This is a genomic window from Streptomyces sp. AgN23 (assembly GCF_001598115.1).
GTDB lineage: Bacteria > Actinomycetota > Actinomycetes > Streptomycetales > Streptomycetaceae > Streptomyces > Streptomyces antimycoticus.
On sequence record NZ_CP007153.1, the window covers coordinates 6,414,362 to 6,527,998 of the forward strand.

At 71.2% G+C, this 113,637-nt stretch carries 102 protein-coding genes, 1 tRNA gene and 7 pseudogenes (1 of these 110 running past the window's edge); 55 read left to right on the forward strand and 55 right to left on the reverse strand.

What is annotated here, in order from left to right; all coding sequences use genetic code 11:
- The first annotated feature begins 300 nt into the window (after window positions 1–300).
- Together AS97_RS27930 and AS97_RS27935 are read left to right on the forward strand one after the other, a co-directional pair.
- The gene (locus AS97_RS27930; protein WP_210565857.1) at window positions 301–1,131 is read left to right on the forward strand and encodes a helix-turn-helix transcriptional regulator; all 831 of its coding nucleotides are present in this window, start codon (window positions 301–303) and stop codon (window positions 1,129–1,131) included.
- Entirely contained in the window at window positions 1,128–1,343 is a 216-nt protein-coding gene (locus tag AS97_RS27935; protein ID WP_210565858.1) for a DUF397 domain-containing protein, read from the forward strand. The genes AS97_RS27930 and AS97_RS27935 overlap by 4 nt, the downstream gene beginning before the upstream one ends.
- 169 nt (window positions 1,344–1,512) lie before the next feature.
- Here the strand turns inward: AS97_RS27935 and AS97_RS27940 are convergent, their stop codons facing one another.
- A complete protein-coding gene (locus tag AS97_RS27940; RefSeq protein WP_125758356.1) occupies window positions 1,513–2,808 on the reverse strand; it encodes a serine hydrolase domain-containing protein in 1,296 nt (431 codons plus the stop codon).
- Window positions 2,809–2,951: 143 nt separating this feature from the next.
- Between AS97_RS27940 and AS97_RS27945 the strand changes: the two genes are divergently transcribed.
- Window positions 2,952–3,752, forward strand: coding sequence for an SDR family NAD(P)-dependent oxidoreductase (locus tag AS97_RS27945; RefSeq protein ID WP_125758358.1), 801 nt, complete (start codon window positions 2,952–2,954; stop codon window positions 3,750–3,752).
- Here the strand turns inward: AS97_RS27945 and AS97_RS27950 are convergent.
- The 3 genes from AS97_RS27950 to AS97_RS27960 form a co-directional block, all read right to left on the reverse strand.
- A complete protein-coding gene (locus AS97_RS27950; protein WP_210565859.1) occupies window positions 3,725–6,514 on the reverse strand; it encodes an ABC transporter substrate-binding protein in 2,790 nt (929 codons plus the stop codon). The two genes, AS97_RS27945 and AS97_RS27950, sit on opposite strands and share 28 nt — an antisense overlap.
- A 2-nt stretch (window positions 6,515–6,516) precedes the next feature.
- On the reverse strand, window positions 6,517–6,909 hold the full coding sequence (locus tag AS97_RS27955) for a hypothetical protein (protein WP_059144748.1): 393 nt from the start codon (window positions 6,907–6,909) through the stop codon (window positions 6,517–6,519).
- Between the two features lie 111 nt (window positions 6,910–7,020).
- On the reverse strand, window positions 7,021–7,638 hold the full coding sequence (locus tag AS97_RS27960; protein ID WP_125760108.1) for a TetR/AcrR family transcriptional regulator: 618 nt from the start codon (window positions 7,636–7,638) through the stop codon (window positions 7,021–7,023).
- Window positions 7,639–7,712: 74 nt separating this feature from the next.
- On the opposite strand from AS97_RS27960, the gene AS97_RS27965 reads away from it, so the two are divergent.
- Together AS97_RS27965 and AS97_RS27970 are read left to right on the forward strand one after the other, a co-directional pair.
- On the forward strand, window positions 7,713–8,090 hold the full coding sequence (locus AS97_RS27965) for a DUF1330 domain-containing protein (RefSeq protein WP_086709093.1): 378 nt from the start codon (window positions 7,713–7,715) through the stop codon (window positions 8,088–8,090).
- Window positions 8,090–8,857, forward strand: coding sequence for an alpha/beta fold hydrolase (locus tag AS97_RS27970; RefSeq protein ID WP_086709094.1), 768 nt, complete (start codon window positions 8,090–8,092; stop codon window positions 8,855–8,857). Before AS97_RS27965 ends, AS97_RS27970 begins: the two co-directional genes overlap by 1 nt.
- 119 nt (window positions 8,858–8,976) lie before the next feature.
- On the opposite strand, the gene AS97_RS27975 is transcribed toward AS97_RS27970, so the two are convergent.
- The 4 genes from AS97_RS27975 to AS97_RS27990 form a co-directional block, all read right to left on the reverse strand.
- Window positions 8,977–9,876 (reverse strand): DMT family transporter, encoded by a 900-nt coding sequence (locus AS97_RS27975; RefSeq protein ID WP_086709095.1) that lies wholly within the window; start codon window positions 9,874–9,876, stop codon window positions 8,977–8,979.
- A complete protein-coding gene (locus AS97_RS27980) occupies window positions 9,873–10,373 on the reverse strand; it encodes a YbaK/EbsC family protein (RefSeq protein WP_086709096.1) in 501 nt (166 codons plus the stop codon). The genes AS97_RS27975 and AS97_RS27980 overlap by 4 nt, the downstream gene beginning before the upstream one ends.
- Window positions 10,374–10,527: 154 nt before the next feature.
- The gene (locus AS97_RS27985) at window positions 10,528–12,171 is read right to left on the reverse strand and encodes a penicillin-binding transpeptidase domain-containing protein (RefSeq protein ID WP_059144742.1); all 1,644 of its coding nucleotides are present in this window, start codon (window positions 12,169–12,171) and stop codon (window positions 10,528–10,530) included.
- 147 nt (window positions 12,172–12,318) lie between these two features.
- A complete protein-coding gene (locus tag AS97_RS27990) occupies window positions 12,319–14,097 on the reverse strand; it encodes a phospholipid carrier-dependent glycosyltransferase (RefSeq protein ID WP_210565860.1) in 1,779 nt (592 codons plus the stop codon).
- Between the two features lie 118 nt (window positions 14,098–14,215).
- Between AS97_RS27990 and rsmI the strand changes: the two genes are divergently transcribed.
- The 9 genes from rsmI (at window position 14,216) to AS97_RS28035 (ending at window position 25,056) form a co-directional block, all read left to right on the forward strand.
- Entirely contained in the window at window positions 14,216–15,091 is an 876-nt protein-coding gene (gene rsmI, locus AS97_RS27995; protein WP_059144740.1) for a 16S rRNA (cytidine(1402)-2'-O)-methyltransferase, read from the forward strand.
- 186 nt (window positions 15,092–15,277) lie between these two features.
- Window positions 15,278–15,772 carry a hypothetical protein gene (locus AS97_RS28000; protein WP_210565861.1) on the forward strand — a complete coding sequence of 165 codons (495 nt, stop codon included), beginning with the start codon at window positions 15,278–15,280 and terminating at the stop codon, window positions 15,770–15,772.
- A gap of 148 nt (window positions 15,773–15,920) precedes the next feature.
- Window positions 15,921–16,841, forward strand: a complete 921-nt coding sequence (locus AS97_RS28005; RefSeq protein ID WP_086711870.1) for a TatD family hydrolase — start codon at window positions 15,921–15,923, stop codon at window positions 16,839–16,841.
- Window positions 16,842–16,995: 154 nt separating this feature from the next.
- Window positions 16,996–18,171, forward strand: a complete 1,176-nt coding sequence (locus AS97_RS28010) for a resuscitation-promoting factor (protein ID WP_282615692.1) — start codon at window positions 16,996–16,998, stop codon at window positions 18,169–18,171.
- A gap of 17 nt (window positions 18,172–18,188) precedes the next feature.
- Window positions 18,189–19,055, forward strand: a complete 867-nt coding sequence (gene rsmA / locus AS97_RS28015) for a 16S rRNA (adenine(1518)-N(6)/adenine(1519)-N(6))-dimethyltransferase RsmA (RefSeq protein WP_059144775.1) — start codon at window positions 18,189–18,191, stop codon at window positions 19,053–19,055.
- Between the two features lie 89 nt (window positions 19,056–19,144).
- The gene (locus tag AS97_RS28020) at window positions 19,145–20,071 is read left to right on the forward strand and encodes a 4-(cytidine 5'-diphospho)-2-C-methyl-D-erythritol kinase (RefSeq protein ID WP_247204515.1); all 927 of its coding nucleotides are present in this window, start codon (window positions 19,145–19,147) and stop codon (window positions 20,069–20,071) included.
- Window positions 20,072–20,131: 60 nt separating this feature from the next.
- Window positions 20,132–21,949, forward strand: coding sequence for an ABC-F family ATP-binding cassette domain-containing protein (locus tag AS97_RS28025; RefSeq protein WP_210565863.1), 1,818 nt, complete (start codon window positions 20,132–20,134; stop codon window positions 21,947–21,949).
- A gap of 301 nt (window positions 21,950–22,250) precedes the next feature.
- A complete protein-coding gene (locus AS97_RS28030) occupies window positions 22,251–24,077 on the forward strand; it encodes a hypothetical protein (RefSeq protein WP_210565864.1) in 1,827 nt (608 codons plus the stop codon).
- A gap of 265 nt (window positions 24,078–24,342) precedes the next feature.
- Window positions 24,343–25,056, forward strand: a complete 714-nt coding sequence (locus AS97_RS28035; protein WP_210565865.1) for a LuxR C-terminal-related transcriptional regulator — start codon at window positions 24,343–24,345, stop codon at window positions 25,054–25,056.
- A gap of 99 nt (window positions 25,057–25,155) precedes the next feature.
- Here the strand turns inward: AS97_RS28035 and AS97_RS28040 are convergent, their stop codons facing one another.
- Window positions 25,156–25,509, reverse strand: coding sequence for a hypothetical protein (locus AS97_RS28040; protein ID WP_210565866.1), 354 nt, complete (start codon window positions 25,507–25,509; stop codon window positions 25,156–25,158).
- A gap of 27 nt (window positions 25,510–25,536) precedes the next feature.
- The gene (locus tag AS97_RS28045) at window positions 25,537–27,207 is read right to left on the reverse strand and encodes a sodium:solute symporter family protein (protein WP_059144731.1); all 1,671 of its coding nucleotides are present in this window, start codon (window positions 27,205–27,207) and stop codon (window positions 25,537–25,539) included.
- Between the two features lie 162 nt (window positions 27,208–27,369).
- On the opposite strand from AS97_RS28045, the gene galT reads away from it, so the two are divergent.
- The 4 genes from galT (at window position 27,370) to AS97_RS28065 (ending at window position 31,796) form a co-directional block, all read left to right on the forward strand.
- Window positions 27,370–28,413, forward strand: a complete 1,044-nt coding sequence (galT, locus tag AS97_RS28050) for a galactose-1-phosphate uridylyltransferase (protein ID WP_086708635.1) — start codon at window positions 27,370–27,372, stop codon at window positions 28,411–28,413.
- Window positions 28,410–29,387, forward strand: a complete 978-nt coding sequence (gene galE, locus AS97_RS28055) for a UDP-glucose 4-epimerase GalE (RefSeq protein WP_059144729.1) — start codon at window positions 28,410–28,412, stop codon at window positions 29,385–29,387. The genes galT and galE overlap by 4 nt, the downstream gene beginning before the upstream one ends.
- On the forward strand, window positions 29,384–30,586 hold the full coding sequence (gene galK / locus AS97_RS28060; RefSeq protein ID WP_086708637.1) for a galactokinase: 1,203 nt from the start codon (window positions 29,384–29,386) through the stop codon (window positions 30,584–30,586). The genes galE and galK overlap by 4 nt, the downstream gene beginning before the upstream one ends.
- Before the next feature lie 379 nt (window positions 30,587–30,965).
- On the forward strand, window positions 30,966–31,796 hold the full coding sequence (locus AS97_RS28065) for a response regulator transcription factor (RefSeq protein ID WP_059144727.1): 831 nt from the start codon (window positions 30,966–30,968) through the stop codon (window positions 31,794–31,796).
- Here AS97_RS28065 and AS97_RS28070 read toward each other — a convergent pair.
- Window positions 31,755–32,252: a MarR family transcriptional regulator gene (locus AS97_RS28070; RefSeq protein ID WP_014054422.1), complete on the reverse strand. Its 498-nt coding sequence runs from the start codon at window positions 32,250–32,252 to the stop codon at window positions 31,755–31,757. The genes AS97_RS28065 and AS97_RS28070 overlap by 42 nt on opposite strands.
- A 137-nt stretch (window positions 32,253–32,389) precedes the next feature.
- Between AS97_RS28070 and AS97_RS28075 the strand changes: the two genes are divergently transcribed.
- Complete coding sequence (locus tag AS97_RS28075; protein ID WP_210565867.1) at window positions 32,390–33,214, forward strand: trans-aconitate 2-methyltransferase; 825 nt, start codon at window positions 32,390–32,392, stop codon at window positions 33,212–33,214.
- Window positions 33,211–33,558: pseudogene (locus AS97_RS28080) on the forward strand (glyoxalase); the annotation flags it as partial. The gene AS97_RS28075 and the pseudogene AS97_RS28080, both read left to right, overlap by 4 nt.
- Before the next feature lie 475 nt (window positions 33,559–34,033).
- Here AS97_RS28080 and AS97_RS28085 read toward each other — a convergent pair.
- Both AS97_RS28085 and AS97_RS28090 read right to left on the reverse strand, forming a co-directional pair.
- Complete coding sequence (locus AS97_RS28085) at window positions 34,034–34,744, reverse strand: TetR/AcrR family transcriptional regulator (RefSeq protein WP_059144723.1); 711 nt, start codon at window positions 34,742–34,744, stop codon at window positions 34,034–34,036.
- Window positions 34,741–35,721: a fatty acid desaturase gene (locus AS97_RS28090; RefSeq protein WP_185930369.1), complete on the reverse strand. Its 981-nt coding sequence runs from the start codon at window positions 35,719–35,721 to the stop codon at window positions 34,741–34,743. The genes AS97_RS28085 and AS97_RS28090 overlap by 4 nt, the downstream gene beginning before the upstream one ends.
- 245 nt (window positions 35,722–35,966) lie before the next feature.
- Here AS97_RS28090 and ppc point away from each other — a divergent pair, with 245 nt between their 5' ends.
- Complete coding sequence (gene ppc, locus AS97_RS28095; protein ID WP_210565868.1) at window positions 35,967–38,687, forward strand: phosphoenolpyruvate carboxylase; 2,721 nt, start codon at window positions 35,967–35,969, stop codon at window positions 38,685–38,687.
- Window positions 38,688–39,201: 514 nt separating this feature from the next.
- Here ppc and AS97_RS28100 read toward each other — a convergent pair.
- From AS97_RS28100 to AS97_RS28130, 7 genes and pseudogenes are all read right to left on the reverse strand, one after another.
- Window positions 39,202–39,720 carry a hypothetical protein gene (locus tag AS97_RS28100; RefSeq protein ID WP_059144720.1) on the reverse strand — a complete coding sequence of 173 codons (519 nt, stop codon included), beginning with the start codon at window positions 39,718–39,720 and terminating at the stop codon, window positions 39,202–39,204.
- Window positions 39,721–39,789: 69 nt separating this feature from the next.
- On the reverse strand, window positions 39,790–40,380 hold the full coding sequence (pth, locus tag AS97_RS28105) for an aminoacyl-tRNA hydrolase (RefSeq protein ID WP_059144719.1): 591 nt from the start codon (window positions 40,378–40,380) through the stop codon (window positions 39,790–39,792).
- 83 nt (window positions 40,381–40,463) lie between these two features.
- A complete protein-coding gene (locus AS97_RS28110) occupies window positions 40,464–41,063 on the reverse strand; it encodes a 50S ribosomal protein L25/general stress protein Ctc (protein WP_059144718.1) in 600 nt (199 codons plus the stop codon).
- A gap of 198 nt (window positions 41,064–41,261) precedes the next feature.
- Window positions 41,262–42,239, reverse strand: coding sequence for a ribose-phosphate diphosphokinase (locus AS97_RS28115; protein ID WP_059144717.1), 978 nt, complete (start codon window positions 42,237–42,239; stop codon window positions 41,262–41,264).
- A gap of 70 nt (window positions 42,240–42,309) precedes the next feature.
- Window positions 42,310–43,767, reverse strand: a complete 1,458-nt coding sequence (gene glmU, locus AS97_RS28120) for a bifunctional UDP-N-acetylglucosamine diphosphorylase/glucosamine-1-phosphate N-acetyltransferase GlmU (protein ID WP_079059420.1) — start codon at window positions 43,765–43,767, stop codon at window positions 42,310–42,312.
- Window positions 43,768–43,883: 116 nt separating this feature from the next.
- Window positions 43,884–43,955 (reverse strand) — tRNA-Gln (locus AS97_RS28125).
- Between the two features lie 29 nt (window positions 43,956–43,984).
- Window positions 43,985–44,748: pseudogene (locus AS97_RS28130) on the reverse strand (hypothetical protein).
- A 189-nt stretch (window positions 44,749–44,937) separates the two neighbouring features.
- Here AS97_RS28130 and AS97_RS28135 point away from each other — a divergent pair.
- On the forward strand, window positions 44,938–46,530 hold the full coding sequence (locus AS97_RS28135; RefSeq protein ID WP_210565869.1) for a histidine kinase: 1,593 nt from the start codon (window positions 44,938–44,940) through the stop codon (window positions 46,528–46,530).
- A gap of 36 nt (window positions 46,531–46,566) precedes the next feature.
- Here AS97_RS28135 and AS97_RS28140 read toward each other — a convergent pair whose 3' ends face one another.
- Window positions 46,567–47,130 (reverse strand): SUKH-3 domain-containing protein, encoded by a 564-nt coding sequence (locus AS97_RS28140; protein ID WP_247204516.1) that lies wholly within the window; start codon window positions 47,128–47,130, stop codon window positions 46,567–46,569.
- Window positions 47,127–47,648: a YwqJ-related putative deaminase gene (locus tag AS97_RS28145; RefSeq protein WP_059144714.1), complete on the reverse strand. Its 522-nt coding sequence runs from the start codon at window positions 47,646–47,648 to the stop codon at window positions 47,127–47,129. Before AS97_RS28145 ends, AS97_RS28140 begins: the two co-directional genes overlap by 4 nt.
- A 196-nt stretch (window positions 47,649–47,844) precedes the next feature.
- Here AS97_RS28145 and AS97_RS28150 point away from each other — a divergent pair, with 196 nt between their 5' ends.
- The 3 genes from AS97_RS28150 to AS97_RS28160 all read left to right on the forward strand — a co-directional run bounded on the left by AS97_RS28150 (window position 47,845) and on the right by AS97_RS28160 (window position 53,117).
- Window positions 47,845–48,822, forward strand: coding sequence for an HNH endonuclease (locus AS97_RS28150; RefSeq protein ID WP_059144713.1), 978 nt, complete (start codon window positions 47,845–47,847; stop codon window positions 48,820–48,822).
- A gap of 5 nt (window positions 48,823–48,827) precedes the next feature.
- A complete protein-coding gene (locus tag AS97_RS28155; protein WP_210565870.1) occupies window positions 48,828–51,983 on the forward strand; it encodes an SUKH-4 family immunity protein in 3,156 nt (1,051 codons plus the stop codon).
- Window positions 51,984–52,193: 210 nt separating this feature from the next.
- Window positions 52,194–53,117 (forward strand): hypothetical protein, encoded by a 924-nt coding sequence (locus AS97_RS28160; RefSeq protein WP_059144711.1) that lies wholly within the window; start codon window positions 52,194–52,196, stop codon window positions 53,115–53,117.
- Between the two features lie 83 nt (window positions 53,118–53,200).
- Here the strand turns inward: AS97_RS28160 and AS97_RS28165 are convergent, their stop codons facing one another.
- Window positions 53,201–54,763, reverse strand: coding sequence for an MFS transporter (locus AS97_RS28165; RefSeq protein WP_247204831.1), 1,563 nt, complete (start codon window positions 54,761–54,763; stop codon window positions 53,201–53,203).
- A 468-nt stretch (window positions 54,764–55,231) separates the two neighbouring features.
- Here AS97_RS28165 and AS97_RS28170 point away from each other — a divergent pair, with 468 nt between their 5' ends.
- From AS97_RS28170 to AS97_RS28185, 4 genes are all read left to right on the forward strand, one after another.
- Window positions 55,232–56,020 (forward strand): ABC transporter ATP-binding protein, encoded by a 789-nt coding sequence (locus tag AS97_RS28170; RefSeq protein WP_059144709.1) that lies wholly within the window; start codon window positions 55,232–55,234, stop codon window positions 56,018–56,020.
- Window positions 56,017–58,587 carry an FtsX-like permease family protein gene (locus AS97_RS28175; protein WP_059144708.1) on the forward strand — a complete coding sequence of 857 codons (2,571 nt, stop codon included), beginning with the start codon at window positions 56,017–56,019 and terminating at the stop codon, window positions 58,585–58,587. The genes AS97_RS28170 and AS97_RS28175 overlap by 4 nt, the downstream gene beginning before the upstream one ends.
- Window positions 58,588–58,842: 255 nt before the next feature.
- Window positions 58,843–59,829, forward strand: a complete 987-nt coding sequence (locus tag AS97_RS28180; protein ID WP_125759802.1) for an aldo/keto reductase — start codon at window positions 58,843–58,845, stop codon at window positions 59,827–59,829.
- 108 nt (window positions 59,830–59,937) lie between these two features.
- A complete protein-coding gene (locus AS97_RS28185; RefSeq protein ID WP_059144706.1) occupies window positions 59,938–60,336 on the forward strand; it encodes a VOC family protein in 399 nt (132 codons plus the stop codon).
- Between the two features lie 122 nt (window positions 60,337–60,458).
- On the opposite strand, the gene AS97_RS28190 is transcribed toward AS97_RS28185, so the two are convergent.
- Both AS97_RS28190 and AS97_RS28195 read right to left on the reverse strand, forming a co-directional pair.
- Window positions 60,459–61,454 (reverse strand): DNA-3-methyladenine glycosylase, encoded by a 996-nt coding sequence (locus AS97_RS28190; RefSeq protein WP_125759803.1) that lies wholly within the window; start codon window positions 61,452–61,454, stop codon window positions 60,459–60,461.
- A 2-nt stretch (window positions 61,455–61,456) separates the two neighbouring features.
- Window positions 61,457–61,828: a VOC family protein gene (locus AS97_RS28195; protein WP_059144704.1), complete on the reverse strand. Its 372-nt coding sequence runs from the start codon at window positions 61,826–61,828 to the stop codon at window positions 61,457–61,459.
- 81 nt (window positions 61,829–61,909) lie between these two features.
- On the opposite strand from AS97_RS28195, the gene AS97_RS28200 reads away from it, so the two are divergent.
- Window positions 61,910–62,371, forward strand: a complete 462-nt coding sequence (locus tag AS97_RS28200; protein ID WP_059144703.1) for a MarR family transcriptional regulator — start codon at window positions 61,910–61,912, stop codon at window positions 62,369–62,371.
- Between the two features lie 7 nt (window positions 62,372–62,378).
- Here AS97_RS28200 and AS97_RS28205 read toward each other — a convergent pair whose 3' ends face one another.
- The 8 genes from AS97_RS28205 to gvpO are packed head-to-tail and all read right to left on the reverse strand — an operon-like array spanning window position 62,379 to window position 66,041.
- Window positions 62,379–62,675, reverse strand: a complete 297-nt coding sequence (locus AS97_RS28205) for a gas vesicle protein K (RefSeq protein WP_059144702.1) — start codon at window positions 62,673–62,675, stop codon at window positions 62,379–62,381.
- A complete protein-coding gene (locus tag AS97_RS28210) occupies window positions 62,672–62,905 on the reverse strand; it encodes a gas vesicle protein (protein WP_059144772.1) in 234 nt (77 codons plus the stop codon). Before AS97_RS28210 ends, AS97_RS28205 begins: the two co-directional genes overlap by 4 nt.
- Before the next feature lie 59 nt (window positions 62,906–62,964).
- Window positions 62,965–63,825 carry a GvpL/GvpF family gas vesicle protein gene (locus tag AS97_RS28215; protein WP_210565872.1) on the reverse strand — a complete coding sequence of 287 codons (861 nt, stop codon included), beginning with the start codon at window positions 63,823–63,825 and terminating at the stop codon, window positions 62,965–62,967.
- Window positions 63,822–64,196 carry a gas vesicle protein gene (locus AS97_RS28220; RefSeq protein WP_059144700.1) on the reverse strand — a complete coding sequence of 125 codons (375 nt, stop codon included), beginning with the start codon at window positions 64,194–64,196 and terminating at the stop codon, window positions 63,822–63,824. The genes AS97_RS28215 and AS97_RS28220 overlap by 4 nt, the downstream gene beginning before the upstream one ends.
- A complete protein-coding gene (locus tag AS97_RS28225) occupies window positions 64,189–64,458 on the reverse strand; it encodes a gas vesicle protein GvpG (RefSeq protein ID WP_086705797.1) in 270 nt (89 codons plus the stop codon). Before AS97_RS28225 ends, AS97_RS28220 begins: the two co-directional genes overlap by 8 nt.
- 1 nt (window position 64,459) lies before the next feature.
- Window positions 64,460–65,188, reverse strand: coding sequence for a GvpL/GvpF family gas vesicle protein (locus AS97_RS28230; RefSeq protein WP_059144698.1), 729 nt, complete (start codon window positions 65,186–65,188; stop codon window positions 64,460–64,462).
- Between the two features lie 26 nt (window positions 65,189–65,214).
- On the reverse strand, window positions 65,215–65,703 hold the full coding sequence (gene gvpJ, locus AS97_RS28235; RefSeq protein WP_059144697.1) for a gas vesicle protein GvpJ: 489 nt from the start codon (window positions 65,701–65,703) through the stop codon (window positions 65,215–65,217).
- A 26-nt stretch (window positions 65,704–65,729) separates the two neighbouring features.
- Complete coding sequence (gvpO, locus tag AS97_RS28240) at window positions 65,730–66,041, reverse strand: gas vesicle protein GvpO (RefSeq protein ID WP_059144771.1); 312 nt, start codon at window positions 66,039–66,041, stop codon at window positions 65,730–65,732.
- Between the two features lie 266 nt (window positions 66,042–66,307).
- Here gvpO and mfd point away from each other — a divergent pair, with 266 nt between their 5' ends.
- The gene (gene mfd, locus AS97_RS28245; RefSeq protein WP_059144696.1) at window positions 66,308–69,877 is read left to right on the forward strand and encodes a transcription-repair coupling factor; all 3,570 of its coding nucleotides are present in this window, start codon (window positions 66,308–66,310) and stop codon (window positions 69,875–69,877) included.
- Window positions 69,878–69,916: 39 nt separating this feature from the next.
- Window positions 69,917–70,120 carry a hypothetical protein gene (locus AS97_RS28250; RefSeq protein ID WP_210565873.1) on the forward strand — a complete coding sequence of 68 codons (204 nt, stop codon included), beginning with the start codon at window positions 69,917–69,919 and terminating at the stop codon, window positions 70,118–70,120.
- A 253-nt stretch (window positions 70,121–70,373) separates the two neighbouring features.
- Here the strand turns inward: AS97_RS28250 and AS97_RS28255 are convergent, their stop codons facing one another.
- Window positions 70,374–71,909, reverse strand: a complete 1,536-nt coding sequence (locus AS97_RS28255) for a helix-turn-helix domain-containing protein (RefSeq protein ID WP_210565874.1) — start codon at window positions 71,907–71,909, stop codon at window positions 70,374–70,376.
- A gap of 102 nt (window positions 71,910–72,011) precedes the next feature.
- On the opposite strand from AS97_RS28255, the gene AS97_RS28260 reads away from it, so the two are divergent.
- From AS97_RS28260 to AS97_RS28270, 3 genes are all read left to right on the forward strand, one after another.
- Window positions 72,012–72,524 carry a hypothetical protein gene (locus AS97_RS28260; RefSeq protein WP_086705800.1) on the forward strand — a complete coding sequence of 171 codons (513 nt, stop codon included), beginning with the start codon at window positions 72,012–72,014 and terminating at the stop codon, window positions 72,522–72,524.
- 166 nt (window positions 72,525–72,690) lie between these two features.
- Window positions 72,691–73,053, forward strand: coding sequence for a DUF1330 domain-containing protein (locus tag AS97_RS28265; RefSeq protein WP_210565875.1), 363 nt, complete (start codon window positions 72,691–72,693; stop codon window positions 73,051–73,053).
- 8 nt (window positions 73,054–73,061) lie between these two features.
- Complete coding sequence (locus tag AS97_RS28270) at window positions 73,062–73,205, forward strand: hypothetical protein (RefSeq protein ID WP_210565876.1); 144 nt, start codon at window positions 73,062–73,064, stop codon at window positions 73,203–73,205.
- Window positions 73,206–73,366: 161 nt separating this feature from the next.
- On the opposite strand, the gene AS97_RS28275 is transcribed toward AS97_RS28270, so the two are convergent.
- Both AS97_RS28275 and AS97_RS28280 read right to left on the reverse strand, forming a co-directional pair.
- Window positions 73,367–75,265 carry a gamma-glutamyltransferase gene (locus AS97_RS28275; RefSeq protein WP_210565877.1) on the reverse strand — a complete coding sequence of 633 codons (1,899 nt, stop codon included), beginning with the start codon at window positions 75,263–75,265 and terminating at the stop codon, window positions 73,367–73,369.
- A gap of 168 nt (window positions 75,266–75,433) precedes the next feature.
- Complete coding sequence (locus AS97_RS28280) at window positions 75,434–76,459, reverse strand: ABC transporter ATP-binding protein (protein ID WP_210565878.1); 1,026 nt, start codon at window positions 76,457–76,459, stop codon at window positions 75,434–75,436.
- Between the two features lie 30 nt (window positions 76,460–76,489).
- On the opposite strand from AS97_RS28280, the pseudogene AS97_RS49065 reads away from it, so the two are divergent.
- From AS97_RS49065 to AS97_RS28290, 3 genes and pseudogenes are all read left to right on the forward strand, one after another.
- Window positions 76,490–76,669 (forward strand): annotated as a pseudogene (locus AS97_RS49065) (zinc ribbon domain-containing protein); the annotation flags it as partial.
- 54 nt (window positions 76,670–76,723) lie between these two features.
- Window positions 76,724–76,852: pseudogene (locus AS97_RS48670) on the forward strand (winged helix-turn-helix domain-containing protein); the annotation flags it as partial.
- Window positions 76,853–76,939: 87 nt separating this feature from the next.
- Entirely contained in the window at window positions 76,940–77,374 is a 435-nt protein-coding gene (locus tag AS97_RS28290) for an FCD domain-containing protein (protein WP_247204517.1), read from the forward strand.
- 38 nt (window positions 77,375–77,412) lie between these two features.
- Here the strand turns inward: AS97_RS28290 and AS97_RS28295 are convergent, their stop codons facing one another.
- Window positions 77,413–78,003, reverse strand: a complete 591-nt coding sequence (locus AS97_RS28295) for a hypothetical protein (protein WP_125761512.1) — start codon at window positions 78,001–78,003, stop codon at window positions 77,413–77,415.
- A gap of 167 nt (window positions 78,004–78,170) precedes the next feature.
- Entirely contained in the window at window positions 78,171–79,157 is a 987-nt protein-coding gene (locus AS97_RS28300; protein ID WP_107119248.1) for a LysR family transcriptional regulator, read from the reverse strand.
- 85 nt (window positions 79,158–79,242) lie between these two features.
- Between AS97_RS28300 and AS97_RS28305 the strand changes: the two genes are divergently transcribed.
- Window positions 79,243–80,124 (forward strand): serine hydrolase, encoded by an 882-nt coding sequence (locus AS97_RS28305; protein WP_210567295.1) that lies wholly within the window; start codon window positions 79,243–79,245, stop codon window positions 80,122–80,124.
- Between the two features lie 83 nt (window positions 80,125–80,207).
- Window positions 80,208–81,188 carry an MBL fold metallo-hydrolase gene (locus AS97_RS28310; protein WP_210565879.1) on the forward strand — a complete coding sequence of 327 codons (981 nt, stop codon included), beginning with the start codon at window positions 80,208–80,210 and terminating at the stop codon, window positions 81,186–81,188.
- A gap of 96 nt (window positions 81,189–81,284) precedes the next feature.
- On the opposite strand, the gene AS97_RS28315 is transcribed toward AS97_RS28310, so the two are convergent.
- Window positions 81,285–82,037 carry an SDR family oxidoreductase gene (locus AS97_RS28315; RefSeq protein WP_086710881.1) on the reverse strand — a complete coding sequence of 251 codons (753 nt, stop codon included), beginning with the start codon at window positions 82,035–82,037 and terminating at the stop codon, window positions 81,285–81,287.
- 184 nt (window positions 82,038–82,221) lie between these two features.
- On the opposite strand from AS97_RS28315, the gene AS97_RS28320 reads away from it, so the two are divergent.
- Entirely contained in the window at window positions 82,222–83,136 is a 915-nt protein-coding gene (locus AS97_RS28320; protein WP_125761409.1) for a LysR family transcriptional regulator, read from the forward strand.
- Window positions 83,137–83,404: 268 nt separating this feature from the next.
- Complete coding sequence (locus AS97_RS28325; protein WP_349017606.1) at window positions 83,405–84,232, forward strand: calcium-binding protein; 828 nt, start codon at window positions 83,405–83,407, stop codon at window positions 84,230–84,232.
- 101 nt (window positions 84,233–84,333) lie between these two features.
- Here the strand turns inward: AS97_RS28325 and AS97_RS28330 are convergent, their stop codons facing one another.
- A complete protein-coding gene (locus tag AS97_RS28330; protein ID WP_210565881.1) occupies window positions 84,334–85,473 on the reverse strand; it encodes a substrate-binding domain-containing protein in 1,140 nt (379 codons plus the stop codon).
- Between the two features lie 471 nt (window positions 85,474–85,944).
- On the opposite strand from AS97_RS28330, the gene AS97_RS28335 reads away from it, so the two are divergent.
- From AS97_RS28335 to AS97_RS28365, 7 genes are all read left to right on the forward strand, one after another.
- Window positions 85,945–88,560 carry an ATP-binding protein gene (locus tag AS97_RS28335; protein ID WP_247204518.1) on the forward strand — a complete coding sequence of 872 codons (2,616 nt, stop codon included), beginning with the start codon at window positions 85,945–85,947 and terminating at the stop codon, window positions 88,558–88,560.
- Window positions 88,541–89,011, forward strand: coding sequence for a roadblock/LC7 domain-containing protein (locus AS97_RS28340; protein WP_210565882.1), 471 nt, complete (start codon window positions 88,541–88,543; stop codon window positions 89,009–89,011). Before AS97_RS28335 ends, AS97_RS28340 begins: the two co-directional genes overlap by 20 nt.
- Before the next feature lie 223 nt (window positions 89,012–89,234).
- Complete coding sequence (locus tag AS97_RS28345; RefSeq protein WP_059147891.1) at window positions 89,235–89,597, forward strand: DUF742 domain-containing protein; 363 nt, start codon at window positions 89,235–89,237, stop codon at window positions 89,595–89,597.
- Entirely contained in the window at window positions 89,545–90,156 is a 612-nt protein-coding gene (locus tag AS97_RS28350; protein WP_059147862.1) for an ATP/GTP-binding protein, read from the forward strand. Before AS97_RS28345 ends, AS97_RS28350 begins: the two co-directional genes overlap by 53 nt.
- 380 nt (window positions 90,157–90,536) lie before the next feature.
- A complete protein-coding gene (locus tag AS97_RS28355) occupies window positions 90,537–91,766 on the forward strand; it encodes a cytochrome P450 (RefSeq protein WP_197049240.1) in 1,230 nt (409 codons plus the stop codon).
- Between the two features lie 82 nt (window positions 91,767–91,848).
- Window positions 91,849–92,781: an alpha/beta hydrolase gene (locus tag AS97_RS28360; protein ID WP_086707107.1), complete on the forward strand. Its 933-nt coding sequence runs from the start codon at window positions 91,849–91,851 to the stop codon at window positions 92,779–92,781.
- Window positions 92,782–92,797: 16 nt separating this feature from the next.
- The gene (locus AS97_RS28365) at window positions 92,798–93,526 is read left to right on the forward strand and encodes a WYL domain-containing protein (protein ID WP_059147864.1); all 729 of its coding nucleotides are present in this window, start codon (window positions 92,798–92,800) and stop codon (window positions 93,524–93,526) included.
- Here AS97_RS28365 and AS97_RS47710 read toward each other — a convergent pair.
- Window positions 93,523–93,714, reverse strand: a complete 192-nt coding sequence (locus tag AS97_RS47710) for a hypothetical protein (protein ID WP_236669697.1) — start codon at window positions 93,712–93,714, stop codon at window positions 93,523–93,525. The two genes, AS97_RS28365 and AS97_RS47710, sit on opposite strands and share 4 nt — an antisense overlap.
- A gap of 301 nt (window positions 93,715–94,015) precedes the next feature.
- Between AS97_RS47710 and AS97_RS28375 the strand changes: the two genes are divergently transcribed.
- A complete protein-coding gene (locus tag AS97_RS28375) occupies window positions 94,016–94,837 on the forward strand; it encodes a MerR family transcriptional regulator (RefSeq protein ID WP_210565884.1) in 822 nt (273 codons plus the stop codon).
- Window positions 94,821–95,828 carry a BtrH N-terminal domain-containing protein gene (locus AS97_RS28380; protein WP_210565885.1) on the forward strand — a complete coding sequence of 336 codons (1,008 nt, stop codon included), beginning with the start codon at window positions 94,821–94,823 and terminating at the stop codon, window positions 95,826–95,828. Before AS97_RS28375 ends, AS97_RS28380 begins: the two co-directional genes overlap by 17 nt.
- A 10-nt stretch (window positions 95,829–95,838) precedes the next feature.
- On the opposite strand, the gene AS97_RS28385 is transcribed toward AS97_RS28380, so the two are convergent.
- The 5 genes and pseudogenes from AS97_RS28385 to AS97_RS28400 form a co-directional block, all read right to left on the reverse strand.
- A complete protein-coding gene (locus tag AS97_RS28385) occupies window positions 95,839–97,308 on the reverse strand; it encodes a membrane-associated oxidoreductase (protein ID WP_210565886.1) in 1,470 nt (489 codons plus the stop codon).
- Window positions 97,309–97,424: 116 nt separating this feature from the next.
- Entirely contained in the window at window positions 97,425–98,174 is a 750-nt protein-coding gene (locus tag AS97_RS28390; RefSeq protein WP_210565887.1) for a VWA domain-containing protein, read from the reverse strand.
- 191 nt (window positions 98,175–98,365) lie between these two features.
- A pseudogene (locus tag AS97_RS47715) lies at window positions 98,366–98,488 on the reverse strand (GNAT family N-acetyltransferase); the annotation flags it as partial.
- A gap of 141 nt (window positions 98,489–98,629) precedes the next feature.
- Window positions 98,630–99,706 (reverse strand): cobalamin-dependent protein, encoded by a 1,077-nt coding sequence (locus AS97_RS28395; protein ID WP_210565888.1) that lies wholly within the window; start codon window positions 99,704–99,706, stop codon window positions 98,630–98,632.
- Window positions 99,703–101,337, reverse strand: coding sequence for a PP2C family protein-serine/threonine phosphatase (locus AS97_RS28400; RefSeq protein WP_059147893.1), 1,635 nt, complete (start codon window positions 101,335–101,337; stop codon window positions 99,703–99,705). Before AS97_RS28400 ends, AS97_RS28395 begins: the two co-directional genes overlap by 4 nt.
- A 386-nt stretch (window positions 101,338–101,723) precedes the next feature.
- Between AS97_RS28400 and AS97_RS28405 the strand changes: the two genes are divergently transcribed.
- Complete coding sequence (locus AS97_RS28405) at window positions 101,724–102,263, forward strand: DUF2231 domain-containing protein (protein WP_185930013.1); 540 nt, start codon at window positions 101,724–101,726, stop codon at window positions 102,261–102,263.
- A gap of 121 nt (window positions 102,264–102,384) precedes the next feature.
- Here the strand turns inward: AS97_RS28405 and AS97_RS28410 are convergent.
- Window positions 102,385–102,516: pseudogene (locus AS97_RS28410) on the reverse strand (peptide-methionine (S)-S-oxide reductase); the annotation flags it as partial.
- Between the two features lie 42 nt (window positions 102,517–102,558).
- On the opposite strand from AS97_RS28410, the gene AS97_RS28415 reads away from it, so the two are divergent.
- Window positions 102,559–104,046, forward strand: a complete 1,488-nt coding sequence (locus tag AS97_RS28415; RefSeq protein WP_210565889.1) for a recombinase family protein — start codon at window positions 102,559–102,561, stop codon at window positions 104,044–104,046.
- Between the two features lie 246 nt (window positions 104,047–104,292).
- Here the strand turns inward: AS97_RS28415 and AS97_RS28420 are convergent, their stop codons facing one another.
- Both AS97_RS28420 and AS97_RS28425 read right to left on the reverse strand, forming a co-directional pair.
- Window positions 104,293–105,594 carry a replication initiator gene (locus AS97_RS28420; protein WP_349017642.1) on the reverse strand — a complete coding sequence of 434 codons (1,302 nt, stop codon included), beginning with the start codon at window positions 105,592–105,594 and terminating at the stop codon, window positions 104,293–104,295.
- Window positions 105,595–106,469: 875 nt separating this feature from the next.
- Window positions 106,470–106,754: a hypothetical protein gene (locus tag AS97_RS28425; protein WP_059147873.1), complete on the reverse strand. Its 285-nt coding sequence runs from the start codon at window positions 106,752–106,754 to the stop codon at window positions 106,470–106,472.
- Between the two features lie 236 nt (window positions 106,755–106,990).
- Between AS97_RS28425 and AS97_RS28430 the strand changes: the two genes are divergently transcribed.
- Complete coding sequence (locus AS97_RS28430; RefSeq protein ID WP_059147874.1) at window positions 106,991–108,340, forward strand: hypothetical protein; 1,350 nt, start codon at window positions 106,991–106,993, stop codon at window positions 108,338–108,340.
- 75 nt (window positions 108,341–108,415) lie between these two features.
- On the opposite strand, the gene AS97_RS28435 is transcribed toward AS97_RS28430, so the two are convergent.
- From AS97_RS28435 to AS97_RS28445, 3 genes are all read right to left on the reverse strand, one after another.
- A complete protein-coding gene (locus AS97_RS28435) occupies window positions 108,416–108,832 on the reverse strand; it encodes a hypothetical protein (protein ID WP_079059772.1) in 417 nt (138 codons plus the stop codon).
- 180 nt (window positions 108,833–109,012) lie between these two features.
- Window positions 109,013–109,672 (reverse strand): peptide-methionine (S)-S-oxide reductase MsrA, encoded by a 660-nt coding sequence (msrA, locus tag AS97_RS28440; RefSeq protein ID WP_210565890.1) that lies wholly within the window; start codon window positions 109,670–109,672, stop codon window positions 109,013–109,015.
- Window positions 109,673–109,866: 194 nt separating this feature from the next.
- Window positions 109,867–110,964: a hypothetical protein gene (locus AS97_RS28445; RefSeq protein WP_086707093.1), complete on the reverse strand. Its 1,098-nt coding sequence runs from the start codon at window positions 110,962–110,964 to the stop codon at window positions 109,867–109,869.
- A gap of 137 nt (window positions 110,965–111,101) precedes the next feature.
- On the opposite strand from AS97_RS28445, the gene AS97_RS28450 reads away from it, so the two are divergent.
- The gene (locus tag AS97_RS28450) at window positions 111,102–112,265 is read left to right on the forward strand and encodes a cystathionine gamma-synthase (RefSeq protein WP_059147877.1); all 1,164 of its coding nucleotides are present in this window, start codon (window positions 111,102–111,104) and stop codon (window positions 112,263–112,265) included.
- Between the two features lie 121 nt (window positions 112,266–112,386).
- Here AS97_RS28450 and AS97_RS28455 read toward each other — a convergent pair whose 3' ends face one another.
- From AS97_RS28455 to AS97_RS28465, 3 genes and pseudogenes are all read right to left on the reverse strand, one after another.
- Complete coding sequence (locus tag AS97_RS28455; protein WP_059147878.1) at window positions 112,387–112,641, reverse strand: hypothetical protein; 255 nt, start codon at window positions 112,639–112,641, stop codon at window positions 112,387–112,389.
- Between the two features lie 215 nt (window positions 112,642–112,856).
- Window positions 112,857–113,300, reverse strand: a pseudogene (locus tag AS97_RS28460) (sigma factor-like helix-turn-helix DNA-binding protein); the annotation flags it as partial.
- A gap of 99 nt (window positions 113,301–113,399) precedes the next feature.
- Window positions 113,400–113,637: the 3' portion of a MarR family transcriptional regulator gene (locus tag AS97_RS28465; protein ID WP_185930012.1), read on the reverse strand. Its footprint extends 263 nt past the window's final position; only the last 238 of its 501 coding nucleotides appear in the window; the start codon falls outside the window, past its right edge; its stop codon occupies window positions 113,400–113,402.

Below are 113,637 nucleotides of genomic sequence, written 5' to 3' on the forward strand. Positions count from 1 at the left end.
GGGACGTTCCGGACGGCACGGTGACGGCCGGACGGCCGTAAGGCCAGAACTGCCCTCACCCATACGAGTGCGCACCGGATAAGGTCGTGCATGCGATCAGCTCCTCGAAAGCTGGTGGCCACGCCCCCGGACGTCCAGCAACGTCGCGGGGGTCTTGCATGTGGCAGGTCTCTTCGCCTTGCCTGCTTTTGGCGACGTAACCCGTTGACTCTTTGTAGTGCAAGGGTGGCAATCTGTGCTTACCGTCAACAGGCGCTGAAGCTGGACAAGTTCAACTGTCCAACGTGATGGGAGAGCCGTTTGAGCGTCGAAAGCGAGCACGCAGATCCTGCGGACCCCACCGTTTCGCCGTTGGCCCACTTCGGGGCAGAAGTGCGGCTGGAGCGTGAACGGGTGGGGATGTCCCGGGAGGACCTTGGGAGGGAGGCGCACTGCGGGTACTCGCTCGTTGCCAAGATCGAGGCTGGCAAGCGGGTCCCGGTGCTGGAATTCGCGGAAGCGTGCGACCGCGTGTTTCCGCATGCAAACGGCCGATTCGTGCGTTTGTGGCCGTTGGCGCTTAGGCACGCGTTCCCGCCGTGGTTCCGTAGATACGTTGAGTTCGAGCGGGACGCTACAACCATCCGGACCTTTGAGAGCCAGGTTGTCCCTGGCTTGCTACAGACGCCGGAGTATGCGCGGGCGCTGTTTCGCACCGGCCGACCGGACGGTCTTGATGACTTGGTGACTGCCCGCATGGCGCGGCAAAGTCTCTGGGCGCGCGACAGCCCGCCCCGTGCGTGGTTCGTGCTGGATGAGCAAGCGCTTCACCGGAACATTGGCGGAGCTAAAGTGATGGGGTGTCAGCTGGAGCGTTTGCTCAAGGCTGGCCAGGAGCCCCGCACTGTCATTCAGGTAGTGCCACGGACAGTCGGGGCGCATCCTGGATTGGAGGGCCCCTTCACAATCCTGTCATTCGGGCAAGGCCCGGATGTGCTCTACGTGGATGCGTTCAGCGAGGGTCGTACCGTGCTGGATGCGGCAGAGGTAGACGCTGCGGCACACGCTTACGATCTGCTGAGAAGTTATGCACTGTCGCCCGAAGTCTCGGCCGAAGTGATCGGCGCTTGCTTGGAGGAATTGAGCCCATGATCAAGGCGAATGACATACGCCATGTGGCATGGCGGAAGTCCAGCTATAGCAGCAGCAACGGTGGCAACTGTGTTGAGGTCGGTGCTGGGCTTGTCGACGCTGTCCCCGTTCGCGACAGCAAGAACCCCAGCGGTCCGGCGTTGGTCTTCCCCCCGTCGTCCTGGGCATCGTTCATATCGGCTGTCAGGGGTGGAGAGTTCCACGGCGTCTGACGAACGCTGACGAGTCATCAGCTTCCGCGTCCCCTGACCGCTCGGCAGGGGACGTCGCGCTGCCCCGGTACGGCTTCGTACCGCATGGGGCCGCAAGGGAGGGGTCCGGGCCGCGCGGTGACGCCCCTCCGTCGCGGCGCCCGGCCGCACCCGCGGCCCCCTCGGGCCGTCACTCCTCCCGCGCCGCCAGGCTGGTCCGCACCGCGCGCACCAGCGCCTGCGCACGCGGATCCGCCGTGACACCGCGCCGCATACCGTTGGTGACGTAGGCGAAGCCGATGCGCGCCTCCGGGTCGGCGAAGGCGAGCGAGCCTCCGCGCCCCGGGTGGCCGAAGGAGCCCGGCCCCAGCAGCGGACAGGCCGGGCCGTGCAGCATGTAGCCGAGGCCGTATCGGGTGCCGACGACCAGAACCCGGTCCGGCCCCGCGGACTCCTCCGTACGGGCCATCGTCAGCGTCGCCGGGGCGAACAGCCGGCCCCCCGAGCGGGCCGTACGGGCCGAGGGCAGCGGGCCGATCAGCGCCGCGTAGAAGCGGGCCAGCGCCTCGGCGGTGGCCACCCCGCCCGAGGCGGGCAGCTCGGCGGCGAGATAGGCGGGGTCGTTCTCGTCCGGCAGCGGGGTGATCGCGGCGAACGCCCGCCGGGTCAGCGACTCGGGGTCCCGATACGCCTCGGCGACCGACCGCTTGGGACGAATCCGCGGCCCGTGGGCGGCCGGCGCGGCGAGGGCCTCCACCGCCGCGATCCGGCCGACCCGGCCCCGCTGTGCCTCGGGCAGCCCGAGCCACAGGTCGAGCCCCAGCGGGCGGGCGATCTCCTCGGCGATCCAGCGCCCGATGGTCCGCCCGGTGACCCTGCGCACCAGCTCGCCCAGCAGCCAGCTGTACGTCTGGGCGTGATAGCCGTGGGCCGTACCGGGCTCCCATACGGGGCGCTGGGCGGCGACGGCCCGGGGCCCGGATATGCCGTCGACGGCCTCGGCGGGGGTCAGCGGGGTGTCGAGCACGGGCACGCCGGTGCGGTGCGCCAGCAGATGCCGCACCAGCACCCGCTCCTTGCCGGCCGCCTTGAACTCCGGCCAGTACGTGCTGACCCGGCCGTCCAGGTCCAGCTGGCCGCGCTGATGCAGCAGCAGCGGTACGGCGGCGGCGACGCCCTTGGTGACCGACCGGACGACCTGGGCGGTGTCCTGGGTCCAGGGCTCGGGACCGCCGCCGGAAGGCCCGGGGTCGCTCTCGCCGTCGTCGGGGGCCTTCGTGTCTGGGGTCTTCGTGTCTGGGGTCTTCGTGTCGGGGGCCTTCGTGCCGCCCCACAGATCGACGACCTTCTCGCCCTCCCGGTAGAGCACCATGGCCGCACCGCGCTCGCCGTGCCGGGTGAAGTTCGCCGCGAAGGCGTCCCGGACCGGTTCGAAACCGTCGGCCACCGTGCCCTGGACGTCCACCACTGATCCGACTCCCGCCATGCCGACCCGCGCGTGTGTGCTGTGTTTCTCCTTATGGTGCAACGTCCCGTGAGCGAGGATCATGCCGGGGCCGGGCACGATCACCGGTGGACGCGCCACCGTGGTGCGGCGGCGGTCCAAGAGCCGACGAGAAAGGGCACACGGTGCGGAGATTCGAGGGCTACGCGGTCATGCTCACCGGCGCGGGACGCGGGATCGGGGAGGTCACCGCCCGCCGCTTCGCCGACGAGGGCGCCCGGGTGCTGATCACCGACCTGGACGGCGAACGGGCCGCGGAGGCCGCCGCGTCCATACGGGCCGACGGCGGCGAGGCCGAGTCGCTGGGCTGCGATGTGGCCGGGCGGGAGGACGCCGAGGCGGCCGTGGCGCACGCCGTAAGGAGCTTCGGAAGGCTGGACGTCCTGGTCAACAGCGCCCACTCATGCCACGTCGACACCCCGCTGTTCGAGGACCAGTTGGACGACGAGTGGCAGCAGGACATCGATGTCACCCTCGGCGGCGCCTTCCGCTGCTCCCGCGCCGCGCTGCCGCATCTGGCCGCCGCGGACGGCCGGGGCGCGATCGTCAACGTCGGCTCGGTCAACGGCCTCCAGGACTTCGGCAACCACGCCTACAGCGCCGCCAAGGCGGGCCTGGGCAGCCTCACCCGCACCCTGGCCGCCCACGCCGCCCGGCGGGGCGTCCGCGTCAACCTCGTGGCCCCCGGCACGATCCGCACCCCCGGCTGGGACGGCCGGGACGACACCCTGCGCCGCGCCGCCGAGGTCTACCCGCTCGGCCGGGTCGGCGAGCCCGCCGACATCGCCGCCGCCATCACCTTCCTCGCCTCATCCGACGCCGCCTGGATCACCGGCACCACCCTCCCCGTGGACGGCGGCATCACCACCACGAACGTGGCGGCGCGCAGGGCCTTCGGTCACTTGGAGACGCCCAGCGAGACATAGTCGTAGCCGCCCTGCCAGGAATCGCTCGTATAGACGTTGGTCAGCCGGGAGCCGCGCCAGATCACACTCTTCTGGAACAGGAGGGGCAGATAGGCGGCGGAGTCGGAGATCCTCCGATTGATCTGTGCGTAGTCACTCCCGGCCTTCGCCGGATCCTGTTCGGCGATCGCCGTGTCGAAGAGGCCGTCGACCGTGGGGTCGTCCAGCTCCGCGACATTGAAATTGCCGGTGGACTCGATGAAACGGCTGTCGGCGAGCGGCCGTAGAAAGTTCTGCCCGGTGGGGAAGTCGGCGCCCCACCGGTAGACGACGATGCCGTATCCCTTTTTCTTCACCACCTCGGGCGCGCCGATCGCCTCGCTGAAGTGGTTGCCGTCGACCTGATCGATCTCGGTGGTGATGCCGACTTTCCGCAGCGATGCCTGGAGCGACATCGCGACAGCCGCATCGGTGGAGCGATTGTTGCGCACCGCGATGGTGGTACTGAATCCCTTGGACTTTCCGCACGCCTTCAGCTCGGCCTTCGCCTTGTCGGCGTCCGGCTTGCCCTTGCTCTTGACCGTCCCGTACGGGTCGTAGGAGGAGTCGGAGCCCCCGATGGCGGGCGGGAGCATATGAGGCGCGATATCGCCGGTCCGCGGACCGCCCGCGGCGGTGCGCACGTTCTCCCTGTCCGCCGCGTAGAGGACCGCCTTACGGCAGTGGACGTTGTTCAGCGGTTTGACGGAGCGGGGGAGGGCCGCGAACAGGAGAATCCCGTTGGGCGGGCTGTCCAGCCGGGGACTGAGGTCGGAACTGCTCGTGGCCTGGGCGAGGGCAGACCCGGTGAGTCCCCAGGATTGCAGGTCCAGGTCGTAGTCGCCCGAGAACAGGGCTTTCGCGTTCGTCTGCTCGTCGCTGCTGATTTTCACCGTGATCTGGTTGGGAAGGGCGGTGCGGATCGGGTCGGACGACCGATTCCACTTGGTGTTACGGACCAGTTCCAGCGATGTGCCCGGCCGGTAGGGCCCGAATTTGTACGGCCCCGAGGAGAATGGCCTCTCCTGGTACTTGTCCTTGGTGTCCTTCGACTTCTTCACCGGTGATGCCGACGGTGTCGCCAGCATGTGCTCGAAGTCGCCGTTGGCCTTCGGCAGTTTGAAGACGATGGTCCTGGGGCCCGGGGTCTCGATGGCCGTCAGGCCGAGCTTGTCCTCGGACGTGTCCTCGTACGGCCCCTTGTAGGTGTGGCCGGGATCGAGCGCCTGCTGGACATAGACCGGGCCACCGGAGATTTTGTCCTGGTCCCAGATCCGCTCGATGCCGTATTTGATGTCCTGTGCCGTGATCGGGGAGCCGTCCTCCCAGGTGATCCCCTTGCGCAGGGTGTAGGTGTACGTCCTGCCGCCGTCGGTCACCTCGGCCTTCTTCTCCGCGAGGTCCGGGACCAGTGCGGTGCCGTCCTTACCGGGCTTGGGGGCATAGGTGACCAGTTGGCGGGCGTAGTAGCGCGAGAAGTTCCACACGAAGCCGAAATAGCTGCGCTGAGGATCCCATGAGTCCGCGTCGTTCTTGCTGATGAACTTCAGCGTCCCGCCCGGCTCGGTCGAGGCGTTGACGACGCCCCCCTCGGCCGCGGCGTTGGCCCCGGAGGTGGGGCCCGGCTTCGGGGTGCTGGACGACTTCGAGGTGTTGTGCCCGGAGTCGTCCTCGGAGGAGCCCTTCATCCAGGACATCGCCAGCGGTATGCCCGCGGCCACCAGGGCCACGAAGAGCGCTCCCGCCAGCCCGTAGGTGACGGCGCGGCGGTGGCCCGGAGAGGCGCCGCCGGGGGCGGGGAGCGGGGCGGGCGAGGGCAGGGCCATCGGCGACCAGGTGGGCATCGGCGGCACCGCGGGCAGCGGCGCGGGTCCGGGGGCCGAGGCGGCCGGTTCGTGGTCCGCGGGCGCCGCTCCCGGCTCGTACGGCGGCGTGGGTGTGCCCATGAACGTGGGCGGCGTCGGTTCGTGGTCGTACGGCGGGGGCGGCGGGCCGAAGCCGGGCGGTGCCCAGGCGGCGTTGCGGGCCAGGGCGAGCCCGCCCGCCGTATTGCGGTCGCGCTTCTGCGGCAGCGGCCGCCCCTTGGCCCGCAGCGCCGCGTACACCTGCGCGTAGACCGTGTCCAGGTCCAGCAACTCCGGCCCGCCCGGCACCCCTTGCCGCAGCAGCCGCAGTAGTTCACCGGTGAAGGCCGTATGGTGCTCGCCGGGCGGGGCGAGCGCGAAGCTGGTGTCGGGGACGGAGGCCAGCAGATAGGTGCCCTCGATCTCCACCTGGTCGATCACCGCCTCGGCGCTCGCCGCGCTCATGAAGCCGAGCACGCGTCCGCTGAAGCAGCAGTCGAGCAGCATCACCTGGCGCGCGGCCCGTCCGTCGAGCACGACGTCGCGCAGCGTGCCGTACGGCAGTCCGGTGTAGGAGCGGTGCTGTATGGACCCGGTGAGCCCGAGGAAGAGCTCGCCGCGGCGCGGTTCCACGAGTCCGTGTCCGGCGAAGTACACCAGCAGGGTGTCCGTGGCCTCCTCGGCCGCGGTCCGAACGGCCTCGAGGACCTCGACCGCGGTGGCGGGGTCCTCGACGACCGTGCAGTGCTCGGGCGCCAGCCCCCAGGAACCCGGCGCGCACAGGGCCGCGGCCAGCGCGCTCAGGTTGGTGGCCACCGCCGGGATCTGCTCCAAGTGGGCATAGCGGCTGGTGCCGATGAGCACCGCGCGGGTGGCGGCCGGGTCGGGCAGAACGGCCACGGCTACCGCCCTTCTCCGTCGGCCTGACGGTCCCGGTCCCGGTCCGAGTCGGGGGCGGCGGCCGGGCGCTCCAGCACGTCGATCAGACGCCGCAGCTCCTCGTCGTCGCCGCCGTCGAGGTCGACCGTAAGGTCACCACGGCGCACGGTGATCCGCCGGGCGTGCGGACGTGTCTGTCGCCAGGTGGACAGCGCCAGCGCGAAGGAGGCCGCGCTCCAGGCGTTCTCGGTGACCAGCTGCAGCACATCGGTGAGCATGCCCATCTGGCCCGGCGCCGGCTCGGCCTGGACCAGCTCCACATGGGCGCCGCGGCGCGCGGCCGGATCCCGTCTCAGCCAGTCGAGGAGCGATCGCAGCTCCGCCTCTCCACCGTTCACCGCTACGTCGATCCGCACCGAGCCCCCCTTGTGACGACGGTCTCCCCGATTCTGTCCTACCCAGGGGCGGCCGCGCAGGAGCAACGAAGAGCAAGGTCAACGGAGTTCGGGGGCAAGCAAGCCGCCGGCTCACGGCTGCCGCGGCGGTGGGGTGGCCAGCGCCCGGCGCCACTGCTCGGTGACCGACTGCCGCAGGCGCTCGGTGTCGACGGCGCCGGGGTCGAGAAGCCGTTGCAGTCCGATGCCCCGTAGCTGTCCGACGATCGCCACCGCGACCTCCTCGGGCGCGAGGTCGTGGCGGATGGTGCCTTCGGCGATGCCGGCCGCCACATCGTCGTGCAGATCGGCCCTGAACGACGCGTCCCGTTCGCGGAAGATCGGTGCCAGTTCGGGCATGGTGGGTGCCTCGGCCCACAGCAGCAGGAACGCGTGATGGGCGGCGCCCACCTGGCCGAGTTCGCCGATGTAGCCGTCGACCAGCCGCAGGAGGCGGTCCAGCCCTGGGGTCAGATCGGCGAGGCCCGGCACGAATCCGGCTTGGGTGCTGCGGGCCAGGAGCTCGAGGAGCGCCTGCTTCGAGCCGAAGTGGTGGGTGACGATTCCGCGGCTGTACCCGGCTCGCTCACCCACCCGCGCCAGCGTCAGCGAGCGCACTCCCTGCTCGACGACCAGCTCGGCGGCGGCCGCCAGCAATGCGGCTTCGGCCTGGTCGCGACGCTGCTTCTGGGTGCGGCGGGGGGTCGTCATGACGAGAGTCCTCACTAACTTGCGTGTCGTCTAACAAGTTTATACGGTGGCACTCATCCTGACTGGAGGTTTCGATGATCGACATGGATGAGCGTGCCCTCGATGCGCTGCTGGCCGAAGACCCCGGCGGCCCCGTGGTGATGCTGAACCTGCTGCGGTTCCGCCCGGACGGCGGTCGTGAGAGCTACCAGCGCTACGCCGAGGCGCTGGGCCCGGAGATCAACGCGCGGTACGGACTGCGGGTGGAGTACTTCGGGGACGGCGGTCCGGCCCTGGTCGCCGAGGAGGGGCAGGCATGGGACGCGGTGCTCCTGGTGCGCTACCCCAGCCGCCAGGCGTTCGCCGACATGATCCGTGACCCCGACTATCGGGCGGCGTCCCATTTCCGTAGCGAGGCGCTGGTGGAATCGGTCCTGCAGCCGACCGTGCCGCTCCAGGGGAGCGTGGTCTGATGCCCGCCGTCTTCGTACACGGCAATCCCGAGACGGCGGCCGTCTGGGATCCCCTGCTCGCCGAACTGAAGGCCGCCGGCACTGCTCCGGCCGGCCTCGTCTGCCTGTCCCCGCCCGGGTTCGGCGCGCCACTGCCGCCCGGGTTCGGGGCGACCGTCGGGGAGTACCGCGACTGGCTGATCGAGGAGCTGACACGCTTCGACGAGCCCGTGGACCTGGTGGGCCACGACTGGGGCGGCGGACACGTCCTCAACGCGGTGATGAGCCGCCCGGAGCTGGTACGCAGCTGGGCCAGCGACACGATCGCGGTCTTCGAACCCGACTACGTCTGGCATGAGCTCGCCCAGCGATGGCAGACACCGGGAATCGGAGAGGCCGATGTGGCCGCACGCTTCGGCGCGCCCGTCGAGCAGCGGATCGCGACGCTCGTCGAGCGGGGGATGGGCGAGGCGGCGGCCGAACGGGTCGCCCAGGGGCAGAACGAGGCGATGGGCCGGGCCGTGATCGCGCTCTACACCTCCGCCATGCCACCGGTGATGGCCGAGCTCGGCCGGAACCTGGACAACGCGGCGCGGCGGCCGGGACTCGTGTTCCTCGCCACCGAGGACCACGTGGCCGGAACCGCCGAGCTGCGACGCCGCGCCGCGCGCCGCGCCGGTGCCCGGGTGGAGGTCCTCGATGGGCTGGGCCACTGGTGGATGACACATGACCCCGGCCGCGGCGCGGAGGCGCTCACCCGCTTCTGGGCGTCGCTGGACCAGGGGTAGCCGCACACACCTGGATGCCGCACGAGAGGCGGCCCGAAGCACGGGCACTGCGTCGACACCGGCGAAGGCGACGACCGCTGCCGCCTGGACCACGAGGGAGCCGAAGATCACCGAGTGCGTCAACTGGTGTGCAGCATCAGCCCGATGCCCGCCACCATCAGCCCCGCCGCCGCGATCCTCGGGCCGCCGAACCGCTCCTTGAAGAACAGCGTCCCGATCGCCGCGCCCACGATGATCGACGATTCGCGCAGCGCCGCGATCGGGGCGAGTTCGGCCTGGGTCTGGGCCCAGAGGACCAGGCCGTAGGCGGAGACCGACAGCAGTCCGCCGAGCAGTCCGCGCACCGCGACGGGGCGCAGTTGGTGAAGGAGCGCACCGCGGCGGATGAACAGGGCGCAGGCGGGGATGGCGAAGCCCTCCAGGACCATCAGCCAGGCGATGTAGCCGGGCGCGCTGCCGGAGGCGCGTACCCCCAGCCCGTCCACGACGGTGTACGCGGCGATGGACAGACCGGTGGCGATGGCGGCCGTAAGGGCGAGCCACTGCGGTGCGGCCCCGCCGTGCTCCCCGCCGTCCTGCCCGCCTTTCTCGTCGTCAGCGTGGCGGGAGCCCCTGACGCCCCACAGCGCCACGCCCACCAGCCCGGCCGAGGCCAGCGCGATCCCCGCCGCCTGCCAGCGGTCCGGCCGCTCGCCGACGAAGACCGCGGCGGCCACGGTCACCACCAGCGGGGCGGTGCCGCGCGCGATGGGATACATCTGGCCGAAGTCGCCCAGGTGGAACGAGCGCATGAGCAGCAGCTGATAGACCACATGGATGGCCGCGGAGGCCAGCAGATACGGCCAGGCGTCCGCCGCGGGCAGCGGGGTGAACGGCAGCAGTGCCAGCCCGCACAGCGCCCCGCCGCCGCCCACCAGCGTGAAGGCGAGCAGCTGGTCACGGATGCCGTGCGCGATGGCGTTCCAGGACGCGTGAGTGACGGCCGCTATGAGCACCGCGGCCGCGACGAGCGGGGTCACGCGGACCGCTCGCGCACATCCACCAAGGTGCCGTCGGCATGCGCGATCAGGGCCTTGGGGTCGAGCGGGAAGACGGTGTGGGGGTCGCCCGCCGCGGCCCATACGGTCTCGTGGTCCAGCAGCCGGCGGTCGGCGAGGACGCGGGTGCGGGTGCGGTGGCCGAAGGGCGGCACTCCACCGATGGCGTAACCGGTGGCCTCCCGCACCAGCGCCGCGTTCGCCCGGCGGACGCTCCCGGCGCCCAGCTCATGCCGTACGAGCTCGACGTCGACCCGTGACGCCCCGTCCATCAGCACCACCACCGGCTGTCCGTCCGCCTCGAAGACCAGCGACTTGACGATCTGGCTCAGCTCACAGCCGATGGCCGCGGCGGCCTCGGCGGCGGTGCGGGTGGCGTCGGGGAACCGGCGCACCTCGACATCCAGGCCGAGCTCGAGCAGGGCGTCGGCGAAGCGGGGGTGGGCGGCGGTGTCAGGGGTGGGTGTGGGATCGACCATGGAGCGACGCTATCCACACGGCCGCCGCCCACGCCAGGGCATTCCCCGAGATCGCACCGGCCGGTCGGCCGAACGCGAAGGAGCCGGGCGGGCGCTTGAGCGCTCGCCCGGCTCCTGTGCCGTCAGACCGGCGGAACCAGAGGGAACTTCCGGCTCAGCCGCCCGCGCGCAGCAGCGCCGCCACTATCGGGCCCGCGGTGTCGCCGCCGTGGCCGCCCTCGGGGACCACACCGGCGGCCGCGATGTCATCGCGGTACGCGCTGAACCAGCCGTTGGGCTTCTCCTGGTTGTCCACCTCGGCCGAACCGGTCTTGGCGCCGAAGTCGCCGCTCATCCCGGCCATCGCCTCGGCAGCGGTGCCCGAGGTGGCCGTCAGCCGCATCAGCTTGCGCAGCTGGTCATGGGTGCTCGACTTCATCGTCTTGCTCGCCTTGGCCAGCGTCCGGTCGTCCAGCGACGGCGCGACCAGGTACGGCTGGCGGAAGGTGCCGGTGGAGGCCGTGGCCGCGACCGACGCCATGTTGAGCGGGTTCATCCGCACCCCGCCCTGGCCGATCAGCGAGGCGGCCTTGGAGGCCGCCGACTGCACCGGCACCGCGCCGTCGAAGGAGGGCACGCCGGTCTGCCAGTTGAGCCCGATGCCGAAGACGTTCCGGGCCTCGTTGGTCAGGTCGTCGTTCTTCAGCTTCCCCGCCTGGCTGATGAAGGCCGTGTTGCAGGAGCGGGCGAAGCTCTGCTCGAAGGTGCCGTTCTTGATCTCGAACTTCTTGTCGTTCTGGAACTTCCAGCCCCCGTAACTGAAGTACTTGGGGCACGGATGGGCCTTGCCGTACGCCGCCAGACCCTTGTCGATCAGCGTCGCCGAGGTGATGATCTTCATCGTCGAGCCGGGTGCGTACGAGCCCTGGAGGGCGGTGTTGAAGCCGCTCGCGGGGGAGTTGGCCACCGCGAGGATCTCACCGGTGCTGGGCTTGACCGCCACCACCGACGCCTTGGCGCGCTTGCTCACCTGCTGCTCGGCGGTGCTCTGCAGCGATGCGTCGATCGTCGTACGGAGCGTGCCCGGGGTGCCCTTGGAGAGCACCTTCAGCGTCTTGTCCGGGGACTTGGAGCCCTTGGCGCGCTCGATCCAGGTCTCCACGCCCGCCTTGCCCCCCGCCTTCTTGCCGTACCGCTCGCGCAGCGCGGCCAGGACGGTCTTGAGGGTCGGGTGCTCGGCGGCGGTCAGCTCCTTGCCGTCGCGGTCCACCGCCTTGATCGGCGGCGCCTCGGACGCGCCGGTCTTCAGGGTGTCGCCCTCGGCGAGGTCGGGCTGCACCACCGAGGGCTTCCAGGCGACGACCGGCTTACCGGTCTTGGTGTCGCGCGTGACGGTCAGCGAGGATTCATACGCCCAGGGGACGCTCTGACCGCCGGAGGAGATCTGGGCGTTGACCGAGAACGGCACCTTCGCACCGCTCGCCGACCCCGGCTCCAGCGCCACCTTGGCCACATGGGCCTTCTTGCGGTAGTCCCCCAGCGCCGTGGTGGCCGCGCCGGTGTCGTCCGTAAGGGCGGCGGCCTTCGCCGTCTCGCCCGCCGACCAGGCCGCCAGGAACGCGCGGGCGGTGGTCTTGACCTCGGCCGCGCTGGGCGGGCCGGTCTTCACGTTCTTCAGGGACGGCTTGTCGTCACCGGAGCCGGCGCTCGCACCGTCCTTCGCACTGGATGAATCGTCCTGGCCGCTGCCGCAACCGGCAACACCGACCATGGCGGCGAACACCGCACCGACGATCGCGGCTCTCGCGCCACTCCGCATTACAGAACCCCCACAGTGTTCTCGATTCTCTCCATCAGCCGATGGAGGCCGCGGTGTCCGGCACTCTACCGGCACCGAGCGAAGCCCCCGCGCCCTCACCGTAGGAGGCGCGGGGGCGGGGGCCGGATCCGGACGGCGGGCCGGGGATCAGATCCAGGTATCGAGCCACATCCGGGCGCGCCAGGCGTCCATGGGGATCGTCTGGCCGGTGTAGAGCGGGAAGAAGTAGATGAAGTTCCAGATGATCAGCAGGACGAGCGCGCCCGAGCCGACGGCGCCGATCACCCGGCGGGTCTCGCTCGCCCCCGGTGGCCCCAGCAGCGCGCCGATCATCATCGCCACCGCCAGGCACAGGAAGGGCACGAAGACGACGGCGTAGAAGGAGAAGATCGTCCGGTCCTGGTAGAGGAACCACGGCAGATAGCCCGCCGCGATCCCGCACAGGATCGCGCCCGCCCGCCAGTCGCGCCGCAGCGCCCACCGGAACAGCAGGTACAGCAGCGCGAAACAGGCCGTCCACCACAGCAGCGGGGTGCCGAGCGCCAGCACCTCGCGGGCGCACTTCTCGGCGGCGTCGGTGGGGCAGCCCTCCTGGCCGGCCCGCGGGGACTCGTAGAAGTACGAGACCGGGCGGGACTGCACCATCCAGCTCCACGGATTGGACTGGTAGACATGCGGCGAGTCCAGGTTGACGTGGAACTGGTAGACCTCGGACTCGTAGTGCCACAGGCTGCGCAGCGGGTTGAGCAGCCAGTCGAAGGCGCCGCCGGTGCCGTAGCCGCCGCCGTCCGGCTTCCGCGATTCGGCCCAGTGCCGGAAGTAGCCGCTGTGCTGCCAGCCGCGCCCCCGGTCGAAGGTGCCGCTCGAGGCGAACCAGCCCGACCAGGAGGCGATGTACGTGACGATCGCCACAGGCACCAGCGAGACGAACGCCCAGCCCAGGTCGCGCCGCAGCACCGCCCGGTAGGGACGGAGGGCGCCCGCCGTACGGCGGCTGCCCACATCCCACAGGACGGTCATCAGGCCGAAGGCCGCCAGCACATACAGCCCGTTCCACTTGGTGCCGATGGCCAGGCCCAGCAGCACCCCGGCCGCGATCCGCCACGGCCGCGCGCCCAGCTTCAGGCCCCGCCCGACCGCCGGGTCCGTCCGCGGCGTGCCGTCCTCACCGGCCGGCAGTGCCGCGGCCAGCCTGGCGCGCGCCTGGTCCCGGTCGACGAGCAGGCAGCCGAAGGCGGCCAGCACGAAGAACATCACGACCAGGTCGAGCAGGGCCGTGCGGCTCATCACGTAGTGCAGCCCGTCCACGGCCATCAGCGCGCCCGCCAGACAGCCGAGGAACGTCGACCGGAACAGCCGCCGCCCGATCCGGCACAGCATCAGCACCGAGACCGTGCCGAGCAGCGCGACCATGAAGCGCCAGCCGAACGGATGCAGCCCGAAGAGCTGCTCGCCGAGGCCGATCACCCACTTGCCCACCGGCGGGTGCACCACATACGAGGCCGCGTCGCTGAGCGGGATGTGCTGCGGGGTCTCCAGGATCCGGTCGTTGGCGGCTTTCGGCCAGGTGCCCTCGTAGCCGTACTCCCAGATCGACCAGGCGTCCTTGGCGTAGTACGTCTCGTCGAATATGACGTTGTCCGGGCTGCCCAGCCGCCAGAAGCGGGTCAGCCCGGCGCACAGCGCGACCAGCAGCGGACCGCCCCAGCCGCTCCAGCGGGCGATTCTGGCCGCCGCCGAGGGGGTCGCGCCGAAGACCTCCCAGAGCCGGGTGCCCGGCTCCGCGTACGGCGGGACCAGCCGCTCCCGTACGCCGGGCCGGGTCTGGCCCGCGTATCCGAAGCGGCGCAGCCGGCGCTGCCAGGCCGGCTGCTGCTGGCCGGTGGCTTTGCCCGGCTGGGCGTGGGTCGCGGTGTCACTGCTCACCGGGCCATCGTAGGGAAGGGGCCTGTGAGTGTGGTGGGGAAAGGCGGCGAACCGGGGATTCGTACCCGGGGCGCCGGGCGCGCGGGGCCGCCGCGTGGCGGCTGCGAGGATGGTGGGCGTGACTGGAACGCTCGTACTGGCAGGGACCCCCATCGGCGACACGGCGGACGCGCCCCCGAGGCTGGCCGCCGAACTCGCGGCCGCCGACGTGATCGCCGCCGAGGACACCCGGCGGCTGCGCCGCCTCACCCAGGCCCTGGATGTGCGCCCGGCCGCGCGGGTGGTGTCCTATTTCGAGGGCAACGAGTCGGCCCGCACACCCGAGCTGGTCGAGTCGCTGGCCGAGGGGGCCCGGGTGCTGCTGGTCACCGACGCGGGCATGCCGTCGGTCTCCGACCCCGGCTACCGCCTGGTGGCCGCCGCCGTGGAGCGCGGGATCACCGTCACCGCCGTGCCCGGCCCGTCCGCGGTGCTCACCGCCCTGGCCGTGTCCGGGCTGCCGGTGGACCGCTTCTGCTTCGAGGGGTTCCCGCCGCGCAAGGCGGGGGAGCGGCTGACGCGGCTGCGCGAGGTCGCCGACGAGCGCCGCACCCTGGTCTGGTTCGAGGCCCCGCACCGGCTGGACGACACCCTGGCGGCCATGGCCGAGGTGTTCGGCCCGGACCGCCGCGCCGCGGTGTGCCGGGAGCTGACCAAGACGTACGAGGAGGTGCGGCGCGGCCCGCTGGCGGAGCTGGCCGCCTGGGCGGCGGAGGGCGTGCGCGGCGAGATCACCATCGTGGTCGAGGGCGCCCCCGCGCCCGGCCCCGAGGAGGCGGGCCCCGCCGAGCTGGCCCGCCGGGTCGCGGTGCGCGAGGAGGCCGGTGAGCGCCGTAAGGAGGCCATCGCGGCGGTCGCACAGGAGGCCGGGCTGCCCAAACGGCAGGTGTTCGACGCCGTGGTGGCGGCGAAGAACGCGACGGGAGGCGCGCCACGAGAAGGTAAAGCACCGTAGCGAAAGGCAAAGCTCAGGTTACTGGCCGGGCAGCTGTGTGCCGGTTTTGGGAAGGCCGGTGCCAAATCTCGCTCAAAGAGAGGGAAGGGCCGATGCGGTAGCGCCGGGAAAGGCGTCCACTGGGTGGGGAAGACCTGGGGCGATCCCATCCCGGAAGACTTGTCCTGTGTGACAAGAGGAGCTGCCATGAGCGATATAGCGGGAACCTCGAGCGGTGCTCATCCGATAGCCGCCCACACCCCCTCCGCCGGGCCCGGCGAGGTGGCACACGAGGCCTACGCCTTCGCCTGCATGAAGTGCGGGCACGGCTGGGAGCGGTCGTACGACATCGAACACCACGTGGACGGCGAGGGCCGGGCCTTCGTCGTCTACTTCACCGGCGGCCTGCGCGTTCCGTCCCCGCTGACGAGCCCCGACTGCGTCAACTGCGGTGCGCATCTGGTGCGGATCATGCGCTCGGGGCAGGTCTCCTCGGTCCTGGAGGGTGCGCGGCGCGGGAGGCCGCACACCGCCCGGGGCTCGGAGGCGGGCACCGGTGCGCCGGACGGGACGGCTGGGGCGGAGGCCGGGGCGGACACCGGGACGGATCACGCGCCGGAAAACGAGGGCCCCGCACGACGCCGGGCGCACCATTGGCATCTGGCGAATCTGCTGCACCCCTTTCAGCACCACCGCGACTGAGTACGTTCCGCTTCATCTGAGCTGTTTCGCCTGAGCGGGTTCAGATGGGCCGGTTCACCTGAGCCGGTTCACCTGAGCCGGGCGCGGGGCAACTGAGCGGCCGGACGCGATTCACCGCACATTCACCGGGATTCATAGAATCGCGACCATGGCGAAAACAGCATCGACCCCCGGCGGCAGCGGCAAGGCGAGCGGCGCGCAAAAGGAAAAGGACGCGCCCCCGCCGCCGCCGGAGCCCCTGCGGGTCCCGGTCGCCGATTCCCACACCCACCTGGACATGCAGCCGGGCACGGTCGAGGAGGCACTGGCCAAGGCCGCCTCGGTCGGCGTGACGACCGTCGTCCAGGTGGGGTGCGATCTGGCCGGGTCCCGGTGGGCGGCCGAGACCGCGGCGGCGCACGAGAGCGTCTGGGCCACCGTGGCCCTGCACCCCAACGAGGCGCCCCGCATCGTCCTCGGCGACCCCGACGGCTGGTCCCGGCAGGGGGCGCGGCAGCCCGGCGGGGACGCCGCCCTGGACGCGGCCCTCGACCAGATAGCGGCCCTCGCCGCCCTGCCCCAGGTGCGGGGCGTGGGCGAGACCGGCCTGGACTGCTTCCGCACTGGCCCCGACGGCATGGCCGCCCAGGAGCGCTCGTTCCGCCGCCATGTCGCCATCGCCAAGGAGCACGGCAAGGCGCTGGTCATCCACGACCGCGAGGCCCACGACGACGTGCTGCGGGTGCTCGCCGAGGAGGGCGCGCCCGACACCGTCGTCTTCCACTGCTACTCCGGCGACGCGACCATGGCGAAGGTCTGCGCCGAGCGCGGCTACTACATGTCGTTCGCGGGCAACGTCACCTTCAAGAACGCCCAGCCGCTGCGTGACGCCCTCGCCGTCGCCCCGCTCGACCTCGTCCTCGTCGAGACCGACGCGCCGTTCCTGACCCCCGTCCCCTACCGCGGACGGCCTAACGCTCCGTATCTGATTCCGCTCACCCTGCGGGCCATGGCCGAGGTCAAGGGCGTCCCCGAGGACACCCTGGCGACCGCCGTAGCGGCCAATACGGCGCGTGTCTTCGGCTATTGAGGGGGCGGTGGCGCCTCCTGAGGGGCGGTGGCGATCCGAAGCGAGTGATCACCGTGGGTGATGGTGTCGCTTTGGAGAGTCACCCCCACTCCGCTACAGTCCCGGACTCAACGCCCTGACCAGTGGACTTGTGGAGTGTTACCGGAGTGTTCTTGTGAGCCGTAGGGGCAGCCACCGTGTCTCGGGCGGCCGAGCCGCCGCCCGCCGAGCCGCCCGCCGCGGCTTCGCCGGCCGGACCGACCCGATGCGCCGGCTGCTGCCGCAGGCGATGGTGGTCGCCGCGCTGGCGGGCGGCACCTCCGCCTTCGTCGCCCAGGACAAGGCCGTACGGCTCAGCGTCGACGGCGACGCGCGCACCCTGCACACCTACGCCGACGACGTGGGCGAGCTGCTGGCGGACGAGGACGTCCACGTCGGCGAGCACGACATCGTCGCCCCCGCGCCCGGGGAGCGGCTCGCCAACGGCGACGAGATCGCCGTCCGCTACGGCCGCCCGGTCACCCTCACCCTCGACGGGGAGCGCCGCCGGGTGTGGACCACCGCCCACACGGTTGACGGCGCACTGCGCCAACTGGGCGTACGTGCCGAGGGCGCGTATCTCTCCGCCTCCCGCTCCGCCGCCATCACCAGCCGCGGCCTGCTCCTGCACGTCCGCACCGAGCGCACCGTCACCTTCCTCGCCGACGGGCGCGAACACACCGTCCGCACGAACGCGGCCACCGTCGGCGAGGCCCTCGCCGCCACCGGGCTCACCCTGCGCGGCCAGGACACCACCTCGGTCCCCCAGGACAGCTTCCCGCGTGACGGCCAGACGGTGACGGTGATGCGGATCACCGGCGGCAAGGAGGTCCGGGACGAGCCGGTGCCCTTCACCACCGTCCGCCGCGCCGACCCCACCCTCCCCAAGGGCACCGAACTCGTGGAACGGCCCGGTGAACCGGGCACCCTGCGCACCAGCTACCGGGTGCGCAGCGTCAACGGCGTACGGCAGCGCCCGCGGAAGCTCCGCAGCGAGATCGTCAAGCCGCCCGTGGCCCGGATCGTGCGGGTCGGCACCATGATCGTGCCCGCCCGGGTCGGCGGCCCGGCCGACGGGCTCAACTGGCGGGCGATGGCGCACTGCGAATCGGGCGGCCGGGCGGACGCGGTCGACGGCTCCGGCCGCTACGGCGGCCTCTACCAGCTCGACCAGGGCACCTGGCACGACCTCGGCGGCCACGGCCGCCCCCAGGACGCGCCCCCGGCCGAACAGACCTACCGCGCCAAAAAGCTCTACCAGCAGCGCGGCACCGGCCCCTGGCCGACGTGCGGCCGCAAGCTCCACCAGTGACCCCCTAAACTTTGCCGGTGAGCTCCACCGATCCCGACGTCCTGCTCGGCCCCGCCGACATCCGCGCCCTCGCGGCACGGCTCGGCGTACGCCCGACCAAGCAGCGCGGCCAGAACTTCGTCATCGACGCCAACACGGTCCGCCGGATCGTCCGGACCGCCGGGGTACGCCCCGAGGACGTGGTCGTCGAGGTCGGCCCCGGGCTCGGCTCGCTGACCCTCGCGCTGCTGGAGGCCGCCGACCGGGTCACCGCCGTCGAGATCGACGACGTCCTCGCCGCCGCGCTCCCCGCCACCGTCGAGGCCCGGCTGCCGCACCGCGCCGACCACTTCGCGCTGGTGCACCACGACGCCCTGCGGCTGACCGAACTGCCGGGCCCCGCCCCGACCGCCCTGGTCGCCAACCTGCCCTACAACGTCGCCGTGCCCGTGCTGCTCCATATGCTCGGGCGCTTCCCGACCATCGAGCGGACCCTGGTCATGGTCCAGTCCGAAGTCGCCGACCGGCTCGCCGCCCCACCCGGCTCCAAGGTCTACGGCGTCCCCTCCGTGAAGGCCGCCTGGTACGCCCACGTCAAGCGCGCGGGCGCGATCGGCCGCAACGTCTTCTGGCCCGCCCCCAACGTCGACTCCGGTCTGGTCTCGCTGATACGCCGGGACGAGCCGCTGCGCACCACCGCCACCCGGGACGAGGTCTTCGCGGTCGTCGACGCGGCGTTCGCCCAGCGCCGCAAGACGCTCAGGGCGGCGCTCGCGGGCTGGGCCGGGTCTGCGGGGGCCGCGGAGGAGGCCCTGAAGGCCGCCGGGGTCTCCCCGCAGGCGCGCGGGGAATCGCTGACGGTGGAGGACTTCGCCGCAATCGCCGAACACGGCCCAGCGGCCTGACCCCGGCCCCGCCTGCGGCGGCCTCGTTCCCCACCCCCACAGACGGGACAATGGCCGCACCGGAACACCGAACCCCACCGAGGAGCCCCGTGACCCGCCCCGTGACCGCCCGTGTGCCCGCCAAGGTCAACGTCCAGCTCGCGGTCGGCGGGCTGCGTCCCGACGGGTTCCACGACCTGGCCAACGTCTTCCTCGCCGTCGGGCTCCACGACGAGGTCACCGCCACCCCCGCCGACACCCTCCGCATCACCGTCGAGGGCGCGGACGCCGGTCAGGTGCCGCTGGATCACACCAACCTGGCCGCCCGCGCCGCCGTCGCCCTCGCCGAACGGCACGGCATCGCGCCCGCTGTCCACCTCCACATCGCCAAGGACATCCCCGTCGCGGGCGGCATGGCGGGCGGCAGCGCCGACGCCGCCGGGGCGCTGCTGGCCTGCGACGCGCTGTGGGGGACGAAGGCGACGCGCGAGGAACTCCTCGACATCTGCGCCGACTTGGGCAGCGACATCCCGTTCGGCCTCGTCGGCGGCGTCGCCCTCGGCCGGGGCCGGGGCGAGCTGCTGACCCCGCTGGAGACCGGCGGCACCTTCCACTGGGTGTTCGCCCTGGCCGACGGCGGCCTGTCCACCCCCGCCGTCTACCGCGAATGCGACCGGCTGCGCGAGGCGTCCGGCGCCGGCGCGGGCGTCGCCGACGTCCCGGACCCCGAGCCCTCCCCGGCGCTGCTGGACGCGCTGCGCACCGGCGACGCCACCGCGCTGGCCGCCGTCGTCTCCAACGATCTGCAGCCCGCCGCGCTCTCGCTGCGCCCCGCGCTCGCCGCCACACTGCGCGCCGGTGCGGACGCGGGCGCGCTCGCCTCCCTCGTCTCCGGCTCCGGGCCGACCTGCGCCTTCCTGGCCAAGGACCCCGAGGCCGCGCGGGCGGTGGCGGACGCGCTGGCCGCCTCGGGCACCTGCCGCTCGGTCCGGATCACCTCGGGCCCGGTCCCCGGGGCACGGCTCGTGGACGCCTGAGCGAGGCGCCCCGCACGGCGACTACCCTGGGGAGCCGATCGATCCGCGTAATGGAGTGTGATGGCGACCAACCTGGTCAACGTTGAATCCGTCGGCAAGGTGTACGGCACGCGTGCGCTGCTGGACGGCGTCTCCCTCGGGGTGAACGAGGGCGACCGCATCGGCGTCGTCGGCCGCAACGGCGACGGCAAGACCACGCTCATCCGGATCCTCGCCAAGCTGGAGCCCGCCGACGACGGCCGCGTCACCCACTCCGGGGGTCTGCGGCTCGGCGTGCTCACCCAGCACGACTCCCTCGACCCCGAGGCCACCGTCCGCCATGAGGTGATCGGCGATCTCGCCGACCACGAGTGGGCCGGTGACGCCAAGATCCGGGATGTGCTCACCGGGCTGTTCGGCGGGCTCGACCTGGCCGGCTTCCCCCAGGGGCTCGACACCGTCATCGGCCCCCTCTCCGGCGGTGAGCGCCGCCGTATCGCGCTCGCCAAGCTGCTGATCGCCGAGCAGGACCTGATCGTCCTCGACGAGCCCACCAACCACCTCGACGTCGAGGGCATCTCCTGGCTCGCCGGGCATCTGCGCGCCCGCCGCTCGGCCCTGGTGGTGGTCACCCACGACCGCTGGTTCCTCGACCAGGTCTGCACCCGGATGTGGGACGTCCAGCGCGGCGCCGTCCATGAGTACGAGGGCGGCTACAGCGACTACGTCTTCGCCCGCGCCGAGCGCGAGCGCATCGCCGCCAGCGAGGAGGCCAAGCGGCAGAACCTGATGCGCAAGGAGCTCGCCTGGCTGCGCCGCGGCGCCCCCGCCCGCACCAGCAAGCCCCGCTTCCGCATCGAGGCCGCCAACGCGCTGATCGCCGATGTGCCGGCGCCGCGCGACAGCGCCGAGCTGATGCGGTTCGCGAACTCCCGGCTCGGCAAGACCGTCTTCGACCTGGAGGACGTGACCGTCACCGCCGGGCCCAAGGTGCTGCTCAAGCATCTGACCTGGCAGCTGGGGCCCGGCGACCGGATCGGCCTGGTGGGGGTGAACGGCGCGGGCAAGACCTCGCTGCTGCGCGCCCTGTCCGAGGCCGCCCGCAGCGAGGGCGAACAGCAGCCCGCCGCGGGCCGGATCACGGTCGGCAAGACCGTAAAGCTCGCGTATCTCTCCCAGGAGGTCGCCGAACTCGACCGGAACCTGCGGGTCCTGGAGGCGGTCGAGCAGGTGCGGCAGCGCGTCGACCTCGGCAGGGGCCGGGAGATGACCGCCTCCCAGCTGTGCGAGAAGTTCGGCTTCACCAAGGAGAAGCAGTGGACCCCGGTCGGCGATCTCTCCGGCGGTGAGCGGCGCCGGCTGCAGATCCTGCGGCTGCTGATGGACGAGCCCAATGTGCTCTTCCTGGACGAGCCCACCAACGACCTCGACATCGAGACCCTGACCCAGCTCGAGGACGTGCTCGACAGCTGGCCCGGCTCACTCGTGGTCATCAGCCACGACCGCTACTTCATCGAGCGCACCACCGACCGGGTGCTCGCGCTGCTGGGCGACGCCGCCTTGCGGATGCTGCCGCGCGGCGTGGACGAGTACCTGGAGCGGCGGCAGCGCGCCCTGGCCGCGGCCACCCCGGCCGCCGCGCCCGCCAAGCAGAAGCCGGACGAACAGGTCGCCCGGCAGCGGTCGGCGGCCGAGCAGCGCGCCGCGAAGAAGGAACTCCAGAAGATCGAGCGGCGGTTGGACCGGATCAGCGAGCAGGAGTCCGACCTGCATACGCGGATCGCCGAGCACGCCACGGACTTCGCGAAGGTCGCCGAGCTCGACACCCAACTGCGCGAGCTGACGGGGGAGCGGGACGACCTGGAGACCCGGTGGCTGGAACTGGCCGACGACGCCTGAACGGCGGCGGGACAAGGGGCGGGCCACCTCCGATGTGAGTGGCCTGAAAGCATCGTGTGAAGAGACTGTGCGGCCCTGGCGCGCGCCCTGGCAACGGTCGCGTCACAGGCCGGTCTCAGCTGGTCGATGACCTGGAAACTGGTCCCTATTGCGCCCCTTACGGGTGATACAAAGAACTCCCGCCTGCCTTCCGCTCAATGGCGGGGTTCCACGTCCGATTCGCTCCTTCCCGGAGGGCTTGACCACCGGGATCGCGGGGGAGGCCGGTCGGTCGATGGGTCCCGCACCTGAAGGATTTCGCATGTCACAGCCGCCTCCGCCGCCCAACCAGCCGCCGCAGGGCGGCTTCGGGGCACCGCAGGATCCTGGTTACGGCTATCCGCAGCAGCCGCCCACGCCGCCTCCGGGCCAGCAGGGTTACGGCTATCCGCAGGCGCCCGGTCAGCCACCGCAGACCCCGCCTCCGCCCCCGGCGGCACCGCCCGCCCCGCCGCAGACGCCCCCGCCGGGCGCCGGCGGCTACGGCTACCCGGAGCAGCCGGGCGCCGGCCAGCAGCCTTACGGGCAGCCGCAGTACGGGCAGCCGCAGTACGGCCAGCAGCCTTACGGCCAGTCGCAATTCGGCCAGCAGCCTTACGGCCAGCAGCAGTACGGCCAGCCGCCGCAGCCCCAGTTCCCCGGCAGCCCCGGCCCGGGCGGCTCCGGCCAGTCCAAGCAGCGCATGGCGATCATCGTCAGCGCCGTGGTCGCGGTCGCGCTGATCATCGGCGGCGGCATCTGGTTCGCCACCAAGGACGACGGCGGCGGCAGCGAGGCCAAGGGCAAGGACAAAGAGTCCAGCCAGGGATCTTCTTCAAGCGGTTCCACGGGCGGCGGGGACAAGCCCGCCAAGACCGTAGACGCCAAACTGCTCAACAAGGTTCCGATGCCCAAGGTCTCCGACCAGATCACCGTCGAGGGCATGTGGGTCACCGACGACACCTTCGTGAAGGCCGACGTCTACAAGATCGTCGGCTATCCGCTCAGCGGCGGCACCGCGAAGTGGACGATCCCGCTGGACGGCGCGGTCTGCTGGTCCTCGGACCACCTCACCAAGGACGGGCTGACCACGGTCCTCTACCAGGGGGCCAAGCCGTCGGCCAAGGACAAGTACCCCGGCTGCACCGAGGTCGGGCTGCTGGACCTCAAGAACGGCAAGATGCTCTGGCACCGGAACGTCAAGGAGGGTGACGAGAAGGTCCGCTTCGACGAGGTCACCCTCGGCGGCGGCACCGTGGCCGCGGGTGGCACCAGCGGCGGCGCCGCCTGGTCCACCTCGGGCCAGGCGCTGTGGAAGCCGAAGTCCGGTGAGCAGTGCTCGGACGACGGCTACGCGGGCGGCGAGGACAAGCTGGTCGCGGTGCGCCGCTGCGGCGACTACGACAACCCGCAGATCCAGGTCCAGACGCTGAACCCGAAGACGGGCGCCGTGAAGTCGGCCTACAAGGTCTCGCAGGGCATCGACTACGTCCATGTCGCCTCCACCGACCCGCTGGTGATCGGCCTCGACGCCGGTGACTCGACCGGCTCGGCGGTCTCGGACTTCCTGTCCATCGACGACAGCGCCAAGACCGGCAAGGTGCTCGGCAAGATCGGCACAGAGAACGGCAAGTACGACGCCAAGTGCGACTCGACCAACGTCGAGGGCTGCCGGAAGTTCGCCGTCTCCAAGTCGGCCAACACCCTCTTCCTCGGCTCCGAGGACCGCACCGACTCCTCCGCCGCGACGGCCAACGAGATCGTGGCGTTCAGCCTGGCCAACGGCAAGCCGATCGGGAAGACGGACGGGGTCAAGGGCGCCGCGCTCACCCCGCTCGGGCTCGACGAGAACGGCTCCGTCCTCGCCTACCAGGAGAGCACCTGGGAGGCCGGTGGCGCGGTCTGGCAGATCGACCCCAAGTCGTACGCCAAGACCAAGCTGCTGCAGAACCCCGTCGCCTCCCACGAGATGGAGTCGAAGTTCAGCCCCAGCTACTCGGAGATCATCTACTCCGGGAAGCATCTGTTCATGAGCGACGTCTACGCCACCAAGCCCTCGGGCACCTACGACAAGGACGACCCGCTGGCGATCATCTTCGGCGCGAGCTGACCCCTTCGACGTCCGCTCAGCTCCCGGCGGCCCCGCCCGTACCCACCGTACGGGCGGGGCCGCCGCTTTTCGCCCCGGCGGAGCGCCGGGGCACGCGCTCGCGCGGAACTCGGCCGCATCGGTCCGATTCGGACGTCAACCGGACCTCAAGTAGGCACTAATGGCCGGGACTTCGGCATTCCGGGGGGCTTCTGCCCGGTAAGGGGCGCGCAACGTCGAACAAGCGTGTAGCTTTCCCCCCTGAGCGAATGGGGGGGGGGAGCTCATGGGCGTGCGACTCATGGTGGTCGATGACCACCGTCTGCTCGCGGAGGCGCTCGCCTCGGCGCTGAAGCTGCGCGGGCACCGGGTGCTCGCCGCGGCGGCACCGAGCGCGGGCGCGGCGGACCTGGTGGTGAGCCGGGCACCGGAGGTGTGCCTGCTGGGCACGGCGTCACCCGCCGAACCAGGGGTGTTCGACCCGGTGGTGCAGATCAAGAAGGAGCGGCCGCAGGTCGCGGTCGTGGTGCTCGGCCCGGTGCCGAGCCCACGCGGCATAGCCGCCGCCTTCGCCGCCGGGGCGTCCGGCTATGTGCGCCACGACGAGCGGATCGAGGGCGTCGAACGCGCCATGATGAAGGCGCGCGCCGGCGAGGCCGCCGTGGCGCCCCAGCTTCTCCAGGGGGCCTTCGCGGAGCTGCTCAACCCCGCGGCCCAGCCCGACGACGAGGGGGCCCGGCTGCTGCGCATGCTGACCCCGCGCGAGGTGGAGGTGCTGGTGCGGGTCGCCGAGGGCGAGGACACCCGGCTGATCGCGGCGGGTATGGGGATCGCCCCCAGCACGGCCCGCACCCATGTGCAGCGGGTGCTGATGAAGCTCGGGGTGGGCTCACGGCTGGAGGCGGCGGCCCTGGCGGCACGCACCGGGCTGCTGGACCGCGCGGCGTCCCGCCGGATCGCGTCGCCCGCGCCGCAGCCGCCCACGTCGTCGGCGCCGTAGCCCGCGTCGGCGGGCCGGCAGCCCTGCCGGCTGGTTCGCGGTGGCCCGGGCCCGCGCGCCCCGGCGCGCGGCGGCCAGCGCCGCTCAGCCCTCTCCGGCTCAGCCCTCTCCGGCTCCGGGTTCTCCGGGCCCTGTCCCGGTCCCTGCCCCGCCCTCCGGCCCGGTCTCCGGCTTGGGCGCGGTCCCCGGGGCGGACAGCGGCCTGAGTTTCATCCACAGCAGGAAGAGCAGGCCGACCGCGAGCATGCACCATCCGGTCCAGAGGTTGATGTTGATGCCCGAAGCCTTCTTCACATCCGCGTCCGAGGCGGTGAATCCGGCGATGAGGACGATGATCGCGTAGATCACGAACAGCCCGCCGATGATCCGCCGCACATCGAACAGCCGCGCCGCGGTCGCCGACCTCTGCTCCAGCTCCTCGACCTCGGACCGGTATGCGTACTCCTCACTCATGGCGTGGGCTCCTTATCCGCCGGAGGCTTACAGGGAGAACGGGATGTAGCACAGGGCCGCGAGGACCAGCGCGCTCCAGCCCAGCACGGCCGGGCGGCGGTACCACGCCTCGTCGCCCGGCACCGGCGGCTCGGCCACACCAGGCGCGGTGGTGCCGTAGACCAGACCGGCCAGCGACTCCACCGGCTTGGGCGTGGTGAACGGGGTCACCGCGACCATCACCACCCCGCCGACCACGAACGCCACGATGGCGGAGACGAAGTTGGCGCCCTGGTCGCTGGGGATGGAGATGACGCCGGCCCGGTAGAGCCAGAAGTAGTTGATCATCGCGGCCACGGTGCCGCAGAGCAGCCCCCAGAACCCGGCCTGGGCGGTGGCCCGCTTCCAGAACATCCCGATGATGAAGACGCAGAACAGCGGCACGTTGAAGAACGAGAACAGCGTCTGGAGGTAGTTCATGATGTTGCTGAACGATGAGGCGATGACGGCCGTCCCCATACCGGCCAGCACGCCGATCGCCGTCACCACCCGCCCGGTCAGCAGGTAGTACCCGTCCGGCCGGTCCTTTCTGACGTACGCCCGCCAGATGTCGTGGGTGAAGACCGTGTTGAAGGACGACACATTGGCCGCCATGCCCGCCATGAAGGCGGCCAGCAGCCCGGTCACCGCGAGCCCCAGCACCCCGTTCGGCAGCAGCTCGCTCATCAGCAGCGGAATCGCGTCGTTGTACTGCAGACCGCTCTTCTTCGAGCCGATCTCGGGGGCCATGGACAGCGCGATCAGCCCCGGGACCACCACGATCAGTGGGATGAACATCTTCGGGAACGCGGCGATCAGCGGGGTGCGCTGGGCGGCCGAGAGGTTCCTGGCCGACAGGGCGCGCTGCACCTCGGCGAAGTTGGTCGTCCAGTAGCCGAAGCTCAGGCAGAAGCCGAGGCCCAGCACGATGGTCAGCCAGTTGGCCCCCAGCGGGTTGGGGGAGCCGATGCCGGTGCCGCCCCAGGCGGAGACGAAATTGGGGCCGTGGGAGTCCACCAGCGAGTCCTTGAGCCCGCCGAAGCCGCCGATCCGCCGCAGGCCGATCACGGTGAGCGGGATGAGGGCGGCCAGGATCACGAAGAACTGCAGCACCTCGTTGTAGATGGCCGAGGAGAGCCCGCCGAGGGTGATGTACGCGAGCACGAAGATCCCCGCGACCACGATCGCCACCCACTGCGGCCAGCCCAGCAGCGCCTCCACCACGATCGCCATCGCGTAGAGGTTCACGCCCGCGATCAGTACGGACGCGATCGAGAAGATGATCGAGCTGAGCAGATGCGAGGACGGTCCGTAGCGGTGCAGCAGGAACTCGGGGACGGACCGTACCTTGGAACCGTAGTAGAACGGCATCATCACCAGGCCGAGGAAGACCATGGCCGGAATCGCCCCGACCCAGTACCAGTGCACGGTGTACACGCCGTACTGCGCGCCGTTGGCGGCCATTCCCAGGATCTCCAGGGCGCCCAGGTTCGCGGCGACGAAGGCCAGTCCGGTGACCCACGCGGGCAGCGACCGGCCGGAGAGAAAGAAGTCGAGGCTGGTCTTGACGCTCGCTCTGGCGGCGAATCCCACGCCGAGCACGACGACGAAGTAGAGGATCAGGATCGTGTAATCGAGTGCGTTGGTGGGAAGCCGGAGCCCTTCGGCCAGATAGCGCATGGTCTCGCCTCATCGCCTGAACGGAATGCACCAGAAACGTTCGGTGAACGTATCCGAATTCTTGTGGTTTGTCCGAGCGCCTTCACCGTGCATTGACGCCACTGTTGACTTGTGGTTCATTATGTTGAGTTGTGTTGGGTGCACCTGACAGGAGCTGGCGGAGTGAAGAAGACGGCGACGCGGCTTGCGGACGGACGCGAGCTGATCTATTACGACGCGCGCGACGACGCGGTGCGCGACGCCGTCGACCAGCGGCCGCTCGACCCCATCGCGACCCGCTCGGAGATCCGGCACGACCGCCTCCTCGGCGACCGGGTGGCGATCGCCTCCCACCGCCAGGCCCGCACCTACCACCCGCCGGCCGACGAATGCCCGCTGTGCCCCTCCCGCGAGGGGCGGCACAGCGAGATCCCCGCCTCCGGCTATGACGTCGCGGTCTTCGAGAACCGCTTCCCGTCACTGGCCGGGGACTCGGGCCGGTGCGAGGTCGTGTGCTTCACCTCCGACCACGACGCCTCCTTCGCCGACCTCGACGCCGCGCAGGCCGCTCTGGTGCTCGACGCCTGGACCGACCGCACCGCCGAGCTGGCCCAGCACCCCGCCGTCGAGCAGGTCTTCTGCTTCGAGAACCGCGGTAAGGAGATCGGCGTCACCCTCGGCCATCCGCACGGCCAGATCTACGGGTATCCCTTTGTGACCCCTCGTACACAGCTGATGCTCCGTTCGCTCGCCGAGCACCGTGTGGCCACCGGTCGGAATCTGTTCGATGATGTGGTCGCCGATGAACTGGCCGACGGGCGCCGGGTGGTGCTCGAAGGCGAGCACTGGGTCGCGTTCGTCCCTTACGCCGCCCACTGGCCGTACGAGGTGCACCTCTACCCCAAGCGGCGGGTCGCGGACCTGCCGGCGCTGGACGAGGCCGCGCGCACAGAGTTTCCACAGATGTATCTGGAACTCTTGAAGCGCTTCGACCGGATCTTCGGGGAGGGCGAGCCGCCCACGCCCTACATCTCCGCCTGGCACCAGGCGCCGTACCGCATGACCGACCGCGGTGAATTCGCACTTCACCTCGAGCTTTTCACCATCCGCCGCACTTCCGGCAAGCTGAAGTTTCTCGCGGGTTCCGAATCCGGCATGAATGTGTTCATCAACGATGTGCCGCCGGAGGCCGCGGCCGAGCGACTGCGAGAGGTAGCGAGCAAGTGAACACTGCGCACCAGAAGAAGTACCTGGTCACCGGCGGCGCCGGCTATGTCGGCAGCGTGGTCGCGGCGCATCTGCTCGAAGCCGGTCACCGGGTGACCGTGCTGGACGACCTGTCCACCGGGCACCGGGAGGGGGTCCCCGAGGGCGCGGAGTTCATCGAGGGCCGCATCCAGGACGCCGGCAAGTGGCTCGACCCCACCTTCGACGGCGTGCTGCACTTCGCGGCGTTCTCCCAGGTCGGCGAGTCCGTCGTCAACCCCGAGAAGTACTGGGTCAACAATGTGGGGGGCACCACCGAGCTGCTCGCCGCGATGCGCGACGCCGGGGTGCGCACCCTCGTCTTCTCCTCCACCGCCGCCACCTACGGCGAGCCCGACCAGGTCCCGATCACCGAGGACCTGCCGACCGCGCCCACCAATCCCTACGGCGCCAGCAAGCTCGCCGTCGACCACATGATCAGCGGCGAATGCGCCGCGCACGGGCTGGCCGCGGTCTCCCTGCGCTACTTCAACGTCGCGGGCGCCTACGGGGCGTACGGCGAGCGCCATGACCCCGAGTCCCACCTCATCCCCCTGGTGCTCCAGGTCGCCCAGGGCCGGCGCGAGGCGATCTCGGTCTTCGGCGAGGACTACCCCACCCCCGACGGCACCTGCGTCCGCGACTACATCCACGTCGCCGACCTCGCCGACGCCCATCTGCTCGCCCTCGGCGCGGCCTCCGCGGGCGAGCACCTGATCTGCAACCTCGGCAACGGCAACGGCTTCTCCGTCCGCGAGGTCATCGAGACGGTGCGCCAGGTCACCGGCCACCCCATCCCGGAGATCGCCGCCCCGCGCCGCGGCGGCGACCCGGCGGTCCTGGTGGCCTCCGCCGAGCGCGCCAAGGAGCGCCTGGGCTGGCGCCCGACCCGCGCCGACCTGGCCGGAATCGTCGCGGACGCATGGGAGTTCGCGCAGCGGAGGGAGAGTCAGTGACGGACGAGCACGGCCCCGGGCAGGCCACGGCGGGGTTCCACGAGATCTACGGCACCGACCCGGAGGGCGTCTGGGCGGCGCCGGGCCGGGTCAATCTGATCGGTGAGCACACCGACTACAACGACGGCTTCGTCATGCCGCTCGCCCTGCCCCACACCTGCCTGGCCGCCGCCACCCCGCGCACCGACGGGGTGCTGCGGCTCCACTCGGGCGACGCCCCGGGCGGGGTCGTCGAGCTGCGGGTCGAGGAGCTGGTGCCGGTCGCGGGCGGGGCCGGCGGCGGCGACCGCGGCGGCTGGGCGGCCTATCCGGCCGGAGTGGTCTGGGCGCTGCGCGATGCGGGGCTGCTGACGGGCGCGGCCGGCGGTGCGGACCTGCACTTCGAGTCCACCGTGCCCACCGGCGCCGGGCTGTCGTCGTCCGCCGCGCTGGAGGTGGTCACGGCCACCGCGCTCAACGATCTGTACGGACTGGGGCTCACCCCGCGGCGCATCGCCCAGCTGTGCCAGCGCGCGGAGAACGTCTTCGTGGGCGTGCCCTGCGGGATCATGGACCAGATGGCGTCCGCGTGCTGCACCGAGGGACACGCCCTGTTCCTGGACGCCCGTGACCTGACCCAGCGCCAGGTGCCGTTCGACCTGGCGGCCGAGGGGCTGCGGCTGCTGGTGGTGGACACCCGCGTCAAGCACGAGCTGGGCGACGGCGCCTACGCGAACCGGCGCGCCGCCTGCGAGGCGGCCGCCGAGGCGCTCGGGGTGCCGGCGCTGCGCGATGTGCCTTTCGACGGGCTGGAGGCGACGCTCGCCCAGTTGGAGCGGCTGGGCTACGACGCGACCACCCGGCGGCGGGTGCGCCATGTGGTGACCGAGGACCGCAGGGTCGAGGAGGTCATCGAGCTGCTCGACGCCGGGGACACGCGGCGTATCGGACCGGTGCTGACCGCCGGGCACGCTTCCTGCCGCGACGACTTCGAGATCTCCTGTGCCGAGCTCGACCTCGTCGTGGAGTCGGCGAACGAGGCGGGTGCGCTCGGGGCGCGGATGACCGGCGGCGGCTTCGGCGGCTCGGCCATCGTGCTGGTGGCGGAGGCGGATGCGGAGGCGGTGGGCAAGGCGGTGACCGAGGCGTTCGGCGCGGCAGGCCACGGGGCTCCACGGATCTTCCCGGCGGTGCCCAGCGCGGGGGCGCGACGGCTGTAGCCGAGGCGGGGGTGCGACGGCTGTAGCCGGCCGTCGCCACCGGCCCCTTGATCGCGTCGCGGATCGTTCTCGGTACATCTTCGCGGCTTGTGGATCACTCAGTCCCCAAGAGCGAACAAGAAACGCACAGTGAACAGCCGAGAACAGTCAGTTTCGCCAAACCGCTTCCTATATGAGACCACAGCCTTACTCTGAGTACAGCGTCGGTGGGGGCCGACGCCCATCAGGGGGCGAGACAGTCAGGTACGACGCCCGGGGCGGGGTAGCAATCACAGCACGGCGGCGGCCGTGCGGGTTGCGGTGACCTTGCGCCGGGCGCCGTACCCGCACTGTTTCTCGGTGTATCCGGAATCTTCATCCGGCGACTGGGGGGTTGTCCGTGGCACGTATTCGGGTTCTCGTGGTTGACGACCATCGTATTTTCGCCGAGTCCCTGGCCGCCGCCCTCGCGGCGGAACAGGACGTGGACGTGGCGGCGGCCGGCAGCGGCCCGGCGGCGCTGCGCTGTCTGGAGCGCGCCGCGGCGGAGGGGCGCCGCTTCGACATTCTGCTGGTCGACGCCGATCTGGGCACGGCCGCCGAGGGTGTGGGCCCACCGCTCCCGGTACCGGCCGAGGTGGCCTACGGCGGGGCGAACGGCACGCCGCACAGCGGGCCGCACGGCGGCCCCGCCCGGGTGGTGAACGGCCGGGCGGCCGACGGCATATGGCTCGTCGGCGCGGTCCGCTCCACCCAGCCGGGGGTGCGCACCGTGGTGCTGGCCGAGCGCGACGATCCGCGCCGCGCGGCGGTGGCGCTGCAGGCCGGGGCGTCCGGCTGGGTCGCCAAGGACTGCTCGCTGGTCCGGCTGCTCGCGGTCATCCGGGGGGTGCTCCGGGAGGAGACCCATCTGCCGCCCGCTCTGCTCACCGGCGTCCTGCGGGAGCTGACGGCCGCCCGTAAGCACCGCACCGAAAGCGAGCGCCTGGTCGAGTCGCTGACGCCGCGTGAGCGGGAGGTGCTGCGCTGCATGGTGGCCGGGCTCGGCCGCAAGGCCGTCGCCGAGCGGCTCTTCCTCTCCCCGCACACCGTCCGCACCCATATGCAGAATGTGCTGGGAAAGCTGGGCGTGCACTCCACGCTGGCGGCCGTGGCGCTGGCCCGGCGAGCCGGGGTGGGCCCGGTCGACCTAGCCGGGGAGATTGTCGAACGGGGCGGTCAACTGGCGTAGCAGCGCGGCCAGTTCGGCGCGCTGGGCCTGGGAGAGCTCGGCCAGAATGGCGTGCTCATGGTCCAGCAGCCCGGCCAGTGCCTGATCGGCGCGGTCACGCCCCTCGGCGGTCAGCCGGACCAGCACACCGCGCCGGTCACTCGGGTCGGGCCCCCGCTCGACCAGCCCCTTCTTGGCGAGCCGGTCGATGCGGTTGGTCATGGTGCCCGAGGTGACCAGGGTCTGGGTCAGCAGCTGCCCGGGGGAGAGCTGATACGGGGGCCCGGCCCGGCGCAGCGAGGTCAGGACGTCGAACTCCCAGGGCTCCAGATTGTGCTCGGCGAAGGCGATCCGCCGCGCCCGGTCCAGATGGCGGGCGAGCCTGCTGACCCGGCTGAGCACTTCCAGCGGTTCCACATCGAGGTCGGGGCGTTCCCGCCGCCACGCCGCGACCAGCCGATCGACCTCGTCCTCCATAGCGATCAGTGTAGTGGGTCTGTCGACATGAAGTCTCTTGACATCAAGAGATACCGTGGGCAACGGTAATACACCGGGACGCGCAGCGGTCACGGCGGCGCGCCCCATACCGACCGTACCCACAGGGGGAACCGACCATGACCACCGCGCCCAACTGGGACCCTCGGCAGTATCTGCGCCACGCCGGCCACCGCGTCCGCCCCTTCCTGGACCTGCTGGCCCGCGTCCCCGAGCCGCCCACCGACCCCGGCCGCCCGCCCCGCATCGCCGACCTCGGCTGCGGCCCCGGCAACGTCACCGCCCTGCTCTTCGACCGCTGGCCCGACGCGCGGGTCACCGGCCTGGACAACTCCGCCGAGATGCTCGCCGAGGCCCAGCCCCTCGCGGGCCCCACCACCAGCGGCGGCCGCCTCGACCTCCGGCAGGCCGATGTGCGGAACTGGGCGCCGGACGAGCCCTACGACCTGATCGTCTCCAACGCCGCCCTCCAGTGGATCCCCGGCCACCCCGACGCCTTCCCCGCCTGGCTGGCCGGACTGCGCCCCGGCGGCATCTTCGCTTTCCAGGTCCCCGGCAACTTCACCGCCCCCAGCCACACCCTGCTGCGCGATCTGTGCGACGCCCCCGAGTGGCGCGACCGCCTCGCCGACCGCGTCCGCGACCCCGGTGACGTCCTGGAGCCCACCGAATACCTGGCGCGCCTGGCCGCGCTCGGCTGCGAGGTCGATGCCTGGGAGACCACCTATGTGCAGGTCCTGACCGGCCTCGACCCCGTCCTCGACTGGGTCAAGGGCACCGCCCTGCGCCCGGTCCTGACCGCCCTCGCCGACGACCCGCCCGCCCGCGACCGCTTCCTGGCCGCCTACGCCTCCCTCCTCCGCGACGCCTATCCCTCCGCGCCTCACGGCACGGCCTTCCCGTTCCGCCGCATCTTCGTCGTGGCTCGAATGGCCCAGCGATGATCGCGGCCCTCGACCACGCCCAACTCGCCGCCCCGCCCGGCGCCGAGTCCACCCTGCGCGCCTACTACGGCGGGGCCCTCGGCATGATCGAGATCCCCAAACCGGCCGCCCTCGCCGCCAACGGCGGCCTGTGGTTCGGATGCGGCCCGGTCCAGCTGCACCTGGGCATCGAGCCGGACTTCCGCCCCTCCCGCAAGGCCCACCCGGGTCTCAGGGTCGTCGGCATAGCAGCCTTCGCCACCCGCCTCGCCGGGCGTGGTGCCGAGGTCGTCTGGGACGAGAAACTGCCGGGTCACCGCCGCTTCTTCTCCGAGGACCCGGTCGGCAACCGGCTGGAGTTCGTCCTGATCGACGACTTCGACGGCGACGGCACGGTCGTCATCCTCACGGCGCCCGACCCCGACAAGGCCGTCTACGCCGACGAGCACCGCGTGCCCTACGGCACCGACGCCGTCATCCCCGACGGCCCCGCGAAGGGTTTCGTCATCGGAGAGACCATCGTCAAGCCGTGATGCTCAGCCGTTCCGGTCCGGGGTGAGTCGGGTGCCGGTACAGCCCCTTCCCTCGGAAGTCTTGTCCCCGTTTCCGCGACAACCTCGGCCCATACGGTCAGCCCCGCGCGGGAGCGTCGCCCGCCCCAGCGGTGCGCCAGCGCCGCGACCAGATACAGGCCCCGCCCGTGCTCGTCGTCCCCCTCGGGCGGAGCGGCGACCGGGATGTCGCCCGCACCCTCATCGCTCACGGTGACGACGGCCGAGCGCCCGGCCAGCGCGAGCGCGCCAGGCACGCGTTGCCGCAGCGCTCCCCTGGATCGGCGGGTCAGTTCTTGCGGTGGCCTATCAGCCGCGGCTTCGGCTCCAGACCGTCCAGACCGTGCCAGGCCAGGTTCACCAGATGCGCCGCCACCTCGGCCTTCTTCGGCTTACGGACGTCCAGCCACCACTGGCCCGTCAGCGCCACCATGCCCACCAGCGCCTGCGCGTACAGCGGGGCCAGCTTGGCGTCGAAGCCGCGGGCCTTGAACTCCAGGCCCAGAATGTCCTCCACCTGGGTGGCGATATCGCTGATCAGCGAGGCGAAGGTGCCCGTCGACTGGGCGACGGGGGAGTCACGGACCAGGATCCGGAAGCCGTCCGTGTACTCCTCGATGTAGTCCAGAAGGGCGAAGGTGGCCTGCTCGCACAGCTCCCGAGGATGGCCCGCGGTCAGCGATGTCGTCACCATGTCCAGCATCCGCCGCATCTCACGGTCCACCACGACCGCGTACAGCCCCTCCTTGCCGCCGAAGTGCTCGTACACCACCGGCTTGGAGACCCCCGCCTTCGCCGCGATCTCCTCCACCGACGTGCCCTCGAAGCCACGCTCGGCGAAGAGCGTGCGACCGATGTCCAGCAGCTGCTCCCGGCGCTCCTTGCCGGTCATCCGGACCCGGCGGGGCCGCCGGGTCCCGGATCCGGAGGGCCGGCCTGTCCGGCCCCGCCGGTCCTTTTCACCGCTGGTATTACTGTCGGTCGCCACGCCCTCCATCATGCCGCTCCGGCGGACTCCTCCTGACGGCGGGAGTCGATACGGGCCTGGCTCGGCCAGCGGACGTCATAGGCCCAGCCCGCCTTCTCGAACCAGCGGATGATCCGGGCGCTGGAGTCCAGCTGCCCCTTCATCACCCCGTGCCGGGCACAGGTCGGATCCGCGTGGTGCAGGTTGTGCCAGGACTCGCCGCACGAGAGCACCGCCAGCCACCACACATTGCCGGAGCGGTCCCGCGACTTGAACGGGCGCTTGCCCACCGCATGGCAGATCGAGTTGATCGACCAGGTCACATGGTGCAGCAAGGCCACCCGGACGAGGGACCCCCAGAAGAAGGCGGTCACCGCGCCCTGCCAGGACCAGGTCGCCAGCCCGCCGATCAGCGGGGGCAGCATCAGGGAGACCAGCGTCCACACCACGAACTGGCGGGAGACCGCCCGGACGGCACCGTCCTTGATCAGATCCGGTGCGTACTTGTGCTGGGACGTCTGCTCCTCATCGAACATCCATCCGATATGTGCCCACCACAACCCCTTCATCAGAGCCGGCACGGTCTCGCCGTACCGCCACGGGGAGTGCGGGTCGCCGTCCGCGTCGGAGAACTTGTGGTGCTTACGGTGGTCGGCCACCCAGCGGACCAGCGGCCCCTCCACGGCCAGCGACCCGGCGATCGCCAACGCGATCCGCAGCGGCCGCTTCGCCTTGAACGAGCCATGAGTGAAGTAACGGTGGAAGCCGATCGTGATGCCGTGGCAGCCGATGTAGTACATCGACACCAACAGCGCCAGATCCAACCAGCTGACCCCCCAGCCCCAGGCCAGGGGAACCGCCGCGACCAGCGCGACGAAGGGGACGGTGATGAACAGGAGAAGGGTGATCTGTTCGACGGAACGCTTGCTGTCCCCGCCGAGCGTGGCGTAGGGAAGCGGGGCCTCCTGGGCCTTCGGCGTGTCGTTGACCACGTCGGGGCTTGCAGTCATGGGATCCCTCGTGGGGCTCGGGGCATGGCTACGGATCCGTAACCTACGGCGTCGTAAGTATGGCAGGGCCGGGAAGCGGGGCAATAGGGCTCTGGTCTCACCCAGGGTCGCGCCGCCTATCCTGGGAACGTCGGACAGCGCGGTCCGCACATGGCCGAAAGCACCGGGTCAGCAGCCCGCGGCGCCCGCCGCACAAGCCCTGATGCCGCGCTTCGAACCCCGTTCACTGCAAGGAGCCCGCACCTGTGAGCAGTGCCGACCACACCAACGCCGCTCTGCGTGCCGACATCCGCCGTCTGGGGGACCTGCTCGGTGAGACCCTCGTCCGCCAGGAGGGACCCGACCTCCTCGAACTCGTCGAGCGCGTCCGCGCCCTCACCCGCAGCGACGGTGAGGCCGCCGCCGACCTGCTCGGCTCCACCGACCTCGAGACCGCCGCCAAGCTGGTCCGCGCCTTCTCCACCTACTTCCACCTGGCCAACGTCACCGAACAGGTACACCGCGGCCGCGAGCTGCGCACCCGCCGCGCCGCCGAGGGCGGCATCCTCGCCCGCACCGTCGACCAGCTCAAGGACGCCGACCCCGAGCACCTCCGGCAGACCGTCGCCCACCTGGGGGTGCGCCCCGTCTTCACCGCCCACCCCACCGAGGCCGCCCGCCGCACCGTCCTGACCAAGCTCCGCCGCATCGCCGAACTGCTCGACACCCTCGCCATCGGCGGCGACGCCCGCCGCGCCGACCTGCGGCTCGCCGAGAACATCGACCTGCTCTGGCAGACCGACGAACTGCGCGTCGCCCGCCCCGAACCCGCCGACGAGGCCCGCAACGCCATCTACTACCTCGACGAACTGCACGCCGGCGCCGTCGGCGACGTCCTCGAGGACCTCACCGCCGAACTGATGCGCGTCGGCGTCGAGCTGCCCGCCACCACCCGCCCCCTCACCTTCGGCACCTGGATCGGCGGCGACCGCGACGGCAACCCCAACGTCACCCCCGAGGTGACCCGCGATGTCCTGATCCTCCAGCACGAACACGGCATCACCGACGCCCTGGAGATCATCGACGATCTGCGCGCCGCCCTCTCCAGCTCCATCCGCAACACCGGCGCCTCCGAGGAACTCCTCGCCTCCCTCCAGCGCGACCTCGAACTGCTGCCCGAGATCAGCCCGCGCTACAAGCGGCTCAACGCCGAAGAGCCCTACCGGCTCAAGGCCACCTGCATGCGGCAGAAGATCGTCAACACCCGCGAACGGCTCGCCGGCGACACCCCCCACCAGCCCGGCCGCGACTACCTCGGCTCCGGCGAACTCCTCGCCGACCTCCACCTCATCCAGGACTCCCTGCGCGCCCACCGCGGCCACCTCATCGCCGGCGGCCGGCTCGAACGGGCCATCCGCACCCTCGCCGCGTTCGGCCTCCAGCTCGCCACCATGGACGTCCGCGAACACGCCGACGCCCACCACCACGCACTCGGCCAGCTCTTCGACCGGCTCGGCGAGGAATCCTGGCGCTACGCCGACATGCCCCGCGACTACCGCCGCAAGCTGCTCGCCAAGGAACTGCGCTCCCGGCGCCCCCTCGCCCCCAGCCCGGCCCCCCTCGACGCCGCCGGCGCCAAGACCCTCGGCGTCTTCCGCACCATCCGCGACTCCTTCGAGCGCTTCGGCCCCGAAATCGTCGAGTCCTACATCATCTCCATGTGCCAGGGCTCCGACGACGTCTTCGCCGCCGCCGTCCTCGCCCGCGAGGCCGGACTCATCGACCTCCACGCCGGCTGGGCCAAGATCGGCATCGTCCCGCTGCTGGAGACCACCGAAGAACTCAAGATCGCCGACAAGCTCCTCGACGAAATGCTCGCCGACCCCTCCTACCGACGGCTCGTCGCCCTCCGCGGCGACGTCCAGGAGGTCATGCTCGGCTACTCCGACTCGTCCAAGTTCGGCGGCATCACCACCTCCCAGTGGGAGATCCACCGCGCCCAGCGGCTGCTGCGCGACGTCGCCCACCGGCACGGCGTACGGCTGCGGCTCTTCCACGGCCGCGGCGGCACCGTCGGCCGCGGCGGCGGCCCCACCCACGACGCGATCCTCGCCCAGCCGTGGGGCACCCTCGAAGGCGAGATCAAGGTCACCGAACAGGGCGAGGTCATCTCCGACAAGTACCTCGTGCCCTCGCTCGCCCGCGAAAACCTCGAACTCACCGTCGCCGCCACGCTGCAGGCATCCGCCCTGCACACCGCGCCCCGCCAGTCCGACGAGGCACTCGCCCGCTGGGACGCGGCCATGGAAACCGTCTCGGACGCCGCCCACGGCGCCTACCGCGCCCTCGTCGACGACCCCGACCTGCCCGCGTACTTCTTCGCCTCCACCCCCGTCGACCAACTCGCCGACCTCCACCTCGGCTCCCGGCCCTCCCGCCGCCCCGACTCCGGCGCCGGCCTCGACGGACTCCGGGCCATCCCCTGGGTCTTCGGCTGGACCCAGTCCCGGCAGATCGTCCCCGGCTGGTTCGGCGTCGGCTCCGGCCTCAAGGCCGCCCGCGAAGCCGGACTCGACGGCGTCCTCGACGAAATGCACCAGCACTGGCACTTCTTCCGCAACTTCCTGTCCAACGTCGAAATGACCCTGGCCAAGACCGATCTGCGGATCGCCCGCCACTACGTCGACACACTGGTCCCCGAGGACCTCAAGCACGTCTTCGACGTCATCCAGGCAGAACACGAACTGACGGTACGAGAGGTGCTGCGCATCACCGGTGAGCGCGAACTCCTCGACTCCAACCCGGTGCTGAAGCAGACCTTCCACGTCCGGGACGCCTACCTCGACCCGATCTCGTATCTGCAGGTGACCCTGCTCCACCGGCAGCGCACCGCCCGCGAACGAGGCGAAGAGCCCGACCCGCTGCTCGGCCGCGCCCTCCTCCTCACGGTCAACGGCGTCGCGGCGGGCCTCCGCAACACGGGCTGAACAGAGCGTATGCCTGACACCGGGCGGGCCCACTCCCGAAGGGGGAGCGAGCCCGCCCGGTGCGTGGTGGGGGTTGAGCTTCCCGGGGGCTCCGCCGCCGGCCCCCGACGTACAGCAGGCTCCGCCGCTACCCGCTCCAGCCCCGCGGCTGGGCGCACCTCGTGCCCCACGGCGGCCAGCCGCCACTTCTTCCCCGCCGCGACGGCGAGGACCCGCACGGCGGAGTCCGGCGGTGCCGATCGGGCCGTGCCATGGGACGGGTCACACGGCGGTGGAGGCGGAAGCGCGCGTCCGTGGCCGCGGGGGCGTCCGATGATGGGTACGGCGTCAGTGCGTTCCGGCGGTCGGCCGGGCGGTGGCGGCGGCTTCTCTTTCCCGTCGCGACGGCGAGGACCCGCACGGCGGAGTCCGGCGGTGCCGAACTGGCCGCGCCTACGCGGCGGGTCACACCCCACGGCGGGGTGGTCCCGGGGCGAAGGGCGAGCCCAAGACCAGGGGGGGCACCCGGTGAGCGCTACAGCGTAAGCGTGGCGAAGGACGCGCCCAGCAGCGCCGCGCCCAGCAGGCCCATCGTCCAGCCCGTGCGGCGCAGGCCGAGGCCGCCCGCGACGATCAGGGAGGTGAGGAGGAGCGAGCCGCCGAAGGGAACCCAGGCGTGGAGGATGCCCGCGGCACCCGTACGGACGGCGCGATCCGTGCCCGGCTTGAGGGCCACCGGAACCCGGTCGCCCGTCCCGTCCGTGACCGCCTTGTCGACCCGCACCCGGCCATGGGACTCGCCACCCGCGCGGGCCGGAGCGAACGAGCCGGTGCACCATTCGTCGCCGCAGTCGGAGACCGTCACGGTGCCGCGCTCAAGCCCCTTGGTGAGCATCGTCGGTTTGGCGTCATCCCAGGACGACCACACCCCGGCGGCCAGAATCAGCAACGCGACAAGCCCCATCGCCACGTTCTTCGTCAGCAACAGAAGCCCGTACGCGCTCTCGCCCGCCCGCCGCGTACGGCTGCGCTTGGTCACACCGGTGGAAGCCATGGCGGCGATCCTTGCCATCCCCAGGCGCTCGGTCAACCTTCCGCCGAACAAACGGGCGAACGGCGTCATTCAGGAGTTGTACGTCCCCTGCGCGCGCTCCAGCCCGTCCGCGATCAGCGTCTCCACCGCATCCGCCGCACGGTCCACGAAGTAGTCCAACTCCTTGCGCTCCGCAGCGGAAAAGTCCTTCAGCACAAACGCCGCGACATCCATCCGGCCCGGCGGACGGCCGATCCCGAAGCGCACCCGGCAGTAGTCCGCACCCAGCGACTTGGTGATCGACTTCAGGCCATTGTGGCCATTGTCACCCCCGCCGACCTTCAACCGCAGCGCGCCGTAATCGATGTCCAATTCGTCGTGGACCGCCACGACATGACCGACCGGCACCTTGTAGAAGTCGCGCAGCGCGGTCACCGGACCGCCCGACAGATTCATGAAGGACATCGGCTTGGCGACCACGACCCGGCGGCTCAACGGCCCCGGCGGACCCACCCGGCCCTCGACGACCTGCGCCCGCGACTTATGCGCCTTGAAACGGGCACCCATCCGCTCCGCCAGCAGATCGGCCACCATGAAGCCGACATTGTGGCGATTGCCCGCATACTCGCCCCCGGGATTGCCGAGGCCCACCACAAGCCAAGGGCTCGCGTCGTCCGTCATCTGCATGTCTCTCCTTGAGGACGGCCGCCGCCCCACCACAGGGGCGGGACGGCGGCCGGAAAGCGAAAGGGAGCAGCCGAAGACTACGCCTCGGCGCCCCCCGCCTCGCCCTCGGCACCCTCCTCGGCCGGAGCCTCGGCCTGGGCGGCGACCACCTGCAGCACGGCCGCGTCGTCCTCGACCGCCAGCGTGGTGCCCGCCGGAAGGGTGATGTCCTTGGCGTGGATGGTGGCACCCGCGTCCAGACCCGCGATGGAGACGGTGACCGACTCCGGGATGTGGGTCGCCTCGGTCTCGACCGGCAGCGCGTTCAGCAGGTGCTCGAGCAGGTTGCCACCCGGGGCCAGGTCGCCCTCGGTGAGGATCGGCACCTCCACGGTGACCTTCTCGCCCTTCTGCACCAGCAGCAGGTCGACATGCTCCAGAACGCCGATCTTGATCGGGTGACGCTGCACGGCCTTCGGGATGACCAGCTCGTCCTTGCCGCCCTCGACCTTCAGGCGCAGCAGAACGTTCGGGGTCTTCAGCGCCATCAGCAGGTCATGCGCCGGAAGCGTGACATGCAGCGGGTCGACGCCGTGGCCGTAGACCACGCCGGGAACACGGTCGGCCGCACGGGTACGCCGGGCCGCACCCTTGCCGAACTCGGTGCGGGGCTGAGCGGAGATCTTGACCTCGGCCATGGGGCACTCCTCGTAGATCGTTTAGTGTGTGGGCGTCACCCGGCCCACGACAGACCTTGCTACGAAGAGCGCGTCGATAACGGACAGCCGCGATCAAACGCGGCCTCCCTCGCCGAGCAACCCGGCAATTCTACCAACGGATGAGGCCACCCCCGTACGGGAGTGGCCTCCAGACCCGGGCAGAGCAGGTTAAGCCGCTCACGCCTGCTCCTCGAACAGGCTGGTCACCGAGCCATCCTCGAAGACCTCCTGCACCGCGCGAGCAATCGTCGGAGCCATCGACAACACCGTCACCTTGTCCAGCTCCACCTCGCTCGGAGTCGGCAACGTATTGGTGAACACGAACTCACTGACCTTCGAGTTCTTCAACCGGTCCGCCGCCGGACCCGACAGCACACCATGCGTGGCCGTCACGATCACGTCCTCCGCGCCATTCGCGAACAGCGCCTCCGCCGCCGCGCAGATCGTGCCACCCGTGTCGATCATGTCGTCGACCAGCACACACACCCGGCCCTCCACATCACCGACCACCTCATGCACCGTGACCTGATTCGCCACATCCGGATCCCGCCGCTTGTGCACGATCGCCAGCGGCGCGCCCAGCCGGTCGCACCAGCGGTCCGCCACCCGCACCCGGCCGGCGTCCGGCGACACCACGGTCAGCTTGGACCGGTCGACCTTCGCACCCACATAGTCCGCGAGCACCGGCAGCGCGAAGAGATGGTCCACCGGACCGTCGAAGAAACCCTGGATCTGATCCGTGTGCAGATCGACCGTGAGAATCCGGTCGGCCCCCGCCGTCTTCAGCATGTCGGCGATCAGCCGCGCCGAGATGGGCTCACGGCCACGGTGCTTCTTGTCCTGACGGGCATAGCCGTAGAACGGAACGATCACCGTGATCGAGCGCGCGGAAGCCCGCTTCAGCGCATCGACCATGATGAGCTGCTCCATGATCCACTTATTGATCGGAGTCGTGTGGCTCTGGATCAAAAAGCAGTCGGCACCGCGCGCCGACTCCTGGAAACGTACGTAGATCTCGCCGTTGGCGAAGTCGAATGCCTTGGTCGGGACCAAGCTGACGCCCAGCTCATGGGCGACCTCCTCGGCCAGCTCGGGGTGGGCGCGGCCGGAGAAGAGCATCAGCTTCTTCTCGCCGGTCGTCTTGATCCCGGTCACAACAAGTCTCCTTGGATGTCGCTTTGGTGCACTTTCACCGTACGCCCCGCACGACGTACCTGTGCACATGTCACTGCTGGCCCTCGTCCTCCCGACGAGCGGCCTCGGCGGCCTGTGCCGCGGCACTTCCGGGGCGCTTGCGGGCGACCCAGCCCTCGATGTTCCGCTGCTGTCCGCGTGCGACGGCGAGCGAGCCCGGGGGCACATCCTTGGTGATGACCGATCCGGCGGCGGTGTAAGCGCCGTCCCCGATCGTGACGGGAGCCACGAGCATGTTGTCGGCCCCGGTCCGGCAGTGGCTGCCGATGGTGGTGTGGTGCTTGTTCACACCGTCGTAGTTCACGAAGACGCTCGCCGCACCGATATTGGTCTGGTCACCGATCGTCGCATCGCCCACATAGGACAGATGCGGCACCTTGGTGCCTTCGCCGATCGTGGCGTTCTTCATCTCCACATACGTACCCGCCTTGGCCTTCGCACCCAGCCGGGTCCCCGGACGCAGATACGCGTACGGCCCCACGCTCGCCCCCGCGCCGACCACCGCGCCATCCGCGACCGTGAACGCCACCACCGCCCCCGCGCCGACCGTGGTGTCGGTGAGCCGGGAATTCGGCCCCACCTCGGCATTCGCGGCCAGGTGAGTGGCCCCCAGCAACTGGGTACCGGGGTGCACCAGCGCATCCGGCTCGAAAGTGACGGTCACATCGATCCAGGTGGTGGCCGGATCGACGACGGTCACCCCGCTCAGCATCGCGCGCTCCAGCAGCCGGTCGTTCAGCAGCCGGCGCGCCTCCGCCAACTGCACACGGTTGTTGATCCCGACGATCTCGCGGTGGTCGGCCGCCACACACGCGCCCACCCGATGCCCGGCCTCGCGCAGAATGCCCAGCACGTCGGTGAGGTACTCCTCACCCTGGCTGTTGTCGGTGCGCACCTTGCCGAGGGCGTCGGTGAGCAACTGCGCGTCGAAGGCGAAGACCCCGGAGTTGATCTCACGGATGGCGCGCTGTGTGTCGGTCGCGTCCTTGTGCTCCACGATCGCGGTGACGGCGCCGCTCGCGTCGTCCCGCACGATCCGTCCGTAACCCGTGGCGTCGGGGACCTCGGCGCTCAGCACGGTCACGGCGTTCCCGTCGCCGGAGTGCGCCGCGGCGAGCCGCTGGAGCGTTTCGCCGGTCAGCAGCGGCGTGTCACCGCAGACGACGATCACGGTGCCGTCGAGGGCGACCCCGCTGTCGGACAGCTCCTCCAGACCCATCCGGACGGCGTGCCCGGTGCCGTTCTGCTCATGCTGGACGGCGGTGCGCACCTCGGCGTCGATCTCGGCCAGATGCGCGGAGACCTGCTCCCGGGCGTGGCCGACCACGACGACGAGATGCTCGGGCGAGAGCTCACGGGAGGCGGCTACGACGTGCCCGACGAGGGAGCGGCCGCAGAGGGCGTGCAGAACCTTCGGGGTCGCCGATTTCATGCGGGTGCCCTCACCCGCTGCGAGGACGACGACGGCTGCCGGGCGGTTGGCGCTCACGGGTGTGCCCTTCGGCTTCGGGGGTGGACACCCGCAGGATACCGAGAGGTTTCCGGGCGGAAAGGAAGGAGGGTCCCGAGCCGGACGGTCAGGACCCGGGAAAACGGAATATAAAGCTCCCCTGCCAGGACTCGAACCTGGAACAAAGCATCCAAAGTGCCACGTGTTGCCGATTACACCACAGGGGATGGCAAAAGGTGCCAAATCGGACAACCTGCTAGATCGTCGACCTGGCCCCCACCACTATGCCGTACCACCAGCCTTCGATGCGACGGTATAGGTCGGCCCCTTTGAGGGTGCGGACCACGAGGCACCCTCGGTAGTGCTCGCCGACGTTCTTCCGGACGGTCTTGGGGTTGTGCTTCTTCAGGGTGGTCTTCTCGAAGGTGTCGACGTCCACGCCGACCAGGCTCGCCCAGTAGCGTTCCGCGTCGGCGACCTGGGCGGACTCGTGGATCATCACTCGGTAGCGGAGCCGCTCCGGCTCGACCCCGAGCAGGCTGAGCCATGCGAGATAGGTCTGGATCATGTCGGGGTCGCTGTTGATGAAGACGACGGTTTCGCTGCGGCGAGCTTCGTCCGCTGCCGCTCGATCTCCCGCTGCCGCAGCGTCGCCTCCCACCCCCGCTGGGCGATCGCCGACGCCTCCTCCCGGGTGCGCGGCGGCCGGTCCGGTTTCGGTAGGTCGCGGACCCAGAGCGAGATGGAGCTCTTGGAGCAGCCGAGCTCCAGCTGGATCCTGTCGTATGTCATCCCCCGTAGCCGCATCTCGCGCGCCCTGGCCCGGAGGTCGTCCTTGGCGTTGGGGCGCCTGGTCCACTCGGGTGGCGGCTCGCCCTCCAGGAGGCGGTTCAGGATGTCGTTGTTGCTGACCTTCAGCCGGTCGCGGATCTGTCTGCGGCTCATCCCCTCTTTCCGTAACGCGATCGCCCGTTCTCTCAGTTCTTCGAACGTGGTCGACCCGTCGAGGAGGCCGCCCATGCTGTCGCCGTCGCGGCGCCGTGGTGCGTTCATGGCCACAGGGTCGTTCGACATCCGGACGCGCCGGGTCGAAAACGTGGGCGATTCATTCGTTCGAGTTAAATGGGAGGTTTTGCCTGATGTTCGAGTCTCTTATGCGCCGCCGTGTCCCCGGGAAAAGCGCTGGCGCCCGGCCGTAGGCTGGTCGCTATGAGTTCGACGGGGGAAGAGGCGACGGGCACACGGGGCGTACCCGTGGGGCCGTGGTGGTGGTCGCGGCGGCGGAGTATGGGGCTCGATGTCCTGCTCGCCGTGGCGTCGGCGGTGGAGTGTGCCGTAGAGGGTGTCTCTTTCGCGCATGATGCCCGGATTCCGGTTGTTGTCGGGGTGCTGATCGGGGTGGTCGTCGGGGCCACGCTGGTGGTGCGGCGGCGCTGGGCGATCGCCGTGGTGCTGATATCGATCGCCATCACGCCCGCCGAGATGGGTCTGCTGCTCGGTGTCGTGTCGCTGTACACGCTGGCGTCGTCCGAGGTGCCGCGCCGGATCACGGCGTTGCTGGCCGGGATGGCGGCGGTGGGGAGCTTCCTCGTCACGGTGATCGGCGTTCGGCGGGACAATCCGCAGAGTGGTCTGGGGACCTCCGTGTGGGAGGCCCCGATGTTCGCCATGGTGCTCACGTTGGGGCTGACCGCTCCGCCGGTGCTGTTGGGGTTGTATGTCCGGGCGCGGCGGCGGCTGGTGGAGAGTCTGCGGGAGCGGGCGGACGGTCTGGAGCGGGAGCTGTCGCTGCTGGCGGAGCGGGCGGAGGAGCGGGCCGAGTGGGCGCGTAATGAGGAGCGGACCCGGATCGCGCGGGAAATGCATGACGTGGTGGCGCACCGGGTGAGTTTGATGGTGGTGCATGCGGCGGCGTTGCAGGCGGTGGCGCTCAAGGATCCGGAGAAGGCGTCGAAGAATGCGGCGCTGGTGGGCGATATGGGGCGGCAGGCGCTGACGGAGTTGCGGCAGATGTTGGGGGTGTTGCGGTCGGAGGATGGTCTGCGGGCTCCGGGTGCTGCTTCGGCCGCCGCGTCGGGGCCGGTGTCCGCTGCCGGGGATCGGGCCGCCGATGTGGCCGGGTCTTCTGTCGATGTCGATGGTTCGTCCGCGGCTGCTGCCGAGGAGCGGCCGCTGGCGTCGGTGGCGGTCGCGGCTTCGGCGGCTGCGGAGGCCGCGGGGGCGGCCGGGAGGGATGTGGGGGCGCTCGGGGGGCCGCGGCTGGCGGAGCTGGAGGCGCTGGTGGGGCAGTCCCGGGCGGCCGGGATGGCGGTGGAGCTGTCGGTGGAGGGTGAGAGGCGGCGGTATGCGGCTTCGGTGGAGCAGGCGGCGTATCGGGTGGTGCAGGAGGCGTTGACCAACGTCCATAAGCATGCTCCGGGCGCGAGTGCCCGGGTTCGGGTGGCGCATCGTTCGGCCGAGATCGCGGTTCAGGTGGAGAACGGGCCGTCGGAGCGGGGTGCGGCGGATGCCGGGCTGCCGAGTGGGGGGAATGGGCTGGTCGGGATGCGGGAGCGGGTGTCGACGCTCGGTGGGGGTTTTGTGTCGGGGGCTACGGAGGCGGGTGGCTTCCGTGTGTCGGCGGTCATTCCGGACGGCACGGACGGCACGGACGGCACGGACGGCGCGGATGACGCGGATCACACCGATAGCGTGGATGAGAAGGATCACACGGGCGGCGGGGATCGGCTGGAGGGCCGTCCGGTGGACGGCACGGCGGCCGAGGGTCGCGGCGGGGGCGTGGAGCGGGCGCAGCGCGCCTAGTGCCCGCGGCCTGCTGGACGGCGCGTGGTGCGCGGGTTATGCGCGGGCCAGTCTGGCCGGGAGTGCGCCGGTGACGAGGGTGCTGAGGGCGGCGTCGAGGGTGGGGCCGAGGTACCAGTCTCCGGTGTGGTCGAGGCTGTAGACCCGGCCTTCCGCGTCGATGGTCAGCAGTGCCTGGCCGTCGGATTCTTCGCCCAGTGGGCAGATCTCGGTTTCGAGGGCGTGGCCCAGGTCGCCGAGGGTGCGGGCGAGGTGGAGGCCGTGCAGGGGGTCGATGCGGAAGGGGGTGGGGGCGATTTCGCGGCCCGTGCCGGGTGGCTGGATGTGGAGTCCGCCGAATTCCGCCCATGCTTCGACGGCGGCCGGGAAGACGGTGTGGCGGTGGCCTGCGGGGGAGGTGTGGGCGCGGAGGGTGTCGGCCCAGACTTCGGCGCGGTGCATGTCCCAGCGGCCGGGTTGCCAGCCGGCGTCGCGGAGGGCGGCGTCGACGGCGACGGAGAAGCGGGTGACGTCCAGGCGGTCGATGGGCTGTCGGGCCGGGCGGGTCGGCGGTGTCTGCGCCGCCCTCGGGGCCTGTGGTGCCTGATGTGCCTGGTTCATGTGGTCTCACCCACCGTCCGTACGCCGAAGTGGGCCAGTAGTGCGGCGCAGGACAGGCAGGGCGGGGCGTAGCTGCCGTGCTGGGGGTCGCCGGCCTCGCGGATTCTGCGGGTGGTGAGCTTGGCGTGTTTGAGGGAGCGGCGGGCTTCACCCTGGGTGAGCGGTTTGCGGGAGGCGCGCTTGGAGCGGCCTGCTTCGACGTTGGCCAGGTGGCGGGAGAGCAGGATCGCTTCGGGGCAGCGGCCGGTGAAACGTTCGCGCTGGCCGCTGGCGAGTGCGTCGAGGAATTCCTGGACCAGTGGGTGGAGTGTCGGCGGCTGTTCGGCCTTGCCTCCGGTGCAGGTCAGCGTCTCGCCGCGGACGGACAGCGCGGCCGCGACGGCGGGCAGGATGCCGTCGCGGCGCCGGTTGAGCGGCGGTGGTCCGGCGTCGGGGTCGACGCTGCTCCATCTCAGCCGCGGGTCGCCGGCCGCGAGAGCGGCGCCGTCGCCGCCTCCGTTGCTCTGCGTGATGTGCATGTGGTGGATCCCTCCCTGTGCAATCCCCCGGTTGCAATGATCAGATTGCCAAATGCCGTGGGCGCTGCGGTAGTCCGGGCCTGAACGACCTGGTGGGGGCGGAGGCTGTCATGAGGGGGGATGGCCGCCCGGTTCGGCCGGTTGCGTCACCGCATAGGCTGTGCCCAGTAGCCAGCATCAGCAGGGGGCAACCGCCATGACGACAGGTCGGCTCGGGCAGCATGCCGCGCCACCGAACACGGCCTACGCCGGGCAGGTCGTGCACTTCCCGGATCCCGTCCGGGCCGCGCGCCACCCCAAGGGCGTCCGAGTGGACGAACACGGCTTTCCGGACTTTTCGCCGTATGCGCGTGCGGCCGCCGAAATCGCCGAGCCCCCGGAGGGGTTCGGCGTCGACGAGCTGCGGCTGACGGACTATGTCTCGGCGAACGCGGCGCTGCACGCCACCGGCCATGAGCTGTGGAACGGGGCGTCGGCGGTGGCCACACCGCACGGCTGGACCTGGCACCACGTGGTCGGCACCCGCCGGATGGAGCTGGTTCCGGTCGAGGTCAAGGCGCTGCTGCGGCATCACGGTGGGCTTGCGACGGCGCAGGTCGACCAGGAGAAGCGGGGCACTCGCCCGCTGCAGGAGACCCGGCCGATCCATGTGGGCCTGCCGCTGAGGGGCATTTCGGTCACCGAGGAGCAGGTGCTCGGTGTCGAAGAGGATCTGGGCTATCGGCTGCCCGAGGCGTACCGCTCCTTCCTCAAGGCGGCGGGCGGCTGCGCACCGGTCGGCACGGCGCTGGATCCGGAGCTGGGGCTGCTGATCGACCAGCCGTTCTTCACGGTGCGCGACGAGGCGGCGGTCAACGACCTCGTCTATATCAACAAGTGTCTGCGGGATCACTTCACCAAGGACTATCTGGGCGTGGGCTTCGTCCAGGGCGGTGTGATCGCGGTCAAGGTGAAGGGTGACGCGATCGGCTCGGTGTGGTTCTGCGCGTATGACGACGCGCGGGACCGTGACGGCTGGACGGTCCAGGAGCGGGTGGGGCGGCTGTTGCTGCCGTGCGGCGACGACTTCGACGCCTTCCTGCTCCGGCTGGCGGGCAATCCGCCGGAGCTGGAGACCGTGGCGAACCTGATGGTGGACGGTGGATTCGCGTACGCCGTCCCGGTGGAGGGGTGAGCGCGATGGTGACCTTCGCACAGGCGCAGGAGCGCGCGGAACTCTGGATCAACGGCGATGTGCCGGCTTATCAGCAGCGCGAGGCGCGGGTCCGGGAGTTCGATCTGGGCTTTGTGGTCTGGGCCGAGGACCGGGCGGACGGGCCGGTCTCGGGCCGGGGGGCCGAGGGCACGCGGATGGTGATCGCCCGCGACAGCGGCGAGACCACGCTGTGGCCGGGGCTTCCGGTGGGTGAGGTGATCCGCCGTTACGAGGAGCGGTACGGCACGACGGACGGCTCGCGTGACGAGTCCACCACTGGCCGGCAGCAGCGCATCGACTTGAACGCGACGTCCTTCCTGCTCACTCCGCCGGAGTGGTTGCAGGAGGCGGCGGACGCGATGAGCAGCCGGCCCGAGGCGTCGGCGGACCTTCCCGGGCAGCGGCCGGGGGCGGAGCCGGGCGGGGGCGCGCCCGATGCCGCCGCGCCGGTGTCGGCTCCTTCCGCCCCTTCCGCCCCTTCCGTTTCTCCTGCCCCTTCCGCCGCTTCGGCTGCTTTGCCTCCGCAGGGCGAGTGGCCGTCGGCCGGTGGGCCCGGGGCCGGGCCCGGGGTGTCGGCACCCCGGATCTCGGGCGAGGACGACTGGCCGTCGGACGGCGGGTCGCGGAGCGCCGCGCCGGGTGCGCCGCCTGTTCCGGGTCCGCCTGCCGCGCCTGGGCCCGTTCCGCCCGGACCTGTTCCGGGTGCGCCTGCTCCCGGCGGGCCTGTTCCGGATGCGCCGCAGGGGCGGGGCGGGGCCGTGGACGACTGGCCGTCCGACGGTGTCGCGCGCCCGCTCGCGGCCGGCTCGCAGCAGGACGCCCGGTCCGGCTCCGGTGCCCCGTCCGGCGGTGAGGGCCGGCAGGACGCGCCGCCCGCGCCCGGTGGGGCGAGCCCGTGGGCGCCGCCCGTGCCGGACGCCGGTACGCCCTCCACGGGGGGCCAGGCAGGCAACGCGGCCACGCCCGGCGACAGTACGCCGTGGGCCGGTACGGACATCAAGGGCGACGACGACCGCTCGGTCGCCCCGCCCGCCACGGTCTTCGCGCCGCCGCTCGCGGGCTCCGACGACGAGGACACTCCGCCGCCGGGTGTACGGCCCGACGCCAAGACCGAGTTGATGTCCGGTGGCAGTTCGCTGCCGCCCACGGCCATCGCCCCGTCCCTCGACTTCCCGGAGCGGCAGGGCGGCCCCGGTGCCGGTCCGGGTGCCGGTGCCGACCCGGGCGATATCGCGGACGCCGCCACCCGCAAGGCGGGCGGCGGTGCGATGCCTCCGTCGCCCGGTGCGCCGGGGACGCCCGGTGCCCGGCCGGGTGCGGACTCCACGCCGCCGCCCGCGCCGTCCGGGCCCGGTGCCCCCGGTGCTCCGGCCGGGGGGTACGTACCGACGCAGCTGGTCTCGCAGCTCGGCCCCGACGGCCCCGGTGGCGGCCCGCAGCCGCCCGGTCCTCCTGGTCCGCCCGGCCCTCCCGGTGCGCCCGGTGGTCAGGGTGGTGGGCAGACGCCGCCTCCGCCGGGTGCGCCCGGTACGGCCGGCGGTGGGGTGCACGCCGCCGCGACGATGCTCGCGGGGGGTCCGGGTGTGCCCGGCGGCCAGACGCCGCCCCCGGGTGCCCCGCAGCCGCCTGGTCCGCCTGGCCCTCCCGGCCCCCCTGGCCCCCCCGGGGTCCCTGGTGCCGGGCAAACGCCCCCTGGTGGGCACGGTGGTGGGCAGACGCCGCCTCCGCCGGGTGCGCCCGGTACGCCCGGTGGTGGGGTGCACGCCGCCGCGACGATGCTCGCGAGCGGTGGTCAGACCCCGCCCCCCGGCGCTCCGGGCCAGGGTGCCCCATCCGGCCCGCAGCCGCCCGGCCCACCCGGTGTCCCCGGTGCGGGTGGTCCGCAGACGCCGCCGCCCCCGCCGGGCGCGGGCGGGCCGCCGTATCCCGGTGGACCGGGCGCGCCGGGCGCTCCCGGTATGCCTCCGCCCGCCGGTGCCCCGGCCCAGGGCCTGGCCCCGCCACCGGGTATGCCCGCTCCAGGGATGCCCGCCCCCGGCACACCCGCGCCGGGCACGCCTGCCCCAGGGATGCCCGCCCCGGGTACGCCCGCTCCCGGCACGCCCGTGCCGGGTATGGGGTCGCAGCCCGGCTATGCGTATCCGCCGCCGCCCCCCGGTCAGCCGACCGTGGGTCCGGGCTATATGGCGGTGCTGCGCTACCGCGCGCAGGACGGTTCGGAGCAGCAGCTGATCCGCCGTTCGGCGCCCGGTACCCCGCATCCGGAGTGGCAGATCCTGCATGAGCTGCGGGCGATGAACGTGCCGCCGCAGCAGGTGCTGGAGCTGCACACCGAGTTGGAGTCCTGTGATCTGCCGGGTGGTTACTGCGCCCGGATGATCCGGGAGAGCTGGCCGCAGGTGCGGATCAGCCACACCGCTCCGTACGGCCGTGATCACGCGACCCGGCAGCAGGGTGTGCGTCATCTGCTGGAGCACCAGGGCGAGCTGCACCAGGTGGCGGACGGCCCGGCCCGTCCGGCGCCGAACCGGGTGCCGCTGCCGCATCCCAGCCAGGTGCAGCCGATTCCGCCGGTGCCGCCGGAGGGGCTGGCGCATGAGCTGGGCCAGGCGTTCGGGCCGCAGGGCATCGTCCGCTTCGACCAGCGCGCGGTGTCGCGGATGGGCGTTCCGGAGGTGGTGGCGCAGACGCTGGTGTGGGCGGGGCTGCCGCTGGACTTCGGTCCGTTCTTCTGGGCGCAGGCGCAGGCGGGCCGTCCGGTGCCGACGCTGGCGGAGCTGGCGGCGGAGCGCGGGGTGCAGCCCGCGTCGGACGCGGGTTCGTACCTGGTCATGGGGAATGACTTCGGCCGGCAGCTGTGTGTGCAGTACGGCACGGCGAACATCGTGGCGGTGCCGCTGGAGGCGACGCCCCAGCCGGCGCCGCCGCAGTTCGTGAACACCGGGCTGCCGGAGTTTGTGCGCTGCATGGCGCTGCTGGGCCGGATGTGGCGGCTGCGCTACGGGCTGACGCCGGACCAGGCGGGCCGGTGGACGGTGGACTTCCAGGCGCAGCTCGCGGGTCTGGATCCGGCGGCGTTGTCGGCTCCGGACCATTGGTGGGCGGTGCTGCTGGAGCAGATGTGGGACGGTCTGTTGTAGGTCCGTCCGCGCGGTGGTGACCCGCGCACCGTACGAACGGCGATCGAGGCGCCCGACCCCCGTGACGGGGGCGGGCGCCTCGTCGTTGTTGTCACCGGCGGCGGTCCCGGCCGGAGATATGGGCGGAGTGTCGCGTTATGGGGGATGAGAGGCCATCTATAAAGATGTGCGCCGAAGCGCGTTGCATACCGGACAAAAGGGGTTCCAAGGATGGGCGCATCGGTGTCACGTCAGGGCTTCACCATCGTCGGCGGACGGGGCCGTGGCTACCGGCCCGCGCAGGTCGACCACTATGTGGCGGAGCTGTCCGAAGCGCGGGACGCGGCGTGGGAGCGCGCCGCGCGCCTCACCGTGCTGGCCAATGAGCTGACCGCCGAGGCGGAGCGGCTGCGCGAGGTGATCGCTCAACTGGCCCCCCAGACCTATGAGTCGCTCGGCGACCGGGCCCAGCTCATCCTCATGGCGGCCGAGGAGGAGGTCGTCTGTCTGCGGGCGGCGGCCGAGGCGTCGGCGCAGGAGGAGTGGGAGGCGGCGCAGGTGGTGGCCCGTACGGTGCGGGACGCCGCCCGTGACGAGGCCGAGCTGGTCCGCGAGGCAGCCGAGGTGGCGGCGCGCGCCACGTTGGAGTCGGCCCAGGTGGATGTGGACGAGCTGCGGGCCGTCTCGCGTCAGGACGCCAAGGAGTGGCGGACCCAGGCGCTGGCGGAGCTGAAGGAGATGCGGCAGCGCGCCGCCGGGATCCTGGCCGAGCAGGAGCGGGAGCACGCCGAGCGGTGGGAGGCGGCGGGCCGTGAACTGGCCGAGCGGGACAACGCGATGACGGCCCGGCTGGCCCAGCTGGAGGAGTACGCCCAGGCGACGCTCGCCGACGCCAAGCGGGAGTTCGGGATGGCAGAGCAGGCCGCGCGGCTGCGGCAGGAGGACGCGCAGGCGCAGGCGGCGGAGATCATCGCGCAGGCGCGGGCCCGCGAGGAGCGCCTGGCGCGGGAGACGGAGCGGACGCTGCGCGAGCATGTGGAGCGGCGTGAGGAGCTCAAGGCGCATCTGGAGCATGTGCGCGGCAGCCTGGCGGCGCTGACCGGGAAGCCGGTGGCGGCGGAGGACGCGGCGGCGGCGCCGCGCCCCGAGTCCTGAACGCGCCGCCGGGGCGCGAGCATGCGAGCGCCCACGGGGGAGCGGATCGGCGTCCGGTCCCGGCTCCGTCCAGTCCGCCCCTGTCAGGATTCCGTCTCGGCCTCGGCCTCGGTGCGGACCGGGAAGCGGCGCGGGGCGAGGAACACCAGAACCAGCAGCGCCAGCAGGGCGGCGGTCGCCGAGCCCAGGTAGACGTGGTCGACGGCGGTGTCCACGGCCCGCCGCAGATAGTCGGCAGCCTGGTCGGTGAGGGCGCCGGGGTGCTCCAGGGCGCGGGAGACCGAGTCCAGGCCGTCGGGCAGCCCCGGCCGGATGGCGTCGGGGGCTTCGGTGAGCCGGGAGGCGAGGGTCGCGTTGGCGACGGCCCCGAAGAGTGCCGCCCCGAGGCTCTGGCCGACCTGGCGGCAGAAGAGGATCGAGGCGGTGGCGGTGCCGCGCTCGGCCCATTCGACGGACGACTGCACCCCGATGATCAGCGGCAGTTGGAAGAGCCCGAGGGCGCCCCCGAGCAGCAGCATGATCAGCGCGGGCTGCCAGGCGGCACCGGGGTAGGGGAGGAGGGGGAAGGCGGCCAGGATCAGTGTGGCGGCGGCCATGCCGGTGATGGCGCAGCGCCGGAAGCCGACGCGGTTGTAGACGCGGCTGCTGAGCGCGGCCGCGATCGGCCAGCTCAGGGTCATCGTGGAGAGCACGAAACCGGCCGGTATCGGTCCGAGGCCCAGCACCGACTGGGCGTAGGTGGGCAGAAAGACGGTCGGGGCGATCATCAGCAGGCCGAGCGCGGCGAACGCGAGGTTGACCGCCGAGATGGTGCGGCGGCGCCAGACCCAGCCGGGGATGATCGGTTCGGCGGCGCGCCGTTCGATCCATACGGTGGCCGCGCCGCAGAAGGCGGCGCCGCCGAGCATGGTCAGGGACGGGGCGGACAGCCAGTCCCAGGCCACCCCGCCCTGGACGAGGGCGGTCAGCAGCAGTCCGCCGGTGAGGAAGACGCCGAGCGCCCCGGCCCAGTCGATCCTGGGGCGGCCCTCCCGGTGCCGTCGCGGTTCGTGCAGATGGCGGGTGATGAGGAGGAATGCCAGGGCGCCGATCGGCAGGTTGATGAGGAAGATCCAGCGCCAGTCGGCGTATCCGGCGAGCAGTCCGCCGATCGCGGGGCCCGCGACGGAGGAGAGCGCCCAGACGGAGGAGAGCCGGGCCTGGATCTTCGGGCGCTCCTTGAGCGGGTAGAGGTCGGCGGCGACGACCTGGATGGTGCCCTGGAGTGCCCCGCCGCCCAGCCCCTGGACGATCCGGAAGGCGATGAGGGAGGCCATGTTCCAGGCGGTGGCGCACAGCAGTGAGCCGATGAGGAAGACCACGACGCCCGCGAGCAGGATGGGTTTGCGGCCGAAGGTGTCGGAGAGCTTTCCGTACAGCGGCAGGGAGACGGTGACGGCGAGCAGATAGCCGGAGAAGAGCCAGGAGAAGACGGAGAAGCCGCCGAGGTCGCCGACGATCTGCGGTACGGCGGTGGAGATGATGGTCGAGTCGAGTGCGGCCAGCGCCATGCCGAGCATGAGGGCGGCGGCGACGGGGCGGCGGCCGCGGGGGGTGGGGGCGCCGGGGTGCGGCTGGGGTGCGGGTGGCCTCGGGTCAGCGTCCATCGGCCGTCGCGCGGTGCCGCCCACGGTGGCGCGCTCCCTTCGCCGGTACGCGCCGGCACGTGTCCCTGATGTTCGTACGCGGGACTCCCGTACGCACGATTCTTGTACGACCCACGATTCCATGGCGGGACAGGCTGGGGGAAGAACGCATCCGGGCTGTCCAGAAGGCCCGGGTTGAGCGTGACGTGGCGGAAGGGTGGAGTATTTACCCCGAGTCCGGGTCAGTCTCAGGACTCACTCCCCTAGGGGATGCCCACCCTGTACTCCTACTCCCGGTTCGTCCGGGCGGATGAGGAGCCGGTCGTCCCGGCTTCATAGGGTTGCTACGGGCTGCGCGACCGAGGGGGTGGGGCTAGCCCTACCGCTGAGAGGGAGTCCTTCCCCATCGCGGAGGTTCCCGGATCACGGCAATCTTGATGCCGTGATCGGGGAGCGACATCGCCGATCAATTACTGAAGGAGAACGAGCGTGACAACGGCTGTATCGATTCCCAGGACCGGGGGCAGCGGAGGACATACGGCCGTCGCCGCCCGTGCACGTCAGGTGCTCAAGGCGTATGGCTCGGGGGAAACCCGGGTGGTCGCGCTGGACCATGTGGACGTGGACATCGCCCGTGGGCAGTACACCGCGATCATGGGCCCGTCCGGCTCCGGCAAGTCGACCCTGATGCACTGCCTGGCCGGTCTGGACACCGTCAGCTCCGGGCAGATCTTCATCGACGAGACCGAGATCACCGGGCTGAAGGACAAGAAGCTCACCAAGCTGCGCCGGGACCGGATCGGCTTCATCTTCCAGGCGTTCAACCTGCTGCCGACGCTCACCGCGATCGAGAACATCACGCTGCCGATGGACATCGCGGGCCGTAAGCCCGACCGGGCCTGGCTGGACCGGGTGGTGGAGACCGTGGGCCTGGCCGGCCGGCTCAAGCACCGTCCGAACCAGCTCTCCGGCGGTCAGCAGCAGCGCGTCGCCGTGGCCCGCGCCCTCGCCGCCCGTCCCGAGATCATCTTCGGTGACGAACCCACCGGAAACCTGGACTCGCGGGCCGGTGCCGAGGTGCTGGGCTTCCTCAAGCGGTCGGTGGACGAGCTGGGCCAGACCATCGTGATGGTCACCCATGACCCGGTCGCCGCCTCCTACGCCAACCGTGTGCTGTACCTGGCCGACGGCCGGATCGTCGACGAGATGTACAACCCGACGGCCGAGCTGGTCCTGGAGCGCATGAAGCACTTCGACGCGCGGGGACGGGTGTCATGACCGTCCTCAAGACCTCACTGCGCAACTTCGTCGCCCACAAGGGGCGGATGGCGCTGTCCGCGATCGCCGTGCTGCTGTCGGTGGCGTTCGTCTGCGGCACGCTCGTCTTCACCGACACCACCAACGCCACGTTCGACAAGCTCTTCGCGAGCACCGCCTCCGATGTCACGGTCAGCCCGAAGGGCGCCGGCGACGACGACACCCGGCAGGGCCGGATCCGCTCGCTGCCCGGTTCGGAGCTGGCGCGGCTGAAGCAGGTGGACGGCGTCAAGTCGGTGATCGGCGACGCCACCAGCCAGTCGATCACCGCCGCCGACCGGAACGACAACAGCATCGGCTCGGACTCCGGCGCCCCGACCATCGGCACCAACTGGGACCCGACCGAGACGCGCTCGGTCCAGATCACCTCCGGTCACGCGCCGCGCGGCCCGACCGAGGTGATGGTCGACGCCGACACCGCGAAGAACAAGAAGCTGAAGCTGGGCGACGAGATGCGGATCATCGCCATCCCCGGCGAGTTCCGCGCGAAGATCGTCGGCATCGCCACGTTCCAGGTGACCAACCCCGGCGCCACGCTGGTCTTCATGGACACCGACACCGCGCAGCGCAAGCTGCTCGGCGCTCCCGGGGTGTACTCCAGCTACCTGCTCACCGCCCAGCCGGGCGTCAGCCACGACCAGCTCAAGAAGAGTGTGGTGGCCGACCTCGGCACCGGTGTGAAGGTGCAGACGAAGGCCGAGTCCAGCAAGGAGGCCGAGGACGACATCGGCTCGTTCCTGGACGTCATGAAGTACGCGATGCTCGGCTTCGCCGGGATCGCCGTCCTGGTCGGGATCTTCCTGATCGTCAACACCTTCTCGATGCTGGTCGCCCAGCGCACCCGTGAGATCGGCCTGATGCGGGCCATCGGCTCCAGCCGGAAGCAGATCAACCGGTCGGTGCTGATCGAGGCGCTGCTGCTGGGCATCGTCGGCTCGATCCTCGGTGTCCTCGGCGGCGTCGGCCTCGCGGTCGGCCTGATGAAGATCATGGGCAGCGCGGGTCTGCATCTGAGCACCGACCAGCTGACGGTGAAGCCCACCACGCCCATCATCGGCATCGGTATCGGCGTCGTCGTCACCGTCATCGCGGCCTACATCCCCGCCCGCCGGGCCGGGAAGATCTCCCCGATGGCGGCCCTGCGCGACGCGGGCACCCCGGCGGACAGCAGGGCCGGCTGGATCCGCGGTGTCATCGGCACCCTGCTCACCGCGGGTGGCGCGGCCGCCCTGGTGGTCGCGGGGAACGCGGACAAGGCGGTCGACGGCTCGATGTTCCTGGGCCTCGGCGTGGTGCTGACGCTCATCGGCTTCATCGTCATCGGCCCGCTGCTGGCCGGTCTGGTGGTCCGCGCACTGGCCACCGTCGTCCTGCGGATCTTCGGCCCGGTCGGCCGGCTGGCCGAGCGCAACGCGCTGCGCAACCCGCGGCGCACCGGCGCCACCGGCGCGGCCCTGATGATCGGCCTGGCGCTGGTCGCCTGTCTGTCGGTGGTGGGCTCCTCGATGGTCGCCTCGGCCACCGATGAGCTGGACAAGTCGGTGGGCGCGGACTTCATCATCCAGTCCGACATGGGCCAGCCGATCACCGAGGGGATCGAGAAGTCGGTGCGCCAGGCCAAGGGCCTGAAGCACATCAGCGAGGCCAAGAACATCGACGGCGCCAAGCTCACCCTGCCGGACGGCAAGACGGTCACCAAGGACCTTTCGGCCGCCAGCCCGACGTACGCGGAGGACCTGCGCACCCCGGTTGTCGAGGGTGATCTGGCCGCCGCGTACGGCAAGGACGCCATGTCGGTGCCGGAGGGCTTCGCCAAGGACCACAAGGTGAGGAAGGGCGACACGCTGACCGTCGCCTTCAAGGAGGGCCGGACCGCCAAGCTCACCGTCGCCGCGATCACCTCGGACGACGTCAGCCTCGACAAGGGCGCGCTGTACCTCAACATCGCCACCGTCGAGAACTATGTGCCCGCCAAGCTGATCCCGGCGGACGTCATGATGCTGGCGCAGGCCAAGGACGGCCAGGAGGACGCGGCGTACGCATCCCTCAAGGCCCAGCTGCACCACTACCCGTCGGTGAAGGTGCGCGACCAGACCGACTACAAGCAGGAGGTCAAGGACCAGGTCGGTCAGCTGCTCAACCTGGTCTACGGGCTGCTGGCGCTGGCGATCATCGTCGCCGTCCTCGGTGTGGTGAACACTCTGGCCCTGTCGGTGGTCGAGCGGACCCGTGAGATCGGCCTGATGCGCGCCATCGGCCTCTCCCGCCGCCAGATGCGCCGCATGATCCGGCTGGAGTCCGTGGTCATCGCGCTCTTCGGCGCGCTGCTGGGGCTGGGTCTCGGCATGGGCTGGGGAACCACGGCCCAGAAGCTGCTGGCGCTGGAGGGTCTGAAGACCCTGGAGATCCCGTGGCCGACGATCATCACGGTCTTCATCGGCTCGGCCGTGGTGGGTCTGATCGCGGCGCTGGTCCCGGCCTTCCGGGCGGCGCGGATGAACGTGCTGAACGCGATCGCCACGGAATAGCCGAAGCCAACGGGGGAAATGGGCCCGCTGCCCTTCCATGGGGGGAGGGGCAGAAGGCCGACCGGCCCGGTGTGCGACGGGGGAGCGCACCGGGCCGGTCTTTTCTGTGTGAACGATGCCTCCAGAGGCCCGGCATTCGGCCTGGGTGAGCGGGGCGGGGAACGCGCCGGGCCGCTCGGCCGCCGATCCGGTGGTTTGACGTGGAGTGCGCTCCAACTCCTAGCGTGAAGGTCACGACCACGAGGGAGGTACCCGATGTCCGCACTGCCCACCCGCCACCTGGGCGCACTGACCGTCGCGGCCCAGGGCCTGGGCTGCATGGGAATGAGCCATGGCTACGGCGCCTCGGACGACGCCCAGTCGATCGCCACGCTCCACCGCGCGCTCGACCTCGGCGTCACGCTGCTGGACACCTCCGACTTCTACGGCTCCGGGCACAACGAGGAACTGCTCGGCCGGGCCCTGGCCGGACGCCGGGAACAGGCGGTCCTGGCCACCAAGTTCGGCTTCGCCAACCGGCTGGGGGAGCCGACCGCGATCCGGGGCGACGCCGCCTACATCCGCCAGGCGTGTGACGCGTCGCTGCGGCGGCTCGGCGTCGACCACATCGACCTGTACTACCAGCACCGCGTGGACCCCGACGTCCCCATCGAGGAGACCGTCGGCGCGATGGCCGAGCTGGTCCGGGCGGGCAAGGTGCGCCATCTCGGCCTGTCCGAGGCGGGCGCGGACACCATCCGCCGCGCCCACGCGGTGCACCCCATCGCGGCGCTGCAGAGCGAATGGTCGCTGTGGACGCGGGACCTGGAGCACGAGATCGCCCCGGTCTGCCGCCAGCTCGGCATCGGCCTCGTCCCCTTCTCCCCGCTCGGCCGCGGCTTCCTCACCGGCCGCTACACCTCGACCGAGGGCCTGCCGGAGGGCGATATGCGCCGCACCCAGCCCCGCTTCGCCGACGGCAACCTCGAGAAGAACCTGGCCATCGTCGGGAAGCTGAACGAACTGGCCGCCGAGAGGGGCGTCACCGCGGGACAGCTCGCCCTCGCCTGGGTGCAGCACCGCGGCGACGACGTAGTCCCCATCCCGGGCACCCGGCGCCAGAAGTACCTGGAGGAGAACCTGACCGCCGCCACCCTCGAACTCTCGCCCGAGGAACTGGCCGCGATCGACGCCGCCGCCCCGGCCGACCAGGTCGCCGGCACCCGCTACGACGAGAAGAACCTCACCTTCGTCAACCGCTGACCGCCACGGTGGTTCATCGGGCGCGCGGGCCGATCGGCGGGCGACCGATGAGTTTCGCGGTGCCTCGGGGTCTCAGGTGGTGAACGCATTACCTCAAGGGAGATCACCATGACCGAGACCGCGCAAGGCACCCGGCTCGCCGAGGTGGGCCGGGTTGCCGTCACCGTCGCCGATCAGGACCGGGCGCTGGAGTTCTATGTGGGCACGCTCGGCTTCGAGAAGCGTGCCGACATCCCCTTCGGCGACGGCCACCGCTGGATCGAGGTGGGCCCGGCGGGCGCCCCGACCGGGATCGCGCTCGTCCTGCCGCGCGAGGGCGGCCAGGGGCCGGGCTACGACACCGGCATCATCCTCACCTCCGAGGACATCGACGCCGACCACGCGACGCTGCGCTCGCGCGGCGTCGACACCGACCCGGAGGTCCAGCGCTGGGGCGCCCCGGTGCCGCCGATGTTCAGCTTCCGGGACGGGGACGGCAATGCGCTGATGGTCGTCGAGAACGGCTGACCGCAATCGGGCGGGAGCCGGTTGCCGAGGGCCGGTTACCGAGGGCCGGTTGTCGAGGGCCGGTGGTGAGCCGGTGGAAGAGCCGGTCCGCGACGGGGGGGCGGACCGGCTCTTCCGTGCGGCTACGACGCGTGGCGGCCCATGAGCTCGGCACGGACGCGCAGCAGGAGCCCGACCCAGCTGCGGTAGGGCCGCCAGCCGTCGGCGATCCCGGCCAGCCGGCTGATGTCGCCGGAGACGGCCTCGTCGAGGCCGTACGCGGTGGCGAGGGCCGCGTGCAGTCGCGGTTCGTGGCGCGGGAAGACATCGGGGTGCCCGGCGCCGCGGATGAGGATGAGCTCGGCGGAGAACGGGCCGATGCCGGGAAGGGTGCGCAGCGCCGCGAGAGCGTCGTCCACCGGCAGCGCGCGCAGTCGTGCGGCGTCGAGTTCCCCCGTGTCGGCCGCCTCAGCCAGCGCGTGCAGCCGCTCCATCTTCACCTCGGTCAGCCCGGGGACCCGGGTGATCGCGCGCAGCACCGGCGGGGTGGGGAAGGCGTGCAGGGTCCGGCCCGCGATCTGGACCCGCCGTCCGTACCGCTCGGCGAGGCGGGCCTTGATGGCGGCGGCCTGGGTCATACGGATGCGGTGGCCGATGACCGCCCATACGGCGGCTTCGTAGGGGGAGTGGAAGCACACCGGCCGAAGGCCCGGGAATTCCGCCATGAGCCCGGCCGCCACGGGGTCGGCGGCGAGTCCGGGGAAGCCGCTTCCGTCGACGTCGAGCGAGAGGATGCGGGCGAGCTGGGCCCGGACGGCGGCGTCGGGCCAGGACGGCTCCCCGGGGGATACGGGCCCGGGCCCGGCGGACGCGGGGACCGCCGGGAAGCCGTCCGGGTCGCCGTCCGGTTCGCCGGTATAGACGGTGAACTCGACGTGTACCGTGCCCGCTCCACCGTCCGCCGTCCCCTCCTGCCGCACCGCGGCCGCCACCGTCGAGTGGCCGTCGTCGGCGGGAAAGGCCAGGCGGAGCACCTCGTCCGCCGTGCCCGAATAGCTCGCCGGGGTGAAGCCCTCCAAGAAGCGGACGCTCGCCGCCAGCGAGAAGGGACCGGCCGGGGTGAGGGAGACGGCGGTCACGATCAGCCTCCGTGCGCGGTGATGGCGTAGCCCTCGGGGCCGATGAAGGTGAACGTCAGGCCGAAGGGGCTCTCCTGCGGCGGGGCGACGATCGGCACCCCGGCGTCGGCGAGCTGGTCGTGCAGCGCCTGGGCGTCCGTGGTGCGGAACCACAGGGCGACGCCGAGACCGGGCCGTGCGACGTCGTCGAGGTCCACGCCCGGCAGCGGCTCGCGGACGGCGAACGCGATCGGCTGGGTGGTGAACACCACGGCGCCGGGAGGCGATGCCGGGGCCCGCCGCAGTCCGAGGTGCTTTTCGCAGAAGGCGGCCGCCGCCTCGACATCGCGTACCTGCAGGGCGATGAAGTCGGGGCCGTCAAGGGTGGCGGTCATGGGTCCTCCTCAGGTTTTGATGTCAGGCTTTTGACATTCCCGGACTGTACGCACGCCTCCCTCCTATGTCAAAATCCTGACATGGAAGATCGGACTCCCGTGGCCCCGCCGCACCCCGCTCACGACGTCACCGAACATGTGGGATACCGCCTCAAGCGCGCCGCCGCGGCGCTGCGCGGCGCCATGGACAAGGCGCTGCGCGAACGCGGTCTGACGGTGCCGCAGTACGCCTGCCTGGAACTCCTCGACCAGCGGCCCGGCCTGTCCAACGCCGAACTCGCCCGGGGCGCCTTCGTCACCCGGCAGTCCATGAACGTCGTCCTGCGCGGCCTCCAGGACGCGGACCTGATCTCCCGGCCCGCCACCACCGACCACGGCCGCGCCCTCCCCGCCCACCTCACCGAGGCCGGCCGTGAACGGCTCGACGCGGCCCGGTCCGCCGTCTACGCCATCGAACGGACGATGGTCGACGCCTTCCCGCAACGCCGCCTGGCCGCCCTCCTCGCCGACCTCGACCGCATGGCGGAAGCCCTCGGCGGCTGAATCCGCATCAGTCGCGGGGGAGCAGGGTGCCCAGGGGGCCGAGGTCCAGGTTGAGGTCCTCCGGTGTCAGTCCGTGCTGGTCACACAGCTCCGCCATGCGCTGGTCGAGCAGCATCAGCGTGGTGCCGATGCGCTCGACCTGGCCGTCGGTGAGGCCCCCCGCGTCGATGCGGCGGATGGCCTGGCGTTCCATCAGCTGGCGGAGGAGTTCGACGACGGTCAGCACGAGGGCCGCCAGGTCGCGGCCGACCGAGTCACGGTCGATGTCGAGGTGGGTGGAGGGCGGGGGCGTCAAGGGGCTCATAGCGGGCCGCTGTCGGTCCAGGGGGCCGGGACCCGCTCGTTGACCGAAGAGAGCAGGGCGTGCAGGGAGAGGCGGACGAGGGGGACCTCGGCGATCGCGATGACGAGGTCGCCGGTGATGACGACACCGGTGGCGAGCACCCGGTCCAGGAGGTCCACGAGGGGAACGCCGAGCGGTCCGAGGGCCTCGGCGGGGGTGGTTCCCCACGCGGGTGCCTCTTTCCGGGCGATGTCGGCGGGGGCCGCTTCCCATGCCGCTTTCGCCGGGGCGGCGTCCCAGGCGGCCCTGGTCATGAGGGCGTCCTTCCGCTGGTGCGTCTCTCGGCGGCGGTCCCTCCGTCGGTGAGTCCCCCGTCGGCGATCCCTCCGTCGGCGAAGGAGTAGGGCGCCCACGGCCCGGAGAGTTCGATCTGGAGGTCCGTCTCGTCGCGGCGCAACGACGCGAGGGCGGCATGTAGTTCGCGCTCCCGGCCCAGGTCGAGGAGGTAGGCCGCGTTCAGCACCTGGGTACGGTGCTTTCCGGTCACCTCGACGCCGTGCGGGCGCAGCCGGCGCGCGGCGACGGCGAGGCTCCGGACGGCGCTGTCCACCCGCTCGGCGGCCCGCAGCGTCAGGGTGTGGTGCTGTTCGCGACTCCGCTGCCGGGTACGGACGCGGTCCAGATAGGCGCGGCCGCTGGCCGGACCGTTCGCCGGACCGTCCGCCGGGGCGGCTTCCGGGGCGGGCGGCGGCGGTCCCGCCGGGGCGTAGACCTTGACGCCCCATTCGGCCCGGCCCGCGATCCGGTCCAGCGCGGTCAGGAGGGACGTCTCCCGCTCGCCCAGCGCCTCGCGGGCCCGGTCGTCGTCGAGATAGAGGGTGGCCAGCGGCAGCGGAACGGTGGGGGCCAGCGCCGACGCCGCCGTGATCACCGTGTGGTGGGCGCGGGCGCAGCGTTCCAGCTCATCGCGGTCGGACAGCCGCCGCCGCAGCGCCTCCTCGCCGAACCCGGCGGCGGGCACGTTCTGGACCACGGCGGTGAGCGGGCCCGCCGTGAGCGTGCGTACGGAGGCGCCGGTGTCGAGCCCGGGGAGCGCGGTCAACGCCGTGAGGGCGCCGCCGCGGCAGACCGCGAAGGCGTAGGTGAGGGTGGGGGCCTCGGGCGGGGTCATCTGTCCGCGCCCTCCTCCGCGACCGTGGCGCCGACCGCGCTGAGCTGCTCATCGGAATCCATGCGCGATTCCAGGGCGTGGAGCCGTTCGCGCAGTTCCGCGTTCTCCTGGGCGAGGGCGTCCTTCGCGGCGCGCGAGGAGAGGGCGGGATCGGTTTCCCACCAGTCGATTCCGGCCTTGCGGGCGGTGTCCACGGAGGAGATGAACAACCGCAGCCGGATGGTGAGCAGTTCGATGTCCAGCAGGTCGATCTTGATGTCTCCGGCGATCACGATGCCCTTGTCCAGGACGCGTTCGAGGATCTCGGCGAGGTCGGAGGGGTGCCGGTCGGCGGTCACGGAAGGGGGGTACACCAGATCGCGGTCAGTCATGGCGGCTCACCCTCGCCCTTCCTCCCGGGCTCCGGCCGCCCGAGCGCTCCAGCAGATCCAGCAGCCGATCCTCCTCCCGGTCGAACTCCTCGGGGCCGATCGCCCCCGACTCCAGGGCCTCGTTCAGCGCGGCCAGCCGGGCGCGCAGCACCGACGGATGGCACAGCTCCTCCTCCGCGACGTCCCGTACGCGCTCCGCGATCCACACCACCCCGCGCACCGGTGCCAGCGGGAAGAGGGCGACCTGGCTCAGCACCCCCATGTCAGGCCCGGCCTTCCGCGAAGCTGTAGCAGGGCAGCGGTCCGGTGAGCCGCAGCTCGACCCGGTCGCGGTGGCCGGCCGCGAAGCGCTCCACCACGCCGTGGAACCGCCGCTCCTCGCGCCGGTCCAGCAGGAAGGAGACGTTGAGCACGCATCCCTCGACCTCCGGGCCGTGCACCTTGGCGTCCGCCACGGCGGAGAGCTCCGCGAGCACCGCGGCCGCGGCGGCGGCCGCCCTGCGCCCCAGCCCGCGCGCCACGGCCTCGCCGAGCCGCACGCTGGCCTCGTACCCCGGGGCCCTGCGGGCGGCGGTGCGCAACCGGCTCACCTCGGGGTCCTCCCGTACCAGCGAACTCAGGTCGGCCTCGGTGGGCAGCGCCTTGAGGTTCATCTCGACCCGGCCGTCGACGCGTTCGAGCGCGGCCAGGCAGTCGTTCTGGGACGACAGCAACTGCTGCCGCACCGACTCCTCGTCGGGGGCGATCATCCCGAAGCGCATCGGCAGCACCGGCCCGTCCGCCGCCAGCGTCAGGGCGAGGTCCTGGTGGGCGAGGAGATCGCGCCGCTTGGCGCGCAGCCGGGCGGGAGCGTCGCTGATCACCGCGGCCAGCGCTCCGGCCCGGAGGGTACGGACCGGGACGGGCCGCTCGCCCACTCCGGTGCGGCCGGGCGGCACCGCGTGGGAGGCGCGGACGACGCCGTAGACGTACACGCTCCGGGGCGCGGTCATGGATCAGTCCTCCTCGGATTCATCGGTCAGTCCTCCTCGGAAGAAGCGGGGCGGCGGCGGGAGCGGGCGCCGGTGGCGGCGGTGCGCCGCCGGGGGCGGCTCTCCTGCTCCTCCCTCTCCTCTTCCTCCTCGTCGTCGCCGACCCCGACGGCGTGCTTGACCTTCTCTCCCACGCCTTTCACCGCCGTCTTGGCCTTCTTCTTGCCGATGCCGGCGGCCATCCCGCCGGCCGCGCTCCCGCCGCCCCCGACCCCGCCCAGCAGTTCGGGAACGGTCGTGCTGCTGCGGTCGAATTCGAGGTCCAAGCGGTTGCAGGCTTCGGCGAAGCGGAGGTAGGTGTCCACGCTGGCGACCACGATGCGGGCGTCGATCTTCAGGATCTCGATGCCGACGAGGGAGACCCGGATGAAGACGTCGATCACCATGCCCCGGTCGAGGATGAGTTCCAGGACGTCGTAGAGGGTGCCGGTCCGCTGAACGCAGACGACCTCTTCCGTGTACGTGCCAGTGGGCATCTCGGGGCGTCCTTTCGGCTGTCGTCTCAGCAGTCGTCGGCCGCACCGCGCCGGTAGCGGCGGACCCTCCGGTATTCCTGGAGTTCGCCCCGCTCGTCGACGCGCACCTCGTAGGTGGCCAGCAGACTGGTGGTGTCGGGGATCCGGGCGACCTCGAGGACGTCCACGCTGACGACCCAGCCGTCCTCGTGACGGGTCACCCCGCTGACGCCCTCGGGCTCATGGACGATCAGTGAGGCGAGCTGGTCGCACGCCTGCCGGGCGGCCTCGGCCGGCCGGGGTGGCCGGGACCTGGGGCTCGTCCTGGTGCCCGTGGGGCGCGATTCTCGCTCTGCCATGTGTATCAGTGTGCTCACAGGGCGTGTCCGGCCGCCTGTCGTGATGGGCCAGACGTGGGGGCCAGACGTGATGGGCCTGTCGTGATGGGCCAGACGTGGGGGCCAATACGCCCGCCCGGCCCCCGCCCGGTTCGGGACGCACCGGGCGGGGGCTGCGAGCCGGCCCGGCGTAGTTGTCGTCGGGTGGCCGTACTCTGGAAGACCCCCGGCCCGTGAGACGTGTCGGGTCGTTCGCGTTGTCCGCCTCCGGGATGGAATACCCCTTTATGAGCCTCACCGGTCTGCTCGACGTCGTCGTTAGGGACCCCGCGCTCGCCGAGGCGGTGCGCGGCGCCGCCGACGGCAATCGTCCCCACGTCGATCTGGTCGGCCCGCCGGCCGCCCGCCCGTTCGCCGTCGCCGCGCTGGCGCGCTCCGCCGGCCGTCCCGTGCTCGCGGTGACCGCCACCGGCCGGGAGGCGGAGGATCTGGCGGCCGCGCTGCGCTCGCTGATGCCGCCAGGACGCGAAAACACAGTGGTGGAGTACCCGTCCTGGGAGACGCTGCCGCATGAGCGGCTCTCCCCGCGCTCGGACACGGTCGGGCGGCGCCTCGCGGTGCTGCGCAGGCTGGCCCATCCGCGCCAGGACGATCCGACGGCGGGCCCGGTCTCGGTCGTCGTCGCGCCCGTCCGATCCGTACTGCAGCCGCAGGTCAAGGGGCTGGGGGACCTGGAGCCGGTGAGCCTGCGGGCCGGCGGGACCGCCGATCTGGAGGAGATCGTGGACGGGCTCGCGGCCGCCGCGTACTCCCGGGTGGAGCTGGTGGAGAAGCGCGGCGAGTTCGCCGTGCGCGGCGGCATCCTGGACGTCTTCCCGCCGACCGAGGAGCATCCGCTCCGGATCGAGTTCTGGGGCGACGACGTCGAGGAGATCCGCTACTTCAAGGTGGCCGACCAGCGCTCCCTGGAGGTCGCCGAGCACGGCCTGTGGGCCCCGCCCTGCCGGGAGCTGCTGCTGACCGACCAGGTGCGGGAGCGGGCCGCGGCCCTCGCCGAGGCCCATCCCGAGCTGGGTGAGCTGCTCGGCAAGATCGCCGAGGGGATCGCGGTCGAGGGCATGGAGTCCCTGGCCCCCGTCCTGGTGGACGAGATGGAGCTGCTGCTGGACGTCCTCCCGAAGGGCAGCATGACGGTCGTCTGCGACCCGGAGCGGGTGCGCACCCGGGCGGCCGACCTGGTGGCCACCAGCCAGGAGTTCCTGCAGGCGTCCTGGGCGGCCACGGCCGGGGGAGGCGAGGCCCCGATCGACGTCGGCGCGGCCTCCCTGTGGGGCATCGCGGACGTCCGCGACCGGGCCCGTGACCTGGGCATGATGTGGTGGTCGGTGAGCCCGTTCGCGGCCGACGAGGAGCTGACGCGGACACTTGCCGCTGACGCGGCGGGGGACACCGTCAAGCTGGGCATGCGCGCCACCGAGAGCTACCGCGGCGACACCGCCCGGGCGCTGGCCGACACCAAGGGCTGGCTCGCCGACGGCTGGCGCACGGTCTATGTGACCGAGGGCCACGGCCCCGCCTCCCGCACCGTCGAGGTGCTCGGCAGCGAGGGGATCGCGGCCCGGCTGGACGGCGACCTCACCGAGATCAAGCCGTCCGTCGTGCATGTGTCCTGCGGTTCGATCGACTACGGCTTCGTCGACCCGGCCCTGAAGCTGGCCGTGCTGACCGAGACGGATCTGTCCGGGCAGAAGGCCGCGGGCAAGGACGGGGCGCGGATGCCCGCGCGCCGCCGTAAGACCATCGATCCGCTCACCCTCGAAGCGGGCGACTTCATCGTCCACGAGCAGCACGGCGTGGGCCGCTACATCGAGATGGTGCAGCGCACCGTCCAGGGCGCCACCCGTGAGTATCTGGTGGTGGAGTACGCCCCGGCCAAGCGCGGCCAGCCCGGCGACCGGCTCTTCGTCCCCACCGACCAACTGGAGCAGGTCACCAAGTACGTGGGCGGGGAGGCGCCGACCCTGCACCGGCTCGGCGGGGCCGACTGGACCAAGACCAAGGCGCGCGCCAAGAAGGCCGTCAAGGAGATCGCCGCCGACCTGATCAAGCTCTACTCCGCCCGGATGGCGGCGCCCGGCCATGCCTTCGGCGCGGACACCCCCTGGCAGCGGGAGCTGGAGGACGCCTTCCCGTACGCGGAGACCCCCGATCAGCTCACCACCATCGCCGAGGTCAAGGAGGACATGGAGAAGTCGGTTCCGATGGACCGGCTGATCTGCGGCGACGTCGGCTACGGCAAGACCGAGATCGCGGTCCGCGCGGCCTTCAAGGCGGTCCAGGACGGCAAGCAGGTCGCGGTGCTGGTGCCCACGACCCTGCTGGTGCAGCAGCACCTCGGCACCTTCGGCGAGCGGTACGGCCAGTTCCCCGTCAATGTCAGGGCGCTCTCCCGCTTCCAGACCGACACCGAGGCCAAGGCGGTGCTGGAGGGACTGAAGGACGGCGCGGTCGACATCGTCATCGGCACCCACCGGCTCTTCTCCTCCGAGACCAAGTTCAAGGACCTGGGCCTGGTCATCGTGGACGAGGAGCAGCGCTTCGGCGTCGAGCACAAGGAGCAGCTCAAGAAGCTCCGCGCCAATGTGGATGTGCTGACCATGTCCGCCACCCCCATCCCGCGCACCCTGGAGATGGCGGTCACCGGCATCCGCGAGATGTCCACGATCACCACCCCGCCGGAGGAGCGCCACCCGGTGCTGACCTTCGTCGGGCCGTACGAGCAGAAGCAGATCGGCGCGGCGATCCGCCGTGAGCTGCTCCGCGAGGGCCAGGTCTTCTACATCCACAACCGGGTGGAGTCCATCGACCGGGCCGCGGCGAAGCTGCGCGAGATCGTCCCCGAGGCGCGGATCGCCACCGCCCACGGCCAGATGTCGGAGACCGCCCTGGAGCAGGTCGTGGTCGACTTCTGGGAGAAGAAGTTCGATGTGCTGGTCTCCACGACGATCGTCGAGTCCGGTATCGACATCTCCAACGCCAACACCCTGATCGTCGAGCGCGGTGACAACTTCGGTCTCTCCCAGCTCCACCAGCTCCGCGGCCGGGTCGGCCGCGGTCGCGACCGCGGTTACGCGTACTTCCTCTACCCGCCCGAGAAGCCGCTCACCGAGACCGCCCATGAGCGGCTGGCCACCATCGCCCAGCACACCGAGATGGGCGCGGGCATGTATGTGGCGATGAAGGACCTGGAGATCCGCGGCGCGGGCAATCTGCTCGGCGGCGAGCAGTCCGGCCATATCGCGGGCGTCGGCTTCGACCTCTACGTCCGGATGGTCGGCGAGGCCGTCGCCGACTACCGGGCCTCGATCGAGGAGCGCGACGGCGAGGCCGAGGAAGCGCCGCTGGAGGTCAAGATCGAGCTGCCGGTCGACGCACACGTCCCGCACGACTACGCTCCCGGCGAGCGGCTGCGCCTCCAGGCGTACCGCGCCATCGCCTCCGCCACCAGCGAGGACGACATCCGCGCCGTCCGCGAGGAGCTCACCGACCGCTACGGCAAGCTCCCCGAACCGGTGGAGAACCTCCTCCTGGTCGCGGGCCTGCGCCTGCTGGCCCGCGCCTGCGGCGTCACCGACATCACCCTCCAGGGCTCCAACATCCGCTTCTCCCCGGTGGAGCTCCGCGAATCCCAGGAGCTGCGCCTGGGGCGCCTCTACCAGCGCTCGGTGATCAAACCGGCCACCAAGCAGGTCCTGGTCCCCCGCCCCGCAACCGCCCGAATCGGCGGAAAGCCGCTGGTGGGGCGGGAGCTGCTGGCATGGACGGGAGAGTTCCTGACGTCGATTCTCGGGTCGTGAGGGTGCGGCTCGATCACTTAAGCTCGCGTCGACGACGCCGTGGCCGCGCCGGCCGGGGCGTCGATCGAGGCGATCGGTATCCAGCCGCTCCTCATACGCATGGGGGAGCCGCGGAGCCAGGTCTCGGGCTACGACGCTGCGTACGTCGCGGCGGCGGAGGTGTACCAGGCTCCGCTGATTACCGGCGCCGCCAGACTGAGCCGTTGCACCATGGCGCGCTGCGAGATCGAAATCATCGGCTGACCGCCCGGGCCGGGCGGGACAGGGGCGGGCCGCGCGCGACACCCCCGTCGTCGCGCGGCGGCCGCCCCGGATCGTGAGGCCCGGCGGGCTGGGCCAGTTCAGGACATTAGGCGGGCGCGGCTGCGGGGGCGAGGAACGATGTGCACAGTGAGGGTGTGCGGTGGTTCCCGTTCGAACGGTGAGTGCTCTGGTCAACGGTGAGTACGGCCGCGAACCGGGAGTGCGTTGAGGCGAATCGCGGTGCCCCGGCTCCTCAGAGCGAGCCCAGTGCCCGCATCGCCAGCCACAGTTCGTACTTCGCGCTCGGCGCGGTCAGCAGGGACCGGCCCAGCACGTCCTCTGCCCTGGTCAGGCGCTTGCGCGCGCCCGGTAGCGAGATGCCGAGGGCGGCGGCCGCCGCGGGGAGGCGGGCGTCGGCGCGCAGCCAGGTGCGTACGGTCTCCAGACCGGCCGTGGGCCTGGCCTGTTCCAGGGGGCGTAGCTGGGCCCGGGCCCAGGTCCCGGCGGCGGGTGTGCCCAGCACCGTGTCCAGCGTGGCGGTGGGCCCCGGCGGGGCCTGGGCGCGGGCCGCCGCGGCCTGGGGCGCGGTGTGCAGCCGCAGGGCGAGCCAGGCTGCCGACTGCGCGGCCAGGCTGCGGCTGACCTCCACGCCCAGCAGCTCATCGAGATGGCGCAGCCGCGCGGCGAGCGTATTGCGATGGATCTTCAGATGACGGCTGGCCGCTCCACCGAAGCTGAGCCAGGACCCGAGCGTGCCCAGCAGCTCCTGCGGGCCGGGGTCGGCGCGGCGGGCCGGGGCGTAGCGCAGGCAGGGCGCCAGGAGTTCACTCGCCCACAGATACCCCTCCGGGCCCGCCAGTACGGTCACATCCACGTCGCCGCCGAAACCGGCGCGGCGCTCGGGCGCGTTACGGGCCACCGCAAGCGCGTGGATGGCCTGCTCATAGGCGGTCGGCGTATCCCGCAGCGCGACCGCCGCGCTCACCCCGACCCGGCACTCGGGCACCAGGCGGACGATCAGCAGGTCCAGCGATGCGGGGAGTGGGGGGTGAGGGCCGTCGCTCACCTCGGCGGCCGGGCCCGTCGTCTCCGGCGGTACGAGCGCGAGGAGGTGGTTCGGGCGTACCGGGCACGGCACGATCCACGCCGCGCCGCCTGCCTCGCGGTCGATCCGCCGGGCGATCTCGCGCCGCCGGGGGTGCGGGCACTCGATCACATACATCTGGACCACCGCGGGCAGCGCGGGCCGCAGCGCCCCGGCGATCCGCTGCGCGGCGGGCACGCTGCCCACCATCAGCAGATGCAGCACCGCCTCCCGGCTGTGCTCCTCGGCCGACTCGATCCGCCGCCGCGCCCGTTCGGCCTGCTCCAGCCGCCAGCACAGGGCGAGGGTGCGCGCGGCGTCGGCGAGCAGCATTCCGCAGTGCGGATCGTCCGGCCCGATGACGGCCAGATATGTGCTCGGGTCGGTGTCGAGCGCGATCAGATGCACCGGGGGCCCCTCGCCCCCGCCCAGCACGGCGGACGGCGCCCCGCGCCGGTGCAGCTCGACGGCCGCGTCGGCGGCCGGCCGCGCCACCGCCGGGTCGTGTTCCCCACCCGGCCCGGCCAGCACCCGGCCGGTGTCCCCGACCAGCACGGCCGGGCCCCCGGTGCGCCGGGTCAGCCAGCCGAGCATGTCCCGTACCGCCCCGCGCCTGGAGGCCAGCCGGGCGAGGGCGAGAACATTGTCGGCGCGGTCGGCGCGGTCGGCGCGATCGGCGCGCACGTCGGAGGGCGAGGCGGGCATGAAACAGCACATTAGTTCCGATCGCCTGGGTTCCCGAAGGGGCTCGGACCGGTCTGCGGAATCGGCGGCGGCCAGGGGAAGGGGCGCGGCTAGGCTCGGCCGGTGTCCACTGTCATAGCCGCCATGATCACCGCCGTTGTCGGCATCCTCGGCACCCTCTTCGCGCCCCTTCTCCAGCAGCGCATGACGGCACGTCAACGAGAGGAGGACGCGCGTACGGAGGACCGGCGGCGCCGCTTCGAGGAGCGCCGGACCGCCTACACCGCAATGAACCGCGCCTCCCGGCAGTTCCACACACTCCTCAAGGACGCGCTGCACCGGATCCGCGACGGCGTGTACACGGACGAGGACCGCGTCCGGCTGGAGGAGGCCCGCCGCGACTACCGCGACCGTTACGCCGAGGCGCAGATGATCGTCCCCGAGCGGGTCCTGGAGGCGTCCCGCGCGCTCAACACGGTGCTCGCCGGGATCGACGCGCAGGCCAAACGGATCGACCGGGGCCTGCAGCGCGACGGCGAGACGGCGGCGGGCGCGCTGCTGGAGTTGAAGGAGGCCGAGCCCCGGCTGGCGACGATGCGCCGGATCATGCGGGAGGACCTGGGCATCCTCGACTGAGGCCCGGGGCCCGGTCGGCCACCGCATCCGGCGCCCCCGCCATGACCTCAGGGGTAATCGACGCCCCGGGCGTGGCGCGGCAGGCTGATCCGTGTCCGCCGCAGACACCGGACCGGACCCGACCGCCGATCAGCCCGGAGCACATGCCGGAGCACTTGGAGGAGCCATGCCCGCCGCCTACGCGCTCGCGCATCTGCACGGCCGCAGTCCGCACCCCGACGTCATCGAGTACCTGGAGCGGATCCAGGCCACCCTCGACCCCTTCCACGGCCGCTTCCGCATCCACGGCGGCGAGCTGGAGGTGGTCGAGGGGGAGTGGCCGGGCAGTGTGGTGCTGATCGAGTTCCCGGGCGGGATGACGGACGCCCGCGCTTGGTACGCCTCGCCCGCGTATCAGGACATCCTGCCGCTGCGCACGGACCACATCGAGGGCGTCGTGGTCCTGGTCGAGGGCGTCGACCCCGGCTACGACCCGCTGAAGCGAGCCGAGAAGCTCCGGTCCGCGGACCCCAGCGGGTACGCCCGCTGAGCGCTCCGATGGAAGTGCCGCGATGCGTCGTCGGCCGACTGCGGCGCCGTCGTGGCTGGTCCCACGCGGCGGAGCCGCACATCGACACAGCCGCGGCGGAGCCGCACATCGGCACCGCCCCGCGCCCCTTCGGGGCGCTGCCCGAACCGTAGCGGACTTCCTCCGACCTGCTTGGCGCGCACGCCACCCGGCGGGTCTTTCCCACGCCCCTGGGGGCGACGCGGCCGGGGGCTGGGGCGGAGCCCCCCACGCGGCGGAGCCGCATATCGATGCTGCGGGAAGGGGCGGGGAGGGGAGCAGCCCGCCGCCGGCGTCAGCGCCCCACCGCGTACCCCTGCGCGCCCCGCGGATTGGCGGCGGCCAGCAGGACGCCCGTCTCGGGGTCGCGGGCGACCGCGCACAGCCGTCCCTCCGACCAGGGCTCGCCGACCACCACGTCGTGGGCGCGGCGGCGCAGCTCCGCGACGGCGGGCCCGTCGATCCGGGACTCCACGACGACCCGTCCCGCCGTCATCGCCCGTGGGTGGAAGGAGCTGGGGAAGGACTCCTGGTGCCAGTTGGGGGCGTCGATGGCGCCCTGCAGATCCAGGCCGGAGCGCACCGGCGCCCGCAGCGCGACCGCGAGGAAGAAGTGCGTGCTCCACTGGTCCTGCTGATCGCCGCCCGGCGTCCCGAAGGCCATGACGGGGGTGTCGCCGCGCAGTGCGAGCGAGGGGGTGAGCGTGGTGCGGGGGCGGCGGCCGGGGGTGAGGGAGCTGGGCAGTCCGGGGTCCAGCCAGGTCATCTGGAGCCGGGTGCCGAGCGGGAAGCCGAGCGCGGGAATGACGGGGTTGGACTGCAGCCAGCCGCCGCTGGGCGTGGCCGCGACCATGTTGCCCCAGCGGTCCACGACGTCGAGATGGCAGGTGTCGCCCCGCGTCACCCCGTCCGGCCCGACGGCCGGTTCGCCGTCGGCCCGTTCGCCCGGAGCCGGTCCCCCGACCGCCGGTCCTCCGCCGAGGGCCGGTCCCAGGTCCGGACCGCCGACCGTCGGCTCCCCGCCGCCGGGCCCGGCGGCCGGTCCGGGCGCCCCGGAGGCCGCGCGGGCCACGGCGGCCAGCGCCTGCCTGCTCAGCCGCGGCGTACGGCCCCCGGGGCGCCCGGGACGCAGCTCGTACGAGGCCGCCTCACCGATCAGCTTCCGCCGCTCGTCGTTGTACGGGCGGGAGAGCAGCTCCGCCAGCGGCACGTCGGCGGCGTCCCCGTACCACGCCTCCCGGTCGGCCATGGCCAGCTTGCCGCCCTCGATCAGGGTGTGCAGGAAGTCGGGCGTGCCCAGGTCGTCCGCGCTCAGCCCGTCCGGCAGCAGGGCGAGCTGCTGCAGCAGCACCGGCCCCTGGCTCCAGGGCCCGGCCTTGCATACGGTCCAGCCGTTCCAGGAGTGGCTGACCGGCGCCTCGTATGTGGCCTCGAAGGCGGCCAGGTCGTCCCCGGTGAGCGTCCCCGCGTGGCGCTGCCCGGACGAGTCCATCGCGGGCCGGGCCGCCGCGTCCGCCAGCTCCTTCGCGATGAAGCCCTCGCGCCAGACCCGGCGGGCCGCCTCGATCTGTGCCTCGCGCCCCGCCGCGGCCGCCTCCGCCTCGGCGATCAGCCGCCGCCAGGTGGCGGCCAGCGCGGGGTTGGTGAGCAGCCGCCCGGCGGCGGGGGACTCCCCGCCCGGCAGATACAGCTCGGCCGAGGTCGTCCACTCGGTCTCGAACAGCTCCCGCACCGCCTCGACCGTCTCCCCGATCCGCTCGACCGCGGGGTGGCCGTGCTCGGCGTAGCCGATCGCGTACCGCAGCACCTCGGCGAGCCGCTTCGTCCCGTGGTCGCGCAGCAGCACCATCCAGGCGTCGAACGCCCCGGGCACCGCCGCCGCGAGCGGGCCGGTGCCCGGGACGAGGTCGAGGCCGAGCGCCGTGTAGTGGTCGATGGTGGCCCCGGCGGGGGCCGGGCCCTGGCCGCACAGCACGGTGGGTTCGCCGCCTGCCGGGGCGAGGATGATCGGCACCTCACCGGCGGGCCCGTTCAGATGCGGCTCGACCACATGGAGGACGAACCCGGCGGCCACGGCCGCGTCGAAGGCGTTGCCGCCGTCCTCCAGGACGGCCATGGCGGACTGCGAGGCCAGCCAGTGGGTGGAGGACACCATGCCATGGGTGCCCTGCAGGGTGGGCCGGGTGGTGAACATGCGGCGAGCTCCTGATCTCGTACGGGGGCAGGTGCGCGGGCGGGGCTCAGGGGGCTGAGGCGGCTGAGGTGTCCTCAGGGGGCCGGGGTGGCTCAGAGGGCCGAGGCGTCCTCAGGGAGCCGGAGCGTTCTCATGGGGCGGAGGTGTCCTTATGGGGCATGGGCATGGTCATGGTGCCGAGGCGTCCGGCGCGGTTCCGTCGTCCGCCACCAGATGGCAGGAGACCTGCCGACCCCCGCCGCCCGCAAGTCCGCGCAGCGCGGGCGGCTCGGTGCGGCAGCGGTCGACGGCGAGCGGACAGCGGGTGTGGAAGCGGCAGCCCGGGGGCGGATCCAGCGGGCTGGGCAGCTCCCCGCTGAGCACGATCCGGGCGCGCGACCGCTGCGCGGCCGGGTCCGGCACCGGCGCCGCGGACAGCAGCGCCTGGGTGTACGGATGCTTGGGGCCGGCGAACAGCTCGGCGGCCGGGGCCTGTTCCACCAACTGCCCCAGATACATCACCGCGATCCGGTCGGCGAGGTACTCGACGGCGGCCAGGTCATGGGTGATGAACAGACAGCCGAAGCGCCGCTCCCGCTGCAGATCCGCCAGCAGATTGAGCACGGACGCCTGGGCGGAGACGTCCAGCGCCGACGTCGGCTCGTCGGCCACCAGCAGCTGTGGGTCGACCGACAGCGCGCGGGCGATCGAGACCCGCTGCCGCTGCCCGCCGGAGAGCTCATGGGGCCGCCGCCGCGCCAGTTCGGGCCGCAGCCCCACCTGGGCCAGCAGCGCGGCGACCCGGTCGCGCAGGGCGTCGCCGGAGGCCAGGCGGTGCAGTCGCAGCGGCTGGGCGACGATGGCGCCCACGGTCATCCGGGGGTCGAGCGAGGAGGACGGGTCCTGGAAGACCAGATGGAAGTCCTTGCGCAGTGGACGCAGCGCCCGCTTCGAGAGCCGGGTCACCTCGCGGCCGTTGATCGTCACGCTGCCCGCGGTCGGCCGGTCCAGCCGTACGGCGCACCGCCCCACTGTGGACTTGCCGCTGCCGGACTCCCCGACCAGGCCGACGATCTCGCCCCGGCCGATGCTGAGGCTGACCCCGTCGACCGCCTTGACGGTGCCGGCCGGGCCGGTGAAGTGGCGGACGAGGCCGCTGATGTCGAGCACGGCGTCGTCCCGCGGCGCCTCCACGGACGTGACGGCGGCGGTCATCGGGTCTCTCCTTCGTGGAAACCCCGGTCTTCAGGCCGGACCTGGACGTGCGACTGCGGGGCGACCCACGACCGGGACGTGAACGCGGCGAAGAACATCCTGGCCGTCGGACTGACGGCGTCTGTCTGTGGAGCTGGTGTAAGACCTCAACGGAGTACTCCGGGCGGGCAGTCGGTGACGAAGCAGAAACCCCTGCGGCGCGAGCCGTAGGAATCCCCCTCCTTTTAGGAGGGGGAGGAAGTCAAGAGGCAGCCTCCTGATCAGCTGCCGCCCGGTTCCCGCGTCCCCCCGGAGCGGGAGCTGGCGGAGAGCCTCGGCGTCTCCCGGGGCTCGGTCCGCGAGGCGCTGCGCGCCCTCGCCTCCCGTGGACTGGTCGCCCGGCGCCCCGGCTCCGGCACCGTCGTACTCGACCCGGGGGCCACCCCGCACGGCGACATCCTCGCCTCGGGGCTCGACGCCACGGCGGAGCTGCTGCAGGTCATGGAGGTGCGCGCGTGTATCGAGCCCTCGGTGACCGCGCGGGCCGCCCGGCGTGCCACCCCCGCCGACATCGTTCAGCTGCACGCCCTGCTGGACGCGATGCGACGGGAGCCCACGCGGCGGGAGTTCACCGACCTGGACCGCACCTTCCACCGCGCCATCGCCCAGTACACCCGCAACCCGCTGCTGCTGCGGCTGCTGGACCGGGTCTACGAGATCGGTGAGCCGGGGCGGCGCGAGAACTCGCTGTCCGCCGCCCGCCGGCGCGCCACGATCGAGGAGCACCAGGCCATCCTGCGGGCGATCGAGGCGCGCGACCCGGAGGCGGCCCGGGCCGCCTCCGAGACGCATCTGGACTCGGTGCTGCACCGGATCGAGGAGCAGCGGCGGCGTGCGGAGGCGCGGGGCGGCGGAGTCGGGGCGGCGGGCGCCTGAGACACCGGGAGTTGAACCCGGCTGTCCGACGACAGACCCTAGGGGCGGACGTACCGGTCGGGGTTGCCCTGCGGCCAGTTGATGGTCAGGCTCTGGCCGTCACCGCTGACCACCGCGGTGCCGCCGGAGATGGTCTCGCCCTGGCAGGTCATGGAGACGGCCATGTTCGCGCTGATCGTCCCGGGGCAGGACTTGCCCTGGTACCCCACGGTCAGGGAGCCGCCGGTCACGGTCATGACGAGGGGCTTGCCGTTCGGATCGCGCACCTGGGAGTACCACGTGCCCTGCACGCTCGCCGGGGCGCCCGCGCGGGTCGGCGCGGGGGCCTGCGTCTTCGGGGCCGTGCGGCGGGGCGCCGGGGTGACGCTGTCGGCGGTGCGGGTGGTCCGGGGGCTGCTCGGGCTCGTGCTGGGGCTCTTCCCGGCGGGCTTCGTACGGCTCGGGCTGGGGCTCGCACCGGTGGGGGTGGCGGACGCGGTGCCGCGTTCCGAGCCGTCGCCCTTCTGGGTGGCCGCGGCCTTGTCGGAAGTGCCGGACGACCGGGCGCCCTTGTCGTCGTTGCCGCAGCCGGTCAGCGCCAGAGCCAGCACCGTGACGGCCACGGTGGCGGCCGCATTTATTTTCCGCACGAGAATCCCTGATATTCCTGAGTGAACGGGGAAGGCATGAGGGAAGATCTTGACAGGCGGATCCGTACAACTCCATGGGTTCCGGAAATGTTCTCCAGGAAAGGTGAACTGTAATCCGGATCAGTTTCTTGGTGCGCTTTCTCGCGGCGCTTTCCTGCGAGGGATTCTCACGGTGTCGCCGGACCGGCGCCGGGCTCGAAGACCACCGACCACGGCCGGGGTCGGCCGGTCTCCTCCAAAGGCGTGAGCAGCCGGTTGGGCGGGTCTTCCCGCGCGATGACCTCCGCGGCGATCCGGGCGAACGGAGCTGCCGCTGGATGGCCCGAATGCGCAGGCCACACGGCGGACATCCACAGCATCAGCGGCCGGCCGGCCAGCGGGCGCCAGGCGGCCCGCGGCTCCTTGCCCGCCACCCGCCCGTCGTCGAACGCCACCCCGCGTCCCGATGCCACCAGCCCCAGCAGGAATTCCGGATTACGGGCATGACGGACCGCGGGCGGGGTGAAACCGCCCTCCCGGCAGATATCGAGAATCCGGTCGTACCACCCCGGCGCCGCGGCCCGGGGAAAGAGAAACAGCTCATGGCCGGTAAGGTCCGCCAGCGCCACCTCGGAAAGGCGGGCCAACGGAGAGGAACGGGGCAGGACGACCCCCAACTCGACCCCGGCGGACGGTCCCACCACGAGATCGTCGGCGTCCGCCACGGGGTGGTGCACCAGCCCCACGTCGAGCCGGGCGGCGGCGAGCAGCCGCACCTGCTCGGCCGTGTCGACCTCCTGAAGGTCGATCCGCAACCCCGGGAACTCCTCCGCGCACGCCGACAGCAGGGCGTGCAGCGTCCGGGCGGGCGTCTGCGACGGTACGCCCGCCCGCAGCGTGCCCAGCTCCCCGTCGCGGACCCGCGCCATGACCGTACGCAGCCGCTCCTCGCGGCCGAGCAGTTCGCGCGCCTCCTCCAGCAGCAGCGCACCGGCGGCGGTGAGCCGCACCTGGCGGGCCGAGCGGTCGAACAGCTCCAGCCCCAACTCCCGCTCCAGCCGCCGGATGGACTGGCTCAGCGGCGGCTGTGCCATGCCGAGGAGATCGGCGGCGCGGCTGAAGTGCAGCTCCTCCGCGACGACAATGAACAGGCGCAGGTGGCGTATGAGATCCACCGGCCGACCCTATGCGACGCCGGAGGGGTGAGGGGGAGCGTTGGACAAGGGGGAAACAGGGGCCCCGGTGCCGGTGGACACGGCGCTGGCCGAGAAGCGGATCGCGGAGGTGTTCGCGGCGGCGGACGCCGAGGGCCGGCTGCACGCGGTGGACATCGACGCACCCGGGCGCGAACTCGGCCTCGGCGTGGACGACCAGGTCGTCATCGCGTCCGTGTTCAAGATCCTGCTGGTGCTGGAGTTCGCCCGGCAGGCCGGCGCCGGACAGCTCGACCCCCGCGAACGGGTCGTCATCACCGCCCCCGACCGCCTCGGCGGCTGGGGCACCGCGGGCTGCGCCGACGACGTCGAGATGTCCCTGCGCGACCTGGCGTACTTCGCCCTGTCGGTGAGCGACAACTCCGCGGCGGACGCGCTGATGCGCCGGATCGGCCTCGATACGGTGCGGCTGCTGGCGGCCGAACTCGGCCTGGGCCGCACGCGGATCGTCGGCGGGCCCCGGGAACTGCTGGAGTCGATGTTCGAGGACGCGGGCGCGACGGACGAGGCGGAGTTCGCCGCCGTCTATCCGACGCTGACCTTCGAGCGGCTGCGCCGCTTCCGCGTCCTGGACCCCCGGCACACCACCTCCAGCACACCCCGCGACATCACCACCCTGCTGGGCCTGATCTGGCGGGACCGGGCAGGTTCCCCGGCGGCATGCGCGCTGGTACGGGAGTTGATGTCCCGGCAGGTCTTCCGTCAGCGGCTGGCCTCCGGCTTCCCCGATGACGTGCTGGTCGCGGCGAAGACGGGCACGCTGCCGAGCCTGCATATCGAGGCGGGCGTCGTCCGCTACCCGGACGGCGGCCGGTACGCGGTCGCCGTGTTCGCCCGTACGGCCTCGGCCGCGGCGGCACGTACGGCGGTGGACGCGGCGATCGGGCGGGCGGCGCGGCTGGCGGTGGACGCGCTCAGACGCCGCTGACCTGGCCTGATACGGAACCGGATATGGCTGTGGTGCCGCGACGATCTTGGACGGTGGCCCGGGGGAGCTGCTCTGCTGTGCCCATGACCGCCAACAGAGCATCGCGCTTCAACCGCCGTCTGCTGATCCGGGGAGCGGCGGCCGGCGCGGCCGTACCCGCCGTCCTTCCCACGGCCGCCCGGGCGGCCACGGGGACGGCACCGAGCGCCCCCAGGCCCTCCGACGCGAAGACTTCGAACGCGACCTTCCAATGGCTCGGTACGAGCGGCTGGCGCATCGACATCGGCGGCGGGCGCACGATCCTCTTCGATCCCTATCTGAGCCGCTTCGAAACCGGGCTCTTCAAGAAGAGCTTCAATCCGAAGACGCCGCTGACCACGGACGCCACGACGATCGACCGCCATAGGGGAAGCCCCGAGCTGATCCTGGTCAGCCACAGCCACTGGGACCACCTCAACGACGTCCCCTATATCGCCGCGGCCGCCCCAAAGGCGCGGATCGTCGGCACCGAGACCACGTACCACCTGCTCCGGGCCCTCGGCGTCGACAAGGCCCGGATCGCCGTGGTCAGGGGCGGTGAGGTGCTGGACTTCGACGGCCTGGTGGTCGAGGCGGTCTCCAGCCGCCACAGCCGTAACGACTCCTACGGCTACTTCGCCCCCGGCACCCTCACCGGCCCTCCGCCCCGCCCCCAGACCGTCTCCGACCTCCCGGAAGGCGACACCCTCGCCTTCCACCTGACGCTGCCCGATGGGCTCTCGGCCTTCCTCATGGGAGCGAGCGACTTCAGCGAACGGGACGCCGCCGGTCTGCGCCCCGACGTGGCCATGATCGCCACCCCCAGCACCCCCGCCACTCACCGCTACACCCCCCGCCTGCTGAAGGCGCTCGGCCACCCCGCCACCGTGGTCCCCGTGCACTGGGACAACTTCGAACTCCCCCTGGACGAGGGCGCCCACCGCGATCCCACGATCGACCTGGACGGTTTCATCGCCCGGATCCGCGAGGCCAGCCCCGGCTCCCGCGTCCTGCTGCCGGAGTACGCGACGCCGTACCGCTTCTGACCCGCTCGGTCGTGAACGACCTGGCTCGGCCGCGAACGCCGGGCTCGTCCCTGAGCGACCGGGCCCGTGCGGCGCGTCCCCAGGACGGCGCATCGCCTACGACCTGATCCCCACACCCCCACCCACGACGAGGTTCTCCCCCGTGACGAAGCCGGCCGCGTCCGAGGCCAGGAACGCCACGACTTCGGCGACCTCTTCGCTCGTCCCGAACCTCCCGAGGGGGACCTGGGAGACCGTGGCCTCGGCGGCCTCCTCCAGCATTTCGGCCGGCATCCCTTGTTTGGCCCAGATTCCGGTGTCGATCGGGCCGGGGCTGACGGCGTTGACGCGAATGCGTCGGGGAGCGAGTTCAAGGGCGAGTGACGGCACCATGGAAAGCAGGGCTCCCTTGGTGGCGGTGCTGACAGCTGCCCCGCCGGGAATTCCCCTGGTGGCGCCGATTCCTACGTTGAAGATGATGGAACCTCCGTCACGGAGCAGCGGGAGAGCCTTTTGGAGGGTGAAGAACTGGCCTTTGACGTTGACGCTGAAAAGGTCGTCGTAGGCGGTCTCGTCGAATACGTCGGCTTCGATCGGTAGCATGCGGACGATGGCGGCATTGAGAAATACGACATCGAGTCCGCCGAAGCGCTCACGGATTTCCTCGACGACGCGGTCGGTCTCGGCCAGTGAGCGGGCGTCGGCGCGCACCACGACCACGCCTTCGGGGAATTCTTTCTCGGCCGCGGCGATGGTGTCGGGATTCTGCCCGGTGACGACCACCTGATATCCGCGACGATGAAGCGATTCGGCGGTGGCCTTGCCGATTCCACTGGTGCCACCGGTGATCAGCGCTACGGGTGCGGACATATGTCTCTCCTCGCAGGTACAGGAAAAAGGGGGGAACTGCTGCGGATGCGTACGCCACGCTAGGAACGGCCCTGGACCCGCGTCCAAGGCCTGTTCCGCATGCGGAGATACGACTCAGGCATCACCCCAGCTCAGGGGGATTGCGCAGTAGCGTCCGGCGGGTCGGTGCGGCTAGCGTGAGGGCATGGCAGACACGCCGCCTCCGGTGGATCTCGATCTTCGGCTGGTGCGGTATTTCACCGTCGTCGCCGAATACCGGCACTTCCGCCGCGCCGCCGAGGCCCTCCACATCACCCAGCCGTCCCTGAGCCGGCAGATCCGTCAGCTCGAACGACAGCTGGGGGCCAGGCTGATCGACCGCACCCCGCAGGGCAGCAAGCTCACCGAGGCCGGCGAGGTCTTCCTGTCCCGCGCCAAGGCGCTGCTGCGATCCGCCGCCCAGGCCGCGGCCCACACCCGGGCCGTCGCCGAGCCGAGCCGGATCACCATCGGCTACATCATGAACGTCATCGTCACCCCGGCGGTGCGCGAGCTGCGCCACCGGAACCCGGACGCCGACGTCCGCACTCTGCATCTGACCTGGAACGACGCACGGGCCGCCCTGCTCGACCACCGGGTGGACGCGGCGGTGACCCGGCTGCCGTTCCCGACCGGTGATCTGCAGGTGACGGTCCTCTACGACGAGCCCCGGGTGCTGGTGGTGCCCTTCGACCACCCGTTGGCCGGGAAGGAGTCGGTCACCGTCGCCGACATCGCCGATGAACCCCTGATCCGGGGGGCCGACCCGGTCTGGAACGCCTTCTGGCGCATCGACCCCCGCCCCGACGGCAGCCGCGCACCCGACGGCCCGCTCGCCGAGGGCGTGGAGGACAAGCTCGAACTCATCGCCTCCGGCCAGGCCGTGACCATCGCACCCGGCGCCTACGGCCAGGGCCTCCGCCCCGATCTCGCCACCGTCCCGCTGCACGGGGTCGAGCCGAGTCACGTGGTGCTGGCCACCCGCGCCGACGACAACAGCCGCCTTGTGACGGCCTTCCGTAAGTACGCCCGGGCCCACCTCACCGGTCCGCCTTCGGCCGGCTCAACGGCCACTCGGTGAACAAAGAGTTAAGCGGCTCACAATAGGCGGTTGCCGCGATGGAACTTTTCATCGCGCAACTACCTTGGAAAAAGGGGATGACCTGCGCCTGCGGGAAACTAGGGGATTCCCGGTGCAACCGCTTGCCGTCAATCTCGGTCTACCTGGGCGATCGGAAACACCAAATCGCCGATGACCGGCGCCCGGTGATCGTATCGGCGCTTTCTCCGCCGGTTTGATCGGCACTGATAGCACGAAGGGCCACACCCCTATGCGCATGTACCGGACCATGGCCGCTGCGGCCACCCTCGCCCTCGCCCTGGGGGGAGCCGCTCTCGCGGCGCCCGCCGCCCAGGCGGCCGCGACGACCTCGGGCTCCCTCGTCCACGAGGACGGTGAGCTCTGGTACAAGGCCGCCGCGGGACAGAAGAACAACCTGTCGGTCTCCGAGCAGATCGTCAGCCGTGGGGAATTCGAGGAATACTACGTCCTCACCTTCCGCGACAACGGTGATATCACCATCGACGCGGAAGCGGCGGACTGGGACGAGTGCACCTACCCGACCGCGGGCGATCACACCGTCGCCCAGTGCGCGGTGCTCATCCCGCAGAACTCCGACGACTCGGATAACTACGACGTCGACCTCGGTGACGGCGACGACACCATCAAGCTCGACGCCGACAGTTCGGCCTACGCCGGAATTCACGGTGGCGCCGGCGACGACGTCCTCAAGGGCAACGCGGCGCCGATGTTCTACGGCGAGGACGGCGACGACCAGATCGACGGCGGCGGCGGTGTCATGGGCTTCGGCGCCTACGGCGGCGACGGCGACGACACCATCACCAACTGCGTGCAGGAATGCCACGGTGACGCCGGCGACGACACCATCACCGGCGGCGCCGAGGACAACATCCTGCGCGGCGGCACCGGCAAGGACATCCTGCGCGGCGGCAAGGGCGCCGACGCCATCTACGGCGACCAGGACGACGACACGCTGTACGGCGAGGACGGCAACGACACGATCTACGGCAACAGCGGCAACGACGTGCTGTGGGGCGGCCGGGGCACTGACACCCTCTCCGGCGGCCCGGGGCGCAACGAGGTTCACCAGGACTAGCTTCACCACGGTCAGGTCCACCGGGACCAGGTCCATCTGACGGCAGGGCTTCCCGAGCGGCTCGGGGCCCTGCCGTCGCGCTTCCCGCCCGGCCGCGCCGCCTACTTGCCCCAGATCTTGCGGTAGACCTGCCGATAGCCCTCGGAGTCCCAGGACAGCGCCCCGCCGCTGTTGGCGGCCGTGGTGATGTGCACCTGGGGGACGTATCCGCTGGCCGGCTTGCCCGCGAAGGCGCGGTTGAACTCGTCGACGATCTGCCAGCCCTGTTCGGTGAGGGGCTCGGGCACCGTGGCGGCCTGGAACCGCTCGCCGTTGACGCGCTGGAAGGCCGATGGATCGCCGTCCCCCGCACCGATGTTGAACGGGGCGTCCGCCCCGTCCTTGCCCGCGGCCCGCAGAGCGGCGGCGGTGTGGCGGAAGTACAGGTCGTTGATGGCGGCCGAGTAGGTCCACTTGTCCCCGTAGCGGGCGAGCAGCGAGCGGACTTCCCCGATGGCGCGCTTGTTGACCTCCGGTATCGGCATGTTCCGGTAGCTCAGCAGCTTGACGTCGGAGCAGGTGGCCAGCTCCTTCTTGATCAGGTCCGACTTGTGCTTGGCGAAGGGGACCGTGGCGTCGGTGAAGAGCACCACCCCCGCGCGGCCGCCCGAGTGGGCGATGATCCAGTCGGCGCTGATCTTCGCGACGTCCTCGACCCGGGTGGTCACATTGCTGAAGAGTTCGGGGCTTCCGTCGGGGCCGGGGGCCGGGGCGGCGTGCCAGCCGACCACCGGAATGCCCGCCGCCGTGGCCTGCTTGATCTCGTCGGCGATGCTGCCGGGGTCGAAACCGGCGATGGCGATGCCGTCCGGCTTCAGGGCCAGAGCCTTCTTGAAGGCGGACCGGTAACCGGCGGGCGTGCCCTGCCCGTTGAGGGTTCGGGCGCTCCACCGCAGGAGCGTGGCGGCTTCCTGGACGCCCTGGGCGACTCCGGCGGGACCGGGGTTGGAGAGGTCATGGGCGATGAAGACGACGCTCTTGCCGTGCCCGGCCGCCTTGGGCCCGGTGGTGGGGCCCTTCCAGGGGGCGTCGACGGCCTCCGCCTTCTTGACGGCTTGTCTGGCTCTGGCGAGGGCGGTCGGGCAGCCGGGTTCGGCGGAGCTGGGGTGGGATGAGGTGGAGGCGGCGCCGGGCTCGCAGCCGGCGGTGGCCACGGCCAGCAGCGCGATGGCCGACAGGGCCGCCTTGCGGGTGGGGTGCACGGATCTCCTCGCAGGGCACGGAGGGTACGGAGAGTACGGGCCGGGGGACTGGCCAGGGCTGGGAGGAGACAGGTTACGGGTGGCGGCGCCGCGCGGGGCAGCCCCCTTCGGCACCTGCGGCCACCATCGTGCACAGTCGTGAACAAGCCAGGTCTCGCGGCGCTCTCGGCCGCCACCCCATGGGCACCGAGCGGACACCTTAGGGACTCCGGTGGGGTCTCCGGCCGGGTGCGGAGCGATGCGGGGGTGATTTGAACTCAGCAATTCATGGAATTTCCGGAGTTCTTGAGAGGGCATGCCTTGCGCGGGTGCGCGCAGGCGGTAGTGTTCACGCCCGGTCAGGCATGTGGCGCGATCCCGTCGCTCGCATTCCGGCAGAAAACGCCGTCGCCGACGTCCCGCTCCCCGGTGTCGGCCATGGCGGCAACAACACCTCGGTCACGCTCAGGAGCACATCGAAGGAGGACCTGGGTGTCTGTGGACACGGCGGACCCGCCACCCGAACAGAAGCCGTCCGGGCACGCGCCACAGCGTCCGCGGTCCCGTCGCAGGACCGAAGTCCCCGGTGCGCTCCTGGACCGCTGGCCGTTCCGGCGGAAGCTCAACGTCCTGGTGATCGTGCCCCTGGCGGTCGTCGGCGTGCTCCTCGGCCTCGGTGTGTACAGCCAGGCGCGGCAGGCCCGCGACGCCGACCGGATCGCCGAGCGGGTGCGCGACACCGGCCAGGTCGCCCGGCTGATCAACGAGGTACAGGCCGAGCACCGCGAGGCGATTCTGCTCTCCGTCCAGCAGGAGTCGCTCCGCTCCGGCGCCACCCTCCCCTCGACCGCCGACTACCGCCGGGCGCAGCGGGCCACCGAGGAGCAGGCCGCCGCCGTGCGGTCCGCGTTCGGATCGGAGCTGCCGAAGGGCGAGGCGCGGGCCCTCGACTACGTCCAGCGCCTGAGCGTGCTGCGGGACAAGGTCGAACGGGGCTCGGTGCCCGCCGCCGGTATCGACCCCGCGTACGCCGCCGCCGTCGGCTATCTCATCGACGGCACCGGACTCGACCACTTCTCCGACAGCTCCTCGTCGTCCGCCATCGAGCTGGTCGACGCCGTGTTGCGCGCCGACGCCGCCCACGCGGCCTTCGAGGGCGGAGTGTTCTCCGCCCAGACCCGGGACGCCAACGGGCTCACCGAGTACACCCGCGCGGTCGGCGCCCACCGGGTCTACGAGGAGCAGTCGGAACGTTTCTCCAGAATCGCCGGCCCCGACCAGGTCCTGCGCCTCGACGGCATCGAGCGGAACTCCGAGGAGAACGGCATCGAGGACCGGTTCGCGGAGCTCCAGATCGACCCCAGCAGCTTGCAGGGCCAGTCGCCGCGACAGTTGCGCACCGAGATGGCCGCGGGCACGCGGCAGGCCGAGGCCCGCCTCGAGATCGCCCGCTCGCTGATCGGCCAGATCGCCGACCGCGCCGACGGCCTCTCCCGGGACGCCCTGCACAAGGCGCTGGCGCTGCTCGCCCTCGCCCTCCTCGGCTTCGCCGCCTGGCTGACCTTCTCCTTCCTGGTCCGCCGCTCCGTCGTACGCCCCCTCGCGGCCCTCACCGGCGCCGCCCGCCAGGTGGTCGAGGTGGCGGGCGAGGAACTCGCCAAGGTCGAGGACGAGGACGACGACGCGACCGACAGCACCCCGCTGCGGCCGCGCCCGATCCCCGTCCCGGTGCGCGACGAGATCGGCGATCTGGCCGAGGCGTTCAACCAGGTGCAGGTCACCGCCGCGGCGCTGCTGGAGCGGCAGGTGCTCAGCCGCCGCAATGTCGGCGAGATGTTCGGCAACGTCGGCCGCCGGGTCAGCAACCTCACCACCCGCCAGCTCAGCCTGATCGACGCCGTCGAACGCCAGGAGACCGCCCCCGACATCCTGGAGCGGCTCTACCGCATCGACCACATCGCCGTACGCCTCCAGCGCAACGCCGACAGCCTCATGCTGCTCGCCGGAATCCGGGAGACCGAGCTGGACGCCCGGCCGACCACCCTGGCCGATGTGATCCGGGCGGCGCTCGGCCAGATCGAGGGGTACCAGCGGGTGTCCCTGCGGTCCGAGACCGAGGCCACCGTCGCACCCGACATCACCGGCGACCTCACGCTGATGCTCGCCGAACTGCTGGAGAACGCGGTCGCGTTCTCCCCGTCCGACACCCCCGTCGAGGTCGTCGTCCGGCCCGGCACCGACGTCAGCGCGGACGGCGGGGCGCTGATCGAGGTCATCGACCACGGCCTCGGCATGGCCGTGGAACGCCTCGACGAGGAGAACGCCCGCCTGGTGCGCCGCGAGCGGCTCGACCTCGTACCGACCAAGGTGCTCGGCCTCTTCGTGGTCGGAAGCCTGGCCCGCCGCTGGGGCATCCGGGTCACCTTGAGCCGTACGCCGGGCGGCGGGGTCACGGGCAGCGTCTGGGTCCCGGCCGCGCTGCTGGTGGCGCGGGGGCCGGGGGCGCCCTCGGCGTCGGCGGGGGCCGGGCGGGAGCCCGAAGCCGCGCCCACCGCCCAGACCCCGCCGACCCCGGCCGTACGGGCCGCAGCCACCGCGCCCGGGCGCCGCCCGGCGGCGCCCGCGACGGAGTCCGGTCTGCCACGGCGCGTCCCGGCGGCGTCCCGTACGAACGCGGTGCAGACTCCCACCGCGCAGGAAACAACGAAGGCGGCGAATGAGCCGAACGCGGCGAACGAGCCGTCCACCGGGAACGAGCCGTCCACCGGGAACGAGCCGTCCACCGGGAACGAGCCGTCCACCGGGAACGAGCCGTCCACCGGGAACGAGCCGAACGCCACCCCGGTTGCCCCCACCCCCGCCTCCCGCCCGCTGCGCCGCCGCGTCCGGGGCGCGACGCTCGACAAGACCACCCCACCGGCCGACCGGGCGATCCCGGCCACGCGCCGGCCCGCCGATGCCGACGCGGTCCGTTCCGAACTCGACGAGTTCGAGGCCGCCGTACGCAGGGCGGAGCAGGACAGCGCCGTCGCCGCCCAGGCCGAAGCCACACCATCGACACATCAGCGCCCCCGGAAGGAGTCGGGAAGTGACCACGCCGACAGATAAGAGCGGTTCCGCTGAGCGGGATACCACCGATCTGCGAGCCGCCGCGGCCGACTTCACCTGGCTGCTCGACCGGTTCGCCACCGAGACCGCCGGTGTCGTCGACGCCATCGCGGTGTCCTCCGACGGCCTGCTGATCGCCGTCTCCCAACTGCGGGAACAGGCGGACTCCGAGCGGCTCGCCGCGATCGTCTCCGGTGTCACCAGCCTCGCCGCCGGTGCTTCCGGCAACTACGGCCTCGGCGACCTCAACAAGGTCATCATCGATCTGGAGGGCGGCCATGTGCTGGTCTCGTCCATCGGGTGCGGTGCCGTGCTGGGCGTGGTGACCACGAAGGAGGCGAAGCTGGGGAACATCGCGTACGAGATGACCCTCTTCGCCAACCGGGCCGGGGCCGCGCTCACCCCGCAGCTCGTCATGGAGCTGAAGAAGACCGCCGGGTCCGTCTGCTGACGGATCGCGCGGCGCACGGAGGAGGGGGCAGATGGTCGCCGGTGAACCGGTACCGCACGACGCGGCAGCGCATGAGGCGGCAGCCCACGAGGCGGAGGACAGCGCACGGGACGCCCGGGAGCCGACGGAGCCCGAGGAGCCGACGGAAGCTGGCGAACCGACGGAGGCCGTCGAGCCGAGTGACCCCGTCGAGCCGACCGAGCCCGTAGGCCGCGCCTCCGCCATCCGGCCGTTCCTGCTGACCGCCGGTCGGGTGGCCGGGAGCGGCACCGGGCCGCCGCTCCCCGTCGAGACCCAGATCGTGACGACGCCGGACGGGCTGTCCGCCCTGCGGTCGCTCACCTTCGAACGCCGCGACATCGTCGCCGCCTGCCGGCGCCCCCAGTCGGTGGCGGAGCTGGCCGCCCGGCTGCAGCTGCATCTCAACGTGGTCCGGGTCCTCGCGGAGGACCTGCGCGCCGCAGGACATCTGGCGGTCCATGTCCCGAACGCCGGGACCGTCCACGACATCTCCGTACTGCGAAGGGTTATCGATGGTCTCCGTGCCGTCCCCGACTCACGGGGCTCACTCCGCGACAGCAGTTGAACCGCCACTGCCGGTCAAGCTGGTCATCGCCGGTGGCTTCGGGGTCGGCAAGACCACGGCCGTGGGGGCGATCTCCGAGATCCGGCCGCTGACCACGGAGGCGCTGATCACGGAGGTCGCGGCGGGCGTGGACGACCTCACCCACACCCCCGGCAAGACCACCACCACGGTTGCCATGGACTTCGGCGTCATCACGATCGACCCGAAGCTGAAGCTCTACCTGTTCGGCACGCCGGGCCAGGACCGCTTCGGTTTCATGTGGGACGACGTGGTCGAGGGCGCCCTCGGCGGTCTGGTGATCGTGGACACCCGCCGCCTGGACGACTGCTATGCGGCGGTGGACTACTTCGAGCACAAGGACGTCCCCTTCGCCGTCGCCATCAACGCCTTCGACGGCGAGGTCCAGCACGATCTGGACGAGGTCCGCTGGGCCCTGGACATCTCCGAGCACGTCCCCCTGATCGTCTTCGACGCCCGCGAGACGCGCTCGGTTCGCGACGCCCTTCTGGTCGTCCTCGACGTGGCCCTCTCTCGCGCCCAATCCGCCCACCCGGCCTGACGCGAGGGGCGCAGAGCACGGCGCGTCGCACTGGCGGCGCACCGGCCGGGGCACGCCGGGGCGTTCAGCCCTCCGCGTCGTCCTCGCCCGAGCTCTCCTCGCCCCCGTTCGGCCGCGGCCGCAGATGGGTGCGACGCCCTTCTGCTCGCCCAGCGTCCGCAACTGACCGGCCAAGCCCTCGGTCAGCGGCGGGCCCTCCAACGCGGGCGTCGGGTTCGTCTCTCGCAGGATCCCCGTCAGGGCCAGCGGTACGCGCGCCGCCGAGGCGATGGTGTCCTGGGGGCGGCATAGCCAACGGCCATGACCGGTAGCCGCTTTGACTTCGCCCCTGAGGGGTGAGTAACTGTTCGCCGCACGTCGTACGTCTCTGGAGGCGCTCTATGGCCGAAGCGGAAGTGGCAGGCGAGACGGAAGCGGAGGGCGGCCGGGAAGCGGCAGGCAGCCCGAAAGCGCGCTGTCCCCTGGGCGATTTCCCGTTCGTATCGGAGCACCCCCTGGAGCCCCCGAAGGAATGGGCGGCGCTGCGGGCGGAGGGGTGCCCGGTGCCGGAGCTGACGCTGCGGTCGAGCGGGGAGCCGGTACGGGTGCTGACGCGCTACGCGGATGTGCACACGATGCTGTCCGACCCGCGCTTCCCGAGGGACCGGAGCGAGGCGGGCCCGGACGGGACCGGCACGGGCGAACGGCACCAGCGCTGGCGGCGGTTGGTGGCCCAGACGCTCACCGCGAAGCGGGTCGCCGCGCTCCGCCCCCGGATCGTCGCCATCGCGCATGACCTGGTGGACACCATGGAGGCCGGCCCGAAGCCCGCGGACCTCTGGGCGGGTTTCGCGTATCCGTTTCCGGTGCGGGTCGTCGGCGCCCTGCTGGGCGTCCCGGAGCAGGACTGGGACCGCTTCTCGTACTGGTCCGGCGCCCTGTTCAGCCAGGACCGCTACGGCGAGCAGGAGACCCGCACCGCCCGCCACGACCTCGCGACCTATCTGGCCGAGCATCTGGCCCGGAAGCGGCGCGAACCGGGTGACGACCTGCTCAGCAAGCTGATCGAGATCACCGACGCCGCCGACCGCCGCCTGCCCGAGGCGGTCTTCGTCCAGATCATGCAGGGGCTGATGCACGCCGGGCACGAGACGACGTCCAGCGTGATCGGGAAGCTGGTCCCGGTCCTGCTCGACGACCGTTCCCGCTGGCAGCGCCTGCTGGACGACCGCTCGCTGATCCGCCCGGCCGTCGAGGAGCTGCTGCGCTTCGACGTCAACCGGGGCCCGGGCATGCCGCGTTACCTCACCGACGACATCGAACTGGACGGCGAGGTGATCCCGAAGGGCAGCACCACCCTGTCGGTCGTCGCCTCCGCCAACCGCGACGAGCGGATGTTCTCCGACCCGGACGAACTCGACCTGACCCGTTCCCCCAACCGCCACCTCGCCTTCGGCGCCGGCGCCCACTCCTGCATCGGCCAGGCCCTGGCCCGCACCGAACTCCAGGTCGCCCTGGAAATCCTGCTGGAGCGCCTGCCCGGTCTCGACCTGGCGGTCCCGTCATCCGAACTGGCACGGCGCGAGGGAGTCCTCACGGACAGCTTCGAGCAAGTCCCCGTGGTGTGGTAGCGAGCAGCGCGCCAGGATCGTGACGCGGATCACAAAGAAAGGGTGACAGGGTGGTGTCGCGGACGGCTGCGACTGTCTGCGCATGACGATCACAGATGAGGACTGCCTCGCCGAGACCCTGGCCTTCAACGAGCAATTCGAGGCTGCCGCGGCGAGCCGTCCGGCCCGCGGGCAAGCCCCGAGCGCGGACACGTTGGCGCTCCTGCGGCGCAACCGGCTCGGCGGCGACACCCCACCGGTGAGACTGCCGCACGCCCAAAGCCGCGTCGTCGAGGGCGGGGTGAAGCTCCGGACGTTCGTACCGGACCGCGTCGACGGCGTGTACCTGCACATCCACGGAGGCGGCTGGGCATTCGGCTCCGCGGACGGGCAGGATGAACGGCTCTGGCGGCTTGCCGTACAGGCACGGCTGGCCGTGGTGAGCGTGGAGTACCGCCTGGCGCCGGAACACCCGTTCCCCGCCGGGCCCGACGACTGCGAAGCGGTCGCCCGGTGGCTGGTGGAGCACGCCGCGACCGAGTTCGGTACCGAACGGCTGCTGATCGGTGGTGAATCGGCCGGTGCCCACCTGAGTGTCGTGACGCTGCTACGCCTTCGCGATCGGCACGGCATCACCGGCGCGTTCCGGGCGGCCCACCTGCTCTTCGGCCTCTACGACCTGTCGATGACACCGAGCCAGCGGTCATTCGGCCCCAGGCAGCTGCTGATCAACACCGACTCGCTTCGCGGCATCTACGAGCTCTTCACCCCGGGGATGGACGTGGAGCGCCGCCGCGACCCCGAGCTCTCACCCCTGTTCGCGAACCTGGCCGGTCTGCCGCCCGCCCGCATCGTCGTCGGCACCGAGGATCCGCTGCTGGACGACTCCCTGTTCCTGGCCGGGCGCTGGCAGGCGGCGGGCGCGCCCGTGCAACTCGGCGTCGTCGCCGGCGCGATGCACGGCTTCACCCTCTTCCCGCTGACCGTCACCGAGCGGGAACAGCGGCGCGAGCGGGACTTCCTGGCCACCGCGTGACGGTAGCGTCGGCCTCATGAACCGCACGGCCCGGCTCTACGCGCTGGTGGAAGAGTTGCGCGCGGCCGCGCCGCGACCGCTGACGGTCGCGGCGCTCGCCACGCGATTCGAGATCAGCACCCGCACGGTGCAGCGCGACCTCCAGGCTCTGATGCGGACGGGTGTCCCGGTGCGCACCACACCCGGACGAGGCGGGGGCTGGTCGATCGCCCCCGAGATGACCCTGCCCCCGATCCACTTCACCACCGATGAAGCCTCGGCACTGACCGCCGCGCTCGCCACGGCCGACGCCTCCACCCCGTACGCCGGTGCGGCCCGTTCGGCAGCCCAGAAGGTCGCGGCCTCGATGACCGGCCCCGCCTCGACGGCGGCCCGGACACTCGCCGCACGCATCGTTACGCTGCCGACGCGAACCGACTCCGAGGTCCGCACCGCGGTGGAACAGGCCCTCTCCCACAACCTGGCGCTGCGGCTGTCCTACACCGACGCGGCAGGACACGAAAGCGACCGCGTCGTGGAACCGGCCGGACTGCTCACCGCCGAAGGCCGCTGGTACCTCATCGCCTGGTGCCGCACCCGGCGCGCGGGCCGAGGCTTCCGCCTGGACCGGATCACAGCGGCGACTCCCACCGACGAGCGGGCACAGCCCCACAACCTGGCCGACCTACTCCTCGGCTCCACCGCCGCCGCCGCGGTGCGGCCCGCCGCGCTGGCCCCACTCACACCCGCCCGGCCACGGCACTAGCCGCCAAAGCCCCAGAGGAGAGCGGTCGGGCCGGCGAACCCCAGGACACCCAGGGCCGTGCCGGTGACGGCGGCCCACAGCCGCCCGACGCCGCGGCGGGCGTGGTGGATGCCCATGGCACCGAGCACAGTGGCGAGCGCTCCGCCGAGGATCGCCCACGGGAGGGTGATCAGCACGAGCGCAGGCACCCATGCGCCGATAGCAGAGAGGACACCAAGAACAACGGCGGTGGGTCCCAACGCGACGGCAGGCGAATCACTCCGGCCCGGCATGGCCCCACCCCCGGACCCGGACACGCTCGACTCGGACATGACGTGCACCTCCGTGGGACGCATTCCCGCTGTGCACTGATCGTACCGACGGGCTGTGACTGCCCCATGGGGGGCGGGCGTTGAGCGGGGGCGTCCCGGCGGAGGGAGAGGCAGGCGGTATGGAGCCCATGGGCACAGCGGTGGACTCTCCCACCGTCGGAGAGTCCACCATGACGGCATGCACGAAGAACTCCTCACCATCGGGCGGTTCGCCCGCCTGTGCCGCCTCAGCATCAAGCAGCTCCGGCACTACGACGAGACGGGGCTCTTGGCTCCGGTCCGCGTGGACGCCAACTCCGGCTACCGCTATTACGCGCCTGAGCAGGCACGGGATGCCCTGACCGTTGCCCTGCTCCGCGAGATGGATCTCCCCCTGGCCGTGATCGCCCAGGCGCTGGCCGCCGAGCCCGAATCCAGGGCACAGATCCTGCGCGCCGAGCGGGACCGGCTGGCCGAGCGGATCAGCAGGGATCAGGCACGGCTGGAGATGCTGGAGCGGCTGGCGGAGGGCGGCCTTCCCGGCTATGAGGTGACGATGGGCAGAGAGCCGGAGCGGCGGCTGGCGGTGGTGCGGGCGGCCTGTGCCTTCGAGGAGATCGGAGAGACGTTCGGGGCATGCGTGGGCCGGCTGTTGCCCGTGCTCGGCAAGGGGGGAATCGCATGGGAGCCGCCGCTGTGGGGGCTGTATCCGCTGGATCTGGAGGAGCGGATGGAGATCGCCGTCGGGGCGCAGACCTCGCAGGGGGAGGGGACGCCCGGCCTGGAGTTCGAGACGTTGCCCGGCGGACCCGTCGCCGAGACCGTGCACCTCGGGTCCTATGCCCAGCTGCCCCTGGCCTACAACGCTCTCTTCGCCGCTGTCCACGAGCGCGGGCTGCGTCCGCAAGCGCCGGTACGTGAGGTCTATCTCGTCGGGCCGGCAGAGGCACCGCAAGAGGAATGGACGACCCGGCTGATCATCCCCGTCGAGGAAAGCAAACGGCATGACCACAGTGATTGACCTTGACGCCCGTGGTACGCGGCACTGCGAGACGTCGGCTCTCGGGGTGCTGCTGCGGCACCAGGGACTCGATCTGTCCGAACCCATGCTCTTCGGCCTCGGCTCCGGCCTGTCCTTCATCTACTGGGACAGCAAGAGCATGGGCTTCCCCTTCCTCGGGGGACGGGTCAAGCCCTTCGAGCTGACCAGGAACCTGGCCACCGGACTCGGGCTGGACCTCCAGGTCCAGGAGACCACCTCCCCTCGCCGGGCATGGGAGAACGTCGCGGCCCACATCGAGGCCGGCCGCCCCGTCGGACTGCAGCTCGACAGCTACCACCTGGACTACTTCGGATCGAAGGTGCACTTCGGCGGTCATGTCGTCGCCATGTACGGCTACGACGACCGCGGCGCCTACCTGGTGGACACCGACCAGCAAGGCGGAACGGTGACCACCAGCCTGACCAGCCTCGCCCGGGCCAGGGCCGCGCGCGGCCCGATGACCGCCAAGCACCGGTCCTTCACCCTCACCGCCCCGAAGCACCTGCCCTCCCCGCAGGGCCACATCATTCCCGCCATCGCCGCCTGCGCCGACGCCTTCCTCAAGCCGCCCATCGCCAACCTCGGCCACCGAGGCATCGAAAAGGCCGGCAAGCAGGTACGCACATGGCTCGAGCGGACCGACAACCCGCGGCGGGACCTACCCCAGGCCGCCCTCCTGATGGAGCAGGCCGGCACCGGCGGCGCCCTGTTCCGCAACCTCTACCGCGACTTCCTCGCCGAATGCGCCCAACTGCTCGACAGCGACCACCTGCGCACCGGCCACGCGATGTACACCGAGGCGGCCACCCTATGGACGGAAGTCGCCGCACTCATCAGCCGCGCCGGTGCGTCAGGCGATACGCAGTGCCTCGTACGGGCCGGCGCCATCCTCCACGACCTTTCCCGCCTAGAGCACGCGGCCATGCGCGCGCTGAGCCGCCTGGCAACCTATGGCGGCCCCCGTACCTGAACAACCCTGACTATTGGCGGGAGAGGACCCGGGTGATGCCCGCGGCCAGGGCCGTGGCCAGCAGCCAGCCCGCGCCGATCAGGAGCCAGGCGATCCACTGGGCCGGCCCCGTCGGCTGGAACGCCCGCTCCTGGCCGAAGTCGATCACAGGAAGGAGCAGGTCCAGGCTGTACATCACGGGATTGAACACCGGATGGGGCGTACCACTGGGCAGGTGCGGCCGGTGCAGGCCGAAGACGGTGGTTCCGGTGGCGAGCAGGGCCAGCAGCCACACCGCGGCACGTTCCGGCACGTAGCCGTACCCGACGGTGGCATCCTGCACATACCCCCAAGCCCGGGCGTACCAGGGGAGGGTCGTACGGCGGTGGCGCTGGCGGGTCCGGAGCACGGTCCGGGCGTCGCGGTCCTGGCCGATGGACTGGTAGACGGTGGCGAGCTGCTGGTACGGCTGGGGCCGGTACCCGTCGGGATCGCGGCTCAGCAGCTCAAGGTGATCGTTGACGGCCAGGTGCGGTTCCAGCGACCGGTAGACCAGCCCGTCGAGTTGGAGCGGCGACTGCTCGTGACCGTCGTCATGGAGCCGGAGTACCCCGATGGCCGCGTGGCGCAGATCCATGCCTCCCGTGGCCCGCGCGGGCCGAAGGAGCAGTTCCCCGGCCTGGAGGTGAGGGCAGGAGAGGGCGTTTCCCTGGGCGGGCGTGAGGGACGCCGCATCGAAGCTGACCGACCCGCCGACGGTGGCGCCGGTCAGCGTGACGGTTCCGTCGGCGCGGAAGCCCTCGCCGCAATCGATGGTCGTGGGGACCTGGATACCGGGGGCGAACAGGGCCTCACCGCCGGGTTGGCGCAGCGCCGCCCCGCACAGGTGCAGGCCGTCACCGAGGCGCGCCTGAAGCAGTCGCAGCTCCCCGTCGGCGCGGAATCCGCCGGTCCCGACGACGCCCTTCGCCTCCAGGCGTGCGCCGTCCAGGGCTATACCGCCGGCATGGGAGAGGTGCGCGCCCTGGAGGAGCAGGCTCCCGCTGATGTGCGCGTCATGTACGTCGACCTTGCCCTGTACGCGACAGTTCATCAGGTCGAGGTTCCCGTCCACCGTCGTGGCGCCCATCCCCAGCCCCGGTAGGCACGAGCCACCGAAACTGGTGACCCGAAGGGTGGCCCCGTACAGCTGCGGCGCCTCCTCGAACCAGCACTCCTCCAGCCACAGCACGCAGCACACCTCGGAGAAGACCAGGCGCAGCTTCCCCGCTATCCGGGCACCCACCAGGTGGACCATCGGAGTTTCACCGCTGATGGCATCGGCACCGCCCAGCAGCAACGAGCGGACCACCGAGGCCCGCACCTGCCGCTCCGGCCCCCAACCGCCGCCGTCCATCACCGTTCCGCCGACCGCGTCGCGCGGACGCAGATCGACTTCGCCCCCTGCGGCGAATGCCTCCCAGAGCCGGAGTTCCGGGTCGGTGAGGTCATCTGGGCGCATCCGGGGGCCCTCCGGCTGGTCGGGAACGGGGCCCGCCCATGATCAAGCCGGGCGAGGTGGCCGCCGCGAGCGTAGCCACGTGTCCTGGGATGCCCACGCTCTGGGCCCGGCAGTCCTCAGCCCCTCAGGACACCGGCGGCGCGGGCGGAAGCGAGCCACCGCGGGAACTCATGGAGCAACTGATCGTAGAGTGCGGCGTCGGAGAGGCCCTTCGGTTTCGGTCCGGCGGCGAAGAAGCCCGCGTTGTCGACGATGCGCCGGTGGGGCACCGGCAGCTCGTCCAACCTGCGCAGGAAGCGGAACTCGTCGTCGCCGAACCCGATGAACTGCCAGAAGAGGGGCAGCCCCGCGGCCGTGCACAGCACATGCTCTGCCGCCGCCTTGGATGTGGGGGAGCCGTCGGTCTGGAAGACGACGAACGCCGGGTCGTCGGCTTTGGACGACTGGTAGTGGTCGATGACGGCCTGCATGGCGACGTGGTAGTTGGTACGGCCCATGTGCCCCATCGAGTCGTGCAGGGGGTTGATCCGGTCCTGGTAGGCATCGAGGCTGATCTCAGCCGTCCCGTCGATCTCCGTGGAGAAGAAGACGACCGGCACGATCCCGTCGTCATCGAGGTGCGCCGCGAGAGCCAGCGTCTGCTCCGCCAAGTGCTGTACGGAGCCGTCACGGTAGTACGGGCGCATGCTCCCGGAACGGTCCAGAACCAGGTACACCGCGGTACGCTGCCCGTCGGCGCCGTGCTTGGCCAGCGAGACCGCAGCCGTCTTGTAGAGGCTGACCAGCCCCGGAGCCTGGGCGGCTACCTTTTCCAGACTGATCGCTGGGGTGGGCGTCTTAGGGGGCTTGCGGTAGTCGATGGCCATAGCCGGTGATTGTCCTCCCACGGGTGAACTCCACCATGAGCCGCCCCCGTTGGGCGCGAGCGCCGCCTGGCTCGCCACCCCGTCGACGTAGGAGTGGCCGTCGCAAGCCCACCGTGATGCCGCAGCAGCACCTTGACCTCGACCGGAAGTCCTCCCCGACGCGGAGCGAGACCACGCCGAACGCCAGGCCCCAGGTCGTGATACATGACGTGCAGTCCGACCGGCCCCAGCTCCGGATGCCGAAACGCGCCCGGCACGGTGCCGATGAGGGTGAACCCGAGGCGCTCGTACAGCCCGACAGCAGGCGCGTTCGACGATCGGCCAGACCTGCGACCAGTCACGTTCCTCGAACGCCCGGATTTCCATCCGCCATACGCTAGCGATGGGGTTCAGCCCTTTCGACCGATTTTCTCGTGCCGCATCAGTCCGATGCGACCGTTGCCACCCCCTCCCGTTCATGCGTGAGGGCCGGAGCCCACCCCTTGCTCGGTGAGGCATCGGCGCCCCGCCGCGAGTGTGGCCAGGGCCCGAGGGGACTCGCGCAGGCGGTCGGTCAGGGCGTCCGTCAGCGTGAGGAGGCAGCGGGGGTCCACCGAGCGGGCGGTGAGGTAGGCCATGGCGAAGGCGAGGTGGCCGGTGAAGACGCGCTCGTCGTCCACGAATACGGCCGCTGCCAGGGAGTCCAGCAGCCGGCCGAGGAAATCGGCGGCCTCTTCGTGTTCCATGCCCGAGCGGCTCCGCAGGCCGGGGAGTACGTCACGCAGCGCGTGGATCACGTGATCGAGCAGCTCAAGGCGTTGCCGGACGAGTACGGCGTACGCCTCCACGGCACCGGGCTGGACCGACGACTGCCCGCATGTCACCGGGGGCCAGGGGTGAAGCAGTGCTTCCGCTGCGCTACGGGCGTCGGCCGCGTACAGGTCCGCGCCCAGGGCGTACGCCCATGTGCCCTCGGGGCCGAACCCCGGCCCGCCCGTCAAGACGGGAACGCCGGCGTATCTGCAGGTCTCGATCTGCCGGTAAGCCAGCGGAAGGTTCCACGACAGGGTGCACGAGAGAGCGACCACGTCAGGGCCGTTCTGGTGGACGTCCGAGAGAAGCTCGTGCGGGGAGACCGAGCCGCCGAGTGAGCGCACCTGAAAGCCGCGCAGTCGCAGCACCTCGGTGAGGATGTGGGAGGGCAGAACGTGCCATTCGCCGTCGCTGCACGCCACCAGCACATGGCGGGGTGGGCCGGCTCCCGCAGGGGTGCGTGCGGTGCCCCCGGTGTGGGCAGTGGACGCGATCGCGTCCACTGTCAGGCGGCTGACGTGGGTGGCCGCGTGCTCCTGCGCCACCGTCCACTCGCCGGACTCCCACCGCTCACCGACCCTCACCTGGGCGGGTGCCACCAGGCCGAGCAGTACGTCCTCCGCGCTCACGCCGCTCGCCACCAGGCCGGTGGCCAGCTCCAGCGCTCCGTCCTCGTCCGCACCCGCAAGGCAGGCGTCGAAGTCCGCGCGGATGGTCTCGGTGATCCCGGTGCCGTTCATGAGCCCTCCGAGTCCCTCGCATCTGCGGACACTGAGCCACGGCGAGGGGGTGCCTGAAGCGTCAGGATGGAGATGTCATCGTGCGGGCGACCGGCCAGCCATTCGGTCGTGAGGAGTTCCAGTCGCTCGGCGACCGACGGCGCCTGCATGCCGCCGCAGCTGGCCAGCGCGTCGACGAGGCGTTCGTCACCGTAGATCTCCCGCCCGCTCGCACCGCCTCGCGCCTCCGTGACCCCGTCGCTGTAGAGCAGCATCAGCTCACCGGGGTCGAGACGGCACTCGGTACGGCCGAAACTGGGATCGGGCACCGCCCCGAGGAGCATGCCCTCGCAGACGATTTCCGCCACCTTTCCGTCGCCCCGCAGGACGAGCGGGGAGAGGTGGCCGCCGCTGGCGATCTCCACCTGCACCGAGCCGTCGTCGCAGGGGCGGGCGGAACCCGTGACCAGGGTCGTGAAGCGATGGCCCGCACTGATCATGAGGTCGTTGAGCAGCCGCAGGTCACCCAGGGGCTCGGGCTCCCGCTCGACCATGGCCAGGGTGCGCATGCTCTGCCGCACCTGGCCCGCCACCACCGCGGCCTCCGCACCCTTGCCGGACACGTCACCGAAGAAGAACGTGACCCCGCCCGCGGTGGAAGGGGCCACATGGTAGAAGTCGCCGCTGATGCGCAGGGCCTCCGCGGCCGGCCGGTAGGCGGCGCCGAGCCTGAGACCGTCGGCCGACGGCAGCGGCTCCGGAGCCATGCTGGTCTGCAGGACGGCGATGGTGTGGGCCTGCTGCGAGTAGAGCGCCGCCGTTGTCAGCGCGAGTCCGGCCCGTACGGCGAACCGATGCGCCAGGTCGATGTCCGCGTCGTCGAAGCGGGCACGCTCCGCGCCGCGCAGCATGATCAGCGCACCGGCCGGGACGCCCCCCGCGGTGAGCTGGACCACCAGCGCGGCCTCGCCCTGACCGAGCTCACCGGGCACGACCTCGTCGAGCGCGTCCATCTCCTGGGGGCGTAGGACGGTGGGGCGGGGTTGGAGCCCGTACAGCGCGTCCGCGACCTTGGGCGCCCGTTCCAGCGTCTCGACGGCCACTTCCCCGGAACACCGGGCATCGCCCGGACCCGCCCGGTGCCAGTGGGTACGCCGTCCGCTCGCGGGCAGGACGACCACGGACGCGTCCGCCAGCTTCGGGATCACGATGTCGACCAGCGCATGGACGGTACGGCCGTGGTGGAGCGAGGCGCCCAGGCGCCGGGTGGTCTCCTCCAGAAAGGCCGACATCTCGCGCTCGTGGGCGAGGGCGGCCTCGGCCTCCTGGGCGCCGCTGACCTGATGGACCAGCCACACCGTGAGCCCACCGGCGGTGTGCAGACGACCGCTGAGCCCGCGGCCCTCGTAGGCGGTGGAGAAGTGCTCCGCTTGTTGGGCGGCGGCCCGGGCGAGGGGCGCGGCCGCCGACATGCTGACCGGGCTGCCCGGACGCAGCCCGGGGAAGAGGCGGGCGGCGGCGCGGTTGAATCCGCGGACGGGCCCGTCGGCCCGGTCGCAGATGACGACGGCCTCGTCGACAAGATCCAGCAGCTCGCCCAGCTGCGCCGGGGCACAGCCCCATATGCCCCCGCCGCCGCTGTCCTCCGTCATCGGCCACCGCCTCTTGCGCATGACGCCGCTACGCCCATAGTGCCCAGATTGCTCCACCTTCCATTGTGTTTGTCCGGTGTGGTTGTCGCAGAGGCGCGGCGAGGGGGCGTCCCCGGAGGGCCGGAAGGCCCGGGGGCTGACGACAGGAGCGGACGTCAGCCCTCCGCCGGAGCCACCCCGATCGGGCAGGAGACGCCCGTACCGACGGGCCTGTGCTCCAGTGGCCGGACCGGGCGGCGTTTTCGGTTCCGGAGCGGCCTCCGGAAGGGACGGGTTCAGAGGAAGCTCAGAGCTTCCTGTGACAGTCTGGCGCGCCTCATAGGCCGACAGGCTGAGCGCCCGTGCCCGCGCCGACCTCTCGTGGTCACTTTCTGGAGGAAAAAAAGATGAGCATCACCGTTGTCAACGGCCTGCCCGCACACGTCCTGGTCGTGCACTTCGTCGTCGTGCTCGTTCCCCTGAGTGCCCTGGCGGTCGTGGTGGGCGCGATATGGCCGAGTGCGGCCCGGCGGATGGGGGTGGTGCTTCCACTTCTGGCCCTCGTGACGCTGGCGAGCGTGCCCGTGGCCACGAATGCCGGCGAGTGGCTGGAGGAGCACGTCGACAGCGACGCCCTGGTGCGCAGGCACGCCGAACTGGGCGATGGGTTGCTTCCCTGGGCGGCGGGCCTGTTCGTGCTGGCGACGGCGGTCTGGTGGACGACCCGCAGGTCGGCGTCGGCGGAGGCGGCCCCCGGGGAGCGGACCCGGGCGGCCACCCCCCGGTCCGCTCTGATCGTCCGTGCAGCGGCAGTGGTGCTCTCCGTCGTGGTGGCCGCGGGCGCCGTGGTGGACGTGTACCGGATCGGCGACTCCGGAGCGAAGGCCGCCTGGCACGACGGCTTCTCCAAGACCGCCGATGGCGGCGGACATGGTGACGACGACTGACACCCTCGGCCCGGTTGCCACTGAATGATGGCCGGAGCCGCCGCCGAAGCGATCCGGATCCGCCACAGGGCACGCGTCCCGCGTCGGCCGGCCGGTCGCCCTCGCTGTGAGCCGGAGGCCCTCAGCTTCCAGCGGGGGCGATCCCGGTCGGGCAGGAGCCGCCGTCCGACGGGTCACTCAGTTTGACGCCCGTGCCGCCGATGCCGCAGTAGCCGGCCGGATTTTTGTCCAAGTACTGCTGGTCGTACTCCTGTCTCTCGGGCAATATTAGTCCGGGACGACTACAGGGGGCGATATGACCAACGACTCTCAGTTAGTGCCGGTGGTGGCCTACGCGCGGATCTCCGCAGATCTGGCCAGGGACGGGCACGGAGTCGAAGATCAGCACAGGGTGAACGACGAGACGGCTGCAACGCTGGGCCTGAAGATCGTTCACTACTACACGGACAACGACCTTTCAGCGGCCAAAGCCGATCTTGTGCGGCCCGACTTCGAGGCCATGCTGAGGGCGCTCAAGGCCGGACGCCTCCCGGATGCCCAGCCGGTGCGTGGCGCGATCGTCGTTGCGGATGACCGATTGGTGCGGCGCGTCGGTGACTATGAGCGCTTCGTGGATGCCCTGACCTATGAAGACGGGCGGGTGTACGCGGACGCCAAGGGGCTGAAGGATCTCTACAACGAAGATGTTGAGTCCATGGGGCTGTTCGGTGTTGTCATCGCGAAGGCGGAAGTGCGCAAGATCAAGCGGCGCACCCGTCGCTCGCATCGGCGGCGGGCGGAGGAGGGAATCCCTGTCGGGGGGAAACGGCCGTTCGGGTGGAAGGACGACAAGCTAACGCTTGAGCCAGATGAGGCCGCGCTTTTGGCCGAAGCTGCGCGGGATGTGATCGCAGGAAAATCCTTGCACTCCATTCAGCTTCGATGGAATGACGCGGGGGTGCGGACGGTCCATGGCAACGAATGGCGAAGCCGGTCGCTCAAGCTAGCGCTATGGAATCCTCGGCTGTGTGGCTGGCGTAAGCACAACGGGGAGTTGGTGCGAGATGTCAACGGCCTCCCTGTGGTCGGTAAATGGGAATCCATTATTACGCCGAAGGAATGGATGGCCATCGACGCTCTCTTTTCGGCGCGAATTGGGCCTAACATCAAAGCGGACGGTACGGTCACGGACTACCGCACTCCCTCGTACCTCCTCACTGGGATTCTTCGGTGCGGGAAGCCAAAAGGGGACGGGCAGATCTGTAATGCCCCTTTGCGGGTGAGTGCCAGGCCGGATCTCTCAGGTGGATACGTTTACCAGTGTCCTAGCCGGTCCATGGGGGGCTGTGGTGGAAGTGCCCGGAACGGCGCCAAAGTCGACGAGTACATCACGGAAGCGGTCCTGGCGAAGCTGGAGGAGCGTACTGCGGCCAAGACTCAGCTAGATGCCGAGTGGGGTGGGCAGGAGGAGCTTGATCGCCTCATGGTCAAGCAGCGGAAGATGTTGCAGGCTTGGCAGGAAGACCAGATCTCGGATGAGCTGTTCTTTCCGGAGAACCACAAGATGGAGTCCCGGATCAAGGTACTTCGCAAGGAGCGGACGCAGCACGCCTTGCAGGTTCAGCGTGCTTCAGTGGTCACAGAGGACGTCCGAAAACAGTGGTATTCGGGAAAGCTCGACATGGCCCAGAAGCGTGCTCTCATCCGCGAAGCGCTGCATGCTGTGATCGTTCTTCCAGTCGGCGGAGGGGGTAGGCGCCCATTTAACCCCGACCTCCTCGTTCCCAAGTGGACGGAAAGCTAGACTCAATACGGCGAAGAGGGGCGCGGCGGTTGCGCCCCTCTTTGGTGTTCGCTGCGATTATCCTTGTGTATGTTTCCTTCTCGATTTATGATCTCGTCGATCGTCTTCCACGAGATCAACACCGATTATCCTGGAAATGCGACGCCACCGTTCTTCGCTCCAAGCGGGAGCGTTGGCCGCTTGCTTTCGTCCCCATTCGCGGGCGCTGATATGGGTCATGTGTCGCACCCCTGCTGCCCATGGAGGCTATGCGCTATTTCCTCGGTTGCTATTTCTCGGTTCCGGGCGAGGTCTTCGGCGATTCCAGCGGCGATGAGGGCGGCGCCGGGGGTGTGGCCGGGAACCGACGTAGAGCCAAGCTGCTTCCGTGACCGTGTGTTCCTTGGCTGTCTCGGCAACGGTGCGCTGATGCTCGGCCCGTTCGGCGCGTAGTGCGGCGTAGGTGGTGGAGTAGCGCCGGGACTTGGTGAGGATGTGTCCCTGGTAGCCGAGTGTGTGAGCCCACGCGCGCAGCCGCAGGTCTTCCAGTTCCGGCAGGCTGCCCAGGCGCCAGCAGGTGCCCATCAGAGCCCGTACATGGCCGGACACCCGAGCCGTACGGATGTCCTCCGGACCGCTCACCTGGTGGTCGAGTCCGGCAGCGGTGTCGGCGGCGCCTTTGGTGACGTACTTGGCCACGTAGGCTGCCACCGCGTCATCGGACACCCCGGCGCCGTCACCGAACGAGCGGATCGGCCGGACGTCGAGTTGTGCACCCCAGCCGAGGGCTTCCGCCCCGTAGGCGGCCGACTCGGGGACCCGGACGGTCACGGAAGCGGCAACGGCGCGTACGGCGTCGGCGAGCAACTCCGCAGTGGCCCAAGAGGGCGGGGCCGCGCCGGGACCGGAGGGGCCGTCCAGGCGCACCACGGCATGGAAGTGGATGGCTGCGCGCTGTTGGTACTCGGCGACCTTCGCGAACGACACCATCAGGTGAGCACCTAGCCGGGACCGGGGGATGCCAGCCGCTGAGGCGAGGTGGCGACGTACGGCGGTGGTGAAGCGGTCCCACAGCCGCCCGGCGTGCGCGTGCCATAGGACGTGACCGGGGTAGTCGTAGCAGGCCGGACAGACCGGCTGGCCTGTTAGCGGATCGCCTTCGCTGTGGGTGAGAGAACAGCTCAGCGGTGTTCCGTGTGCGCACCGTGGGCGGTCCCGCCGGGGTCGGCAAGGGGAGTCGTCGTCGGCGATGCGGTGCACAGGGCCGAAACCGGGGGCGGTCAGGGTGACGAACAGCCGGGGCCGATCGCGCACCGCCTCGGGCACGGTCTTGCCGCCGGTCAGGCCGGAGCGTACGAGGTGGAAGGTGTCTCCGGCGTGCAGTCGTGAGCAGGGAGCGCAGATGGTGGCACGCCGGTTACGGCACCGTACGGCCAGCCGTTCGCTGGGTTCGTCGGCGGTGGAGTAGGCGGAGAGCACTTCGCCCGTGTGGGCGTCACGGGTGATTGTTGAGCCGGACAGGTAGATCGGGTGGGCGCAGCCGCCGATGGCTTGATCTGTTCCAGCCAGCGGGTGAAGCCCGGATCTTGGGCGAGGCGGACGGTGTCCCTGTCAGCTTCGGAGAGCAGACGCAGACGCCTTTCGCGCACCAGCTCGGCCGAGCGGTCAGCACAGGCGGTCGACAGGGATCGGGTGAAGTGGACGCGCGAAGCGTCGGACAAGTGTCACCTTCCAGGGGAGCGAGAGCAATCGGACCGGAGGACCGCCGCGCAGGCGTGTCGCTCCTGGCTGTTCCTGACGGCACGTCAGGTTTACTTCGATCGCTTTGGCTGACCTCGTCAGCCGATGCTCCTCTGGGCTGTTGGTTGACCCTCGTTGGGCCGTCACTGGTGCCTATATATTCCCAGGCGTCCGCACCCATGGGCCAGCGAATATTCGCCTCTCAGCCCTGCTGGCCTGACCGGCCCAGGCCCCGGAAGGCGGTGCAGTGCGCACGGTCAGCCGACCGCCCCGGCGCCCTTCATACCGCAGCGCCCGATGACCGAATGGATGTGGCGGAAACCGTCTTCACTTACTCAAGGGCGCGCCTGCGGCGCGCCGGGCGGTCTGGCCGCCCCGGCGGGCTGCGGCCTGGCGGCCGGTCCCGCCGGGCACCCACCGCCCGTATTGCAAGCGCACCTTGAGGAGTGCGGACACGCGCATCCGCTTGTCGGGGCTGGTGCGTTGTGGCTGGTGGCCGACGGCCTCCGAGGCTTTAGACAGCCACCACGGGGCGAGCCTCGAAGAACAGGGGGCCAATCGGTCGCAAACGCGGGCAGGATCACAGACCCGCCCGATTCGCCGGGCCAGCGTAAGGCCCCCTGTTCTCTCGCCCCGTGGCAGCTCCCGTCCAAAGCCTCTACGGCCGGCGGCGTGCCTACGGCGCACCGACCGGGCGCCGCGCCTCACTCCTCGGGTTCGGGCAGCCGCTTGCCTCTGCTCTCGGCCACCCGCAGGGCATCGCGCAGCGCCTCGCAGAGACGGTTTCCAAGGAACCGTAATTCCCCGGCGCTCACCTTTTTTTCGTTCAGCATCTCCCGTCCGATAGCGAGGAGTTCCGTTCCTGTGCGTAGCTGTACGTCCTCCATCTCGTCCGCAACCTGCGAGACGTAACCGTGGTGATCGGTGACGAGATAGCACGGCTTGCCACTCGGATCGGACCAGGGGAGAAGTCGGGGTCGTGCGCTCATCGGTTCACCACCTCTGGCCCGGTACAGCGATGTGCGAACAACCACGACTGTTCGACCCGACCGGCGATACGCTCTCTCATGTTGGCGCTCCTCGCAGCGTTGACCACGCCCCCGGACCGTTCGCCCGGTCGCGGGGGTACACCTAGGCAACCCCTGTGGCACTTCAGCGGGTAGCGCCTGTAGGGGTGTTGAAAGGTGTTGGTTCCGCATTCGTTCATGACCGAAGGCCGTGAATCATGAAAACGCCGAACGAAAAGCTGTCCGATTGGCTGGACCGATCCGGAATGAGCCAAGGCGAGTTAGCCCGACGAACAAGAGTTCAAGCCAAGCAATGGGGACAGCCACATATTGCCCCGGATGCCACGAGCGTTCGACGCTGGCTGACCGGGGAACAACCCCGACCCCCGGTACCCGACATCCTGGCGGATGTGTTCTCAGCGGCCATGGGCTACCGAGTCACGACCTACGATCTGGGGCTCGGCGACAGCGCGACGGCGGACAGAGGGCTTGTGTACAGCCCTTCCTTCCTGGCTACCGTGGAAGCCGTTGCCGACTTGGGGAGGGCCGACGTGGACCGTCGTAAGTTCTTGGCCTCAGCACCGTTCGCCGCCGTGGCGGGTATCGGACCAAGCCGGGACTGGCTGTTGAGCACGCTCGATCAGCAGCCCAAGCCCGGACCCCGGGTGAGGCTGGAGGACGTCAGCGCCGTTCGGAACATGTTCGGCGTCTTCCAGCAGATGGACATCTTCCAGGGTGGCGGTTCGGGACGCCTCACCTTGGCCGCGTACATGAACGCCCATGTGTTCCCGCTGCTCCGTCGCACCCACACCGAGCGGGTTCGGCGTGCTCTCTGCGAGGCCGCCGCTGAGCAGACGTATCTGCTGGGTTGGATGGCGTACGACAACGGGGAGCACGGGGCGGCGCAGCGCTACCTGATCCAGTCGCTCCGTCTTGCCGAGGAGTCACGCAACCCGGCCCTCGGCGCGCATGTGCTGGCCGGGATGGCGGATCAGGCCACGCTTCTCGGGCATCCCGAGGAGGGCCGAAGGCTCGCCCAGTCGGGCCGCGCGGGACTCACCAAGTCGGCATCCCCTGCATGCCTGGCCGATCTCTGGGCGCTTGAGGCTCGCGCTTGCGCCAAGCTCGGTGACAAGCGTGCGGCAGTCTCGGCGGTCGCGAAGTCGGAGACCTCGTACGAGAGCGTGCGCCCCGAAGAGGAACAGGAGTGGGCCGCGTTCATCGACCCGGCGTACTTGCACGGGGAGCACGCCAACACCTTCCGTGATCTTGGCGAGCCGAAGAACGCCAAAGAACACGCCCGCAGGTCAATCGACCACGCCCGCAAGCAGAAGCGCGCCCGCCGGGGCGCCATGTCCCATGCGGCGCTGGCTGCCTCGCATCTCCAGGGCAAGGACCTGGAAGCGGCGCACGCTGCGGGAGTACGGACGATCTCTCTCACACAGCAGGTCAAGTCGTCGCGAGCGGTCGAGGCAGTCCAGGACTTGCAGAAGCGCATGAAACCGTTCGGCAGGCACCGCCTGGTCGCGGACTTCAACGAGCGAGCGCGCGACCTGGTCGCCGCCTAAGGCCGACGTGCGAGTAGCCGGACGCCCCACATCATCCGTGGCCAGGGGCGTCCGGCGCGGGCTTGTGCGTATTGATCAGTGCACGACGACACCGGGGACAAGGGCGACAAGGCCCGATACGAAGCTGCCTATCCCTGCCAGGGTGACGATGGTGGCCTTTCCATCGGAGAACAGACCCGCGCAGAAGTGACGGACCTGACGACGGAGGATGAGCATTTTCAGCTTCTGCCAGCGGTGCTGACGGATGTGACATCCGAGAAGGATCCCAGACGCGTTGTTCCGGCAACCGTCGTCACGGCCGCGTACCGGAGCGCCGCATGTCACGGGCGCCTGGAAGAGGCACCATGCGACTGTGATCGCCGAGAGCGCGATCACTACGGCTGGTCCGGCAGAGGAGTTGATCCACGCCGCGATGAGAAGCAGACCTGCCAGAACTCCCCACCACTGGCCTAGCCCACCCAGCGTCTTGCTTCGTGCCCCCGAAGTCGCCATGCAGTGCATGTTGCGACGCATGGGTCACTGTCATGCACGCCGAGTGCCCATTGGCCGGAACACTGCGGAAGTAGGCCAGTTCACCAGTCAGGCACTGCCGCGCGTTACGGGAGGCGCTGCTGACGCACGATCTTGGGCCGTTGCGCGAACAGGCCGACACAGCCGCCCCCACCAGGTGGACTAGCCGTCCGCCGGGGCCACGCCGATGGGGCAAGCGACGCCCGTCCCACCGATCCCGCAGTACCCGTTAATGTTGCGGTCAAGATACTGCTGGTGGTGTGCCTCGGCCGGGTAGAAGGGGCCCGCCGGGAGGATTTCGGTGGTGATCTCGCCGTAGCCGGAGCCCGTCAGGACGGACTGGTAGGAGGCGCGGGAGGACTCGGCCTCGGACTGCTGCTCGGGGGAGTGGGCGTAGATCGCCGAGCGGTACTGGGTGCCGACGTCGTTGCCCTGGCGGAAGCCCTGGGTGGGGTCGTGGGACTCCCAGAAGAGCTTCAGGAGGGCGGCGTAGGAGGTGACGGTCGGGTCGAACACGACGCGGACGGCCTCGGTGTGGCCGGTGAGGCCGCTGCAGACCTCCTCGTACGTGGGGTTCTCGGTGTGGCCGCCCTGGTAGCCGACGAGGGTGGTCCAGACGCCCGGGGCCTGCCAGAACTTCCGCTCCGCGCCCCAGAAGCAGCCCAGGCCGAAGTCGGCGACGACCAGGCCCTCGGGGTACGGGCCGACCAGCGGGTTGCCGAGGACCGTGTGGCGGTCGGGGACGGCGAAGCCCGGTTCGGCGCGGCCCTTCAGCGCCTCCTCGGGGGTGGGGAGGTGGTTCTTCTGGCGGCTGAACAACATCACTGGACTCCCATGCGGATCCGGCTGGCGGGTGTGGTCCCTCGGGCGGGTGCGCTACGCGTTACCTGGGCGGGTGCGGTCGCTGCGCTGGTGCGGGTCTTACGGCGCGGGGTGTTTCCCTGCGCCGTGTGGTTGTTACAACGGGCTTCGGGGTGTCTGAATTCCGCCGCCCGTCCCCTCACCGCGGCAGCCTCTCACCGCGGCAGCGTCGCCGGGGAGCCGCCCTCGCCCTCCCAGCCCGCGACCGCGAGCGCCCGGTAGACCGTGTACTCGGCCGCCGGATCCGCCCCGTACGACCACGGGACCGCACCCACATGGCCGTCCACGTGGCGCAGCTGCTCCAGGGCCTCCGCGTACCGCTCCGCCCGGACCAGGAAGAAGACCAGCAGATGGCGGACGTGCGGCAGCACCGGGTGGTCGGCGGGGGCCTGGCGGACGGCGAAGAGCGCGCCCTCGATGGCCTTCACGATCACCTCGCTCCGGTAGAGCGTGCGCACCAGGTTGGCCTCCGGCAGGTGCTCGAAGACGCCGAAGAGGGGGAGGGCGGGGAGGAGGCTCTTCTCGGGGGCCGAGGCGGCGGCCGCGTGGGTGAAGGCGTCGGCGCGGTCCTGGGAGCCGTGCCACTTCTCGCACCAGTAGTGGAGGGCGGCGAGGTGGGCTCCCATGTGGTGCGGGGCGAGCTTGGTGACCTTGGACCACAGCTCCTCGAAGTCGGCCTGCCGGTAGGCCATACCGCGGGCGACGCCGAGCTCGATGATGTGCGGCACCGGGTCGTCCGGGGCCAGCCGGGCCGCCTCGTGGCAGACGTCCCGGGCCTCCTCCAGGATCATCCGGAAATCGACCGAGGACGGGTCGAGCAGCGCCTGGCGGACCAGGAACTCCGCCTGCACCGCCGCCGCGCCCGGGTCCTCGGGGGCCGCCACCCGCCAGGTGCGCAGCCACATCCCGCCCTGGCCGGGGGCCTGGGCGAGTTCGAAGGCCGCCGCCCCGGCCAGCGTCTGCACCCGCTGCCAGCGCAGCTCCGAGGTGGCGTCGGTGAGTGCGAGCAGGCGGGCGGCCGGCTGCCAGTCCTGCCGGGCCTGGACCTCCTCCAGGGTGTCGATCAGCTGCCGGTCCGGGCCGGGCAGCCGTACGTCCAGCCGCTCGCGCGGTACGAAGCCGTACTCCTGCGGATCAGAGGCGCGCATCGCGCCCTGCATGGCCTCGCGGCCCCCGCGCCGCCGTCGCAGGGCCGACATGACGATCAGCCCGCCGATCATGACGATGGCGATGAGGAAGATCAGAAGCTCCATGAGGTGTCCCCGTGTGAAGTTCCGTAACGGCTGGTGGCGCAGAACGGCTGGTGGCCCAGAACGGCCTGTGGTCCAGCCTATGCGCCTCGGCGGTCGTTGAATCCAGCACGGGCGCGTCGGGCGTTACGCTCGGGCCCATGAGCCACCAGCACCCCGAGGGGCACCCTCAGAGTTTCGAGACGCTCGCCATCCACGCGGGCCAGGAGGCCGACTCGCTCACCGGCGCCGTCGTTCCCCCGATCTACCAGGTCTCCACCTATAAGCAGGACGGGGTGGGCGGTCTGCGGGGCGGCTACGAGTACAGCCGTTCCGCCAACCCCACCCGCACCGCGCTGGAGGAGAACCTGGCGGCGCTGGAGGGTGGCCGCCGCGGCCTCGCCTTCGCGTCCGGTCTTGCCGCCGAGGACTGCCTGCTGCGCACGCTTCTGGTGCCGGGCGACCATGTCGTCATCCCGGACGACGCGTACGGCGGCACGTTCCGCCTGTTCGCCAAGGTCGTGGAGCGCTGGGGGGTGGAGTGGTCGGTCGCCGACACCTCCGACCCGGCGGCCGTACGGGCCGCGCTCCGCCCCCGTACGAAGGTGATCTGGGTCGAGACCCCGAGCAACCCGCTGCTCGGCATCACCGACATCGCCGCCGTGGCCGACATCGCCCGGACCGCGGGGGCCCGGCTGGTGGTGGACAACACCTTCGCCAGCCCCTACCTCCAGCAGCCGCTCGCGCTCGGCGCGGATGTCGTGGTGCACTCCACCACCAAGTACATGGGCGGGCACTCGGACGTCGTCGGCGGTGCGCTGGTCGTCTCCGACACCGGCCTCGGGGACGAACTCGCCTTCCACCAGAACGCGATGGGCGCCATCGCCGGGCCCTTCGACGCCTGGCTGGTGATGCGCGGCATCAAGACCCTCGCCGTCCGCATGGACCGGCACAGCGCCAACGCCACGCGGATCGCGGAGATGCTCACCGCGCACCCCAAGGTGACCCGGGTCTACTACCCGGGGCTGCCGGAGCACGCGGGCCACGAGATCGCGGCCAAGCAGATGCGGGCCTTCGGCGGCATGGTGTCGTTCCAGGTCGCGGGCGGCGAGGAGGCGGCGGTCGAAGTGTGCGACCGGGCGCGGCTGTTCACGCTCGGGGAGTCCCTCGGCGGCGTCGAGTCGCTGATCGAACACCCGGGGCGGATGACGCACGCCTCGGCGGCGGGCTCGGCGCTCGAGGTGCCGGCCGATCTCGTACGGCTGTCGGTGGGCATCGAGTCGGTCGACGATCTGCTCATGGACCTGAGCCAGGCGCTGGGCTGACGGCTGGGGCGGGGGCTGCCCGGACGACGGACGACGGACGCCTGCCGCCTGACCGCGTGGGCTGCGGATCTTTGAGGGCGGTCACCGTGCTCCTCCGGCGGTCACCGTGCTCCTCCGGCGGTCACCATCCTTCGAGGGGTGGGGTGGTGTCGGTGGGCGGCGGCGCGGTCCATGGTTCGACGATCGCCGCCCAGACGGCGAAGGCGACGACCGCGGCGAACAGCAGCAGCCAGCCGATGGTGCGTACGAACTGGTGGCGGCGGAGCATCCGCTGCCCCCGTTCGGTCGCCCGGCCCGCCAGATCCGGCGGCAGCACCGGATGCGGGCCCTCCAGCATCCGGCGGACCTCGGTCTCCTTGCGGTCCGGAAAGCTCATGGCGCCACCCCGGTCCCAGCTTCGGCCCCGGTTCCAGCTTCGGCCCCGGTTCCAGCTTCGGCTCCGGCCCCGGTTCCAGCTTCGGCTCCGGTCCCAGCCCCGGCTCCGGCCGCGCCGGTGGCCGTCCGGCGTCCTGCGGCCGGGAGTGTTCCGGTGGGCGGGGGCTGTCCCGCGGACGCCGGCTTTCCGGTGGACGGAGGCGTTCCGTACGCGCTACGCCGCGGCGCCGCGCTGCGCATCGCCGTCACCGCGCGGGTACAGATCGCCCGGACCCGCTCGACCGGGAGGCCGAGCGCCGCCGCCGTCTGCTCCTCCGCGACCCCCTCGTACAGCCGCAGCACCAGCACCAGCCGCTCCTGCGGGGTGAGCCGGGCCAGGAGGCCGCCGCGCGGGTGGCGGTAGCGGTGGCCTCGGTGGGCGAAGAGGGCGGCCAGCGTCCGGCGGGTGTGGTCGTACGGATCCTCGCCGCGCAGCCGGTCCCAGCGGGCGTACGTGCGCGCGAGCGCGGCGGTCAGCAGGCGCTCGGCGGCTTCGGTGTCCCCCGTCGGCTCCCCCGTGAGCAGCGCGGCCGCATGCAGCAAGCGGCCACCCGCGCCCGCGACGAATACCTCGAACTCCCGGGCCCGGCGGCCATCCCGTGCTGCCCGCCGCTCTCGCACCACGTCCTCCGCCTCCCGTTCCTTTAGGACACGGCAGGCAGGGGCACCCGGTCAAGAGGTCTGCCAAGAGGTCTGCGCGGTCTGCGCGGTCGCGCCGGGTCAGGTGGCGGGCGTCGCCTGGGGCACCGTGCCGTGCGCGGCGGAGAGGGCGCTGTTGAACCGGGTCAGCAGATCGCAGAAGAGATCGCGCTCCTCCGCCGTCCAGTCGTCGGTCACGCGGGCCATCAGGTCGCGCCGTGAGGAGCGCACTTCCTCCAGGCGGGCCTTGCCGCGTGGGGAGAGTTGCAGCACGACCGCGCGGCCGTCCTCGGGGTGCGAGGTGCGCTTGACCATGCCG

Bases quoted from the DNA above. Each gene is read 5' to 3' on its own strand.
- AS97_RS28430 (WP_059147874.1), top strand. From the start codon at position 106,991: ATGAAAACGCCGAACGAAAAGCTGTCCGATTGGCTGGACCGATCCGGA.
- AS97_RS28160 (WP_059144711.1), top strand. From the start codon at position 52,194: ATGGGCGCATCGGTGTCACGTCAGGGCTTCACCATCGTCGGCGGACGG.
- AS97_RS28165 (WP_247204831.1), bottom strand. From the start codon at position 54,763: ATGGACGCTGACCCGAGGCCACCCGCACCCCAGCCGCACCCCGGCGCC.
- AS97_RS28040 (WP_210565866.1), bottom strand. From the start codon at position 25,509: ATGAGTGAGGAGTACGCATACCGGTCCGAGGTCGAGGAGCTGGAGCAG.
- AS97_RS28205 (WP_059144702.1), bottom strand. From the start codon at position 62,675: ATGAGCCCCTTGACGCCCCCGCCCTCCACCCACCTCGACATCGACCGT.
- AS97_RS28315 (WP_086710881.1), bottom strand. From the start codon at position 82,037: ATGTCCGCACCCGTAGCGCTGATCACCGGTGGCACCAGTGGAATCGGC.
- AS97_RS27970 (WP_086709094.1), top strand. From the start codon at position 8,090: ATGCCCGCCGTCTTCGTACACGGCAATCCCGAGACGGCGGCCGTCTGG.
- AS97_RS28320 (WP_125761409.1), top strand. From the start codon at position 82,222: ATGGCAGACACGCCGCCTCCGGTGGATCTCGATCTTCGGCTGGTGCGG.
- AS97_RS28290 (WP_247204517.1), top strand. From the start codon at position 76,940: ATGGAGGTGCGCGCGTGTATCGAGCCCTCGGTGACCGCGCGGGCCGCC.
- AS97_RS28215 (WP_210565872.1), bottom strand. From the start codon at position 63,825: ATGACCCCGCCCGAGGCCCCCACCCTCACCTACGCCTTCGCGGTCTGC.
- AS97_RS28390 (WP_210565887.1), bottom strand. From the start codon at position 98,174: ATGGCCATCGACTACCGCAAGCCCCCTAAGACGCCCACCCCAGCGATC.
- AS97_RS27940 (WP_125758356.1), bottom strand. From the start codon at position 2,808: ATGGCGGGAGTCGGATCAGTGGTGGACGTCCAGGGCACGGTGGCCGAC.
- AS97_RS28155 (WP_210565870.1), top strand. From the start codon at position 48,828: ATGGTGACCTTCGCACAGGCGCAGGAGCGCGCGGAACTCTGGATCAAC.
- AS97_RS28450 (WP_059147877.1), top strand. From the start codon at position 111,102: ATGAGCCACCAGCACCCCGAGGGGCACCCTCAGAGTTTCGAGACGCTC.
- AS97_RS28350 (WP_059147862.1), top strand. From the start codon at position 89,545: ATGGTCTCCGTGCCGTCCCCGACTCACGGGGCTCACTCCGCGACAGCA.
- AS97_RS28230 (WP_059144698.1), bottom strand. From the start codon at position 65,188: ATGACCGCGCCCCGGAGCGTGTACGTCTACGGCGTCGTCCGCGCCTCC.
- AS97_RS28100 (WP_059144720.1), bottom strand. From the start codon at position 39,720: ATGGCTTCCACCGGTGTGACCAAGCGCAGCCGTACGCGGCGGGCGGGC.
- AS97_RS28275 (WP_210565877.1), bottom strand. From the start codon at position 75,265: ATGTTCACCACCCGGCCCACCCTGCAGGGCACCCATGGCATGGTGTCC.
- AS97_RS28425 (WP_059147873.1), bottom strand. From the start codon at position 106,754: ATGAGCGCACGACCCCGACTTCTCCCCTGGTCCGATCCGAGTGGCAAG.
- AS97_RS28090 (WP_185930369.1), bottom strand. From the start codon at position 35,721: ATGACTGCAAGCCCCGACGTGGTCAACGACACGCCGAAGGCCCAGGAG.
- AS97_RS28455 (WP_059147878.1), bottom strand. From the start codon at position 112,641: ATGAGCTTTCCGGACCGCAAGGAGACCGAGGTCCGCCGGATGCTGGAG.
- AS97_RS27985 (WP_059144742.1), bottom strand. From the start codon at position 12,171: ATGCGGAGTGGCGCGAGAGCCGCGATCGTCGGTGCGGTGTTCGCCGCC.
- AS97_RS28075 (WP_210565867.1), top strand. From the start codon at position 32,390: ATGACCACCGCGCCCAACTGGGACCCTCGGCAGTATCTGCGCCACGCC.
- AS97_RS28005 (WP_086711870.1), top strand. From the start codon at position 15,921: ATGGCGAAAACAGCATCGACCCCCGGCGGCAGCGGCAAGGCGAGCGGC.
- AS97_RS28375 (WP_210565884.1), top strand. From the start codon at position 94,016: ATGCACGAAGAACTCCTCACCATCGGGCGGTTCGCCCGCCTGTGCCGC.
- AS97_RS28280 (WP_210565878.1), bottom strand. From the start codon at position 76,459: ATGACCGCCGCCGTCACGTCCGTGGAGGCGCCGCGGGACGACGCCGTG.
- AS97_RS28185 (WP_059144706.1), top strand. From the start codon at position 59,938: ATGACCGAGACCGCGCAAGGCACCCGGCTCGCCGAGGTGGGCCGGGTT.
- AS97_RS27980 (WP_086709096.1), bottom strand. From the start codon at position 10,373: ATGGTCGATCCCACACCCACCCCTGACACCGCCGCCCACCCCCGCTTC.
- AS97_RS28365 (WP_059147864.1), top strand. From the start codon at position 92,798: ATGAACCGCACGGCCCGGCTCTACGCGCTGGTGGAAGAGTTGCGCGCG.
- AS97_RS28045 (WP_059144731.1), bottom strand. From the start codon at position 27,207: ATGCGCTATCTGGCCGAAGGGCTCCGGCTTCCCACCAACGCACTCGAT.
- AS97_RS28110 (WP_059144718.1), bottom strand. From the start codon at position 41,063: ATGGCCGAGGTCAAGATCTCCGCTCAGCCCCGCACCGAGTTCGGCAAG.
- AS97_RS28175 (WP_059144708.1), top strand. From the start codon at position 56,017: ATGACCGTCCTCAAGACCTCACTGCGCAACTTCGTCGCCCACAAGGGG.
- AS97_RS28135 (WP_210565869.1), top strand. From the start codon at position 44,938: ATGAGTTCGACGGGGGAAGAGGCGACGGGCACACGGGGCGTACCCGTG.
- AS97_RS28150 (WP_059144713.1), top strand. From the start codon at position 47,845: ATGACGACAGGTCGGCTCGGGCAGCATGCCGCGCCACCGAACACGGCC.
- AS97_RS28405 (WP_185930013.1), top strand. From the start codon at position 101,724: ATGAGCATCACCGTTGTCAACGGCCTGCCCGCACACGTCCTGGTCGTG.
- AS97_RS28225 (WP_086705797.1), bottom strand. From the start codon at position 64,458: ATGGGGGTGCTGAGCCAGGTCGCCCTCTTCCCGCTGGCACCGGTGCGC.
- pth (WP_059144719.1), bottom strand. From the start codon at position 40,380: ATGACGGACGACGCGAGCCCTTGGCTTGTGGTGGGCCTCGGCAATCCC.
- AS97_RS28070 (WP_014054422.1), bottom strand. From the start codon at position 32,252: ATGGAGGACGAGGTCGATCGGCTGGTCGCGGCGTGGCGGCGGGAACGC.
- AS97_RS27935 (WP_210565858.1), top strand. From the start codon at position 1,128: ATGATCAAGGCGAATGACATACGCCATGTGGCATGGCGGAAGTCCAGC.
- AS97_RS28310 (WP_210565879.1), top strand. From the start codon at position 80,208: ATGACCGCCAACAGAGCATCGCGCTTCAACCGCCGTCTGCTGATCCGG.
- AS97_RS28445 (WP_086707093.1), bottom strand. From the start codon at position 110,964: ATGGAGCTTCTGATCTTCCTCATCGCCATCGTCATGATCGGCGGGCTG.
- AS97_RS28265 (WP_210565875.1), top strand. From the start codon at position 72,691: ATGCCCGCCGCCTACGCGCTCGCGCATCTGCACGGCCGCAGTCCGCAC.
- gvpO (WP_059144771.1), bottom strand. From the start codon at position 66,041: ATGGCAGAGCGAGAATCGCGCCCCACGGGCACCAGGACGAGCCCCAGG.
- AS97_RS28395 (WP_210565888.1), bottom strand. From the start codon at position 99,706: ATGAACGGCACCGGGATCACCGAGACCATCCGCGCGGACTTCGACGCC.
- AS97_RS28140 (WP_247204516.1), bottom strand. From the start codon at position 47,130: ATGAACCAGGCACATCAGGCACCACAGGCCCCGAGGGCGGCGCAGACA.
- AS97_RS28325 (WP_349017606.1), top strand. From the start codon at position 83,405: ATGGCCGCTGCGGCCACCCTCGCCCTCGCCCTGGGGGGAGCCGCTCTC.
- AS97_RS28400 (WP_059147893.1), bottom strand. From the start codon at position 101,337: ATGACGGAGGACAGCGGCGGCGGGGGCATATGGGGCTGTGCCCCGGCG.
- AS97_RS28385 (WP_210565886.1), bottom strand. From the start codon at position 97,308: ATGCGCCCAGATGACCTCACCGACCCGGAACTCCGGCTCTGGGAGGCA.
- AS97_RS28415 (WP_210565889.1), top strand. From the start codon at position 102,559: ATGACCAACGACTCTCAGTTAGTGCCGGTGGTGGCCTACGCGCGGATC.
- AS97_RS28085 (WP_059144723.1), bottom strand. From the start codon at position 34,744: ATGATGGAGGGCGTGGCGACCGACAGTAATACCAGCGGTGAAAAGGAC.
- AS97_RS27965 (WP_086709093.1), top strand. From the start codon at position 7,713: ATGATCGACATGGATGAGCGTGCCCTCGATGCGCTGCTGGCCGAAGAC.
- AS97_RS28360 (WP_086707107.1), top strand. From the start codon at position 91,849: ATGACGATCACAGATGAGGACTGCCTCGCCGAGACCCTGGCCTTCAAC.
- gvpJ (WP_059144697.1), bottom strand. From the start codon at position 65,703: ATGCCCACTGGCACGTACACGGAAGAGGTCGTCTGCGTTCAGCGGACC.
- AS97_RS28380 (WP_210565885.1), top strand. From the start codon at position 94,821: ATGACCACAGTGATTGACCTTGACGCCCGTGGTACGCGGCACTGCGAG.
- AS97_RS28035 (WP_210565865.1), top strand. From the start codon at position 24,343: ATGGGCGTGCGACTCATGGTGGTCGATGACCACCGTCTGCTCGCGGAG.
- AS97_RS28000 (WP_210565861.1), top strand. From the start codon at position 15,278: ATGAGCGATATAGCGGGAACCTCGAGCGGTGCTCATCCGATAGCCGCC.
- AS97_RS28200 (WP_059144703.1), top strand. From the start codon at position 61,910: ATGGAAGATCGGACTCCCGTGGCCCCGCCGCACCCCGCTCACGACGTC.
- AS97_RS28195 (WP_059144704.1), bottom strand. From the start codon at position 61,828: ATGACCGCCACCCTTGACGGCCCCGACTTCATCGCCCTGCAGGTACGC.
- AS97_RS28180 (WP_125759802.1), top strand. From the start codon at position 58,843: ATGTCCGCACTGCCCACCCGCCACCTGGGCGCACTGACCGTCGCGGCC.
- AS97_RS28220 (WP_059144700.1), bottom strand. From the start codon at position 64,196: ATGACTGACCGCGATCTGGTGTACCCCCCTTCCGTGACCGCCGACCGG.
- AS97_RS28435 (WP_079059772.1), bottom strand. From the start codon at position 108,832: ATGGCGACTTCGGGGGCACGAAGCAAGACGCTGGGTGGGCTAGGCCAG.
- AS97_RS28030 (WP_210565864.1), top strand. From the start codon at position 22,251: ATGTCACAGCCGCCTCCGCCGCCCAACCAGCCGCCGCAGGGCGGCTTC.
- AS97_RS28270 (WP_210565876.1), top strand. From the start codon at position 73,062: ATGGAAGTGCCGCGATGCGTCGTCGGCCGACTGCGGCGCCGTCGTGGC.
- AS97_RS28255 (WP_210565874.1), bottom strand. From the start codon at position 71,909: ATGCCCGCCTCGCCCTCCGACGTGCGCGCCGATCGCGCCGACCGCGCC.
- mfd (WP_059144696.1), top strand. From the start codon at position 66,308: ATGAGCCTCACCGGTCTGCTCGACGTCGTCGTTAGGGACCCCGCGCTC.
- AS97_RS28025 (WP_210565863.1), top strand. From the start codon at position 20,132: ATGGCGACCAACCTGGTCAACGTTGAATCCGTCGGCAAGGTGTACGGC.
- AS97_RS28355 (WP_197049240.1), top strand. From the start codon at position 90,537: ATGGCCGAAGCGGAAGTGGCAGGCGAGACGGAAGCGGAGGGCGGCCGG.
- AS97_RS27960 (WP_125760108.1), bottom strand. From the start codon at position 7,638: ATGACGACCCCCCGCCGCACCCAGAAGCAGCGTCGCGACCAGGCCGAA.
- msrA (WP_210565890.1), bottom strand. From the start codon at position 109,672: ATGTTGTTCAGCCGCCAGAAGAACCACCTCCCCACCCCCGAGGAGGCG.
- AS97_RS28145 (WP_059144714.1), bottom strand. From the start codon at position 47,648: ATGCACATCACGCAGAGCAACGGAGGCGGCGACGGCGCCGCTCTCGCG.